Source organism: Pedobacter sp. AC402, assembly GCF_979252805.1.
Genome location: NZ_CEEDAI010000005.1, coordinates 1 through 115343, shown reverse-complemented (window position 1 = coordinate 115343; position 115343 = coordinate 1). Strand labels below are relative to the sequence as shown.

Sequence of the window (115343 nt, the reverse complement as noted above, 5' to 3'; positions counted from 1 at the left end):
GATAATTGCTTTTAAATCTACCTTTGCTTTTTGCGGTTTAAAAGAATGACTTTCTTTACGTGCATTGCTTTAAAATTCCATTTAAATTATCAATCATCCGCTTCGATTGCATATTGATTTTACCTGCAACCACCGCTGCGCAGCTCATCAATACCAGGTATTCTTCCCAGCAGTTCCGATTGTAATGAAATTGTAGTCATAGGGTTTTTAAGATCATGAACCAATACATGCAGGCGGTCATCATAAGCCCTGAACGTTTTTTTCTGATTGCGATTCTGGATTCAAGCTTCTCCATTACCATATCGGCCAAAGTACCTAACATCTCCAACTGTTTCTCATCAGCATTTTGGGCCGAATCGGATGCCACATATATTAACCCGATAGCATAGCCATCTGCGGTTACAATTGGCGATGAATCGCAAAAAGCGGACGTCATGGTTTGCAGGTAAACCGTATTGTGATTTCACAAACATCTGTTCTTCCTGCCATAAAGCCTATTCCTGGAATGCGCCACATCAAATATTTGAGCAGCAAGCTGTGTTATCCGATCAAAAGCACTTTCAGCTGGGGTATTGAGAATTTCGTAGGATGCTAATTTGGCAAAAAGCATATCTTTATCTGTATGCTTAATCGGTTCGGCTTTTTTAATCTGCATTTACTATATATTTATTCGGTGGCAATGAAACACTAAAGGTAAAGATTATGATTAATAAGTAAATAATATAAACAATTCAACCGTAAATTCCGTTAAATAATATTCTGTAGGCGATTGAGGATAAGCGTTAAAATTATCACCCAAATAACTTAAATAATGAGATTATATATAGAACGTAAACCTGTTAAGGTAAACCCAGATACGAAAAGAGTTATTGCCCGTTTTTTTTTTAACGGGGAGGAGCGCGCATTAGAAGTAATAAAAAAGGTTTTAGAGTTTTCTGATGACAAAGTATTTTCACTGATATCACCCATCTTACAAGAATATTCTAAACGGCATAGAAATATTACCAAAATACTAACCCGCCACTGCAAAAAATTAAAAAAACAGTTTATTGCCCTTGGAACCGAATTTGAAGACCTCGACGAATATACACGTTTACTTATCGGTGCCTATTTTACTCACGAATATTCAATAGAATCAGCAGCATTTTTTAATCCAAGTATCGTTGATGATCCAGACCAGACTGACCTTGTTGAGGGAGAAAAACGTGTAATTATTAGCTTTAGGGCGGTAGGCGAGGGCCATATTTCATCAATCGTTTTCAGGCGGGCACTTATTGATAAAAACAACAACATCCAGGTTTTACCTGTAGGCAATTATGTAGATGAGGCAGAGGTAGTTAAGAATGCCATTTACGTAAAGAAACTATTTTTAAAAAAAGCTGCCTACGCACAGATTGATACCTCAGTACTGGAAGAAATTGAGTCGAAACTGGATGACAAATTTGAATATACAAGTTTGAGTAATATCATTAAAGATTCCAAAGTACTGAATAAAGAAAATCCCGCACGTTTAATTGAATATGATAAAGTGCTTTGGTTATCTGATACTTACCATACGATCACTTTTTCTAAAGATACTGATATTTCTGACCGCGTAATTTTCCCGATTTCAGAATTTGAACGTAAAGGGATTGAGGATGCCCGCTTCGTGAAATTCATAAAAGATGATGGCAAAATATTGTATTATGCCACATATACTGCATTTGATGGTTCATTAATTATACCGAAACTGGTACAAACCGAAGATTTTTACGAATTTAAAGTTATTCCACTTTATGGCGATGGCGCTCAGAATAAGAACCTGGCTTTGTTTCCGCGGAAAATTAATGGCAAATACGTTATGATGAGCAGAATTGATGGCTGGAACAATTACCTCATGTTCTCTGACAAAGTGAACGTTTGGGAAAATCCCATCTTACTTAAACAACCACGATATGATTGGGAACTCGTGCAGATTGGCAATTGCGGATCACCAATAGAAACCGATAAAGGCTGGCTAGTAATTACACATGGTGTGGGGCCTATGCGCAAATATTGTATTGGCGTGAGTTTATTAGATCTCGACGACCCAAGCAAAGAGATCGGTCACTTAAAAGAGCCACTAATTATGCCAAATAACGAAGAACGCGAAGGTTATGTACCAAACGTGGTTTACTCCTGCGGATCAATCATCAGCAATGGCGAATTGATTATTCCTTACGGCCTATCTGATTATAGTTCTTCATTCGCAACTGTTAATTTGGAATTGCTGTTAGATAGGTTATTGGATAATAAATAATCATTCGTGTTTTAACGAATAGTATAAAATCTCCGCGTTGAACGTATCGAATCGTCCTGCTGAATTTATTTCAGCATCTAATGCAATTAAGTTTAGTCCCTGAAATAAATTCAGGATAACGCGGAGTATAAAATCTCCGCGTTGAACTTATCGAGTCGTCTTGCTGAATTTATTTCAGCATCTAATGCAATTAAAGTTAACGCACTGATATAAATTAAGGGTGACGTGTGTTATATATAGTAAGTCGTCCTGCTGAATTTATTTCAGCATCTAATGCAATTAAGTTTAGTCACCGAAATAAATTCAGGGTGACGAATAGCATAAAATCTTACCTCACTCAATAACAACGCAAAAAAAGGCTGGTTCATTTCTGAACCAGCCTTAATATTTCCAAGACAAATTAATTCTTAACTACATTTATCCGCTTCCACTAAGGGGGAAGATAAAGTTTCATATTCAGCTTCTGCAGCCTTTAAAATAGCAAGGTGGGAGATAAAATACGCCAACGTACTTTCTGCACCTTGGTTTCTATTTACACTGTTAAATTGTAACCCATCGGCACAACCATGGGTTTCAAAGTCGTACAAAGGAATATGCAGACTATTTTTACCAAGGAACCATTCATAACTGATATGCATTAAATTCAGATACTGATTATCCTTCGTAATTTCGAAAACTTTGGCATACAATAATACCATGGCCATCGTTTCTATTGCCTGCTGATCGTAAATAGGATTTTTCTCGTGTTTTTTCATCCAACCTGCATTGCCAACAGGATTTAAGTAACCATTTTCAAAAGAAAAACTATTTAAAAATGCAATGCTCTCCATGGCTATTTTATAAGAGGTAGCATTACCGGTAACTTCATAATGATGAAGCAAAGCAAGTGGTAATATTGCATTATCGTAAGTTAAAATATCCTCGAACCAATGCCAATCGCCGTCTTTGTTTTCCTGGTATGAGGTTACCAACGAGTTGGCTAACATATTAATTTCTTTAACAATCACCTCATCACCCGGATGAACTCGCATAAGAAATAGGAAAGACCAATAATTGTATTTGCCCTTCCACGGAGATACTTTAATTCTTTAAAGTGTGGAATTGAATGCGAAAACAATTCGCGGCCAAATTCGCGGTATGAATTGTTTGGTGCTGCACTTATTAAATAACCAAGCGACCAAATCGTTCTCCCGAATGAATCTTCAGAACCTACTTCATCAAGATAATTACGGTTAAAACTTAAAAAATTCCTGAAGTTACCATCCTCAGTCTGCATGTACTGAATAAAACTAAGGTAAACAGGCATAAATTTTAAGGCTTTAGGATTTTTATCCCTTTCAGTAGCCATTAAGGCCATGATCAATGCTCTGGCATTATCATCTATACAATAACCCTCTTTAAGATTTGGAATCCCAAAACGAGCATGTTGTATAATTCCGGTATCATCTGTTAATAACGAAATGTGATTTAAATTTAAAGCAGGCATACTTTCCACGTCAATAATTGGTGGAGTAACCCTTTCTGGTTTTTTACCTGTAATTACGGCATCTTTCAATACCTTTAAATAAACACTACCTATGGCTGGCCAACGTAACTTTAAGCCATATTCATAAGCATTTTGTCTAAGTTTTTGATACTTATCATTATCGTTTAAAAGCTCATTTACAATTGTTGCCAACTGATCATCATTTTTAAAATCGAATAATTTACCTCTGTTTTCGGCTAAAAGTTCTTGTGCATGCCAATATGGGGTTGAAACTACTGCTGCGCCTGCACCAATTGCATAAGATAAGGTACCACTGGTAATTTGTGCCTCATTTAAATATGGTGTTATATATAACGAACAAGCAGTTAAATACTGATGAAGTTCGCCTTCAGAAACAAATTTATTTACAAAAGCAATGTTGTTTTCTACACCTAGCTCTTTTGCTAGTGCTTTTAAACTGTCGCGATATTCTTCTCCATTGTGTTTTACAACCCCTGGGTGTGTATTCCCTAAAATCACGTATAAAACATCGGGATGCTGCGCCACAATTTTAGGCAAGGCATTAATTACAGTTTCGAGGCCTTTATTGCGACTAATTAAACCGAAAGTAAAAAGTACTTTGCGGTTTTTAAAAAGTTCGCTACGGGAAATTTCATTGTTCAAAACTGGTTCCAAATCTGGCACACCATGTTCTATCAATTGAATAGATGCTTTTGGAATCTGATAGATGCTGGTTAAAAATAACACAGCTTTTTTACTCATCACTACAATTTTGGCAGATTTTACAGCAATTTCTTTAATAATGGTTTGCTGCATAAAATTCGGCTCCTTTAAAACCGTGTGCAAAATGGTGATAAATGGTTTCTTTAATCTATTGATTAATGAAAGTAAAAATACGCCACTATTGCCTCCATAAATACCAAATTCATGTTCAATAATTACACTGTCTACATCGCTGTTGTTAATAAAATCTGCCGCCTCGATATAATCTTGCTGGTTTTGCTGGCTGATCACAAATTTTACCTCATCGGGGTATTGATGCTCATTGATATCATCCGATTCATTTAAAGCAACAACAAAGCTATTTTTCGGATTATAATCTGGATTTAAACTTAAAGCATTAACCAAATTTTGATTAAAGGTAGCTAAACCGCATTCGCGTGGGGGATAGGTCGAAATATAAGCTATTTTCATAAGTATTTCAATAGAGTTGATACTTGAACAACATTATATCAGCTAAATAGTTTGTGATTTCATTAATTTGCAGTTAATAAAACCAAAACATTCTGATTTGGGTGCTTGTTAGTAAGTAAAAATTAAGCTATGAGATCAATATGGAAAGGTTCGATTGGATTTGGTTTGGTAAACATTCCGATTAAGTTATTTTCTGGTATCCAAAACAGTAATCTCGATCTGGACATGCTTGACGAACGCGATCAGGCCAAAATTAAATTTTTAAGGGTAAATGAAAATACCCATAAAGAGGTGCCCTATACAAAAATAGTTAAAGGCTACTTTTTAAATGATAGGTATGTAGTTTTGGATAAGCACGACTTTGAAGAAGCAGCACCTGAGAAAACAAAGATCATTGAACTCGAAAATTTTGTAGACATAAAAGATATCAATCCTATCTATTACGAAACTTCTTATTATACCGAGCCTGAAAAACAGGGCAAAAAAGCTTATGGATTATTATTAAAAGCTTTAGAAAAATCGGGTAAAGCCGGGGTAGCAAGGTTTGTATTAAGGAATACAGAAAATCTTTGTGTAATCCATCCTATGGAACATGTTCTGGTAATTACTAAAATCAGATTTGAACAAGAAATCAGAAGCTTGTCCGAAATTAATAAGGTAGATGATATTACGATCACCAAAAAAGAAATGGATGTAGGTTTGGCACTTATTAAACAATACAGTTCAAAATTCGATTTAAGTGCTTTTAAAGATGATTATAGTTCCGAACTGTTAAAAATAATTAAAGCAAAAGCCAAAGGAAAACGAGCCACCGTTAAAAAGATGAAACCTCAAAAAACAACCAGCGATGATTTATACGATCAATTGATGCAAAGTTTAAGCTCGAAAAAAGGAGCTTAATCAGTTTGGAGTTGAGTGTTTTGAGTCAGAGATAAAACGCTTTGAGCTAAACGTTATACAGGAAAGGCATTGAAGTGTTTACCACTTCAATGCCTTTTTTCTATTTAAATGCAGCTTTCAACTGATCTGCAGCAAAGGCCTGCGCAGCTTTCGCTTCAGGAACAAGGATAGCCATTCCAAAAAACTCGTGAGTAACACCTTCGTAATTTTTACTGTCTACCTTTACGCCGGCAGCTTTTAATTTATCAGCGAGCATTACACCATCATCGTGTAGAGGATCAATTTCTGCAGTGATAATTGTAGTTGGGGGTAAACCTTTTAAATCAGCATTAACCAATGAAATTTTAGGATTCTGTGCCTCAATCATGGTATTTAAATACTTTTCAGTAAACCAACCCATCATCGCTTTATTTAATGGTTTCGCCTTTTCGTACATTTTATACGAGGCTGTATTCATATCGGCTTGAGCAATTGGATAAACCAAAACCTCATGTACCGGAATCATAATGTGCTTATCTCTAGCCATAATCGATACGTTAGCAGCTAAATTCCCACCGGCACTTTCGCCCACCACCGCTATTTTAGCAGGATCAGCTTTTAAGCTTACAGCATTTTTTACAGCCCATTCATAAGCAGCAAATGCATCATTATGCGCTGTCGGAAATTTATTTTCCGGAGCCAAACGATAGGCTACAGATATCACAATTGCACCAACCTGCTCGGCTAACGCTTGTGCAGAAGCATTATAAACATCTAAATTAGCAATAACAAAACCGCCACCATGATAATAAACAATTAATGGATAGGGGCCGCTTCCTTCTTTTGGTGTATAAATCCTTAAATGTATTTTGCCTCCACTCACATCAATATCTTTCCCGGTTGTATCCACCTTTGGTGTAGGCACCTTAATATTATTTTGTTTTACTAAATCCATCACCGCATCAGTTGGTGTATGGTTTTTACGGGCATCCGTCGCACTTAGAGTTTCTATAGGTTTATCACCATAAGTGCTCAACTTTTCGATTACCGTTTGCATTTCTGGCTTGATGGTTTTACCCCAATCTGGTGCGGGTCCACCAGGTTTTAATCCTGCTACAGCAGCAGAATCAGTTATTGTAGAATCCGTTGTGGTAGTGGTTTTAGTTCCACCAGAACAAGCAGCGAGCGAAACTGCCACACCACAAATGAGCGCACCAAGTTTTAATGAGTTGGTTTTCATAAGGTTATTTTTTTTGTTTTTTAAATGATATGCTTCTATAACAGTATCAGTGAGATACAGTTTTTGCATCTCTACAACTTTTTAGAATTTAATGAAACAGCAAACATCTTTATGATTTAGTATGTTCTAACATAAACAACTAAGTATGTTAACAGAAATAAACAGGGCTGCCAGACCATATTTTTGGCGTAAGGGCTACAGGTGAAGTAACCAGCGACGATATTAAAGATGTATTGTTAACAGGCCTGAAACGGACAGCACAACGTTTTAAAGAAATCCGATATCTACTCGTATTGGAAACCGATGTTAAAAATTTTACCGCGGGTGCCTGGGTTCAGGATGCTAAAGCGGGTTTACAAAATTTTACCAAATGGAAAAAAATTGCAGTTGTAAGTGCAGAAAAAGGAGTGGAGTGGTTTACTGATGTTTTTACAATCGCCACACCGGGTAAATCAAAAGGATTTAAACCCGAAGAAATAGAAGAAGCCAAAGCATGGCTCAATACCGAAGACTAAAACAAAAATTGATTATGAAAAGTTCTAAAACACCACAGGAAAGTAGCAAGGCTACCGCTCCAAAAAATACAAAAGCAAAAGGTGCTGATGATAAAGTAACATCGGCAAAAGACGCAAAAAAAGTAAGTGTAACTAAAGATGCTCCCGTTAAACATAAAAAACCATAAAAGTTAAAAATTTGCCGTTTTATGAAAGCCGATGCCAGTAATATTAATCATTTCTATAATAAAGCATACGATTGGATAATTGATAAAGGACCAGCTGTAATTTTAGGTATAGCGATACTTATTTTAGGGCTTTGGTTAATTAAATTATTAGGAAAGTGGATGCAGAATGGAATGCACCGCAAAGATGTAAACCCATCTTTAAGGCCTTTTCTTACAAGTTTAATGCTTATTACCTTACGCATTTTACTGGTACTCATTGTAATGCAAATAATTGGCATACAGCTTACCTTTTTAACCGTATTAATAGGCGGTATTGGCGTTGCAGCCGGTTTAGCACTATCGGGCACTTTACAAAATTTTGCCAGCGGAGTACTGATATTACTTTTAAAACCTTTTGTGGTTGGTGATAATATTATTGCACAAGGCCAGGAAGGTACCGTAAAATCCATCCAGATATTTTATACCATTGTTCAAACTTTCGATAACAGAACGGTTGTGATTCCCAATGGTAAGCTATCTAACGAGGTGATCATAAACATCAGCAGGGAAGGAAGTAGAAGATTGGATATTGAAATGAAATTTAGTTATGGTATAGACTACGACCAAATTGTAACTATTTTTAATAAAACTGTTGATGAGTTTAAAGATTGCCTTAAAACTCCTGAAAGAAGAGTAGGAGTATCCGCTTTAGAAGACAGCGGATTTAAAGTAAACCTCAATGTTTGGGTAAACTCGCATGGTTTTACCGATACTAAACTGTCGTTTTTAGAAGTACTAATGAAAAACTTAAAGCTTGGAGGAATAAAATTACCAGGAATGCCCGATTAAATAATTAATTTTTGAGGAGTGCGTAAATTTTATCCATTAACTCATCAATATTAAACGGCTTAGACATAAAGTCGTTAGCTTCAACACCATCTAATGAATAATTAGATGCATTATATCGTGCCGAGATCATTAGAACGGGTATATGTTGGGTTGCAGCAGTATCTTTAAGCTCTTTCAATAATGTTCTTCCATCGGTATCCGGCAGCATAATGTCCATAATTATAACGTCTGGTTTAAACTCGTGAACATGTTTTATAAATTCTGCACCTTTGTTTAGTCCGGCAACATTAAAAGCTTCACTTTCTAAAATAAGGGTTATAACATCTAGGATTGCATGATTATCTTCGATAACCAAAATGTTTTTCTTTGCCAAGTTTGGGATAATTGTTAAATTTCTAACAAATATAGAATAAAAAGTAAATTCATAAACCGAATTTGTCAAATTAGAGGCATTCTAAAATGGGCGCAATATTTGTTTATCGTTAAAATCTAATACTTTTGCAATATCAAAATTTAATATGATCAAATTTTCTGTAGATTTAACCAACTGTGATAAAGAACCCATCCACATTCCTGGTAAGATTCAATCACATGGTTTTCTTATCGCTGTTGATAAAACCGACCTCTCAATTACCTATCTCAGTGAAAATACAGGAGATTTTTCTGAAAGAACAGGCAAAAGATCTTTTAAATAAAACCCTCGCAGATTTAAGCAGCTTAATTAAACAGCAGGATGTGGCGTTTAATATTGAAGATCTGCTACAACTTGGCATTATCCGGAAAAGCTTTGATGCCATCAGTCCGTATCCCATCGAGATAAATGGCAAACCTTTTTATCTGATTATCTCCGCGGCTGTAAATGATTGGTTACTGGAATTCGAACCCGTTACCCTTCAATATGATATCCAAAGTATGATAGGCCGTTCGGCATCATCCATGCTGCAGGGCAAAACCATTTCTGCTTTATTAAGCGGCGCCGCATTGGAAGTTAAAAAGCTGATCAACTACGATAGGATCATGATCTATAAATTTTTAGATGATGGACATGGCGAAGTGGTAGCAGAAGAAAAAGAAGATCGTTTAGAACCATTTTTCGGACTCCATTACCCCGCATCCGATATTCCTAAACAAGCCAGGGAACTTTATAAACTAAACTTAACCAGGTTAATTGCTGATGTTAATGCTGAAGACTCGGCCATTATTACCTTTAAAGAAAATGAACCACTCGATTTAACAAATAGCGGCTTACGTGCAGTTTCGCCCATCCATATACAATACCTTAAAAATATGGGCGTGCATTCCAGCTTTAGTATTTCACTAATATCACATGGCGAATTATGGGGGTTGATTGCCTGCCACAACTATAGTCCAAAATTTATAGATTATAAAGCCCGGGAAGGTTCAAAATTAATCGGACAGATACTTTCTTCTGCCTTAGAATACCGCGAAGAAGAAGAAGATGCCAAAGTGATCGAACAGTTTAAGGATACTGCAAATATACTAACGGATCATTTAACACGGGATAAATACCTCCTGGAAGCCATAACAACGCATAAAACCAGCATTTTAGATGTAACAAAGGCTGAAGGTGTAGCTGTTATTTTTGAAAACGAACTTAAAACCCTTGGAAATGTTCCAACGGTAGATGAAATATGGGAACTGACCGAATGGCTTAAAATTAATAGCGACGAATCCATCTATTATACGCACCGTTTGCCAGAAATCCACTCCCAGGCAAAAAAATACAAATCAACGGCTTCCGGAATACTTTCCTGTATCTTAAATAAAGAACTTGGCGAAATGATTATTTGGTTTAAACCCGAAATGATCAGCAATGTAAACTGGGCAGGAAACCCCGAAAAGCCGGCTACACCATCAGAAAACGGATTATTAAACTTATCACCAAGAAAATCTTTCGAAACCTGGTCTGAAGTGGTAAATAATACTTCCGATAAATGGATGCCCGAAGAAATTGCATCTGTTTTAAGAATTAGGGAGATCATTATTACCGATATCAATAAAAAAGCAAACGAAATTAGGTTGCTTAACGAAAAACTACACGCAGCATACGAGGAATTGGATACCTTTAGTTATACCATCTCTCACGACTTAAGAACGCCTTTAACATCTATTAAAACCTATGCAGAATTGATGCTGAAAAATAAAAGCATTGATGAAAACGGTAAAAAAATGTTATCGCGCATTTTAACCGGGGCAGATAAAATGAATTTTTTAATCAAAGAAATTCTTAACCTGGCCAGAGTGGGCCGCTCAGAACTTAATTTTGAAATTGTTAATATGCCATCCTTGTTAGAGGAAATAAAAAACGAAGTGTGGACGGCTTTTAAAGCAGACAATTCTGAGTTTATTTTAGGGCAATTACCTAACTTAAAAGGTGATAAGACAATGATTGCTCAATTATTTACAAACCTCATTGGTAACGCCGTAAAGTACTCTGCAAAGGTTGATAAACCACAGATTGAGGTTTCTGGTTATATTGATGAAGGTGAGATTATTTATGCCGTTAAAGATAATGGTATAGGAATTGATAACCGATATTACGACAGAGTCTTTGAACTTTTTAAACGTATGGACAATGTTAAAGAAATTGAGGGAACAGGAGTAGGGCTTGCTATAGTAAAAAGGATTGTAGAAAAACACAACGGAAGAGTTTGGTTCGAAAGTACGTTAAACATCGGTTCTACCTTTTATGTAGCTTTTAAAAATAGATAAAAATGAAAACGCCGGATATATTTTATGTTGAAGATGATGTGGACTATGCATTTTTTATGCAAAGTGCCGTGCAGGAAGTAAAAGATACGCTTAACCTAACTATTGTTGAAGATGGGGCAGAAGCATTACAAAAACTTCAAAGTTTTGCCGATACTAAAACAAAACCGAAATTGATAATGCTCGACCTTAACCTGCCGGGTTTATCAGGCTTAGATCTGTTAAAATTCATTAAGGATATTCCTTACCTTAAAACAATTCCGGTTATCTTATTTTCCACTTCCGATAATCCGGATGATGTTAAAGCCTCGATAGAATTTGGTGCCAATGCTTATTTAACCAAGCCTACCGGATATGAAAACCTCGTAAAATGTGTACATTCAGTCCACGATTTCTGGTTTAATCAACATTTAAGGTTAAACTAGATTTATAAAAAATATAGAAAGATTCGGGTATCATTATCCGGATCTTTTCTTTTTAAACTTATTATAATACTATTGAAAGATATGATTGCCAATTTATTGAGAACAGAAACCGCCGAAAACCACAAAGCTTTAGAATCGTTAATGTTTGTGAATGAGATTATGAACAATTCATTAACAGTTGATCAATATAAAAAACTCCTGACCATCAATTACATCATCCACCAAAAATTAGAAAATATGCTCGCCAATATGCTCGATGCGGAAATTGCAGCAGAGCTGGAAATGAACGGCAGGTTAAAATTATCTGCATTGGAAAGCGACCTCAATTATTGGGAAATCGATAGTTTAACATTACCTGGTTTAAATTTCGAACTATTTGTACCTCAAAAGAATACGGCAGAAGTGCTGGGTGCATTATATGTGCTGGAAGGGGCAACACTGGGCGGAAACGTGATTAAGAAGCATATATTGGCCAACCCAAATTTTAATGACCATGAAAGTGGTTTAAATTATTACGGGGTTTATGGTGAAGCACTTAGCGCAAAATGGAAAAAATTTGTTTCAGTAATAAACGAACGTGTTCCAGAAGCAGATTACGAACGTTGCGTTAATAGTGCAAACCAAACCTTCGCTAACCTGATCAACTTATCCAAACAGCTCAACTAAGTTGTTGTAATTTATCGTTATAATTCAAAAAAATACGTCTATAATACTTCCAGGGCATTTTTTTGATTGTGTAAATGTGCAAAACTTCTTTCAAATAAATATTTGCTTTCTGTTGTTAATTCAAGGTAAATATGTATTATTGAAAAAAATAAATTTTTTAAACCTTAAAAACATCAATTAGCGATGGAAAAATTCTCAAAAGTTAAAGCTGCTGTTGCTGCTATTGAAGCAGATGTAGAAAAATTTTATAATGCTGGCAATGCAGCTGCTGGTACTCGTGTGCGTAAAGCAATGCAAGATCTTAAAGTTTTAGCACAAGAAATCCGTGCAGAAGTAACTGACAAGAAAAACTCTGGAAAATAATATTTCGCGAGTAAGAAACAAAAAGGGTTCTGGTATGCCAGGGCCCTTTTTGCGTTTAGGGCAAAATTGACTTATGAAGTCGATAGAGCCGTACCATTTATATTTCCAAAATCTCAAGAAGCCACCAATCGTCTTCCTGAACTTGTTTCAGGATCTTAATTAGCTAACGCTAAACAGAATATAAACTTTTGCGCTCTAATGCATTGGTATCTATCTTGAGCCATACTTACTGTGGTTAAAAAGCAACATGAATATCAAACCTCTAAAGTCTATAGCTTGGCCCAAAAAAGATAAAGCTCCCCATCGCGGAGAGCTTTTATCCAACTAACAAAACATATTTTTAAATTCAGTGAGCGGTAATCTTATTTATCCCTTTTTAATCAATTTATATTCGATAACCGGCTTACCGCGTGTACCACCATCGCTAGAAATGTAGCTTACAAATTTCAATTTGTAAACATTACCTGAAGCATCTTTAATTAAGTAGAAAAAATCTGGGCTAACGCCTCCTCCAACACCTTGCTGATTTGGAGAAGTTCTCCATGTTGAACCGATTGTGTTCTTGTCAGCAGAGAAAGTAGCGCTTGCAATATCAGCCTCTGTGAAACCGGCGTAAGTTTTCGTTGTTGTTTTGGTATTTACCACAGCTGCGGTAACACCAGCAAGTTTGTTAATGAATATTAAATCAGAAAAATTATATGGAACAAGATCGCTGCCAAATAATGTCTGATAAACAGAATATGTCCATACCAAATCCCAGTTTGCTTTTTCAGGCTCTACATTTACAACAGTGCCATTTGTAAGTGATACAAATTTGAAGTTAAAGTTTCCGTCTTTCGGAATATCAACTGTTGTAAAATTGGTGGTTTCTTCGATTTTACCATATTGTAAAGTATAACCTCCTGAAGCATTTCTGGTAACTTTAAGTTTTATCCATGATTTTGCCGGAGTAGCACCACCTGTACCACGGTTTAAAATGATTACCTTATTATCTGCAGCTGTAGCTGAAACAGCAGGAATTACCGTGTTAGAAAGATTACCGTCAATGGCATCAAAAAAAGCAAAGTGTGCAGGTATTGGATTTGCCTGACTAACGGCAAGGGTTAAACCTAATGTATCTGCTTCGCCCACTGTGGCAAGGCTCGCACTTGCAGTAGTAATTACTTTTGCACCTGCACTAGTAGTATTGTTCAAAATAACCCTGAAATCGGCCCCGCTGTAAAAGCCTAAATCCCACGATGCTCTCGCTGCTGAAGTTTGTTTATCGGCACTAAAATCAACATAAACACTATTACCAGCAGCACTTCCTGCTTCAGCACCAATTAATCCGTTAAGTGTTAAAGTACTTCCATCAGATGGCGGTACAACTATAATAGGTTCATCCGAATATTTTTTACAAGCTGTAAATGTTATTGCTAAAAAAGCAATAGCGGTCATTGAGTTAAATTTGTTCATGTTTATTGTGATTATGTTATTATAAATTAATTATATCCAGGTTATAACTTAAGCCCAAAACGTAAGTGCGGCCATAGCTATAAGGTACAGTTGCACCACCAGTACTGTGTGCCCCGCCACTTGCTGTTGAGCTGTTGGCTAATTGTGTTATATTAAATAGATTTTTAACACCAGCATTAATGGTTAAAGATTTAAATAGATTTTTGTTCAGCATTAAATCAGCTGTATGGAAACCGCTGATCTTTACCAGTTTAACTGTGCTGGTACTGTTTTCGGTAATAAGCTGGTAACTAGGCAGTGCGCCTGTGTATTTGTAAAACAAACTGATACTTCCGCGTAGTTTGGCAAGTGTATAAGTAATATTCGAATTTATTTCTGTAGCCCAGGCAAATTGAGGAGTTTCTATAGTATTGTTTCCGCTTAAATCGTTATACCTGCCAATGTAAGATAGCCCTAAACTAGCCTGTAGATTCTTTTTATAAGTGATAACATTATCAAGAGTACCACCAGTGGTTTTGTATTTAGAAATATTAATTAACGTGGTAATTGAATTATCTGTTGGAGACAGGCCAAAATCAATCCTGTTTTTTACCAGGTTGTAGAAACCGGTTAAAGAAGAACGGAACTCAATATCGCGGTCGTGATTAACCACCCACACAAGCGAGCCATTAAAACTATTCGATTCTTCTGCTTTTAAATTTGGATTACCTAAAATATTATGACTGGCATCTACAAAATCATAATATAATTCTCTTAGCGCAGGTGAACGAAAACCTTTTGCATATGCTAAACGAAAATCAAGATCTTTAGTCAGGATGATTTTAGCGTTAAGTGATGGGATAATAGGAGGGGCATCATAAACTGAATTTTTGATCAATCTTATTCCTGGTCTGATATTTATCGCTTCAGCCAATTTAATTTCAGCAGTAAAAAATGCCGCATAATCATTAATTACAGGCGAACCCTTAATTCTCTGCCCACTTGCTGCATCTCTACTATATTCGATGCCTGGTTGAAATGAAACTGATTGACTTAAATTATAAATTGCAGTTGCCCTGAAATTAGTCGCATTAAATTTTGCAACATCCTGCGCTCCGGCGCCACTTGATAATTCTTCGGTATTATTGGCATAATCATGAATAACTGTTTTAGTTGCACGATCAAGTTTGGTGAAACCCGCAACGGCAGAAAGAAACAGCTTATTGCTAATTTTATATTCTGATTGAAGCTGTTGTGTATAGCGATGTGTGGTATATGTTTGAAGTAAACCTTTGTAATTGTTTGGGTTAAGCCCGTTTCGTACATCAATATCTTCTTTTAGGCCATCTAAACGGTACCAGATATTAAAATTATTATACCGGTAACCAATTTTAGTATTGGCTAATACTTGTTGCTTAGGCTTCCACCGGTTTGTAACAGCATTCACTTCATCTATAGTTGCTGTTTTACTTGCCAGATTCCAGCCGCCAAAATCGTTATGCGTAAAGCCGGCCAACACACTCCAATGGTTATTCTTCCAGTTCGCGCTAAAATTTTGCGTGTGATTTCCTTTCCCTGTTAAAGCTTCATATTCCTCGCCGGCGGTTTCTTCCTGAATCCTTGCAGAAAGGTTTAGTGATTTTTTATCCGGATTTTTGGTGATAATATTAATCACTCCCGCCAGTGCATCTGCTCCATATATTACCGACATCGGTCCTTCCACAATCTCAATCCGCTCAATCGTATTGATGTCAATCTGGTTTAAACTTTCACGCGTATCCGATCGATCGGCCATAGGTATACCATCCAAAAGGATTTTAACATTTCTACCCGTCATCCCCATTAACTGTATATCAGTAGTTCCTAAGGTTAAATCATTACTAAAGCGAAAACCCAATTCAGTATTTAATATCTGCTGCACATTGTTGGCAGCTCTAAGTTTTATCCGCTCAGCAGTGATCGTTCTAATGTTATAAACCGAATTTTTTAATGTTTGCGGTCCGTACTGGCCCGTAACCACAACATCTTTTAAATCATTTGCCTTCGTGCTATCAACTTTAATTTCCTGAGCAACAGTTACAAATCCAAAAAGCGATAAAGCAATTGATAAATGTATTTTCATTTATTTAGACTAATTATAAATAATTGTGCAAATTTGTACATAATCACAAAAAGCAGATAACGCTAAACGGATAATTAATACCGCCAAACGGATTAAATCATTTATGGAATTTAAACTCTCAACATGCTCAAACGGAAATATTCTTTATCAAAAAAGCTACCCTGAAAATTTTGATAGTAATGAAGATATCTGTGAGCAGGAAACAGACCTGCGCACGGAAAATGCAGTGTTAAATTTAAAAGAAAAGTGGTTTAATGGAGTCCACATATAGTATAATGGAGGTCGAAACCAATAGAAGGAAGCTTTTTTTTCGAAACTTCCAATTCGAATATTGGCTTTTTATTCTGCCTAAATGGTATAATCGATTATTATTTTAACCATCAGAAAGATAGATTGTTATCCCTCACCAGGGATCAACAAAATATCAATGAAGGCAAAATTTCTGCAATTAATTTTAGCCTGACTGAAAACAGCAAATATTTATATCTACAATTTACAAAAACATATTTTAGTCAAATAACAGGTTATCAATTCGATAATATTACATCTTTCCATAAACAGCAATCAATTTCTCCAGACATCGCTTTAATACTAAAGGATTTAATGTTCCATAACCACGAGGGAAGGGCAAAGCGCTTATTTATAGAAGCAAAAATATTTCAACTGTTGATCATTTACATGAATCAAAAGCATGAGGAGCCCAAGTTTAGCTTAAAAAAAGACGATGTGAATAAGATTATGTTGGCTAAATACCTGGTAGAACAGGATGTACAAAAGCCGTACTCATTAATGGAGTTATCGCGCAAAGCCGGAATTAATAGATCTATAAACTTAAAAAGGGTTTTAAAGAATTAACCGGACATACCGTTTTTGGTTATTTATATAAAATCAGGATGGAAAAAGCCCATGATCTGCTGGCAAAAGAAAAAAGAACCGTAAACGAAGTGGCCTTTCTTGTAGGCTATAAAAACGCACAGCATTTTATAGTAGCTTTCAAAAAAAAGTATCAAATTTTACCCGGAATTTTAAATAAAAACTAAAAACTTAGCGCAAACGTTTGTTTCTCTGAATCTTTAACCTCATTCACAATTAAATCAGATTCTACAATTGTATTGTAATAAGCCTGATTTTCGGAATTCGGACTATGAATAAGATCCAGCAAAATGTTTGCGGCTTTTTGTCCCTGTAGATAAGGATATTGCTCAACCGATGCCACAGGCGAGTTATCTAAATAACTGATAATGGGCAGGTTTGCATAACTCACCACATCAAAATCGTTGATTACATTAAGCTTTTTAAAATATTTAATTAAAAAGAGCGCAACATAATCGTTAAAAGTAACAATTGCCGTAGGTTTTCTTTTATGGTTTAAAAAATGGTCAGCAGCTTCAACAGTCCCTTGTTCAGTTAAATCGCAATTTACAACCAATGAAGGATCGAACTTTAAGCGATTAAAAGTAATGGCCTGCATATATCCATCCTTACGTTCTTCGCTGGCATACAATGTAGTTGGTCCATTAATCATCCCAATACTTCTATGTCCTTTTTTTAGCAAATAATTAACTGCTTTAATGGTTGCACTTTCCAAACTACAGGCAACATAATGAACGTTCTTAAAAGGAGGGATGCGATCAAAAAATACAACAGGGATATTGAAAGAATTTAACTTTTCAAAGTGATCGAACTTTGAAGTGTCTTTACTGATAGAAACCAATAAACCATCTACCCGCTGATTTTTCATCTTTTCTACGAGTTTAACCTCCTGGTCATAGTTATCATGCGATTGCGCAAAAATAACTGTATAGTTTTTCTTAATTGCTTCATCCTCAATTGCAGAAATGGCAATAGAGAAAAAATGCTCAGAAAGTTCAGGTAAAATTACGCCAATAGTGTAAGTCTTTCCTTTTTGAAATAAGATTGCAGCGTTATTTGGCTCATAGTTTAGAGACTTCGCCAGTTGTTTAATTTTCTCTCTTGTTACCGACCGTCCGATGCTGGGATGATCGTGCAATCCCCTGGAAACACTGGAAGGAGAAATGTTTAAAATTCTGGCTATTTCTTTAATGGTTGTTGGTTTCGATTGCATTGTAATTGCTAAACTACATTAAATTTCTTCAATATGTAATAATACAAAATTAATCAAACGTTTGCGTTGTTTTTTTTGTCGATTCTTTCCTTCATGATGTAAATATCAATACATTCGACAAATAATCAGGCCTTAACGACTGAAAAATTAGATTAGAATTTTTATAAATATAAATTAATTCCAGCACTCGAAATTTGAATTAACATTACGATAAAACATACCCCAATGATTAACAAAATGCCCCTCCGGTTGGAGGGGTATTTAAACAAAAAACGAGAAGTGTTCGTACCACTCCTCGCCAATTTGGGTTATTTTCCTGCATGCAGGTACAATAAGTTATCTAAGCTATATGTTTAACCCGTTTCAAAGGTATAAAATCATTTTTAATTAAAGGATTATTTAAAATAGCTCCATTTGTGATATTATCATGCCTGAATGTGTAAACATTTTTAATTTCTGACTCGAGAAGAAGTAATTCATACGTCATATATACTCGCCACGCTACATTTCTGAAATCATATTGCTACTTTGGTTGCATTAATTTTCAAAATGGCAATTTTATATATCCTACTTTTCATAGTAGTGCTTTTTATCATCATCATAAATTTACCGGTTTTCGGTCGCTTACCTAAAGGTTTACGGCTAAGTAAATCCATCAAATGCCTAATTACCGTGATGGTGCTTTGCAAAACCTTTCAATTACACCTATGCAGCCTGAAGGGGTGAGTTTTTTTACAATTTTAAAAGCATTCCTTTTTCAGAAAAACCCTGGAAAATCGCCAGATCAAGCACTACCATTTATTACACCGGATATTGCCGGAAAAACCAAAAACAACAATCCTGAAATTATCTGGTTCGGACATTCATCTTACCTGATTAAAATAGATGGGTTTAGGATACTGGTTGATCCTATTTTTAGTAAAACGCCATCTCCGTTTTCATTTATTGGCGGCAAAGCTTTTTTGGGTACAGATGTGGTAAATGCAGATCAATTTGAAAATATCGATATCCTTTTAATCACACATGACCATTACGATCATCTTGATTATCTAAGTATCCTTAAAATTGCACCTAAAGCAAAATCAATTGTTACATCACTTGGTGTAGGAGAACATTTAGAAAAATGGGGCATTATAACCGAAAAGATCAACGAATTGGGTTGGAATCAATCCATTACTTTATTTAACAACTTGAATTTTACGGCTGTTCCTGCAAGGCATTTTACAGGCAGGAAGTTTAAAAGAAATCAAACCCTATGGTCTGCATTTGTACTAAAAACTGCCAACTACAAACTATTTTTAGGCGGAGATTCGGGTTATGACACGCATTTTGCCAAAATTGGAGAAGAATTTGGTCCGTTTGATCTCGCTTTATTGGAATGTGGGCAATATCACAAATATTGGCCATACATCCATATGCTTCCTGAACAAACCGTTCAGGCGGCGATCGATTTAAAAGCAAAGGTTTTAATGCCGGTACACTGGGGTAAATTTAGCCTGGCCATGCACCCATGGAATGAGCCAATAAAAAGAATTGTAGAGGCCGCCTCACTGAAACAATTGCCTTTAGTTACCCCCAGATTCAGAGAAACCGTGATTCTAAATGAATATTTACCTACCGAAAACTGGTGGCTCGAACAATAAACCTAAACAATAATGGCTGTACGCTGTTTAATTTCTAAAATCGAATAGAATTATGAAAACTGATCTTGTAGAAATTTTTCAAACCATTAGAGCAAGCATACAACCTTACGCAGCAATGGGTTATACAGTGCATGAAAATTCTGAAACCGAATACGATTTATATAGTGAAAAAAATATCGAGCTGGATGGTAAGAAAATCACAGAACGATTTTTTACTGGCGTTTACATTAACGGGAGCGAGGTGGAAGTAAAAATAAATACGTCAGAATTTACTTCAAAAAATGAACAGCTGGTTGATTTTGGAGGCAATACAGCTGGCTTAAAAATTACTACACTTGATGATAACAAGTTAAAGGAGGTAGAAACGCTAATCGAAATTATCCACACGAACTTTAAAGAAAAACAATGGATTTAATGATTTGATCGTTAAATTTGCGGCAAATAATTTCTCCATAACCTGCTGCTGATTGAATAATTTAAACGCTGAAGATAACTGGCATCATCATTTAAGCATAGCACTAGCCAACAACCAAATTGAGTGCTGCTATTTTTTAAAAGATGGATTTCAACTCTTGCAATTAAACCATCACATTATTATTCATTTGGTAAGTTTGCAAAATCCGTTTTCAGCAGAGAAACTCATTCAGTTACAAGAAATTTACGCCATCAATAATATTAAGCTTGTGCATCTTTGGGAAGATCTCTGGCTCTCCAGGCCTGTTTTAGTGTTGGCACGCATTAAATCCTTACTTGGAAAAAACGTACGCATTCACGGAAGAAAAACAAAAATATTTAAAGTAACAAAGCCCGAAGCAGATGAGTTTTTAAATCAAAACCATTTGCAAGGTTCTGTAAGCAGCCGTTATAAACTTGGCTTATTCGAAAAGGAAGAGTTAGTTGCGGTGGCCACTTTTTCAGCTTTGAGAAAAATGAATCATAGCGAAAATTACCGCTCAGCGAGCTGATCAGATTTGCGGTTAAAGCTGGTTATTCCATAACCGGTGGATTGAGTAAATTAATATCCCATTTTTTAGAAACCTACAAACCGAATGATTTAATGACTTATGCGGACCGTGATTGGTCGGCAGGAGAGGCCTATACCAAATTGGGATTCGAACAAACTGATATTTTAGAACCTATGGTTTATTTATTGGATGAAAATTTGAAACGGCTGATAAAAAAGGATTATCAAACAGCTAGACAAGAGGTGTTTAATACAGGAAGTATAAAATTTATTCTCAGGTTTTAATGGAAAAGGCAAATCTCATCATCATTTTAGGCGCAACGGCATCAGGTAAAACCAAACTTGCTGTACAGGTAGCTGATGCACTGGATGGGGAGATAATAAGTGCCGATAGCCGCCAGGTTTTTAAGCACGCATGGATATTGGAACTGGAAAGATCTTCAGGAATATCAGATTGATCATAAAACAATTCCCCATCATCTTATTGATATTTTGGAACCAGGTGAACGCTATCATGTTAATGCTTTTAAAAATGATTTTTACAAAGCCTTCGAATCAATAACACAGCAAAATAAAATGCCAATTCTTTGTGGAGGTACTGGCATGTACATCCATAGTCTTTTGCAAAATCAAACTTTTACAGCCATTCCGGTAAATGAAGAATTAAGAAATCAATTGAATCTTTTATCCAAAGAAGAACTTATAGATCAATTGCAAAGCAATAACCACAAAAGCCTGGATCATGTTGATTTATCATCAAAAAAAAGGATGATCAGGGCACTGGAAATATCAGATTTCTTAAAATACAATCAACTCGAAATTATAGACCGACCGGTTTTAAAACCCATCGTTTTTGGATTAAAAAATGAAGTGGAAATCACCCGGGGAAAAATTTTGGCGAGATTAGATCAAAGATTCAATTCTGGTTTGATTGAGGAGGTAGAACAACTGCTTAAAGATGGAATTAGCAAAGAAATTCTGACTTTTTACGGGTTAGAATATAAATTTATTGTAAACTACCTCGATGGGGTATATACTTTAGATGAGTTAAAATTAAAACTTGGCATAGCCATTTGCCAATATGCCAAACGGCAAAATACTTTTTTCAGGAAGATGGAAAAGGACAGTGTAAACATTATTTGGCTTGATGCGGCGTCACAAACGAACCACCTACAACACCTCGTAATAGAAAAAGTTTTAGAAAAAACGATTTAGCTATTTTTAGTCATTTTAGCGTTGGTTTATCTCCTAAATTGCTTTATAAAATAGCTTTTGGCACAGCCTTTGTAATTGTTGATGCATAATATATTTAACTCATTAAATCATCCTTAAAAATGAAAACAATTACTAAAATTCTTGCTACTTCAGCAGCTGTAGTGGCACTTTTCTTTTCTACAAATGCTAATGCACAATCTCAAAAATTAGGAATCGGTATTATTGGTGGTATACCTACAAGTGAAGGATACAATGTTGCACTGGGTGCGGATTTACGTTATCAATTTGACATCGATAAACAATTATCTATTCCTGTAACCGCTGGTTATACCCGTTTCCTAGCTAAAGATATTACTGTTGGAAATATTACAGTTGATGGAACAGATTTTGGATACATTCCTGTAAAAGCAGGTGTTAAATATTTCTTTGACACTACTGGATCTGGTTTTTACGGTTTAGCAGAATTGGGTGCTGGTTTTGGTACCAATGAAGGTAGCGGAACATCATTCGTTTACTCTCCTGCAGTAGGTTTTGCTTGAGGCAATGGTCTTGACCTTGGTCTTAAATACGAAGGTTTAGCAAGAGATGGTGCTAGTACAGGTTATGTTGGTTTACGTTTAGCTTACGGATTTAGCTTGTAATCGCTTACTCACTAAATAGTTAAAAGCCTCCTTTTTAAGGGGGCTTTTTTTATTTCATAAGATTCTGAAAAAAATGAAAATTTAAAAATCCGTTTAAGATATTTTATCGTATATAACCGAAACCCTTAATTAATAACTTAAAATATCTTAAAATGAAAACAGTTACTAAACTTTTTGCAACGACATTAAACAGCTCTTGCAATTTTAACCACATCTAATTTAAAAGCACAAACAATGAGTTCTACCCGAAACTATGACGACAGGAAGTGGTATGGCTTTCAAAATTGGTGTAGGTGTAAACTATGGTATATTTCCTGATAAATCTGAAATGGATTACGGTTATGGTGCTGATGTTAAACTTCAGTATGATTTAAGCCCTTATGTAGCTGTTACAGCATCTGGTGGTTATACCCGCTTAAAATGGAAAGGAAGTCCACTTAAATTCGAATTTATTCCATTACTAGGTGGTGCAAGGGTATTCCCGATCGAAAGTAATGTACCTTGCTACTGAATTAGGTTCTGGTTTAGCAATTAAAGACGGTGCTAACATGAACTTTATCTACACAGGTGGTTTAGGTTACGAATGGAAAAACGGTTTAGACCTTGGCGTGAAATATGAAGGTTATGTAAACAATAGCGCTTCAGATCTTTATTTCATGAAAACAGGACAATTTAACTTGAGGTTAGCTTATAATTTTAAATTATAATTAAAAGATCATATAATATTGAAGTCTCGATGAAAATCGGGACTTTTTTGTTTATTTACCATTTTAATTGCTAATTTGAGCCGAAAACCAAATACAATGAAAAGAATATTCGGATTAGCAATACTCACCGTTTTAATGGCCTGCAATCAGGTCGATAAAAAATCCACAGAAAAAGATTCCACTAAAACAGATTCATTAACTGTTAAAAATGAGGTTTCGATAAAAGACAAACAAAAATCTGAAATATTTAGCCAATATGTAACCTTAAAAGATGCATTGGTGAAATCAGATTCTGCCGCTGCCCAAAAATCTGCTTCTCAATTACAAACCAGCTTGGCTGCCTATAAAGGTTGCGAACCTACTGCTGGTGTAGCCAGTAAAATTGCAGCCAGTAATAACCTTGTTTCCCAACGAAAAGATTTTACCGTTTTAAGTGCCGATTTAATTGCTTTGTTAAAAAATGCTGAAATCGAAAAAGGCACAATTTATGTTCAACACTGCCCGATGGCAAATAAAGGTGATGGAGGAGACTGGTTATCAACAGAAAAGGAAATCAGAAATCCTTATTATGGAAATGAAATGCTGGAGTGTGGTAGGGTTGCAGAAGAGATCAAGTCAAAATAGATAGCATAAGCCGTTAAATTAAGCATGATTGTTACGTCATTTTGACCAATTATTCATATTAATTTAACAGATTTGTTATGCATGTATATTAATTTTATATAATTTAGAAGCTATAAACACAATACAATAATATGTCAGATATTGCAGAGATTAAAGTTGATGGTAAAACAATAGAATTGCCAGTAATTACAGGAACAGAAGATGAAAAAGCCATTGATATTTCAAAATTAAGAGATCTTACGGGCTTTGTAACTTTAGATACTGGTTTTAAAAATACTGGTTCTCACAAAAAGTAAAATCACTTTTTTAGATGGTGAAAAAGGCATTTTAAAATATAGAGGTTATTCTATCGAAGAACTTGCCGCAAAATCAAGTTTCTTAGAAGTAATTTACCTGATCATTTATGGTGATCTTCCTGACGCAACAACAATTGGAAGATTTACAGGCTGATATAAGCAAGCATACGTTGATCCATGAGGATATGAAGATAAATTTTTTGATGGTTATCCATCAAGATCTCATCCAATGGGGCAACTTGGCTCGTTAATTTTCTCTATTATCTACTTTTTATCCAGAGTGTTTAAAGCCAAATCAAACTGCTGAAGAACAGGAATTAACCATTATTAAACTTTTGGCTAAATTCCCTACCATTGTATCTTTTGTTTATAAAAAATCATTAGGTCATCCGCTAATTTATCCAAAAAATAAATATGACTATGTAACCAATTTCCTTTGGACTGACATTTGGACAACGTACAGAGGATTATGATGTAAATCCAATTGTTGTTAATGCGATGAACAAATTGCTTATTCTGCATGCAGATCACGAGCAAAACTGTTCAGCCTCTACAGTACGTATTGTAGGTTCTTCTGATTGTAATTTATATGCTTCTATCGCTGCTGGTATTGCTGCACTTTGGGGACCATTACATGGTGGTGCTAACCAGGCTGTTATCGATATGCTTGAGCTAATTAAAGCAGATGGTGGTGATACAGAAAAATGGATTGCAAAGGCAAAAGATAAAAACGATCCTTTCCGTATGATGGGCTTTGGTCATCGTGTTTACAAAAACTTCGATCCAAGAGCAAAAATCATTAAAAAGGCTTGTGACGATATTTTAGAGAATTTAGGTATCGATGATCCGATTTTAGAAATCGCTAAAAAATTAGAGGAAAGCAGCTTTAACTGATCAATATTTTATCGACCGTAAATTATATCCAAACGTAGATTTCATATTCAGGTATTATATACCGTGCTTTAGGTTTCCCTTCAGAAATGTTTACTGTTCTTTTTGCGCTAGGCCGTTTACCAGGATGGATTGCACAATGGAAAGAAATGCATGAAAACAAGGAACCAATTGGTCGTCCCCGTCAGATTTATGTTGGCGAAACGGATAGAGAATTTGTTGAATTGAAAGACAGAAAATAATACTGTAAAACATATAAAAAAACCACTCGAGTATATTTCGAGTGGTTTTTTTTGTGTTATTTTTATCAAGCAATCCTCATGCTGATTTTATTTCAGCATCTTCGCTTCATCGAGCCTTGAATAAATCCAATGGTTACATTTGATGAGTATTACAATTTATGTAGCTACATAATAAATCAGGTTGATCATCACCATTTCTGATAATTTGAAAGCAACCGCATAAAGGATCGATATCCAGAATATTTTAAAAATTGTACTCCATGTTTTACGCTGGTAGAAGACTGTAAGTGCCTTAAACATATACCAGAATAAGAATATAGTAACTGCAATTTCAATAATATTACTCATTAAAGAACTTTCACCAAACACATGTTTCATGATGGGTTGAGTAAAAATAGACACGATAAAGTAAACCATCATACCATGAATGGTAAAAATCAGGTGATCAAGGTAATAGATGCGGTTTTTCCGAAAAATCGAGCATAATAAACCACGCTAATAATGGCATAAGCAAGAAAAATTGTTTTGGCCGGTTGTGTTCCAAAGTTTCCTGAATTACTTCCGATTTTTCGCCAATGGTGATTGCTCTTTTTTTAATTAATTTCTCATACCAGCCATCTTGTTCAGAAAGCGGCAATTTCTTCTGTCTGGATAAATAAGCAGCATAAGTGCTATCATTCCTTTCGATATGGATATCATTGTATTCTTCAATAATATCCGCAAGTGAGTCTGATTTTAACTTCGAATTTTCTGCATGTAATCTGCTCAGTTCTTTTTCCTGATCAGCAAAACCAAGCTTTACAAATTCTTGCTTTTTAATGGCCTCATCTATTGTAGTTGTGGCTTTAGTAGCAATTTCTTTTGAGATTCCACTCAGTTTTAATGCTTTTTTTACGCTATCGTGTAACATTCCGGTCTTTTTTCTTTACAACATCCACGTGGTTTTCATCCGAATCTTTTGTTACATGCTTTGGAGAATAAACCACAAGAAAGTATACAATCGATACGAAAATATACATGCTCACCGGGTTTATGTGCCGGCCTTTACCAGCCAGGTAATCAAGTGTAACCGGCCCAGGTTTAGTTAAAAGAGGAGCCGAGGGTTCGAAAAAATTTATTGTCGAAATGAAAATAATGCGCAATACTATGGCTGATAAAGCCCCAGAAACTCTCTTTGAATTCTAAATTTGGTTGGCCACAATCACTGCAATAATGTTTCTCAACGTGCGAACCGCAGTTTAAGCAATTGTGTTCTTTTCTATACTTACCGGCTGACATGGGATAAATCGATCTTATAAATGGTTAATGGCTTCTACTTCGGCTTGCGTATGTTTGTGTTTAAATATAATTACAAAAACTATTGCAATAACCAGTACATAAATGGTAAAAGTACAACCAGATGTTGTGCCAGTCTTTTACGTCCAAAGCGCGACTTAAATCTCCATTTTGTAAAACACTTATCCCTTTATTATTTAAAAATTTAAGCAGGTGCACATTGTCTGCTTCGCTTTTAACATATTTTGATAATGAACCGATATTGCTGTAATAGGTGGTGAAATATTTATTGATCATCCATCCAGATACCAAGCTACCAAATACAGCACCAAAACCATTGGTCATCATCATAAATAAACCTTGTGCTGATGATCGATTTTTAGGCGTAGTTGATGTTTCTACAAACAAAGAACCTGAAATATTAAAGAAATCGAAAGCCATACCATATACAATACATGAAGTAATGATCATCCATAAATTGGTAGAAGGATCGCCGAATGCAAATAAGCCAAATCGTAATACCCAGGCAAACATCGCGATTGCAATTACCCATTTAATCCCAAATCTTTTTAAAGAAAAATGGAATTGCCAGAATAAACAATGTCTCAGAGATCTGGGAGATGGATAAAATAATTGTAGAATATTTAATTACAAATGATTCTGCAAAAACAGGAAAAAGTTTAAATTCATCTAAAAATACATCCCCATATGCATTGGTTAATTGCAAAGCCGCACCCAAAAACATCGAAAAGATAAAAAACAATGCCATTTTGTAATCAGAAAATAATTTAAAAGATTCTAATCCGAGTTTTTGTGCAAATGTTTTTTTCTCGCTAATTAAGTTAAGTGGCTTACATGCCGGAAGTGTAAATGAATATACACCTAAAAATAAGGCACTTATGCCGGCGATATAAAATTGATTTGCACTTGCTTTATTTCCTGTTAAATTGGTAAGCCACATGGCAGCAATAAAGCCTACTGTACCCCAAACGCGAATAGGAGGAAAGTTCTTAACTACATCAAAATTGCCATTTTTTAAGGTTGTATAGCTAATGGAATTGCTTAATGCTATGGTTGGCATATAGAAACACATGGCTACCAGCATTACCCGAAAGAAAGTATGCGGATTTTCTACCTGAGGCAAATAGAACATGGTAGCAGCATATAGAATATGTAAAATGGCGTATAGTTTTTCTGCGTTAATCCATTTATCGGCAAGAATACCGGTTATGGTTGGCATAAATAACGAAGCAATACCCATTGTAGAAAAGATGATTCCGAAATCTGCACCATCCCATTGTTTGGTTCCAAACCAGTAATTTGCAATCGTAATTAACCAGGCAGCCCACACAAAGAATTGCATGAAACTCATTATAGTTAAGCGAAACTTAACGTTCATAATAATAGTTTAGTTTGATTTATTGAAAGTAAAAGCTGAATATAGAACTATTTTGAATCATAATCCAAAATGAGCCCAAATTATTTTAAACAATTTGGGCTATTTTGAGATTTGGCTTTTTATTTAGTGATTTTTAGAAAAAATCTCATTGTATTTTGTAGAAAATGTCTTTTTTAGACAGTTTAAGAAGTTCCGCGTTTGTTAAGTTCATCTCTTAGGCGTGCAGCTTTCTCATAAGCTTCATCAGCAATGGCTTCCTGTAATTTTTGCTGAAGTTCTTCTAAGGTAAGGTCACCGTAGCCTTGTTGTTTGGTAGAGGTTGGCAAACTATCGGCTTCAGGCTCTTTGGCAATAGAATCCATATTTTCGAGAAAAAGAAAGTCATTTCCTTCAATAACGATTCCGGCGGAAGCCAAAATAAATTCGTAGGTATAAATCATGGCATTAAAGCGAACTGCCAAAGCAATTGCATCAGATGTCCGGGCATCAACTTCATGTGTATTTTTACCATCGCTACAAATCAGTTTGGCATAAAACACACCATCAACGAGGTTGTAGATAATTATTTCCTGAATATTGATATGAAAAGTATCGGCCATAGATTTAAATAAATCATGTGTTAATGGCCTACTTGGAGTCATTTTCTCAATTTCTATAGCAATGGCCTGTGCTTCAAAGGCTCCAATGATGATTGGCAACCGGCGACGTCCATTTACTTCTCCTAAAACAAGGGCATAAGCACCAGATTGAGTCTGGCTGTAAGATAAACCTACAATATCTAATTTTACTTTTTTCATATCTGTTTTTCAAACCTCGCAGGTTTAATTCTGGTTAATAAGTCTCTTTTTCTAACTCATTAAAGGCTATCGCCATTTTAAAACTGCGAGATTTAAAGGCTTATTTTTATCCCTTATGCGCTTTTAATGCTTCAATTAATTTTGGTACAACTTCAAAAGCATCACCAACAATACCATAATCTGCCACTTTAAAGAAAGGTGCTTCCGGATCTTTATTGATCACTACAATAACTTTTGATGAACTTACACCCGCTAAATGCTGGATTGCTCCTGAAATACCAATGGCGATATACAAATTAGGACTGATTGAAATACCTGTTTGTCCTACGTGCTCTGAATGTGGTCTCCAATCAGCATCCGAAACTGGTTTTGAACAAGCGGTAGCTGCACCCAATAAACCTGCTAATTCTTCAATCATTCCCCAGTTTTCAGGTCCTTTAAGCCCTCTGCCTGCTGATACTACTAATTCTGCATCTGGTAATGATACCTTATCAGTTGCTCTTACAATATCTTTAATAACAGTACCCAGATCTGATTGTTTAATATCAGCTGTAAAGTTCTCTATTGTTGCATCAGTTGCATTTTCTTTAACGCCAAAAGCATTTGGGTTTAAGGCAATAACTTTATTTGCAGAGGTTAATTCAGTAATGGCAAATGCTTTACCTGAAAATGCGGTTTTCTTAACTGAAAATTTACCATCATTGCTAGGCAACTCAACTGCACCATCGGCTAAACCAGCTTTAAGTTTTACTGCGATGCGTGGAGCTAGACCTTTACCAGAGAATGAATTAGATAAAACAACGATATCAGCACCTTCTTTTTCAGCTGCTGAAGCAATAACACTTGCATACGCTTGATTTACAAAAGTTTTTAATTGCTCGGTACTTACATTTAAAACCTTTGATGCACCATATTTACCTAGTTCTTTTAATTCTGTTTCTGCAACATTACCAATAGAAATAGCGGTTAAATGAGTTGATTGCTGATCGGCAATGGCTTTGGCATAAGATACTGCTTCGAAAACAGATTTCTTAAATTTGCCCTCAGCTTGTTCTACATATAATAATACTGACATATATTTTATTCCCTAGATTCCCTTATACGGGAATTTATATTAAATTAATTCGATTAACTATCTCTTTTTTAACTGAAAACTCCTGGCTGCCAACTAAATTACTTTGGCTTCGCTGTGTAATAAGCTGATTAACTGTTCGGTTTGATCGGCAGGAATAAGCTTAACAGTTCCACGTGGGGCAGGGGTTTCATACTTGGTTACCTTGGTTACTTCTTCTATAGAAACTGCTTCTACAACGTTTAAAGGTTTTGTTCTGGCACTCATGATTCCGCGCATATTCGGAATTTTTGGCTCCGCTACACCTTCTGCACAACTGGCAACAAATTTGCCAGAAACAGTTAAAACTTCTTTACCGCCTTCAATTTCTCTTTCTATTGTTGCAACATTACCGTCAATTTCTAGTTTCTTAATGATTGAAACAGATGGAATATCTAAGAATTCGCCAACCATAGCCGCAACCTGGTTACCATTATAATCAATAGATTCGCGACCAGTTAAAATCAGGTCAAAATCTTTATCTTTTGCATATTCTGCAATTTGTTTTGCTACAAAATAAGCATCTCTAGGCACAGCATTTACCCTTACCGCATCATCGGCACCAATTGCTAGTGCCTTTCTGATTGTTGGATCGTTAGCCGCTTCGCCAACATTAATTACGGTTACCGTTCCCTTACCACCTTCAGTTAACTCTATTGCACGTGATAAAGCGATTTCATCGTATGGATTAACAATATATTGCACTCCTGACGTATTGAATTCGGTATTATCATTAGTAAAAGTTATTTTTGTCGTCGTGTCTGGCACGTTACTGATACAAACTAATATTTTCATATGTTAATAGTGGTTTTTATTGCTATGAAACGATCTAGAACTGTAATTGTTTAGTTGTTGATCGGTTCATATATGATATCATTATTATATAAGGTCTTTCTGCAAATTTAATTAAAAAAGCAAGGAATTAAAATGTCATCCACCCGTTTAAGTAAGTTATTAGAATTTTTAGAGAGTGATCCTAACGATCCATTTATACTATATGCCTTAGCTACAGAGTATAACGCTCAAAATGATAAGGAAAAAGCCTATTCTTTTTACCTTCAGTTAACTGATAAACATCCAGATTATGTTGGAACTTACTATCATTTTGGCAAATTATTGGAAAAAGACGATCAAAAAGAGAAAGCAATCGAAATTTATCAAAAGGGAATGCAGGTAGCCAGAAATAAAAGAGATATGCATGCATTTTCAGAATTGCAGGGTGCATACAATTCTGCCGCAGGATTGGATTACGAAGATGATTAATTCCATTTGCAGTTATCAATTTTCAGTTTGAACTCATGCAGACCAAACCTATTGCCGCTAAAAAACAGTGGCTGTTTATTAGAAACGTAGTCTTTTTTACCTTTACTTCTTTTGGCGGTGCGCAGGCCCATTTAGCCTTGTTGCTTAAATATTTTGTTCATAACACTAAGTTTATTTCTGAAGAAGAACTTTTGGAACTTAATGCCCTTGCACAAGTACTACCAGGGCCAGCCTCTACCCAAACATTGGTGGGTATAGCCTGGAAAGTAGGGAAACTGAAACTCGCCATTATAACTTTCCTCATCTGGATTCTACCTACTGCAGCTGTTATGACTTTTGCGGCCATAAGTTATGCACTGCTCGATCAGAAGCAAAAGTTTAATGATATTTTAGAATATATCCAGCCAATTGCATTGGGCATTGTGGCTTATGGTGCCTGGAAACTAGGCAAAAAGGTTTTATCATCCCAGGTTTCTATATTTTTAGCCATAGCTTCAGTTATTGCCACTTTGGTGTTGAGAAATGCTTATGTATTTCCATTATCTATATTAATCGGGGGTATGATTTCATCTGCCATAGAAACACCAAAAGAAGAAACGGAATTAAGGGTTAAACTTTTTTCAAACATCAACCCTAAAAAACTAATTTACTTTATTGGTGCCTTGTTGTTATTTGCTTTGGTGGGTGCAATTATTAACCGTACTTCTCCTTTCAGCTTACCTATCCGTTTGCTCGAAAATTTTTACCGTAACGGAATACTTGTTTTTGGAGGCGGACAAGTACTTGTACCACTGATGTTTACAGAGTTTGTAGAAATGAAACACTATTTGCCTTCATCAGGCTTTTTATCTGGTTTCGCACTGCAACAAGCTTTGCCTGGACCTACGTTTTCATTTACCAGCTATTTAGGGGCGTTGAGCATGAAGAATTTCGGTTATGGGATGTGGGGACAGATTTTAGGTGGATTAATTGGCGTAATCGGCATTAATTTACCAGGATTGATCCTCGTTTTGTTTATTGTTCCTTTTTGGGACGATCTTAAAAAGATTTCAAGAATCCGTCATAGTCTTTCGGGAATAAATGCAGTTAGTGTTGGTTTTATAATTGCTGCATTTGTATTGTTGTTAATCCCCATGGGCTTTAACTGGGTATTTTTAGGCATTATGCTGGCAACATTTTTATTGCTTAATTTCACTAAGGTAAGTCCGCCAATTATTGTACTTGCGGGAATTTTGATTGGGTATTTGTTTTAGTATTGATTCTTATATAAAACAAAAATTAATAATATTAATCATCAGGAAAGCAGATAAGATTAATATTGTCAGCTATTAATGCTTTTCCGATGAAGATATCGTCATTTCGACCATAGTGGAGAAATCTTTAAATGTGATTTTAATAGTTTGCTTCAAAGATCTCTCTATTCCGTTGCACTTCAGTCGAGATGACGATCCTTAAATTGTAGAATATATCGTTGTAGGTTCTGGAAGGGCAAAAAAGCTTGGAAATCAAGCGCTTTAAGATTCCCGCCTACGCGGGAATGACGACCCTGCTAATGGATTCAATCTATGGTAGCATAGTCGAAGACCTCTCCATAAATCGTCATTTCGACCGTAGTGGAGAAATCTTTAAATGTGATTTTAATAGTTTGCTTCAAAGATCTCTCCATTCCGTTGCACTTCAGTCGAGATGACGATCCTTAAATTAAAGACAGACCTTCTTGGCAAAATGTTAGGTTGCGCGATATCGTCATTCCCAACTCGATTGGGAATCGTAATGCAAGCGCTTTAAGATTCCCGCCTACGCGTGAATGACGACTGTGCTAATGAATTCTATCTATGGTAATTCGATTTTAATAGTTTGCTTCAAAGATCTCTCCATTCCGTTGCACTCCAGTCGAGATGACGATCCTTAAATTAAAGACAGACCTTTTTGACAAAATGTTAGGCTGCGTGATAACGTCATTCCCAACTCGATTGGGAATCGTAATGCAAGCGTTTTAAGATTCCCGCCTACGCGGGAATGACGACCGTGCTAATGGATTATAACTATGGTAGCGTAGTCGAAGACCTCTCCATAAATCGTTATTTCGACCGTAGTGGAGAAATCTTTAAATTCGATTTTAATTGTTTGCTTCAAAGATCTTTCCATTCCGTTGCACTTCAGTCGAGATGACGACCCTTAAATTGTAGAATATCGTTGTAGCTTATTGAAGGGCAAAAAAGCTAAAAACTTGTTAATTACTACTAAAAAGGAGGATCATCATCGCTGTAATCGTCCATTTTTGAAGGACGGATAATTACGTTACTTTGTTTTTCAAAATCTTGAGATGGATACATACCTGCTGATGGATCTGCAGCAAATGAATTCGGCGGTGCATTAAAATCATCCTCCAAATCGACGAATTTCACAAATTTACCAACGAATTTAAGTGGTACAATTCCGGTTTCACCATTACGGTGTTTTGCAATAATAACTTCACCAATACCAGCCTGCGATCTTCCTTGTTCATCTTCTGTAATACCATAGTATTCGGGGCGGTAAAGGAACAATACCATATCCGCATCCTGCTCAATGGATCCCGATTCACGTAAATCGGATAACATTGGTCGTTTCCCTTGTAAACCTGGCCTGCTCTCTACCGCACGACTTAACTGCGATAGGGCCAATACAGGAACATCAAGTTCTTTCGCAACAGATTTTAATGCCCTCGAAATACTACCAATTTCCTGCTCGCGGTTACCGCCACCTTTTCCTTCGCCTTTACCATGCATCAACTGCAAGTAATCGACAATTACAAGTTGTATATCGTATTGAGACTTTAATCTACGGCATTTTGCCCTGAATTCGAATATATTTAGTGCAGGCGTATCATCAATTAATAGGGGAGCTTCAGTTAAACGGCCTATCTTACTGTGTAATTGCTGCCATTCCCATTCCTGTAAATTTCCTTTTCTGATTTTTTCCTGCTCAATTTCTGCTTCACCGGAAATTAGACGATTCACCAATTGTACAGATGACATCTCCAGTGAGAATACTACGGTTGGTTTAGCAAAATCTACGGTTGCATTTCTTGCACATGTTAGTACGAATGCTGTTTTTCCCATCGCCGGACGAGCTGCAATAATTACCAAATCTTGCTTTTGCCATCCACCGGTAATCCGATCCAATCCAGTAAAACCTGTTGGTACACCTGTTAAACCATCTGTTTTGGTACGAAGTTCTTCGAGGGTAGCTAAAGATTGCTTAATGATATCGTCCATCTTTTGTGTATCTCTACGCAAGTTATTCTGGGCAATTTCGAAAAGACCTTTTTCTGCCTGATCCAATAAATCAAAAATATCAGTTGTGTCTTCGTAGGCGTTTGTGATAATTTCGGTTGAGATCCGAATTAACTCACGCTGAATATATTTCTGAGAAATAATCCGGGCGTGAAACTCAATATTGGCTGCAGAGGCAACGCGGTTTGTTAAATTAGTAATGTAATAAGCACCACCAACAATTTCCAGCGATCCTAAGGTACGAAGCTCGGCTGTTACGGTCAAAATATCAACCGGTCTCGATTTCTGAAATAAAATATGGATCGCTTCAAAAATTTTTTGGTGGGCGATATTATAAAAAACTTCTGGTTTTAAAACGTCGATTACGGCCGAAAGGGCATCTTTTTCGAGCATTAATGCGCCTAAAACAGCTTCCTCTAGGTCTAAAGCCTGAGGTGGGATTTTACCCTGTGAACTAATCGTATTGCTTAATCTGCTTTTTCTAGCAGTCATACTGTTCTTTCCGCCTTGTTCATTATCGCTACTCATGCTACAAAAGTAATTAAATTTTGACGTGGTTGTTTGAATTAGTTACTAGCTGTTTGTTAACAAATTGAAGCATAATCAGATTAAATTTTATAGGATTTTAAAAAATCAAAAAATTTTTAAACAATTAAATGTTAATAAGGATCAATATAGATTAGGGCTAAAACATTTATTTGAATACTTTTGCCTAACAATTTCAAAACATGGATAATTTTAGAAGACCGCAACGCACAAAAGAGAATAATGAGTTTGTATTTGGCATTAGAGCCGTAATAGAAGCCGTTAAAGCAGGAAGAGATATTGAAACGATTTATCAGCAACGCGGTCTGGGTGGTGAATTATTTTTAGAACTAAAAGCACTTTTAAAAGATACTTTAATCCCTTTAAATTCAGTTCCGATTGAGAAGCTGAACCGCATGTCACAAAAAAACCACCAAGGTGTAATTGCGGTAATTTCACCTATAACATATCAAAATATTGAAGATATTGTTCCTGCTGTTTTTGAAAAAGGAGAGGTACCCCTAATTTTGGTTTTAGATAGCGTAACAGATGTCCGTAATATGGGCGCAATTGCGCGTACCGCGGCCTGTGTTGGCGTTCATGCCATTGTTGTACCCTTAAAAAATGCTGCGCAAATTAATGCTGATGCCATAAAAACCTCGGCTGGTGCTTTATTCAGTATTCCAATCTGCAGACATGCCAATTTGCATAAAACCTGTTTGTTTTTACAAGAGAGTGGTTTACAGATTGTTGCCTGCACCGAAAAAACAAGCGACTTTATTTATGCTCCGGATTATACCATGCCAACCGCAATTGTGATGGGATCGGAAGATGAAGGGATATCAAACGATCTTTTAAGGGTGGCAGATCACTTGGCCAAAATACCAATGGCAGGTAAAATTGAGTCGTTAAATGTTTCGGTTGCTGCCGGTGTAATTTTATACGAAGCAGTTAGACAAAGAACTGTTTAATGAAAATAATACAGTTTTTTTGATAAAAAAAGGAAGATTCATCTTCCTGAAAAATTCATCCTACCTGAAATTTCATCCGACCAGAAAACTTGGTTTCCTGAAATTTCATCCCCCTAAAAAACTCGTCTTCCTGAACTTGTTTCAGGATCTTTTTAAAAAAAATAAATAATTTGAGGATCTAAAAAATGGTCTAAAACAAAATGGATGATTAAACCTTGTTTAATCATCCATTTTACTCCCTAAATTACTTGCATTATATAAATTTATTTCCAAATCTGGATTTAACTTCTGCAACAAATTCTTTAACCTTTTGCTCTTCATCGCGTGGACAAATCATTAGCATATTGTTATTTTCAACTACAATATAATCATGAAGCCCCTGGAGAATAACCAGTTTATCTTTTGGTACGTTTACCATGCAATTTGATGAATCGAACATAATTACCTGCTCTGATGGAATAACCGCATTACCAACATAATCTTTTTCGGCCATTTCATAAATAGATGCCCAGGTACCTAAATCAGACCAGCCAAAATCGGAAGGTAAAACGTAAACATTTTCAGCTTTTTCCATAATTCCAAAATCGATGGAAATATTTGTGCATTGGAAATAAGCATTATTGATGAATTCTTTTTCACCGGCATTATTTAATTCAGACCTACCAACATTAAATATTTCATACATATCAGGCAGGTGTTTTTCAAAAGCATTTAAAATTGATTTTGCCGACCAAATAAATATACCGGCATTCCATAAGAAATCGCCACTCTGTAAAAATGATTTTGCCAGTTCGAGGTTTGGTTTTTCTGTAAAAGTTTTAACCTTATGCAGGTCGGTATCCGTATTGAGTACGTAATCGGTATGTTGTATGTAACCATAGCCAGTATCAGGACGATTTGGTTTAATCCCCAGCGTGATTAAACAATCGTTTTTAGATGCAGCCTCTAAAGATTGTTGAATAGATTCTACGAAACCGTCAATATTGGCAATGGTATGATCAGATGGTGCAACCACAATAGTTGCATTTGGATTCAACTCCGCAATTTTTAAACTACCGTAAGCCACACAAGGTGCTGTATTCCTCATTAAAGGTTCAGCCAAAATTTGATTATCTGTTAACTGGGGTAATTGCTCCTTAATTAGATCTGAATATATCTCGTTGGTAACAATAAATATGTTTTCAGGAGGGCAGATGTTCAAAAATCTTTCGTAGGTACTTTGAATCAGCGTTTTTCCAACACCAAAAAAGTCAATAAATTGTTTTGGGTATTCTGTTCTGCTTACTGGCCAAAAGCGGCTACCTACGCCGCCAGCCATAATTAATGCATAATAATTTTTGTTCATTTTTATTTTAAAAATTACACTATGCCTTCATTAAGGAGATCGTGTAAATGGATAATGCCAAAGTAAGTATTTTGTTCTAGAACTAACAACTGTGTAATGTTATTTTGTTTAATAATGTCTAATGCTTCAACTGCCAGGGCATCAAATTGTATGCTTTTTGGTGTTCTCCCCATTATATCTTCGGCTTTTAAATCAGAAATGGAATTATTGTTTTCCAACATCCTTCTAATATCGCCGTCTGTAATTATGCCCAATACTTTATTTTCGTTATCAACAACAACCACAGCACCCAAACGGTTTTTACTAATTTCTATCAATACATCTTTTACCGGAGCAGAGGGGCTTATGGATGGTTTTTCGTTAGAAAGTGCTAAATCTCTTGCTTTTAAATAAAGTTTTTTACCCAATGATCCACCTGGATGAAATTTGGCAAAATCAGATTCGTTAAATTCCCTGCACTCAAGTAAGCAGATCGCCAATGCATCGCCCATGGCCAATTGTGCAGTAGTACTTGTAGTGGGGGCTAAATTATGCGGACAAGCTTCTTTTTCAAAAGATGTATTTAAAATTAAGTCAGCCTGTTCTGCTAAAAAGGAATTTAATTCGCCAACCATTCCGATTAAAAGATTATTGGCCGTTTTTAATAGGGGAACCAACACTTTAATTTCGGGCGTGTTTCCACTTTTAGATAGACAAATAACAATGTCATCCGTCTGGATCATTCCTAAATCACCATGAATGGCATCTGCAGCATGCATAAAAATTGCCGGTGTACCTGTAGAATTAAAGGTGGCCACAATTTTTTGTGCAATTATGGCACTTTTTCCAATGCCCGTAACAATTACCCGTCCTTTGCCATGTAAAATGCTCGATACGACTTTTTCAAAATCGTGATTAATATTCTTCGCAACATTTAATATTGCCGCTGCCTCAAGCTCTAAGGTGCTTACAGCCGATTGGATAATTGATTTTTTACTTTTCAAAGAGAAAATAATTGTCTGTTAATACTTGAAATTCTTGTAAAATTATGTTATTTTGGATACAAAAATAGCATCGCATATTTTATTACACAAAATGGACGTGAAAAAGTCGTTATTTGATAACCTACAAAATTTCTTCGGGTTTGATAATTTCAAGGGTGATCAGGAGTCGATCATTACAAATATTTTAGAAGGCAATAACACTTTTGTTATTATGCCAACAGGCGGAGGGAAGTCTATTTGCTATCAGTTGCCCGCTTTAATGAGCGAGGGAACGGCAATTGTAATTTCTCCGTTAATTGCATTGATGAAAAACCAGGTAGACCAATTAAGGGCTTTTGGTGGAAATGACAGTATTGCTCATTTTCTAAATTCATCTCTAAATAAATCTGAAATTACCCAAGTAAAATCTGATCTGTTAAGCGGACAGACTAAATTATTGTATGTTGCGCCCGAATCTTGGCGAAGCAAGACAATATTGAATTTTTAAATCTGATTAAAATCTCTTTCGTTGCTGTTGATGAAGCACATTGTATCTCTGAATGGGGACATGATTTTAGACCGGAATACCGTAAGATTAAACAAGTTATTGCTGGTTTAGGCAACAATATTCCAATTATTGCTTTAACCGCAACTGCCACACCAAAAGTGCAGCAGGACATCATGAAAAATCTTGGAATGACGGAAGCGACTTTGTTTAAATCCTCATTTAACAGGCCAAACCTTTTTTATGAAATCCGCCCGAAAAGAGATATTACTAAAGAAATCATTAAATATATTAAGTCTAATCCGGGCAAATCGGGTATTATTTATTGCTTGAGCCGTAAAAAGGTAGAGGAAGTTGCAGAAGCACTAAATCTTAACGGAATTAGTGCATTGCCCTATCACGCCGGTTTAGATCCAAAAGTGAGGGCTGAAACCCAAGACAGGTTCTTAATGGAGGATGCGGAGGTTATTGTAGCTACTATAGCTTTTGGTATGGGCATTGATAAACCAGATGTGCGTTTTGTTATTCACCATGATGTACCGAAGAGCATGGAAGGTTATTACCAGGAAACAGGTAGGGCAGGCCGTGATGGAGGCGAAGGTGTTTGTATTGCTTTTTACGCCCAAAAGGATGTAGATAAGCTGGCAAAGTTTATGAAAGATAAACCAGTTTCTGAACGCGAAATTGGCACACAGATATTAAAAGAAGTAATCGATTACGCCGAATCCGGCGTTTGCCGACGTAAGCAAATCCTTCATTATTTCGGGGAAAATTTTAACGAAACGGGCTGTAATTGCATGTGCGATAATTGCAAAAAGCCTAAAAAACAATTTGATGCAGAAAGTCAGTTATCAACTGTTTTAAAATTTATCGAAAAATCAGGCGAAAAGTTTGATGATGCTCACTTGCTTAACGTTTTCTTGGGTTTAGAAACCGCTCAAACCATTGCCTACGAACATAGTAAAATTCCTGAATTTGGAATTGGAAAAGAAGAAGGCGAACTGATGTGGAAATCAATTATCCGCCAGGCTGTTTTAAATAATTACCTGTATAAAGATATTGATAATTACGGCTTATTAAAGTTAACAAAGCAAGGCAGAGATTTTATCGTTAATCCTTACAGCCTTAAATTCATTTTAAATGAACCGATTGAAAGCGGCACTGATGATGATGATGACGATGTAAAACAAGGTACAGGTGCATTAGATACGCATTTGCTCTCGTTACTTAAAGATCTGCGCAAAAAAATCGCCAAACAGAAAAGTGTACCCCCATTTGTAGTATTTCAAGATCCATCTTTAGAGGAAATGTGTACGCATTACCCGATTACGATGGAAGAACTTCGTCAGATTTCTGGTGTAGGTTCGGGAAAAGCGATGAAATTCGGCAATCCCTTTCTTGAATTAATCAAAAAATATGTTGAAGATAATGATATCGAACGCCCTATAGACCTGATTATTAAAACCCAGGCGAATAAATCGCAGATGAAAGTTTCAATTATCCAAAATATAGACAGACAAATTGGTTTGGAAGATATTGCAGATTCAAAAGGCATTACTTACGAAGAAATTCTGAAAGAAGTAGAGTCAATCGTAAATTCTGGCACAAAGCTTAATCTTAACTATTTTATCGATGAAGTAATTGATGACGATCGTCAGGATGAAGTTTTTGACTATTTCAGGGCTGCAGAAAGTGATTCTATTGATGAAGCACTTAATGAACTGGGTGAAACCGACTATACCCGTGAAGAAATTCAACTGATGCGGATAAAATTCATGTCAGAACTAGGAAATTAAAAATTAGATGAGAGACATGAGAAAAACTCAAATCTCTCCTCTCAAAAATCAACTATGTTAAACTACTTAGATAAATTAAAAAATACAGATTCAGGAAATTTCTTTTTAATGGCAGGTCCATGCGCGATTGAAGGCGAAGACATTGCGTTGAAAATTGCTGAAAAAATTATTACCATAACCGATAAACTTCAAATTCCATATATTTTTAAAGGCTCGTACCGTAAAGCAAACAGAAGTAAAGGAAGTTCTTTTACTGGCATTGGCGATGAAAAGGCTTTACGTATCCTGGAGCGGATAGGCAGAGAATTTGGCGTACCAACGGTAACTGATATTCACGAAAGTGGCGAGGCTGCAATGGCTGCTGCTTACGTAGATGTATTGCAGATTCCTGCATTTTTATGTCGCCAAACAGATTTATTAATTGCTGCCGCAGAAACCGGAAAAGTGGTGAATGTTAAAAAAGGGCAATTTCTATCGGCAGGTTCAATGAAATTTGCTGTAGAGAAAGTAAAAGAAGCCGGAAACAATAAAGTTATTTTAACAGATCGCGGCAATACTTTTGGTTACCAGGATTTAATCGTTGATTACCGCGGTTTACCAGAAATGCAAAGTTTTGGCGTTCCGGTAGTAATGGATTGTACCCATTCTTTACAGCAACCCAATCAAAGCAGCGGCGTTACAGGTGGCAAACCTGAATTGATATCCACCATTGCCAAAGCTGCGATTGCAGTAGGAGCGGATGGCTTATTTATCGAAACACACCCTGACCCTGCAAATGCAAAATCAGATGGGGCTAACATGTTGCATTTAGATTTACTGGAAGAAACATTAACCAAGCTGATCAGAATCAGACAAGCAATACTTTAATTTTGAATAACTCTAAGGTGTTTCTCACAGCCGAATGGCGCAAACTTGCTTTGGCACAGTACGCTGTACCGCAAGAAATACTTTCAAAATACCTGCCTCCGAATACAGTTCTCGACGATTGGCAGGGCAAATATTATGTCAGCTTAGTAGGGTTTATGTTTCTTGATGTTAAACTGCGTGGTTTTAATATCCCTTTTCATACCAATTTTGAAGAGGTGAATCTGAGGTTTTATGTAAAGTTTAAAGAGGGGAATATCTGGAAGCGTGGAGTGGTATTTATAAAAGAAATTGTACCTAAACCTGCAATTACTTTTGTTGCCAATACACTTTATAAAGAAAATTACCAAACATTCCCCATGAAACATCTCTGGGTTGAACAAGAGCACCAGTTGGAGGTAAATTATTATTGGAAAAATAAAAATTGGCATAACTTTTCAGTCACGGCAGATCCGGAAGCAAAGGAAATTTTAATAGACAGTGAGGAAGAATTTATTACCGAACATTATTGGGGTTACACAAAAATAGGTTTAAACCTCACCTCTGAATATGGCGTTGAGCACCCACGCTGGGAAGCTTACCCGGTGATAGATTATACCATCAATGTTGATTTTGGCGTTAATTACGGAGCTGATTTTACTTTCCTCAACAATGCAAAACCAGATTCTGTAATGCTCGCAGAAGGTTCGGAAATAAGGGTGTTAAAAGGGAAGAAGTTTTAAGATTGTAAACTTTTTTTTCTTACTTCTAAAAATTATAAGGGCATTTAGGAGCAAAATTAAATTCTATGGTAATCTCCACGCCAATTTTTAATGGCTTTTTTTATTTCGTCGGAAGATAAATTTTCTGAAACAGCTCTATCTGTCAAAGCTAAAAACTCTTCATCACTTGCAAAACGTAAAGCTAAAATCTGACTCAATTTGATACTGATGGGAAATGGTTTTTGAGCAAGGATAAAATAACGAAGACTTTCTTCAGCACGTATTGCCCTATCTTGTGCTTTTAATGCGAATGTTCTCGCCATAATTGCTACAATGGTTATTAATAAAAATGCAAAGAAAATTAAACCCAAAAATGGATTTTGAGTGGTTTTACACAAATAAAGTGTAAAAATTAAGGCTAAAAAAGCCAACGGTATTGTGAAGAAATGAAATAATGGATAAAACCTTTTATGATTTTTATAATCTTGAGACATTGTTATTTTAATTAATCTTTAATATGAGTTTTCTAGTAAGGTCTTGATGTCAATCCAATCAATCCGACATGAAACCTTCAATTCTAATTTTAAATATGTTTGTTATATTTTAGTAATCACAAATGATGTTCTACGGTTATTTTTTCTTCCAAGTTCAGTTTTATTGTCAGCAATTGGTTTACTGGCTCCAAAACCTTTAAACGTTAGCCTTTTTCCATCAATACTATTTTTAATCAGGTATTCGTAAACTGCATTTGCACGATTAAATGATAACTTTTCATTCAGCATATCGTCTCCAACGTTATCAGTATGGCCTTGAATTTCGATTTGAACGTTTTCATTTTGATGTAGAAATTCAATTAACAAATCCAACTCGCGTATAGAAGCTGGTAAAAGGTTAAATTTATTGGTATCGAAAAAGATGTTTCTTAAGGTAACATTACCACCCTGCTTAATTTTTTCGATGTAAACCTCTACCTGATAGGGTTTATTGATATCGCCGGCCTTAAGTTCAAAATTTTCAGAATAGAACATGTAACCTTCGGCATTAACATTAAACAAATAATTACTTCCAACAGGCATTACAGCGAGAAATTGACCTGTTTCGGGATCAGTATAATCGTCGAAAACTGTTTTATTGGTTTTTAAGTCAACCACCTGAACATTACTTTCAATCGTTTTTTTACTATCCTTATCCCTAACAATTCCTTTCACGTATGAAACTTTCATAGGCTTTGCCGCTTCAGGAATGCCAAAACTGTAAATATCCTGCATGCCAAATCCACCTTTTAAATTGGAAGAAAAAAGACCATAATTTCCATCAGCACTGACCACTAAACCGCTTTCATCTTCAAAAGAATTTATCGGATAACCCATATTGATAGGTTTTTGCCATTTGCCATCAATTTCCTGCCTGCTATAATAAATGTCTTTATTTTCCGAAACCTGGCCAACCGTCAGACGAGAAATACAAGGTTCTGCCATCAGCATGCATAAATGGTGTATTTTCATCGAAGGCGGTATTGATATCCGGTCCTAAATTAATTGCCGGTCCCCATTTGGCATCATCTGTAATGGTGCTTTTCCAAATATCATAACCTCCGGATCCGCCGGGCCTGTTGCTGATAAAATATAAAGTTCTTCCATCTGGACTGATTGCAGGTTGCGACTCCCAAAATTCGGAATTAACGGGTTTACCAACATTGTAAGGTTCGCCCCAGTCTTTTCCTTCACGATGTGAAACATAAATATCACATCGCCCTAAACCATCTGGGCGGTTACAACCTGTAAAAAACAAATATTTTCCGTCAGGTGAGATAGTTTGTGCGCCTTCGTTGTAACGTGTTGTATTTATTTTAGTAGATAAAGGAGTAGCAGTTTCCCATTTATTATTTTTGAGCTGAGCGGTCCAAAAATCTTCATTTCCATTTACCTGACGGGTAAAAACCATTGTTTCTCCATCAGCAGTTAATGCAGGGAAATATTCTGCATCAGCCGTATTCACACCTTCACCTAAATTTACAGGACTGTATTTTACAGGTTTTGCAATCGCCGGAAGTGCAAAATCACAATCTAAAAGATATTTTTTTGACTTTTTCGCCCTTTCTGAAGAAGCATCCAACGATAAAAATTCTCCAAAATGTTGCTTTGCTTTTGTATAATCCTGCGTGGCAAATTCCATTTCAGCAAGGCCATAAATTACTGCAGGAGTAACAGATTTATTGATCAGAATTGCTTTTTCATAAGCAGCTTTAGCATCAGGATATTTCTTTTGTGCTTTTTGAACATTAGCAAGTGCAATGTAAGAGCCCTGAAACAATGGATCGGCATCAACCGCACTTTTTAAAGCCATTTCTGCCGCTGCATAGTCGAGTTTTTCAATCAGCGGACCTGCTTTTTCGAAAAAAGATTGTGCTTTTTTATTGGATGAGCTTTGCCCAAAGCAATAAAAGCTCATTATGCTAAAGATGAGGAAGAGACGAAATTTCATTACATTAACATTTGGTTATAAAGCTAATGTATTATTTTTAAGGAATATTTAAAAATTTATGCGTTTGTAAAGAAATTTCCCATTTAGGATTAGCCATTACGTATTCAATAATTAAAGGCGTGATTTCTTTTGATTTAGACCACTCTGGCTGAAGATAGAGTTTACAGGTAGGGGAAACCATCGCTGCATATTCTTCTGCCCATTTAAAATCACTATTATTAAAAACGATCACCTTTAATTCGTGTGCAAAAGGCGTAATATCTGGTCTGGGTGCTTTAAATTTCTTTGGAGATAAGCAGATCCAGTCCCAATTGCCCGATAGCGGATAGGCTCCAGAAGTTTCAATAAACGTTAAAATACCTCTTTCTTTTAATTTACTTGTCAAATAATCCAGGTTATAGATTAAAGGTTCACCACCAGTAATTACAACAGCTTTGCCTGGAAATTTATCTGCATTTTCCACAATAACATCTGATGGGGTAAGCGGATGCATCTCAGCATCCCAGCTTTCTTTAACATCGCACCAGTGGCAACCCACATCGCAGCCCCCTAAACGGATAAAATACGCTGCTTTACCAGTATTAAATCCTTCGCCTTGTATCGTGTAAAACTCTTCCATTAAAGGAAGTAATGTGCCGTCTTCTGGTATGTCTTGTTTCATTTTTGAGGATGCAAATATCTTAAAAAAATATGGTGAAGCAGTTTCTCTTTTGAAATTTAATGTAAAGATGAAATACGAGTGATATTTATTTGCTGTATTTTAGCAACATGAAGTGGTTTAAGGCACTAAATAATAATCAGATTCCCCATCCGGAGACTATCAAAACCATTGAAGTTGCCGGGAAGCAGATCTGTCTGATTAATAATGAAAACAAGATTATTGCAACACAATCGCATTGTCCTCATGCAGGCGGTCATTTTAGTGGTGCTTGGTGCAAAAATGGAAACTTGGTTTGCCCGATCCATCGGTACGAGTACAGTTTAAGCACAGGAAGAGGTGCAGAAGGGCAAGGAGATTATATTAATATCTACCCGACAGAATTGCGCGAAGATGGATTATATATCGGTTTTGAAGAAAGCTGGTGGAGTAAACTGTGGGGATAAATATAAAAAACTATTGCACATTTAATTAAATGCTGAAGAACTAATTGAGTAAGAATCTTTTAAAAAAATCCTGACAATTTAAAACTTCTATTTCTGAAAAATAAAAATCTTTTATGTCTTCAGTTACAATACACATACTGCCAACTGTTTTAGCGGCATAATATTCTAAACCATCCTCAAAATCATGTATTGATTTATTTTTCAAGGTATTTGAAACCCCTTCAGAAGCGTTGGGAGCAATTTTAATATATCGGCAGAGTAAATCTATTTTCTGTTTTGCAAGTTGTGCATTGTGCTTCTTTTCTGCGAAATAAAATGCAATAGCCAAACAAAGCGGAGAGGTATATACTTCAAATTTTGGGTGAGATGCTAAACTTAAAATTCTGGAGGAGTAGGTGTAAAGTGGATATTCCTTATTTAAAACTGAAACTAAAACATTAGCATCTAAAAAGATCTTCATATGTTATTTCTTGGATGCAAAAAATTCATCTTTCGAATCCCGACGAGTTTTTTTTGGTGATTTTTTATACTCAACTTCACCTTCAGCAACCATACTTACCCAATCTGCAATAGGATAATCCTCTAAAGATTTGTATTCTTTGGCGGTTACCTGCGTTAATAAATGCTCTATTAAACGCGATAAACTAATGTTGTTATCGGCAGCATATTTTTTTGCCTTTGCTACAACATCCTGATCAAAGCTTAAAGTTAATTTGGTATCCATATTATAATGTTCTTATTCAAATTTAAACATTATACGTGATAAGAAAAAATTTTGTACGTAAAAAAAGTGGTTCAATAAATTAAACCACTTTAATGTTTTATAGATTATGGCTTTGACCTTAAGCCTTAATGATTCTAACTTAAGAATAGATCTCTTTCCTTGCAGATGCCAGTGTATTTTTTAGTAAACCCACAATGGTCATCAAACCAACTCCTCCAGGAACAGGCGTAATGTAAGAAGCCTTAGGTGCAACGTTTTCGAAATCTACATCACCATATAACTTAAATCCAGATTTAGTTTCGGTAGAAGTTTCACGGTTAATGCCTACATCAATGATAATTGCCCCGGTTTTAACCATATCAGCAGTAACAAAATTCTTTTTACCAATAGCTGCAATCACAATATCAGCCTGAAGAATTTGCTCTTTCAAATCCTTTGTACGCGAGTGGGTGAGTGTTACGGTGCAATTGCCGGGGTTAGCATTACGAGCCATTAAAATACTCATTGGGCTACCAACAATATTACTTCTTCCCACTACAACACAATGTTTTCCGCTTGTATCAATACCATATTCTTGCAACATCAGTAAAATGCCATAGGGCGTTGCCGGAATAAAGCATGGAAGATTGCGCATCATCCTACCTAGATTTACAGGGTGGAAACCATCCACATCTTTTCGGTGATCGATCGTTTCGGTTACTTTCTCCGGATCAATATGTTTTGGCAAAGGCAATTGAACAATTAAGCCATCCACATCATCATCCTGATTAATTTCTTCAATTTTTGCCAGCAATTCTGCTTCAGTTACCGAATTATCATAGCGGTGCAATGAAGATTTAAAACCGACTTTTTCGCAGTTTTTCATTTTACTCGCTACGTAAGTTTCACTACCGCCGTCATTACCCACTAAAATGGCAACTAGGTGTGGTTTGCGGCCACTTTTATTCAAAAATTCTGCAGCTTCTTCTGCAATCTGAACTTTAACTTTTTCTGATACGTATTTACCGTCTAATAATACCCCTAAATCCCCTGAAGGGGACTTTGAATTTGCATCGCTCATATAACTTGCTTCGTTATAATTTTATAATTTAAGATTTAACTTAATAAAACTCACCAATAATTCCCCCTTCAGGGGCCTAGGGGGGTTAATCTAATTTTAAAACCGCCATAAATGCACTTTGTGGAATTTCTACATTTCCAACCTGGCGCATACGTTTTTTACCTTTTTTCTGCTTTTCCAGTAATTTACGTTTACGTGAAATATCACCTCCATAACATTTGGCGGTTACGTCTTTACGTAAGGCACTTAATGTTTCGCGCGCAATAACTTTCGCACCGATAGAGGCTTGTATTTTAATCTCGAACTGTTGACGAGGGATTAATTCTCTTAATTTTTCACAAATTTTCTTTCCGAAATCGTAAGCATTGCTTCTGTGGATTAATGATGAAAGTGCATCAACCGGTTCATCATTTATTAACATGTCTAAACGAACCAAATCTGATTTACGGTAACCAATCTGATGATAATCGAATGATGCGTAGCCTTTTGAAATTGTTTTTAATTTATCATAAAAATCGAATACAATTTCGCCCATTGGCATTTCAAAAACCAATTCAACACGGTCAGATGTTAAATAGGATTGATTTACAATTGTTCCTCTTTTCTGAATACAAAGTGACATTACAGGGCCAACAAAATCGGCTTTTGTAATAATGTTGGCTTTGATAAATGGTTCTTCAACAGAATCTAATTTACTTGGATCAGGTAAATCAGATGGATTATTTACAAAAATTTCATCACCTTTAGTGGTGTGCGCAATGTAAGATACGTTGGGAACGGTAGTAATTACCGTCATGTCGAATTCGCGCTCCAAACGTTCCTGTATAATCTCCATGTGCAACATGCCCAGGAATCCGCAACGGAAACCAAAACCTAGTGCTGCAGAGCTTTCAGGTTCGAAAACGATAGACGCATCATTGAGTTGCAACTTGTGCATTGCCTCGCGAAGTTCTTCAAATTCATCAGTATCAACAGGATAAATACCTGCAAAAACCATTGGTTTTACCTCTTCAAATCCTTGTATTGCATCCAGCGATGGTCTTGCTGTAGTTGTAATTGTATCACCAACTTTTACTTCTCTGGCTTCTTTAATCCCGGAAATAATGTAACCCACATCTCCGGTTTTAACCACATTACGTGGTGCCATATCCAGTTTCAAAATACCTACTTCATCAGCTAAATATTCTTTCCCTGTATTGATGAATTTTACTTTATCACCTTTTTTAATCTCGCCATTAACAACCTTATAGTAAGCAATAATTCCCCTGAAAGAGTTAAAAACAGAGTCGAAAATCAAAGCTTGCAAAGGTGCTTCCGGATTGCCAACAGGTGCAGGAACGCGGTCTACAATGGCCTGGATAATATCAGGAATGCCCAATCCGGTTTTACCAGATGCTGGAATAATATCTTCCCGCTTACATCCGATCAAATCAATAATCTGGTCTTTTACTTCTTCAGGCATTGCCCCCGGTAAATCCATTTTATTTAAAATCGGAATAATTTCAAGGTCGTGCTCTAAAGCTAAATATAAGTTGGAAATCGTTTGTGCCTGAATACCTTGCGAAGCATCTACAATTAAGAGTGCACCTTCACAAGCTGCAATCGAACGGGAAACTTCGTAAGAAAAATCTACATGTCCGGGTGTATCAATAAGGTTAAAATTGTATTCAATATCACCAACTTTATAGTTCATTTGTATGGCATGACTTTTAATCGTTATGCCTCTCTCACGCTCTAAATCCATGTTATCGAGCAATTGCGCCTGCGCTTCGCGCTTGGAAATTGTCTCGGTGTATTCTAATAACCTATCAGCCAAAGTACTTTTACCATGGTCGATATGTGCAATAATGCAAAAATTACGTATATGCTTCATCTTTGCGCAAAGATGAAGCATATACGTAATTTTTAATCTAGAAAATATTGCTGCAAAACACTTTGATTTGAAAAGCAAATACAGTGACTTTTCCGTTACGGCAGAGCTGGTTTGTAAAATATATTTTGACTGAGTACCATCCATTGCGTGTGCATTAAGATTGCTTCGTGCCTCGCAATGGCGAAATTTTATGAGGTTTTTTTTATTTGTCCATAAAAAAATTAAACCATTGTTTTCTTCCATTTACCTTTTTTAAACAGGATAAAAGCTGCTATTGCAATACCTGCCTCTGCGGTTGGAATGGCAATAAAAACACCTGTTGGGCCCATATCTAAAAATTTAGCTAAAAAATAGGCCAATGGAATTTGGAAAAGCCAGAATGCAAAAATATTAATTTTGGTGGGCGTCCAGGTATCACCAGCACCATTAAATGCGCTACTAAATACCATTGCGGCTCCGTAAATTACAAAACCAATGCTTAAAATTTTTAACGCTCTACTCGCTATGGCAATTACATTTTCATCGGAAGTGAAAAACGCAGCAAAAAGATGTCCGCAGGTAAGAAAAAGTACACTTACAACTGCCATAAATATCAAAATATACTTTAAGGTTTGGAAAACCGATTTTTCAGCACGGTCTACATGGCCTGCACCTAAATTCTGACCTACCAATGTTGCAGCTGCGTTACTTAATCCCCAGGCGGGCAACATAAAAAACATCATTAGGCGCAATGCAGTTTGGTAACCTGCAGAACCTTCGTCACCGCCTGTAGTAGCAACCAGCTCCGCTAAAAATACCCAGCTACAACTCGCAATCACAAACTGGAAAATAGCTGGGGCCGCAATCTTTATAATGGCTTTAATTTGTGTAAAATCAGGTACAAAATGACTGATGCGTATTTTTAATGCATTTTTTCCACTGAACAGACTATAAACCTGGTAGATAACACCCAAACCTCGTCCGATTGTGGTGGCAATTGCAGCACCTGTTAAACCAAAAGCCGGGATAGGTCCGAAACCGTTAATAAAAATAGGGCAGAGGATGATGTTTGCAATGTTGGCAATCCATAAACTCCGCATCGCAATTGCTGCGTTGCCTGCACCACGAAAAATCCCGTTGATTAGGAATAAAAGTACAATAATAATACTTCCACCCATCATTATCCGAACGAAAGTAGTACCATGATTTGCCGTTTCAGTTGAAGCACCCATTAGCAGTAAAATATCCTTTGCGTAAATTAATCCTAAAATGCTGATTAAAATATTTACAAAAACTGCAATCAATATGGTCTGCATGCCAGCCTTTGATGCTGCTTCTGGATTTTTTTCACCTATTCTCCGGGCAACTACCGCAGTTGCAGCCATACTTAAACCAATGGCAAGAGAGTAAATAATGGTCAAAACCGATTCGGTTAAACCAACGGTTTGTATTGCATAACTGCTATTTTCTAAATGGCCAACAAAATATAAATCAACTAATGCAAAAACCGATTCCATAGCCATTTCCAACATCATCGGGATAGCCAATAAAATAATTGCACGTTTAATACTGATTGAAGTTAAATCAACCTCATGACCTTTTAAAGATTGCAGGAGAATATCGAAAAAAGACGAAAGTTTGCCCTGTGTCTTTGTAGACTGTGACATATAATATATAATAAAGTATAATGTATAAAACCAATGTTACGCATTAAGCGCACATACCTAAAATTGAAATGGAAGGAAATCCTCGGTTGTTTAGAACCTAAAACGGATTGCAGATACTATCATGGCTCTGGTCTTTTTGATTCAACAAAGATAGCTAAAATTTTGAATTGTCAAGTTTTGATGACCAATTTTCGAGGAAGTGATTAAACTTTGCGATTTCTTTTTGCCACAGAAACACAGAATCCTCAGAATTATAATCTGCTTAATGAGTATTAAATACTGTAGGCTTTAATCATTTCTTCTGAAACCTTTGTTCCACGGCCTGTATTCAAATCAATTAAAACATAATCAAAAATACCATCAGATGCCACTTTGCCTGTTTTTTGGTTAATAATTTCGAATTGAACAGCGCAACCTTTATCATTCATTGTTAAAATTCCGGTCCTGATCAGCATTAAATCATTCATCAATAACGGGCGTTTAAAATTAATATCGACATGACTTACTACCCAGCCCAAGCCTTGTTTAGTAAAATATTCCCAAGGCATGCCATAAAACTTTTCCATTTGTTCGTAACGTGCAGCCAGTACATAATCCAGGTATTTGCTATTATGTACATGGTTAAACATATCGATATCATCCGGGCGGACACGTAATTCGCTTTCGAAAATGCTATATTGATTCTTTTCCAAGTCTAAATGTTTTGTGCAAAAGTAAGCTTTTGATGGCTTTATATAAAGATGTATTGATGTAAAGATATATCATCTATTTTTCGTATTTTCGATATGAAATGGGAAAGCTCACTTTATGTGATATTACACTTCCGCGCGAAACAATCATTGAAGAGCGTGATAGTATTTATTTGAGCGGTATCCCTGAGCAACGCTTTTTCAGTGTTCTGCAACTTAACTACATCTCCGTTGTCATGAATGGTGGCAAGCCTGTAAAATCTCCACAAGGAAAAGGTATTATAATCCGCAAACCAAACATATAATTTTTATATGTCGTTCGATAAAGGACATCCGGAAATGCTCTTGTTATTGGAAACATTTCAGCAGTTTGATGTCGTTAATTTTATCATTCATTAAACACTTGCTTATAATTAAAAATTGCCTTATCTTTGCGCCACAATTAATTAATTTTTATTGCTTTAATATTATTCAAGAATGTATTTAAGTCCAGAGAAAAAAGCTGTAATCTTCAAAGAGCACGGCGAAGTAGAAACCAACACGGGTTCTGCAGAAGGTCAAGTAGCGTTATTTACATACCGTATTGCGCACTTAACAGAACACTTAAAGAAAAATCGTAAAGATTTCTCTACTCAGTTGTCACTTCAAAAGTTGGTAGGTAAACGCCGAGGTATTTTGGCATACTTATACAAAAAAGATATTGAGCGCTATCGTGCTATCATCAAAGCTTTATCGCTTCGTGATATCATCAAACAAAAATAAGCGCAAGTTTATCATTAAAAGCCATTCTTCAGGGAATGGCTTTTTAATTCCCTGTTAATTTTTTTAACGGGTTTTATTATAGATAGGCTTTTTTAATACTATCTTCGTTTGCAAAAACAAAACATATATAAACAACGGTGTGTAGAAAGAGGAAAACACACCATAATTCTAATTAAATGAATGTAATAAAAAAATCGTTCGATTTGGGCGATGGCAGAATTGTAGAAATTGAAACTGGTAAATTGGCTAAACAGGCTGATGGTTCGGTTGTAGTAAAAATGGGTGATACGATGTTGCTTGCAACTGTAGTTTCAACTGTTGGTGCTAAACCAGGTACTGATTTTTTACCATTATCGGTTGATTATCAGGAAAAATACGCGGCTACTGGCCGTATTCCAGGTGGCTTTTTACGTCGTGAAGCTAGATTATCTGATTACGAAGTATTAATTTCACGTTTGGTAGATAGAGCTTTACGTCCAATGTTTCCAAGTGATTATCACTCTGATACACAGGTGATGATTTCTTTAATCTCTGCTGATAAAGATATTATGCCAGATTGTTTGGCAGGTTTAGCAGCTTCAGCTGCATTATCAGTATCTGATATTCCTTTCAACGGTCCAATTTCTGAAGTACGTGTTGCAAAAATTGATGGCAAATTGGTAATCAATCCATTAGCTAGCCAATTAGAGCGTGCAACTTTAGAGTTCATGGTTGCCGGATCAGCAAATGATATAGGCATGGTTGAAGGTGAGTGTGATGAAATTCAGGAAGATGAAATGGTTGAGGCTTTAAAATTTGCACACGATGCAATTAAAGTTCAATGTGCTATTCAGGTTGAATTAACTGAAGCTACAGGCAAAACTGTTAAACGTGAATATAACCACGAAGACCACGATGCTGATCTGAAAGCTAAAGTTTATGCTGATACTTATGATAAAGTTTATGCTGTAGCTAAAGCTGGTGGCAATAAAGATGTTCGTAAAGAAGGTTTTACTGCAATTATTAACGAATTCTTCGAGGCAATGCCAGAAGATACTGCAGATTTAACCAAAGCAATGGCTAAACATTATTACCACGATGTTCAATACGATGCCATCAGAAACTTATTGTTAGACGAAGGTATCCGTTTAGATGGCCGTAAAACAACAGAAATCCGTCCAATCTGGAGTGAAGTTGGTTATTTACCTGCTGCTCACGGTTCGGCTGTATTTACACGTGGCGAAACACAATCATTAACATCAGTTACTTTAGGTAGCAAAGATGATGAGCAAATGATTGATGGTGCTTTCTTCAATGGTTACAATAAATTCTTATTGCACTATAATTTCCCTGGTTTTTCAACTGGTGAGGTTAGACCAAACAGAGGCGCTGGCCGTCGCGAAATTGGCCACGGTGCTTTAGCGCAACGTTCACTTAAGAAAGTATTGCCTCAGGGCGAAGCAAATCCATATACAATCCGTATCGTTTCTGATATTTTGGAATCAAACGGTTCATCATCAATGGCAACAGTTTGTGCTGGTACATTGGCACTTATGGATGCAGGTATTAAAATCAAATCTCCAGTTTCTGGGATTGCAATGGGTTTAATTACTGATGAGAAAACTGGTAAATATGCAATTCTATCTGATATTTTAGGTGATGAAGATCACTTGGGTGATATGGACTTTAAAGTAACTGGTACTGAACACGGTATTGTTGCTTGTCAAATGGACTTAAAAATCAATGGTTTATCTTACGAAGTTTTAACAAAAGCTTTGTTACAAGCCAAAGAAGGTCGTTTACACATCTTAAACGAGATGAAGAAAACGATCAGTTCACCTAATGAGGATTACAAACCGCATGCTCCACGTATTGTTTCTTTAACTATTGATAAAGAATTTATTGGTGCAATTATCGGCCCTGGAGGTAAAATTATTCAGGAAATGCAACGCGAAACCGGTGCTTCAATCTCTATTGAAGAAGTTGAGGGCAAAGGTATTGTAGAAGTATTTGCTGATAATAAAGCAGCTATTGATGCAGCAGTTACCCGTATCCGTAACATCGTAGCTAAGCCAGAAATTGGCGAAGTTTACCAAGGTAAGGTAAAATCAATTATGCCATTTGGTGCATTTGTTGAAGTTATGCCAGGTAAAGATGGTTTATTACACATCTCTGAAATTTCATGGGAACGTTTAGAAACTATGGATGGCGTGTTAAAAGAAGGTGATAAAATCGAGGTTAAATTACTAGACATCGATAAACAAGGTAAAATGAAACTTTCGCGCAAAGTTTTATTGCCAAGACCAGAAAAACCAGCTGCTCCGCAAGCATAAAACAGACCGGATTCGGAAGTCCGAAGTCGGGAGATATAGCAAACCCTTTCAGTTTTACTGGAAGGGTTTTTTATTTTATAAATGGAATTAATTTGCGTACTTCAGCTGAATTTATTTCAGCATCTTTGTTTCTAATTTAAAAATTTTCACAGTTCTTTTGTAACTTGCAACATACTGTTATGCTGATTTGATAGCTATCGGATTTATTTCAGCATCTTACTCACTCATAAGTCCCTGAAATGAATTCAGGGTGACGGTCGTTTTAAAATGTTACTTTAATACTAAGAGATCATTAAATGAAATACATCATTGCCCCATCCATACTTTCTGCCGATTTCGGCAATTTACAACGCGATATTGAAATGATTAATCATAGTGATGCCGATTGGTTTCATGTTGATGTGATGGATGGTGTTTTTGTTCCCAATATATCCTTCGGTTTCCCTATAATGGCTGCCGTAAAAAAACATGCTATTAAACCGCTGGATGTTCATTTAATGATTGTTGAGCCAGATAAATACGTAGAGGAATTTGCCAAAGCAGGGGCGGATAGGATTACCGTGCATTACGAGGCCTGTACTCACCTGCACAGAACTATCCAGTTAATCAAAGCAGCTGGATGCAAAGCGGGTGTAGCATTAAATCCGCATACTCCGGTAACTTTACTGCAGGATGTTATTGAAGATTTAGACCTGGTACTGATTATGTCAGTTAATCCGGGTTTTGGTGGCCAGGCATTCATCCACAATACTTACAAAAAAATAAAGGATTTAAAAGCATTGATTCAAGGCGTAAACGAAAACTTAATTATCGAGGTTGATGGTGGTGTTGGTTTACAAAATATCGCTACATTAGTATCCGCAGGTGCTAACGCTTTTGTAGCTGGAAATGCAATTTTCGCGACAGATAATCCCACGGAAACCATTTCTAAAATGAAAAGCTTAACTACCACAAGCGTAAACGCATAAATTTTAAACACAGATATTAGCGCTAAAGTATGCTTTTAGCCATTTATTTTGATTCAAAATTAATCTTTTACTATATTTTGAGTAAAATAATTGTGTTTATCTTTGTGCATCTGTGGCTAATTAACCAAATCTCTACGCGTAATCCATGGTCAAATTTCGGCTAATCCTGTTCCTATTAATTGCCGGTTGCAGTTTTGCTGTTGCTCAGCCATTAGTTAGGGTTTCGGGGATAGTTTATAGTGATGAAAAATTACCCTTAGCACAAGTTACGGTAATTGTTTTAGGGCAGGCACAATCAACTGTAACAGATGAATTAGGGGTTTATACGGTTTACTCCAAATCGAAAAATTTTAGCATAAAGTATTCCCTCTTAGGCTATCAGCCGCAGACATTAAAATTCAGTGAACGTTCGGGGGCAAGAATCATCAAACAAGTAAATTTGACAGCCAATATCAACGAATTAGAACAAGTAAATATTACAAATAAACAAAATCAGTTAAGCAATACTACTACGATTAACATTGCTGATGTTGCTGCAATGCCCTTGGTTTCTGGCAATTTTGAAACCATGCTCAAAACGCTCCCAGGGGTATCTACAAATAATGAATTAAGTGCTCAATATAGTGTTAGAGACGGTAATTTCGACGAAAACTTAATTTACATCAATGATGTAGAAATCAATCGGCCGGTTTTGATCCGCAATGGCCAGCAGGAGGGATTAAGTTTCATCAATTCAGATCTGGTGAGTAAAGCTAAATTTTCTGCCGGAGGTTTTGAGGCAAAATATGGCGATAAACTTTCTTCTATTTTAGATATTAAATACGACAAACCGGATAGCAATCAAACTATTTTCAGCACAAGCCTCTTAAATACTTCATTAAGTACAAAAAAAATATTTAAAAATAGTTTTCTATTGGCTGGGTTACGCTATAAAAACAATTCCAGCGTATTAATCAAACAAGACGAGAAAGGCAGTTATAGTCCAAATTTTGCCGATGCACAACTACTTTACCAATATGATTTTTCTTCAAAATTCAATATCAGTTTCCTGGGTAGTTTTAATCTCGGCCAATTCAAGCTGGTGCCCACCAACAGGGAAACGCAGTTCGGAACTTTAAGTACTACACTAAGGTTAAATGTTGATTATACTGGCCAGGAGATTGATGATTACCAAACGCTGGGAAGTGCGGTTACAGCTACCTATTCGCCCAAACCAAACCTCGTAATTAAGTTTATTAACAGCTATTTCAATACTATTGAGAGAGAGCGTTTCGATATTAACGGCACTTATATTTTTGACGAAATAGATAATACTTTTCCGGGAGAAAATTTTGGCGTAATCAATAAAAACAGAGGTCTTGGCAGCTATTATAACTATGGAAGAAATAGCCTTGATACGAAGATTTTTGCTTCAGAAATTAAGGTAGATCAGAATTTCGACAACCATGTTTTTTCCTGGGGTTTAAAATTTGACAATTCCAAATACAATGATCAGTTGAATGAATATAACTATACGGATTCTGCCGGTTTTATTCTTCCAAACAATTCAAAAAATATCACGTTGCAAAATGTAATTAATGTCCAAAATAATTTAGACATTAAAAACTTTAGTGCTTATATACAAGATAGTTATTCCCTTTCAAATTCTGCTGATTTACAGCTTGGTGCTCGTGCTAGTTACAGTTCATTAAGTAAGCAGTTATTAATCAGTCCGAGGATGCTAATTGCCTACAGGCCGAACTCCAACAACAAAATATTGAGATTTTCAGCTGGCGTTTACAAACAACCACCATCATACCGCACCATTCGAGATTTTTTTGGAATTTTGAATACCGATCAGAAAGCGCAAAGTTCTTACAACACGTCTTTGGGTTACGAGTATGCTTTTGATGCTTTTGGTACGCGGTTAAAATTCACATCTGAGGCTTATTTCAAATATTCTGATCGTTTAATTCCTTATAAAATCGATAATTTAAGAATCAAATATCTGGCTAACGAAGTTTCCAGAGGTTATGCTTATGGTGCAGATTTCAGTATAGGAGGGGAGTTTGTTAAGGATCTGGTATCTTATTTCAGAATGTCGGTAATGCATGCCAATGAGGATATTATCGGCGATAGCTATGTTCAGAATGGTACAACAATTTATCCGGGTTATTTAAAAAGACCAACTGATCAGCGTTTAAATTTTTCCATATTTTTTCAGGATAGGTTGTTAAACAGTCCAACCTATAAAGTACACCTCAATGCACTTTATGGTTCAAGATTACCAATTGGGCCATCGCAAACCCCAAGATATTTGGACAAATTTTTTATTCCGTCTTATAAACGTGTGGATATTGGTTTTTCTAAAGATTTTCTAGATGATGCTGCATTGCATAAACCTAAATTTTTAGATAAAAATTTCAGCTCTGTTATTCTGTTTATTGAAGTTTTTAATATGCTTAATATCGACAATACGGTTTCTTATCTATGGCTAAAAGATGTAGATAACGTACAATATGCAATTCCCAATTATTTAACAGGCAGGCAGTTTAACTTAAAACTGATCGTGAAGTTAAAGAACAAGCCGTAATTTGTAATTTTTTATTTTTTAAGATCTTTTATTGCGAACCATCCAGGCAAAAAAATCTATGAGTTTGGATGTGTAAATCGATAAAGCCGGGGCTATAACCTTTCAAAAATCAAAAGAAATGCAAGTTTTCTAGTTAAACGTTTTAATTGCAAAAACTGCAATAAATCCTATGAATTCCGGGCTTTTTTTAACAAAATTTAATTTTTTATGATACGATTTTATAGGCATAACTGCTTTAAAAATTTTACATTTACGGCCATAAAACATTATATAATAAGATGAAGCATAATTTTGGCGCAGGCCCTTGTATTTTACCTCAAGAAGTGTTTAAACAAGCAGCTCAGGCTGTTTTAGATTTTAACGATGGATTATCAATTTTAGAAATTTCGCACAGAACAACCGAATTTGAGGCAGTTGTTGCTGAAGCTGAGAAGTTGGTAAAGGAATTATTAAATGTGCCGTCGGGTTATTCCGTTTTATTTTTACAAGGTGGTGCAAGTTTACAGTTTGCAATGGTTCCGATGAATTTATTGGGCGATGGACAAACAGCAAGTTATTTAGATTCTGGTGTTTGGGCAACCAAAGCATTAAAAGAGGCTAAATTTGTTGGCAATGTAAATGTTGTAGCTTCTTCAAAAGATGCAAACTACACATTCATTCCAAAAGATTTCGAAATTCCGGCTGATAGTGCTTATTTCCACTATACCTCGAATAACACCATTTATGGAACTGAACTTTTTGAAGTACCAAAAACGGATGTACCTGTTGTTTGCGATATGTCATCTGATATCATGAGCCGCGTAATTGATGTTTCCCAATTTGATTTAATCTATGCAGGAGCACAAAAAAATGTAGGTCCGGCGGGTTTAACTATCGTTATTGTTAAAAATGATGCTCTAGGTAAAATTGACCGTAAAATTCCTTCAATGTTGAACTATCAATCTCATATTGATAATGATTCAATGTACAATACACCTCCTGTTTTTTCAATTTATGTGGCTTTGTTAAATCTTCGCTGGTTAAAATCGAAAGGTGGTGTTGCTGAAATTGAAAAAGAAAATAAACAAAAAGCAGAAGCACTTTACAGAGAAATTGATCGCAATCCATTATTTAAAGGAACTTGCGCAGTTGAAAACCGTTCCAGAATGAATATTTGTTTCGTAATGGAAAATGCTGAATTAGAAAAACCATTCTTAAAATATGCTGAAGAGCAAGGTATAGTGGGTATTAAAGGACACAGAAGTGTTGGCGGTTTCCGAGCATCTATGTATAATGCTTTACCGATTACCAGTGTACATGCATTAATTGATGCCATGCAACTATTTGAAGAACAACAAGCAAAAGCAAATTAATTTAAATTTTAACCACAGATAATTACTGCGATTTTTTAGTCGAAGTAATCAACTAACGCTGTGCAATCATAGATAAAATGATTAAAATATTAGCAAACGATGGGATTGATCCGATCGGAAAAGAATTATTAGAAAAAGCCGGTTTTCAGGTTGATACTGAAACCGTTCCTCAAGATAAATTAGCAGAAGCTTTAAAAAACTACGATGCAATTACTGTTCGTAGTGCAACAAAAGTTAGGAAAGAGTTAATTGATGCCGTTCCAAATATCAAATTAATTGGAAGAGGTGGAGTTGGTATGGATAATATTGATGTGGAATATGCACGCAGTCAAGGTGTTAATGTGGTAAATACTCCAGCTGCATCATCATTATCAGTTGCTGAATTGGTATTTTCACACTTGTTTACAGGTATCAGATTCTTACAGGATGCCAACCGTAAAATGCCTGTAGAAGGTTCAACACAATTTAACAACCTCAAAAAAGCCTATGCCAAAGGAACTGAGCTAAGTGGTAAAACCATTGGTATTATCGGCTTTGGTCGTATCGGTCGCGCTACTGCAAAAGTGGCTTTAGGCTTAGGCATGAATGTTTTGGCTTACGATTTATATCCTTCAGAATCTGAAATTACATTAGAGTTTCAAGGCGGAAAATCAGTAAGTATTCCAATTAAAACTGTTTCGTTAGACGAGGTAATTGCAGGTAGTGATTTCTTTAGTTTGCACACCCCATTTGCGGATAAACCAATTTTAGGTGCAGAAGAATTTGCTAAAATGAAAAACGGAGTTGGTATTGTAAACTGTTCTCGTGGAGGAACAATTGATGAGCCTGCTTTAATTGAAGCTTTAAATTCTGGCAAAGTTTCTTTTGCTGGTTTAGATGTTTTCGATAACGAACCAACTCCATTGGCAGAAATTTTAACACATCCTAAAATCTCATTGACACCACATATTGGTGCATCAACCAACGAAGCACAAGAACGTATTGGTACTGAATTGGCTACATTGATTATTGAGCATTTTAAGAAATAATAATATTTTAACCCCTCACAGGTTTTAAAACGGCACAGCCCTTAATAAGGCCGTTGTAAAACATAAATACCTACGAATTAAACCTGTGAGGGTTTTCTAAATTAGTCTAACGCGTTTGTTGTAACCCAATACCGATAGCCTAAAATCGCTTTCTGAAAAGTAGTAAGCTTATTCGGGTCTTTTTTATACAAGCTTGGCAGAACAGCCTTGTTTATCTTTGCCAAGATTTTAAACAGTCCTTTTTTCATACCTCTGTAGTTTTCTATTGAAAAAATAAAACCCACTTGCCATTATTAAAATCAAGAAGACAATAATATAGGTTGATAGACCTCCTTTATTTTTTTTTTCTAAATCTTCTTTAAGCTGTGCATTCTGATCCTGCAACTTTTTAATGGTTTGCATATAACGTTCAATCCGTTCTTGCGAATGATCTGCTACCGCTACTTTCTGTTGATTTTGCAAATCCTTATAATCCATCAAGGTCTTCAGTTCCTTAAAAATATTATTATCGGTTAACACTACCTGACGAAGGATCTCATTTGAATTTTTGATATCCCTTTTTGTTTGCCAGCCAAATATGCCTGTACGTTGATTTAAACTTTCATCATATTGTCCAAATCTTGTACTCCTTTCCGTTAATAAAGAATTTACTTTTGCGCGTTGAGCTGCATAAGCAACTGTATCTTGCTGTGCAAAAGCCTGAAAACTAAAAAAGATAACCGAGAGCAGATAAAAATATTTCTTCATGTGGATATAAACGCGAAAAGGGTAGAAGTTGTTTTATTGGTTAATTGGCTTAGGAAAATCATCGTCTTAGACGGTAGCGATAGCAGAACGACTATATCTATTTAGAAAGCTTTCTCGACTTTGTTGGCCAAGATCGCTATTGCATCCAATCAAAATGACGGCAATTGGAGAAATTTCCTTTTTTTAATTTTTTCTTTGGTTTTTTACCTTTGGGCTTTCAGCTTGTTAAGGATGAAACTCAACCCGTACAATATCACCTAAATGTAAACCCAATAATCCACTGGCTTTTCCTTTGTTAATGGCAATTTCCAAATGGTTACTTATACCAAAAAGGCAAAGTTTTTCACCTTCCTGCACTTCGTTGTAATGCCAGCTCAACTGGGTAATGGTTTCACTCTTTCTAAAGTACAAAGTAAAATCCCTGTTTTTTTGAATTTTAGTAAAAAGATCTTTCGTAATGTTGGTAATTACGTTGCAAAAAGTATCTATATAAACCACACTACCACGGATCACATCGCGCTCAATAACAGGGTGTAAAAGCATCTTCTGCTCAATCTCTGCTACAGGTAAACCTATATCTTTCAGCTTTCCGCCTTTGGCAAGATGTGTGGCTGCTTTAACGAAAATATCAACCAACGGAAAGTGTAAATATTTCAGATCCTGCATAATATTCAGCTCTACTACATCTTCTGGAATATCATCAAAAAGCAGTGAAAAAATACCATTATCGGCACCTACAAAATAATGATCCCGGTGCTTTACGGCAATATATTTAGTGTTTTCGCTGTAAACAGAATCGATACCGATTAAATGTACCGTATTTTTTGGAAAGTAGGGATATGCGTTTTTTAATACGAATGCCGCGTATGAAATATTGAAAGATGGAACCTCATGGGTAATATCAACTAAATTAACATTAGGCATAAGACTCAACAGACTACCTTTAAGGGCACTCTGGTAAAAATCTTTCGAACCTAAATCTGTTGTTAAAGTAATTATCCCCATTAAAAATTCATTATTATTGCTTATTCTTGTGTACAGGCCTAAGCGTCTGCAAATATTCAAATTTTAATTAATATACCCCGATAACTTTTTAAAATACTACAGTTTGAACGAATTAAAATTAACCCTGGATACCGTAAATCCCGCTCACTTTTGGGGCCCGAATAACGAGAATTACGAAATGATTAAAGGTGCTTTCGCGAAGTTGAAACTGGTAGCGAGAGGAAGTGATGTTAAGGTTCTCGGTGATGAACAGGAACTTAAGGCTTTCGAGGATAAGTTTAACCAGCTTATTGCACACCTCGAAAAATATAGCTCACTTACCAATAATGATGTAGAATCTATACTTGGTGCAAAAGCAGCCGGTGTTGTAAAAAAAGATGTAGAACAACCTACCGGAGGCGGTGGAGAAGTTATTGTTTTTGGTACAAATGGTCTTTTAGTTAAGGCAAGAACAGCAAATCAGCGTAAAATGGTGAGCAGTATTGCCAAAAATGATATCTTATTTGCCATTGGTCCTGCCGGAACAGGAAAAACATATACCGCAGTAGCTTTAGCCGTGAGGGCTTTAAAAAACAAGGAAATTAAACGCATCATTTTAACCCGTCCGGCTGTTGAAGCAGGAGAGAACCTAGGTTTTTTACCAGGTGATTTAAAGGAAAAAATTGATCCCTATTTACGCCCGCTTTACGATGCATTGGATGATATGATCCCTGCTGAGAAATTGAAATTCTACATCGAAAACCGTACAATTGAAATTGCACCGCTTGCATTTATGCGTGGCCGTACTTTAGACAATTGCTTCGTGATTTTGGATGAAGCTCAAAACGCAACAGACATGCAGCTAAAAATGTTTTTAACACGTATGGGCCCAACCGCTAAGTTTATTGTAACCGGAGATGTTACCCAGATTGATTTGCCTAAGAAACAAATGTCGGGTTTATTTAACGGCTTAAGAATTTTGGAGGATATTAAAGGAATTGACATTATCTACCTAAGTGGGGAAGATGTGGTAAGGCATAAGTTGGTAAAAGATATTTTGAAAGCTTACGGAGATATTCAGTAAGTTAAAGGTTAGCAGCCTGCAAAGTCCGAGGTCCGAAGTTTAAGTTTTATTATAGGACAACTTCGGACTTTTGCTTTTTACACCTTTTATCATCTGACTCCATTCTTCGGACTTTCGTACTTTTTTCCTATTTTTATCCCCTCATGAAAGCACTAAAAGAAACCCATTTTAATTTCCCAAATCAAAGTAATTTTTACAAAGGTAAAGTTCGGGATGTATATACAATAGCCGATCAATTTATGGTTATGGTAGTATCAGATCGCATTTCTGCTTTTGATGTTGTATTGCCCGAAGCCATTCCATTTAAAGGACAGGTATTAAACCAAATTGCAGCTAAATTTTTAGCAGCCACTCAAGATATCGTTCCCAATTGGGTTTTAGCTGTTCCAGATCCGATGGTTACCATTGGCCGTATTTGCGAACCATTTAAGGTAGAAATGGTTATCAGAGGTTATTTAGCCGGACATGCATGGAGAGAATACAGTGCTGGAAAACGTTCGGTTTGCGGCGTTGCCTTACCAGATGGCTTAAAAGAAAACGACAAATTGCCTCAGCCGATTATTACCCCAACAACAAAGGCTTCAGTAGGGCATGATGAAGATATATCAAAAGAAGATATTTTGGCAAAGGGTATAGTTTCTATTACCGATTACGAGAAATTAGAAGATTATACCTATGCATTGTATCAACGTGGAACTGAGATTGCTGCAAAAAGTGGATTGATATTGGTAGACACAAAATATGAGTTTGGAGTTGCTGATGGTGTAATTTACCTGATAGATGAGATTCATACCCCGGATTCATCGCGGTATTTTTATGAAGAAGGATACCAGGATCGCCAAAACAGTAATGAGCCTCAGAAACAACTTTCGAAAGAATTTGTAAGAAAATGGCTGATAGAAAATGGTTTTCAGGGAAAAGATGGTCAGGTTGTGCCAGAAATGACACCAGAAATTGTTAATTCAATTTCAGAAAGGTACATTGAACTTTACGAACAAATTGTTGGAGAACCATTTATAAAAGCTGATGCTGATGCCATTTCAAGTCGTATTGAAGCGAATGTTTTAAAGGCTTTAGAAACACTTTAAATTCGAAAGAAATTTATACATTAGTAAAATAAAGATCAGAGAGATGAAATTTTCAGTAGATAAACACGATAAATATGTAACCTTAAAGTTAGAAGAAACTAAGTTTACAAACGATAATGCACCCGGCTTAAAATCCGAATTCTATTTACTTAATGCAGAAGGATTTCAGAATATTATCGTTGATTTAAGTCATGTTACCGAGTGTAATGATGCGCAGGATTTAAGCTGTTTATTGGTTGGTGATCGACTATGTAAATCAGCCGGAGGTTTATTTATTGTAACCGGAATTAACGACGAGCTTGCTTCAATTATAGAATTATCAAACATATTCCAGTCTGTAACGTTTGTTAATACATTAGAGGAAGCAACAGATTTCATTTTTATGGATGAGTTGGAGAAAGAGTTCAGAGGCACTAAATAACTATAATTTACATAACATTCTAGCCTCGTAGTTTATAAAAATCTACGAGGCTTTTTATATCTTACCATGATGAAATTTGAAGTTACAATTTTAGGAAGCAGTTCTGCTACACCTGTATTCAACAGGAATCCATCGGCACAGCTGTTAAATTGTAATGAAAAATATTACCTGATTGATTGTGGGGAAGGCACACAGCAACAATTAACCAAATACAACCTAAAGGCCACTCGGATTGACTATATTTTTATCAGTCATTTACATGGCGACCATTATTTTGGATTAATCGGGTTATTATCAAGCCTGCATTTAAACGGCCGGACCAAGCCCATGCAGATATTTGGACCTAAACCGTTGTTGGAAATTCTTGAAGTTCAATTTAAATATTCAGATACCATATTGAGGTATCCAATCGAGTTTTTTCCAATTGAAGCAGATCAACCGGTACAAATTTTCGAGAATAGTGATTTAACAGTTAAAACAATAGTTTTAAATCATCGTATCCCTACCACGGGCTTCATTTTTCAGCAAAAAAAACGTCAACGTAAGCTAATTAAAGAAAAAACAAACGATGTACCCGTTGCTTATTACACGGCCTTAAAAAAAGGAGTGGATGTAGAACTGCCAAATGGAGAGATCCTGCGAAGTGTAGATTATACCACCGATGCTGATCCACCGAGATGTTATGCGTATTGTTCTGATACTTTGTTTGACGAAAGTTATTTTTCTTCTATAAAAAACTGCGATACGTTATATCATGAAGCAACGTTTTTACACGAGCTTTTAGATCGAGCTAATGAAACACACCATACTACTTCATTGCAGGCAGGAGAGGTGGCTAAAATCAACGGGGTAAAGAAATTACTCATCGGACATTTTTCTTCGCGTTACAAAACCTTACAAATGCTTTTGGAAGAAGCACAATCTGTTTTTGAAAATACGGAGTTGGCGGTTGAAGGCAGGACTTTCCAGTTATAATTTTTTACCACTAAGTTTACAGAGGAATGCACAGAGGATGGAAGGCAATTCCTCAAACTAATTTTTTGCGTGACCTAACACAATCGTTATTCTCGCGCATGCGGGAATCTTAATGCTTTTGATTTTTATAAAATAAATTGGCGGTTAGAATAATACTTTTCTCCAATAATTATCCTTCTACCTTGCTCAAAATGACACTTGAGAATGAAACATTTCTAAGTATTGCCGTCATCTCGACTGAAGCGCAGCGAAACGGAGAGATCTATTAAACACATTTCTCGACTACGTTTCATTCAGTATCTTCAACAAATTTATCTAACAAAGTCGTCATTCTCGCGCATGCGGGAATCTTAATGCTTTTGATTTTTATAAAATAAATTGTCGTTCAGAATAATACTTTTCTCCAATAATTATCTTTCGACTCCGCTACCATTAACAGGCTTGAGTAAAGCGGTCGTCAGTGCCAGGTATGAAGCAATCTTTCATGCTAGTGAGCCTTGCCATAAAGATTGCTTCGTCGGTTGAAAAAGCCTTCTCGCAATGACGATTTAACTTATATTTGCTTAAGCGAAGCGGGAGATTTATTTAAACACATTTCTCGACTACGTTTCATTCAGTATCATAAACAAATTTACTTAGCAAAATCGTCATTCTCGCGCATGCGGGAATCCTAATGCTTTTGATTTTTATAAAATAAATTGGCGTTTAGAATAATACTTTTCTCCAATAATTATCCTTCAATTACGCTCAAAATGGCACTTGAGAATTCCACATTTCTAAGTACTGCCGTCCTTCTCGACTGAAGCGCATCGAAATTAAAAGCGCATAAAAAAAGCCTTACAATTTAAAAATGTAAGGCTTTTTCATAAATTAAAAATTTACTATTTATCTTTTTTATTTCCACCACCAAATACAGAGAAGTGAACGTAACGTTTAGGATTAGCTTTTAAATCAATCATCAACTCATCAAGATTTTTTGAAGCGTTGTTTAAATTCTGATACATTTTATCATCATTTAACAATAAACCTAAACTTCCTTTTCCATCTTTAATACCCGAAATTACACTTTGCAAATCAGCAATTGCATTGTTTGCGTTATCCAAAGTTTGTTTAAAGTTGGCGGCTGCAAATTTATCGGTAACCGTATTAATATTAGTTAAAATATCGCTTATTTTCTGATTGTTATTGTTTAAGTTGGCAGTTATCCCTTCAACATTTCTAAAAATAGCTTCTATACGTTTACTTTCTGAACCAACCAAACCATCAACTTTTTTCGAAGTGGTTTCTAATGAAGCCAATGTACCGGCGATACTGTTAAAACTTTTATCTACATTTTTCTGGAAATTAGGATTAAGAATGGAATTCACACTGCTTAAAATAGAGTCCATTTTACCAATAATTAATTCAGCTTTCTTTTGAACTGGCTGAACCTGTTCCATTAATCCTTTTTCAACGTTGGCATTTAAGGTATAACCATCTTCAGCCATTTTTTTTGAATCGCCTAACGACATTACAATGGCTTTGCTTCCTAAAAGATCAGTACCTTCTAAACGAGCAATACTATTTTCCGGAATTTCGTATTTACTGTTTACACTTAAAGTTGCAATTACCGTACCGTCCTGTTGTAATTCCAGTTTTGCAACACGGCCAATCTGGTAACCGTTAATAAGTATAGGTTTTGATACTGTTAAACCATCAACACGGGTATATTTTGCATATAATGTTGTTTCGCTTGAAAAAATGGAGTTCCCTTTTAAAAAATTATATCCAATAATCAATAAAGCAATGGCAAATGCAGCTAAAATACCTACTTTGGTTTCGTTCTTAATCTTCATGAGTGTTTTATTTTATGGCTGCAGATTTTAAAGCATTTTTAAAACCTGCTAGAGCGTAATTCTTTTTCAATGTTAAACTTTATAAATACACAAAGCTTACATCAATTGTTTGGTATCTGTTTTATATTTTCTGTAAAGGTAAAATAACTATCATTTATAATGCCACTTATTTAACCTCAATATTTTTTTTATACGTTTTTATTGCTTCAAAAATAGAATTCGCAATCTCACTTTGTCCTTTTTGCGAATTAATATACTTTTCTTCGTCAGTATTTGATATAAAACCAACTTCTGTTAATACAGCAGGCATACCACATCTTTGCAATACCAAAACCCCCTGTTCTTTAACTCCACGACTAAATCTATCGTCTCTGTTAACATAGCTGTTCTGAATTAATTTCGCGAATTTAATGCTTTTATCCCGAAAGGTATTTTTTAGCAATGATAAAAGAATGAAACTACTGGGGTTATTGGGGTCGTAACCATCGTATTTGCTTTTGTAATTCTTTTCTAATTTAATATCGGCATTCTCCCTGATGGCTGCATCCTGCCTCTTTTAACCGATGGGAGCCAGCAACCAGAGTTTCTACACCTTTAATGTGTTTATTTCCGGGCGGCATAGAATTGCAGTGTACAGATATAAAAAGATCTGCATTGGCATCATTGGCTATTTCTGCCCGCCTGTATAAATCAACATCAATATCAGTTTTACGCGTAAAAATTACTTTAATATCCGGCAATTCTTCTTTGATAATTTCACCAAGTTTTAATGCAACTTTTAATGATATATCTTTTTCTTTTGAAAAGCTGCCGGAAGCACCTGGTTTTCTACCACCGTGACCTGGATCAATTACTATGGTTTTAATTTTGTATCCCTGGGCAAACGATTGATTGACAATGGTTAATGAAAATAAAATCAGTATAATCAGAAGTTTAATCTTCATTTATAAAATATTAAAATGAGGTTTCGGCAATGCGCCTGTAATTTTTAATTGCCTTAATGATGCCGTTCACAATTTCTTTTTGCCCATCTTCCGAATTCATATAATCTTCGTCTTCAGGATTACTTACAAAACCAATTTCAGTTAATACTGCCGGCATGGCTGCACGCGCCAATACCGCAAGGCTTTTTTCCTGTACGCCACGATTAGTCCGCCCGGCATTTACATATTCTTGTTGCAACATAGAAGCAAACTTTAAACTCCTATCTCTATTGGTTTGTTTCATTAACGACAACATAATATCGCTTTTAGGCGTATTTGCGATAAAACCTTCATAATTTTTCTGATAATTATCCTCCAAAAACATCGAAGCATTTTCCCTTTTAATTACCTCATCCTGTTCACCCAAGCGGCCTGTTCCTGATACAAAGGTTTCAGTTCCTCTTGTTGATGTACTTTTTGAAGTAACCGTTCTATAAACAGGAACTTTCCGTCCGCGAACTTTTTTATAATAATCAACCACTCTCGAAACACGAACCGGCATATCATTTAAGTGGATAGAGATAAATAAATCCGCTTTGGCGTTATTTGCAATATTTATACGTTCATATAAAGGAATAAAAACATCAGTTTGCCTGGTGAAAATCACTTTTATGTCTTTTAAGCTGTCTTGAAGTGCGCGGCCCAAATTTAAAGCAGTTTTTAAGGCTACATCTTTTTCTTTGGAATACACGCCATGTGTTGCACCATCTTTACCACCGTGACCAGCATCGATCACAATTGTTTTGATTTTATATTCTTGCGCAAACACCTGATTATCAACTGAATTTGACAATACTAAATAAATAATAAATGTTAAAATGGATTTAAGATACATCAATGGTATATTTTTCACTAATTTTGAACGTTTTTGATTAAACATTTGTGCAAAAATAACATTCAAATACGAATTTGAAACTTCTTAAGAGCTCTATTTTACTAATTTCTGTCATTTTATTAACACTTGTTGTTGGTAAAGCTAACGCATTTTCTCATTTTTCATTGCAACAAATCATTCAGCAAGACACAACCAAAAAGGATACTACTAAAAAGACAGGTAAAAATAATAGTAGCATTGATCAGAAAGTTGAGTACAAAGCGGACGACTCCGTTAAAATGAGTGCCGATAAAAGCATTGTTTATTTATATGGCAATGCCAGAGTTACCTATGGTGATTTTGAGCTAGATGCAAGTTATATTAAGTATGATAAAAAGCAAAATACCATATTTGCAAGAGGAATAAAAGATCCTAAAACAGGAAGATACACTGGCAGGCCGATTTTTAAATCAGGAACAGATGGTACCGCAATTGCAGATTCGATTTTTTACAATTCTGAAACAACACGTGCGAAAGTTTATGGCGTTTTTTCTGAACAAGAGGGAGGATTCTTTTCCGGTGGACAAAGTAAAAAGCAAATAGATGATGAACTGCACATCAAAAATGTAATGTACAGCACCTGTAATCTTCCTCACCCGCACTTTGGATTAATGATATCGAAAGGAGTGGTTACCGAAAAGCAGATTATTACAGGTCCGGTTTACATGATTATTGAGGATGTACCTACAATTTTCGGGCTTCCATTTGCATTTTTTCCAAAGCCGAATAAAAGAACATCAGGTGTAATTTTACCAACTCCCGGTGAGGATGCCACCAGGGGATTTTTTCTTCAGAATGGTGGTTATTATCTCGGTTTGAACGATTATTGGGACGCCAAATTGATGGGATCTATTTATACCAATGGCTCGTATGAAACGAGTGTATTAAGTAACTACACCAAACGATACAAATATAATGGTAACATCAATTTAGCTTATTCTAGCTTTAAAGATGGTTTGGAAGGTACCCAGGCATTCGCTAACCCTACAAAAAACTTTAGTATCAACTGGAGCCATAGCCAAAATGCCAATGCCAACCCCGGAACTACCTTTAGTGCAAGCGTTAGATTGGTATCAACCGCAAGCAAAGGCTACTACAAAAATACAGCTGCTGGTACTACTTATGATATTAATACCATTGCAACCAACTCAACAAGTAGTAGTATAAGTTATGCCAAATCCTATTCCAATGGGATGAACTTCTCTTTGGCGGCATCTAGTGACCAAACTTTAAGTACCAGGGCAATATCGCTCAGGTTGCCAGAAATGACTTTTAACGTGCCTACATTTAATCCGTTTAAAGCAAAAGATGCCGTGGGGGATCAAAAGTGGTATCAAAAAATTACCGTTGGTTATAGCTTACAAGGAACAAATCGGATTGATACTTTTGATAGTTTGTTGTTCCAAAATGATGGTTTAAAGCGCTTAAGAAGTGGTTTTTCTCATAGTATACCTGTAAATATGTCATTTACCGCCTTAAAGTACCTAAATTTCAGTGTAGGTGGTACTTACAACGAGGTTTGGAATTTCCAGAGTGTGAATAGAAGATACACTGAATATGCTGATAATACTTTTAGCTTTAGAGAAGATACCTTAAGCGGTTTCAAAAGGGCTGGTAGTTATAGCTTATCAACCAGTTTATCAACCAAAATATACGGGAGAAGAGATTTTAATCCACAGGGGAAAATTCAGGCATTGAGGCACGTTATGACACCCAATGTTTCATTCTCTTACTCACCAGATTTTACCAAAGCGGGGTCAGGGCCTTACAGACCGGCAATAAACCAAAATGGAGATCCGATTTTAACCAATGGATTACCGCTTAAATATTCCATTTTTGACGGTATGGCTCAACCGGGCTCTTTTGGTGGGCCAAATGCTTCGATTGGCTTTGGATTAGACAATACCGTCGAATTAAAAGTGAGGAATAAAAACGACACCACAGGAACGGGTTCAAAGAAAATCCCTATTATTCAAGGTTTGAGCTTTAGCGGATCTTATAATTTCCTGGCAACATCTTATAAACTATCAACCATTGGCTTTAGCGGACGATCACAGTTTACCGACAAACTGGGTATAAACTATAATGGAACATTAGATCCTTATTCTCTTGCTGCCGATACGATACCAGGTTCTACAAGAAGGATCAGGCAGGACCGTTATTTTTGGCAAAGTGGTAAATTTTTACCCCGCCTGGCCAATTTTGGATTCTCATTTGATTATAGTTTAAATCCAGAAGCTTTAAAACGTAAGAACGAAGCCAATGATAAACTGGGCGAAGCAGCCAATAAAAAAGGTTTAACCGATATTCAATCCGAACAACTGGCAGCAATCAGCCGCGATCCAAATGCATTTGTCGATTTTAATATTCCGTGGAATTTCTCATTTTCTTATAGTTTTCAATATACGAACGATGGAAATACCACAACAACTTCAAATACTTTAAACTTTAATGGCGATGTTAATTTAACCCCAAAATGGAAGGTTACTTTTAACTCAGGTTATGATTTTAAAAATAACGGTTTAACACCAATGAATCTGGCAATTTATCGCGATTTGCACTGTTGGGATATGAGTGTAAACTGGGTGCCGTACGGTGCTTACAAAAGTTACTCTGTAACCATTAAAGTTAAAGCATCGATATTACAGGATTTGAAATTGAGTAAAAGACAAGGTTTTTACAGCACATACCAATAAATTATGCTAGCCGAAATTATTACCATTGGCGATGAGATTCTCATTGGCCAGATCGTTGATACCAACTCAGCCTGGATGGCCAAACAGTTAAATCTAATTGGTGTTTCAGTTAAACAAATTACTTCTGTTTCGGATGATGAACAACACATTATCCAAGCGCTTAGTGAGGCAGAAAAACGTGCAGATATTATTTTAATTACAGGTGGCTTAGGACCAACAAAAGACGACATCACTAAAAAAACCTTGGCGAAATATTTCAACATGGGTTTCCGAAATGATGCAGGTGCACTCGAGATGGTCCGCCAGATTTTCGAAAAATACAAACGCCCGTTGTTGGATATCAATATTCAGCAAGCAGATGTTCCTGATGGTTGCGAAGTAATTGTAAATAAAAATGGAACTGCTCCTTGCATGTGGTTCGAGCAAAATGATAAGATTTTTGTTTCGATGCCTGGTGTTCCTTACGAGATGATGTACCTGATGGACGACGAAATTTTACCGAGAATTACCGGCAGATTTAAGTTACCATCAATCGTTCATAAAACCATTCTTACGGCCAACATTGGAGAATCATTTCTGGCAAAGGAAATTGAAGAGATTGAAGATAGTTTGCCACCACACATCAAATTAGCCTATTTACCAAAGCTAGGTCAGGTAAGATTGCGTTTATCAGCTAAGGGCGACAATGAAGCCGCTTTAAAGGCAGAAGTGGAGGCTTACGCACAACAGATTATTTCAAAAGTTAATAATTTTGTGGTAATTGATGAAGATATTCCGCTGGAAAAAGCAATACTGAATATCATGAAAGCCAGAGGCTTAACTTTATCTACAGGCGAAAGTTGTACAGGAGGCTACATTGCCCATCTTATTACTCAGCATCCTGGTTGTTCTTCGGTATATTGGGGCGGGGCTGTAGCCTATGCTTACGAATTAAAGGAATCAATCCTCGGCGTAAAAGAAAATACCTTATCTACCTTTGGTGCTGTAAGTGAACAAACCGTGACTGAAATGGCCGAAGGTGCAATAAAACACTTTAAAACAGATTACGCAATTGCAGTAAGCGGAATAGCTGGTCCTGATGGTGGAACGGAAGATAAACCAGTGGGCACAGTGTGGATAGCCATATCTTCTAAAGATAAAACAGTGGCTAAGGTGTTTAATTTCAGCAACAAACGCATTCAAAACATCGAACGGTCTGCAGCCTCGGCATTAACCATGTTGTTAAATCTACTTAAAGAAACAGTTTAGAAAGAATAAAAACTGTATTTTTGTGGCGTTACCAAGATAAAATACTGTAATTTAATATGGCTCAATACGAACTATTGTTACCAAAAATGGGTGAAAGTGTTGCGGAAGCAACAGTGATTAAATGGGTAAAACAACCTGGTGATTCTATTGAGTTAGATGATACCATTTTAGAAATCGCCACCGATAAGGTAGATTCTGAAGTGCCTTCTCCTGTTGCTGGTAAATTGGTAAAACAGTTATTCGCAGCCGATGAGGTTGCCCAGGTTGGCGATGTAATAGCAATTATAGAAACTGAAGGTGGAGATACCTCAACAGATGAAACTCCGGTTGCAGAAAAACCAGTAGCAGAAGAAAAAACTGAAACAATTCCTGGAATTGAACAACTTCCAATAGCAAACCAACCTGCAGCAACAACTGATTTCAGTACCTCTGAACGCTTTTATTCTCCATTGGTTAAAAGTATAGCCGCACAGGAAAATATTTCAATTGCTGAGCTGGATGCAATTAAAGGTTCTGGTGCGGATGGGCGTTTAAATAAAGATGATCTGTTGGATTATATTGCCAGGAAAAATGGCGACGTGGTAAAAACGGCCACAGTTGTAATAACGCCACCCGTTCCGCCGGTTAACGAAGTTGCAGCACATAAAACAGAAGCAACCAACCAGGCTCCAATTGCAAATAAACCATCTACAACAAGCGTTAATGGCGCTGACGAAATTATAGAGATGGATAGAATGCGTAAACTTATTGCCGATCATATGGTAATGAGTAAAACAACTTCTCCCCATGTAACTTCGTTTGTAGAGGCCGATGTTACCAATATGGTATTGTGGCGCAATAAGGTTAAAAACAGCTTTGAAAAACGCGAAAACGAAAAGATAACTTTTACCCCAATATTTGTGGAAGCAGTTGCCAAAGCAATAAAGGATTTTCCGATGATTAATGTTTCTGTAAACGGAACCCAGATTATCAAAAAAGGAAATATCAATATCGGTATGGCCGCGGCTTTACCTAGCGGAAATTTAATCGTTCCTGTAATAAGAAATGCCGATCAGTTAAATCTGGTTGGTTTAACAAAAGCGGTTAACGATTTGGCAGGCAGAGCTAGAAACTCCAAGTTAAAACCAGATGAAACGCAAGGTGGTACTTTTACTTTAACCAACGTGGGTAGCTTTGGAAATGTAATGGGTACACCTATTATTAATCAACCCCAGGTGGCTATTTTAGCTGTTGGTGCCATTAAAAAGAAACCAGCTGTTTTAGAAACCGAACATGGCGATGTGATTGCGATCAGGCATATGATGTTTTTGTCTTTATCGTACGATCATAGGGTAGTGGATGGTTCATTAGGTGGGATGTTTGTGCGTAGAGTTGCAGATTATTTAGAAGGTTGGGACCTGAACAGGGAAATCTAGTCTGTTTGCAATTAAAGTTTTAAGTTGGATTAATGCCAACAATTAAACAATTTACCAGTTTAATAATTAAGAATGTTAGCTTCAAATTTAAAATCGATAGTTTCAGATAATGTATTGCATGCCAAATGGTTAAATACATTGTCTTATATGGAAAATGCAGGTGCAAAGAAGATTTCAGCTTCAGAGCACAAAGAGAATGTAAATCTGATTATTCTTAAACATGCTGCTGAAGAGCATCGCCATGCTTATTATTTAAAAAAGCAGATTTCGAAAATTGATGAGGCACTTTGTAAAACTTATACCAATGCCGAATTATTATCTCCAAACCATACAAAATATTATCTGCATGCTTTAGATATTGCAGTTTGCCGTTATTTAAAAGCTGAATTTAATCTATTTGGTTACGAATTAAAATTCGCAGCCTATCTATTTGTTACTTATGCCATTGAAGTTCGTGCTGATGAATTGTATCCAATTTATCAGGTTGCATTGGATGAAGCAAAAAGCAAGGTAAATGTAAAGTCGATTATCCTTGAAGAAGAGGGCCATTTGGAAGAAATGATGAACCAATTGGTAAGTTTTTCTGACGATTGGGAAAATCATGCGGCCGAGGTGATAAAAATCGAAAAAGCATTGTTTGAGGAATGGGTTACCTCCTTAGCTGCTGAATTGCCTGTGAGTGCTTAATCTCTAATATTCGTTATTGAGAGAAGGTTTTCTCAGCAGACTAATTTTAGTTAAACCAATCTTATTCTTTGTTGTTTCTATATAAACACAAATATCATGGCTAAATTTTCAGAATTAATTAACGGCGATAAACCTGTTCTGGTTGATTTTTTTGCTGAATGGTGTGGTCCCTGTAAAATGATGAAACCAATTTTGGAACAATTAAAATCGCAGGTGGGTGATGCAGTTTCTATTATTAAAGTAGATATCGATAAGAATCAGCCAGCTGCATCTTCTTTTAATGTTCAGAGCGTTCCCACTTTAATTCTGTTCAAAAAAGGTAAGCAGGTGTGGAGGCAAAGCGGTGTTTTGCAAGCTGCACAGTTAAAACAGGTAATTGATAACCATTCCTAAACTTCTAAAACACTTTTGGGCGTTACCGCAAAAATACGTTCACTAGTTTTTGGATAGATGTTATAAAGCCCGGTAAATAAGCTAAACGCAGGCAAAACAGCATATTCTGTACCGAAATAAAAACATGGAAATTTTAACCGTTGTTTTGCTTTTCCAACAATAGTAACTCCGGGGTGTATGTGTCCGCTAATTGGGTATAATTCTTCTTCAGTACAATTAGGTGCATCGTGGATAAAACAAAACGGGCCTAAACAAAAACTTGGTTCGTGTATTTCGATATTCATTGCAGCATAATTTGCATCCGAAAGTCGATCATGATTGCCTTTTACCAATAAAAAATTAAGCTCCTGGTATTGCTTTCTCCAGTCAGAAAATTCATCAATATCCGTATTAAGTCCATGATGAAACATATCGCCATTGATTAACAATGTTTTAGGCTTGTAATGTTTAATCAACAAACTTAAACGTTGTAGATCAGTTTGGGCAATGGTAGCCGGTACTTGTAACCCGGCCTGACGGAAATGAGCCGATTTCCCTAAATGAAGGTCACTTATGGCTAAAAGTTGATGTTTTGGTAAAAACAAAGCCCTTTCTTTATCTAAAATCAATTCTTCACCCTGGCTTGTAATGGTCATTTATTGTAATTATTGTTTTTTTTAGCTTTTTGAAATATTTATTCGAAAGCTTCAAATCTCTATTTAAATTTTTCAGATTCGGCTTTCATTCTAGCTATCCGTTGTTCCAATTCTTCCGAACTCATGTTTTCACGTAAGCTATCTACTTTAATTGGAAAGGATAATGGTGTAAAACTTTTTGGGTTGGTAATCACAATCGCACCATCCTGTATCCGGTTTAACGCTGCTGCCAACCTTGGCTCTTCCAGCTGCTGATAAAATACCTCATCGTAAGCCTGACGCAAAAGTAAATTTTGTTTGTCATAATCGCTAAAAACATTGAAAAACAAACCTGCCGATGACTGGAGATGTTTATTTGCGACATATTTACCAGGATAACCCTGAAACACAAGTCCGGAAATACAAGCAATATCCCTGAATTTACGTCGGGCCATCTCAGTAGAATTTATACTTAAAGTAATGTCTTCAGTTAAATTTTTTGGTGAAAAAACTTCGTATGCAATTGATTCATCCATAGGGATTTCTGTTTCGCTGAGCAGTTCAAAACCATAGTCGTTCATAGCGATTGAAAAACTGATTGGTAAAAGCTTACTTAAACGATAGGCTACCAATGCTGCTAAAACCTCGTGTACCAACCGGCCTTCAAAAGGATAAGCAAATAGGTGAAAACCTTCTTTGTTATTAATCAGCTCAATTAACAACTCATCGTTTCTGGGTACATGCGAGCGTTCCTCCTGTAGAAGAAACAAAGGATAAATAACATCCAGCTCTTCATCCTGGTGCGTTTTATCCAGTGCTTCATTGTATTTTTTGCGCAAAACCGACCCCAGGTTAGAGGATAAGGGCAAACGGCCACCATTCCAGCTGGGCGAAACTGCATTTTTTTGCTTGCTCACCCTCACCACAACTGTCATATCTTTAACCTGGATAAATTCTAAAACCCTACCGGCCAAACGGAAATTATCCCCGGCTTTTAAACGGGTAACAAAATATTCTTCCACCATGCCAATGTAACCGCCAGAAATGAATTTAACTTTCAGCATTGCATCACTTACAATTGTGCCAATATGCAACCTGTGCCGCATAGCCAGCTGCCTGCTTTTGACTTTCCAAAGCCCATCTTCGTCTTTTACTACCTTTTTAAATTCCGTATAGGCACTTAAACTATCACCACCCGAGGTAATAAATTGCATTACCCAGGTCCATTCTTCTGGTAAGATAAGTTTGAAAGCGTGTGTATTTTTAATTTCTTCAAATATAATTTTATCATCAAATCCATCACCTATGGCCAATGTAACCAGATATTGAACCAGGGTATCAAAAACCATAATAAAGGGCTCACGACTCTCTATATTGTTAGTTTTAGCCGCTTCTTTGATCGCAGCAGCTTCTACCAATTCCAAAGCATGAGTAGGAAGAAAATATATTTTCGAAGTTTCATGCGGGGAGTGACCAGAGCGGCCAGCCCTTTGCAAAAAACGGGCAACCCCTTTTGGAGAACCCACCTGAACAACAGTATCAACAGGCTTAAAATCTACACCTAAATCTAACGATGAGGTTGCAATAACCGCTTTAAGCTGCCCGGTATGTAGCGCATCCTCAATCCAGTTTCGAAGCTCAAAATCAATAGATCCATGGTGTATGGCAATCCGTCCGGCCAGTTCGGGTTCGATATTCAGCAAATGTTGATACCACATTTCTGATTGTCCACGGGTATTGATAAAAATTAGGGTGGTTTTACTTTTCTCAATGATAGGCAGGAGTTTAAAAGCGAGTTTTAAACCTAAATGGCCTGCCCATGGCAATGTTTCGATATCATCAGGTAAAATTGATTTAATTACAATTTTCTTTTCTAAATCGGCCTTTACAATGATTCGTTTAGCCTCTAAATTGGGTTCTAATACATCCAGAGCCTCATCAATGTTACCAATTGTGGCCGAAATGCCCCAAATTCTTAAAAACTGATTTTTTTCTAGTTTTTGTAAACCTTTTATCCGAGATACCGCAAGTTCTACCAGTACGCCGCGTTTACTCCCTAAAAGTTCATGCCATTCATCAGCTACAATACATTTAAGGTTTCTGAACAAAGTTGATGAACCTTTTTGTGCGAGTAATAAATGCATGCTTTCCGGGGTAATCAACAAAATTTCCGGCATCGACTTTTTCTGCTGTAATTTTTCTGCCTGAGAAGTATCGCCATTACGTACACCAACATGCCAATCCAGTTCCAACTCCAATAAGGTTTCGCGCATGGCCCTTGCAATGTCTTTTGCTAAGAAGTTGGAGAGGGGTAATCCAAATTAACTGTAAACGGTCTTTCGCTTTTTTATTATTCGCTTCTGATGCGTTTAAAGCTTCAATAACCACTGCCAAAAATAAAGAAAAGGTTTTACCGAAACCTGTAGGTGCATTAACCAAACCACTGTAACCATTAAGATAATATTGCCAGGCATCTTCCTGAAACTGAAATGGCTTACGTTTTTTAGTCTTTAGCCAGGTTTTTATCTTTTTATAACCTTTGGTTTTGGTTTGGTCCATGATTAAATACTGTTTCTTATAGTTATATTCCTTGGTCTGGGTAATCACAGACCGAAAAATTCTCGAATTATAAATAATAGTCTGTGCAGATACAAAGTATGGCTTATTTTTTTTGAAAAGCAATAATAGTAGTCCTTCGGTTACAGCAGCCCCGCCATACGCTTTACCTTTTTTGTGATTTTTCTTTTAACATCAATTATATTCCAGCAAAAAAGGGTATCGCTACTATCGGGTTTAAAATCGTGAGGCAAGCTGTTCAATCTAAACCACCCCCTCAGTCTGTGTCATCAAAACCTCGCAGGTTTAAAAATACCTATTTCCTCGGTCTGTGTCCCCAAAGACCGAAATTTTCAACTTTCGACTAATAGGTCAGTTTAGACACAGGCCATGAAAAAACGAATTATAAAGTAGATTGCAGCAACTGCCTCAAATCTTCCAAAGTATTAATTTCATCGGCTTTTTTATCTTTTCTCCACCGCAATATACGTGGAAAGCGCAAAGCCAAACCTGCTTTATGCCTTTTACTTTCAGCAATTCCTTCAAATGCAATTTCAAAAACCAGTTCGGGTTTTACTGTACGTACAGGTCCAAATTTTTCAATTGCATTTCTGGTTACGAACGAATTTACTTCTTTAATTTCTTTATCTGTTAAACCTGAGTAAGCTTTAGCAATCGTCACGAGGTTTTCTCCATCACGAACAGCAAAAGTATAATCTGTAAAGAAATTCGCCCTTCTACCACTTCCTTTTTGTGCGTATATCATTACGGCATCAACCGTATATGGATTAATCTTCCACTTCCACCAATCGCCACGTTTTCTGCCACTATGATAATGGGAAGTTAGCTTTTTAAGCATAATCCCTTCACTGTTGATTGATCTCGAAGTTTGCCTTAATTCGGCAAGTTCTTCCCACGAACTGCATTTAATTACAGGAGATATTATTACGGGGCTTTCAGCTAAGCCACCAATTAACTTTTCAAGTATTTTCCGTCTTTCACTCAAAGGTTCCTCTCTGGCATCTTTGGCTTCATATTCTAAAATATCATAAACAAAAAATCCAATAGGTGCATCTTCCAGTTGTTTTTTACTAATTGTTTTACGGTTTAAACGTTGTTGTAAAGTGCTGAATGATAAAACCTGTTTATCTTGTACAGCCAATATTTCCCCATCTAAAACCACTCCATCCGGCAAAACATCAATCATAAAATGCAGTTCAGGAAACTGTTCGGTAACCAGTTCTTCGCCACGGCTCCAAATAAAAAGTTCGCCGTTTCTTTTTACAATTTGCCCCCGGATGCCGTCCCATTTCCATTCGGCTTGCCATTCTGAAACATCCCCCAGCTTTTCCGGTTCTTGCTCTAAAGCATAAGCCAGGCAAAAGGGGTAAGGCCAGGAGTTATCGGTATTTACATGAATGCCGTTTATCAATTCATTGAAGGTAATTTCGTAGGGATTCCATTTTCCCATAATGCTGTGCATAATCTGCGCGCTATCTAAACTGCTTTGCTTGGCTAATGCATTTACCAGCATTTTATTGGAAACGCCAATTCTGAAATTACCGGAGATTAATTTATTAAAGATGAAACGTTCCTGGGTTTCGAGTTTGTTCCAGGCATTTAAAATAAAATCTTTTTTTGTTTCGTCGTCTTTACCTTCCAGATTGTGCAGGTCTTCTATCCATTTATGCAGCTGAAAATCTGAGGTGTTTTCGGCTGGTGGCAACAATAATGCAATGGTTTCACTTAAATCGCCAACATTCGAATAACTTTCGGCGAATAGCCATTCCGGAGTTTCGGTTATATCTATCGCCCAATACTTAAGTAATGCCGATTTAATTGGCCTTTTGGGTTTTTTACCAGTAAATAAGGCAATTACCCATACTTTATCTTTATCATCGGCATAATTGAAATAATCAACCAATGCTGCGATTTTATCGTTGGTTTTATTGCTCAGTTCGAGCTGTTGGATTAGTTTTGCAAAACGTTTCATAGTTATTTACTTTCGTTTTGATCGGCTAAATCCACTTTATTTTCTTCATCGTCTTCCTGCCCAAATTTGGTTAATACTTCAGCAGCTTCTATGCCCTCATCATTTAAAAACCGACTAAATGCAGCTGTAAAACCATGGGTAACATATACTTTTTCGGCTCCGGTTGCAGTAATGGCTTCCATTAGGCCAGGCCAGTCTGCATGGTCGCTTAGCGCAAAACCTGCATCGGCACTTTGCCAACGGCGGTGTGCATCTACCTGCATCCAGCTAGAACAGATTCCGGTAACCGGATGTGATAAATTTTTAATCCATCGGCTATCGCGCATGGCAGGTGGTACAATTACAATGCCTTTCTGCAATTCATCTTTTGTGGTTTCTGGTGTAATCCTAATGGTTTGAGGAAGATTAACACCGGCAGCAATAATTACTTCATTTAAATTCGCAATACTATTGTGTACATAAATTGGTATATCGCCAGCCAGGTTTTTAATTAAACGTTGCGCTTTGCCCAAGCTATAAGCAATTAATACGCTTGTTTTCTGCTGAGTAATGTTATCATTTACCCAACTTTTTATACCATTAAATACCATTTCCTGCTTTTGCCATTTGTAAACAGGAAGGCCAAAAGTACTTTCGGATACAAAAGAATGGCACTTAACTGGTTCAAAGGGCGTAGTAATGCCATCATCTTCAATTTTATAATCACCAGAGATCACACAAATTTCTCCTTTATATTCCAAACGCACCTGTGCTGATCCAATGATATGTCCGGCAGGAAAAAATGAAATATTAACGCCGTTTCTAATTATATTTTCACCGTATTCTAAAGTTTCTACGTTTAAATCTTCACTTATCCTGCGTTTAATAATTGGTTTGGTTAAAGTGTGGCAGAGGTAATATTTATTACCAAAGCGAACATGATCGCTATGTCCGTGGGTAGTTACAGCATAATCTACAGGCCACCAAGGGTCTACATAAAAATCACCTTGTTTACAATAAATGCCTCTTTTAGTAAATTCGATTAATGCCATAGGTACTAAACAATAAATTTGTTGATTAGTTTTAAATCAATATCGGCTAAATACCCGATAATTTAAAATATCGGCTAATTACCCGATAAAACGGAATATCGGCTAATTAGCCGATATCAACTTTGAAATATGAATAATTAGCACGATATTGTATCATGATTTGTATTATAACAGGCGATATAATAGGCTCAAGAAAGATTAAAGATAGCTGGTTATTGAGTTTAAAAAATGCTTTAAAAGTAGTTTCGGGGCAGCATGGCAAGTGGGAAATCTTTCGTGGCGATAGTTTCCAGGTTGAGGTTCCCCCAGAAGATGCAGTTAAAACTGTTGCTTATTTAAAAGCATGTATCAGGACAAATAAACCTGCGGATGTAAGAATGGGGATAGGTATAGGCGGCATCAAAAATAAAAGGAAAAAGCTTTCAGAATCCAGTGGAGAGGCTTTTATTAACTCGGGAGCGGCATTCGACAGTTTGAAACAGGCGAAAACTAACTTAGCCATTAAAACAGATTTTCCTGATTTTGATGAAGAGATTAATATAATGATTAAACTGTCGTTAATTGCAATGGATAACTGGGGAGTGGTAGCTGCAGAAATGGTAAAACTTGCCCTGGAAAATGAAAATCTGTTACAAAGTGAATTAGCAGCTATTTCTGGAAGAACACAATCATCAGTAAGTGAAGCACTTAAACGCGCACGTTATATCGAAATTATGGATATGGATAGGCTTTACCGTAAAAAATTGAAACAAATGATTTTAAAATAATGGATATATATTTGATTAAACTGATTATTGCCCATTTAATTGGAGATTTCTTTTTGCAGCCCAGCACTTGGGTAAAAGATAAGGAAAGCAAGAAATTGAAATCAACAAAATTATACCTGCATGTGGCCATCCATGTAATTTTGATATTTCTTATTTTCTTGAGTTTTGGCGTATGGAAAGTTGCTTTATTGATCGGAGTTATCCATTTGCTTATCGATGCGCTAAAATCAATTTTTCAGACGAAAAAAAATGCACGAATACTGTTTTTTATTGACCAGGTTTTACATTTTACCTCCATAGTAGCGGTATGGCATATTTTTTACAAAGGAAGTTTAGATATCAGTTTTTTAAATGAAACCCGCACATGGGCTTTAATTTCGGGTGCAATGTTTTTAACCATGCCCACCTCAATCATCATGAAAGTGATTATCGATAAATGGATTCCGGATAATCAGCCAGATAGCCCAAAATCGTTACAGAATGCAGGTAAGTACATTGGAATATTAGAACGGGTACTTATTTTTCTTTTTATCCTTACCAACCATTTTGAGGCTGTAGGTTTTTTACTTGCAGCTAAATCAATTTTTAGATTTGGAGATCTGAAAGAAGCACACGACCTCAAATTAACAGAATACGTATTGATTGGAACTTTGTTAAGCTTTGGAATTGCAATTGTAACTGCCATGCTTATTCAAATGTTTATTGCATAAAAAAAGCAGCCCGAAAGCTGCTTTTCAAAATTTTTATCTTGCTCCCGGAGGACAGTTTTCCTTTAAAAACTTGGTATAAGTTAAGGATAAATGCTCGCTTGTTCCTTCTCCTTCAGAGATACTGTGGGTACGGTTTGGGTAACTCATCAATTGAAAAACTTTTCTGTTTTTAATCAATTCATTAATTAACATTTCGGCATTTTGATAGTGCACATTATCATCGCCAGTACCATGGATGTACAATAAATTACCCTTTAAGTTTTTAGCATAAGTAACAGGAGAGCCTTTTACATAAGCTTCTTTACTTGGAAAAGGTGTACCCATATAACGTTCCTGGTAAATATTATCGTAAGTTAACTGGTTGCCAACTGCTGCAATTGCAATACCTGTTTTGTAAATTTCAGGATATTGAAACATCAGGTTTAAAGTTGAAGAACCTCCACCGCTCCAGCCCCAAACAGCTACACGGTCTTTATCCATAAAAGCATTGGTAGCCAATAATTTTTTAGCGGCCATGGCCTGATCGCGGATATTGATTACGCCAATATTTTTATAAATGCTTTTACGCCAGGTACTGCCTTTCGGAACCGGTGCACCTCTGTTATCCATCGAGATATAGATATAACCATCTTTTGCCATATCACCTGCATACAGGAAATTTCTTCCTGCACCATAGGTATCAGATGCTGTTGCCGAAGCAGGTTCACCATAAACATAAAATACAACCGGATATTTCTTGTCAGGATTAAAATTATCAGGTTTTTTCATCCAACCGTCCATTTCAATGCCATCTTCAGTAGTTACTTTAAAAAACTCAACCTTATTTTTAGCTGCTTCTTGTTTGGCCAATTGAGTAGTAATGCTTCCGTCCATAGTAAATGGATTACCAGTTGTAAAGTTCATCCATTCTGTAATCGGTTTAACAATAGAACTATTATAAGTGTGGCGGGCAAAAGCGGCATTTGGAGAAATATCGTAACTGTGTGTACCTGGTAAAATAGAAGGGGTAACCTGCTCTAATTTTCCTTTTCCATCTAACTTGGTTTTAAAAAGATATTTCTGGGTTGCATTTGTTGGAGAGGCAAGAAAATAAACCATGTTATTTTTAACATCAATCAGTTTTACATCAGTTACATCGTAGTTTCCTTTTGTAACTAATGTTTCTTTTTTTCCGTCAATACTTATTCTGTAAAGGTGGTTCCAGCCGTCTTTATCAGATACAATTGTAAATTCTTTATTGTCGTTTAACCATTTCCATTCATCTTGCGGATCGATCCAAGCTTTGGCCTTTTCAGTATAAATTGCTTTTGCGGTGCCGCTAGCTGCATTACAGATAAAAACTGTGCTTTCATTCTGCTCTCGGTTAAGCTGTTGTAAAATAATTTCATTACTATTTGGTACCCATTGCATACGCGGGATGTAATGCTGAATATTATCCCCAGGAACAGCCAGCCAGTTTGTTTTGGCGGTTGCTACATCAACTACACCAACCTTACAAGCAGATGGGTTTTCGCCAACTTTTGGATACTCAACAGGAATCGTGTATGGATAAATAGAATCAGTATTATTGATCATTAAAAAGTTTTTGATTTTTGTTGCATCAATTTGCCAATAAGCAATCGATTTTCCGTCAGGGCTCCATCTAAAACCATCACGGCAATCAAATTCTTCTTCATAAACCCAATCGAAAGTACCGTTAATCATACGGTCGGTACCATCTGTAGTTAAGGCTTTAGAGCCTGACCCATCAATATTTTCTACATACAAATTGTGTTTGCTAACGTAAGCCACTTTACTTCCATCCGGAGATAATTTTGCGAACATTAATGAAGAGGCCGGCTTATCTTTTCCAATCTGGGTAATTTTATTGGCTGTTAAATCTGCCAACCAATAATCACCGCGGGTATCGTAACGCCAAACTTTTTTGCTATTGGTATAAATCAAAGCTTTGGTGCCATCATCTGAGAGCTGAAAACTTCTTACCGCAATTGCATTATCCTTGCCTGCGGGTGTTAATAATGCTCTTGATATAATAGTTTTCCGATCGCTTTTAGGAAGTGTTACCGAAACAATTTCTCCACTTGCAATCTGATAGTAAGCGTTACCGTCTTTAGCCCAGTTGATACTTTGAGCCTTTGCATCAGTTAATGCACAAAAAACCATGCAAATAACTGATAATCTGAATAATAAATTTTTAATCATATATAAGTTTTGGACATAAAAAAAGCTTTTCAACTTTCGGGCTAATTTAAATAAAAAGCCTGCAGTTAAAAAGCTAATAATTAGCAGTAATTGGTTAATTATTCACCGCCACCCTGCATTTTTGCTAGATCTTCCATTGTTACCACTTCGTAACCTGTTGGTACTTCTTTAGAAATTACACCAACTTTACCTTCGACAACAGATTTTAATGTTGTAGTGGTTTCTACACCTCTTTGAACCAAAGTATATTTTACTGGAAAAGCAGCTAAACCAGGGAAATAGTTTTGAGAACCTACATTTGGTAATTCGACATCTTTTGTAGCCCAAAGTTCAAGTGCAGTACCTTTTTCATCTTTAAAAGTATATTTTTCTGCGCTAAAACCACCAATAGTCTGTTTTTCGCCAGTAGCTTTAAAATCAGAATATTTCGGGATAGCACCCATTGCTTTTTCAATATCAGCTTTAGTTTGTTTAACGGCAAATTGCTTTTGAGCAACTGGCACATCAATTAAAAGTAAGCCAGTTTTTTCATTGTTATCAGAAACGATCCCAATTAAAGCCGGACCTTGTTCCATTTCAATTTTGGTTAAACCATTGTTAAATTTCATTTTCAGTTCAGCAGGTGGTTCTTGTCCGCCCATTGCTGATTTTTGTTCTTCTGTTAATTTGTAAGTCAGGCCGTAGGTAATTGTACCTTCAGTCATTTTCTTTTGCGCATGGGCGATGATTGCACTACTTACCAGGATTAAAGCAACAACGCTTGTTTTGATTGATTTGAACATTTTTTATTTCTGTTTAGTTATTTACCAGTTAATTTTCTCTTTATTTAAAAAGGCAGAGATCCCTTTCTTAAAATCGTCACTTTCCCTAACACGGGCATTAATTTGCACTGCAGTTTCAAGGCATTTTTCCAAAAGCGGATTGGCCGTTTGCGTAATGAGCTGTTTAGTAATCATTAACGAATTACTAGAGCTTCCGTTACACAAACTTAGTGCAAATTCTCTTACTTTTTGATGAATTTCGGAGGAATTTGTTACAAAATTGATCAAATTATATTTTAATGCCTGTTCGGCAGAAAAGGTTTTTCCGGTAAGCAATATTTCTTTAGCCACAGATTCGCTGACTTTCTGTTTTAAAAAGCAAGATACAATAGCCGGAACAAAACCAATTTTAACTTCGGTATAGCCAAAATTACTTTCAGTAGTTGCAAAAACAATATCGCATATTGTGGCTAAACCGCAACCGCCGGCAATAGCATGCCCTTCTACCTGAGCAATAACAACTTTAGGCAAATAATAAATGGTTGTAAAAAGTTTTTTTAAGTGATTGGAATCAGCAACATTTTCTTCGAAGGTATTGTGTTGCAACTGTTGCAGGTAAGCTAAATCTGCGCCGGCACTAAACGAATCTCCATTGGCATTTAATACAACAACTTTAACAAGATCATCTTCTGATGCAATGATTAAGGCTTCGGTTAGTGCAGCAATGAGCTGAGGATTTAGGGCGTTTCTTTTTTCAGGTCTATTTATGGTTATTGTCGCAATTCTATCTGCAACATGATATAAAACCAGATTTTCCATGTTATTGAGTTAATTGCACCAAATATGCTTTATTTTTCTTTAAAACATAGGCAGCCAAATGATTATTTTTCACAACTTTTTTAAAAATTTCAATCTTATAATCTTTGTTAGTGGCATCAATTAAAACATTTTTATACTTTATATTAGCACTTAACGCAGCAAGCTTGAATTTTGTATTTCCACTGATCCACAGGCAAGAAAAATCTCCATTCCCCTCTATTTTTTTATAATTTAATGCATCATTTATTATTAATATTCTATAATCAGCAAATACAATTTGATTATTTTTTAATATAAAATTGCCCTGAATGGTATCTCTCTTTAAATCAATTAACGAAATCTTATCAACCTGTAGCTGCGACAATGCTGGTTTAACAAAATAATCATAGTTTTTGTCCGTCTCATTTAAATCTGTAACCAAAACACAATTTCTTTCGTTAATAAATGCAGCTGCATAATTTTTTCTAAGTGAAAAAAAAATGATCTTTTGCTGATGATAAGTCTTCAAATCATCGTTTATAATTAAGGTTTGATAGCAGACAAAAAAGAATAGTGATGAAAATATAAACTGTTTGTTGAATTTTGCCAGACCATAAATAAATAAACCTAAAGCTAAACTCAGCAATATAAATTCAGGGAGATCAATCCATATAGATGAAAAGGTTGCGTAGGGGAGTTCAGCGATCCACCTGAGTACTGAGTTTGTAAAATTAATTATCCATTCGAAAATTGGCGCTAAAAAGCTAAGCCATGGTATCAGTATCGCAATTCCCAAATACATCATTAATACGAGGGGAATGGTTATAAAAAGATTTCCAAAAAGAAAATAAACAGGAAATTGATGAAAATAGTAAATGCTTAATGGAAATGTAACCAGTTGTGCAGATAATGACATGGCTGTAAAATTCCACAATTTATCTACCCATTTATTTTTAACGTAAATCAGGTTGTATATCTTAGGTTGCAAATAAATCAATCCAAAAACCGCGAGATAAGAAAGCTGAAATCCTACATCCCAAATTAAAAATGGATTGTAAATCAGTTGGCAAAAAGCGGAGAAAGCCAAAATATTATAACTGTTTGTATTTTTAGATAAAACTTTTGCTGTAATTAAAATGCTGATCATAATTGCAGATCGAACAACAGAAGGAGATAAGCCCGTTAACAAAGCATATCCCCAGATTATTGTACAGATTAATATTAATTTCAGAATTTTTAAAGGGCGTTTTCTGTTCATGAAAAGAAATAGAAAATCTAAAACAACGTAAATAATTGCAACATGGGCACCTGATACAGAAAGTGCATGGATTGTTCCTGTTTTGCTATAAGCAGAAAGGGTTTCTTTATTTAAATCTGCACGATACCCCAATATTAACGTAGATGCAACTGCAAATGCTTCATCGCTTTTAATTAATTTTCGATATTTCCTAACTTGTTGTTCTCTTAACTTCAACGCAAATGCTATAAGCACATTACCTTTGTTTTCACCTGTTTTTATTAAATGGCTATCATCTATAAATGCCTGATGGTAAATGTTTTGATTGGCTAACCAGGCTTTAAAGTTAAATTCTGCCGGATTATAAGGTGGCTCAACTTCAGCATAATGGGTCGAAACCATAATTTCATCACCGTAATTTATTTTGAGGGGAGTTACACTGTCTAATCTTACTGCAAAAAGCAAATGGCCTGACAGTTTAATGTGTTGCTCATTTTGGTATCCTGATATTACTTCTGCCTTAAATCTTAAAATATGATTGCTTTTCTGGGGCTCATCTTTAACCCAAACCCTTAAATTAGTATATTTTTTATTTGCAAAGTAATTATCCTTTAGCGTTTCATTATTATGCAAGCAGAGTAATCCTCCAAGGTTGAAAAAAAACACAAAAAATAAAATACCAATTGTTCCTTTATACTGATATGCTTTAAACTTTTTGTAGGTAGAATTTATGATTATAATGCTTGCAAAGCATAATGCTGTGATAATCTGCAAAAACTGCAAACAACTTTTTGTCGCAAAAAAGTAGCATACACCAATTCCAATTACAAACGGCAATAGAATTCTTACAAAAACATATTCAGCCTTAAACATGCTAAAACTGGTACCGCAACTGCATTTTTAATTCTGATTTTTTATTGCCCTTAATTTCATCAAGGTAGGTGCCAACGGTTTCTACATCTTTGTAAATAAACAAGCCGTAACGAAGCCAGATATTTAATTTTTTGGCCACATTATATTTTAGGTTTAAATAAGTTCTGTATCCTTTTCCACTGTACATTCCGAAACTAAAACTATATAAAACATCATCCTCATAGGCGTAAATTCGGCTATTGTAGCTCGCTGTGTTGAAATATGCCAGCCGTATATTCCCAGTGAGTTTAGAAAACATGGGAGAATAATCAACATCCTGATAAATCAGGTATCCAAATTCGCCTTTAGTATTCCCTTTTTTAAATTGTGAAAGCTCAGCACGGTTCTGGAAACTCCAGCTTTTGTTCAGTTGCCAGTTTATTTCGGCCCGGTATCCAGTCCTAATTACGTTATCCAGAAAATTTACAGGCACATCTAAATCGGTATTTTGTTGTTTTCGCTCAGTTTTAAATCTAATCAGAGCCTTAAAACCTTTAGAGGGCATATATACAGCCTGTCCGAGTATTTCATAACCTTTTGAAGGTTCATCAACACGGTATTTTAACCACGGAAACCGAAAATAATCGCCGTAAAATGAAAACGCGAAGTGTTTATTAGGGTTAAAATTTAAACCGGCATACAAGCCCTTTTCATTTATCGCTTCGCTGGATTCGGATACGGCTTGATTAAAGAAGCTGTGATAATCTTTAGCATAATTACGGTAAGTTAAAGCAGCAGAAAAGGACCTTGACAAACTGATGAGCACACCGTTAACGTAAGCAAAACCCCCACCTAAACCTTTCGCACCTTCACCGTAGAGGTACAGATTTTTATAGGTGTAGTTGTAAAACAAACCCAAATTTGTTAATGATTTACCGGTAAAACTATATCGATCATAGGCGGCTGTTTGCGTAATGAAACTATTTCCATAATTACTTCGATATGCAATTGCACCGATTGCAAATTCGTTTTGAGCATATTGTACTACTGCGCCATAAATTCTTTGCGAAAGCACATTCTTATTTTTAATTTCAGACGGCGTTCGGTGCAACCCGGTTTGATTAATTGTTGACTGAACCAAATCACCCTGACCACCTATCTTCTTTTGACTGGCATCGAGATTTCTAAAAGAAAGGAAAGGGGTAATGTCGATATTTTTAAACAGGTTTATAGTTGCGGATGCTCCCCTAAAAAATGAATATTCATTTGTAGAGTTATAAGGCCTTAAGCCCAAATCTTTTTTAGCCACACTCGTCACATCAGGGCCCTTTCCAAAAGAAAAGCCAGACCATAATGTTAATCCCTGTCCAAATTGCAAAGTATAATCGCCCAGGATAAGTTTTTTTAGCTTACCTAATTTGAACAAAGCCAAATTTCCTGAGTAAAAATCAAAAGGTTTGCCTCCAAATTTCTCTCCAGCATCTTTATCCAAGGTGATTGCTGCTGATAAAATTGTGCTATAATTATACCTGTAACGGGCCTGAAACTTCTCGGGTGAACCCAAATATCGGTTGCCGGGTAAATCGGTAAAGCCTTTTTGTTTTTGGAGGTTTTGAGCAAAGCGCATCATGAAATCATGTTCACTATCTCTAAAAACGTTTTTTAAGGTGATTTGCTCATATTCACTGGTATTTGTTAAGGTTACGAAAGGCAATAAACTTTGAACAGTTTTGGCATCAAAGCCATCTATACTTTGTAATTCCAATACATCAACAAATTGTCCGTTTGCTTTAACATAAGAGAAAAAATTACTGATTTGCAGTGGTGATAGAAAAATAAATGTTTTTAACTCTTCGGGAGATGTGCGGTTTAAATTAATGGGATGTTTACGATACTTCGTCATCACATCAATCAGCTCACTCATGTCGTAATCTTCAGGAAGATTTTCGGCCATACTCTCCAATATATCGCGGATATCATTTTCCTGTCCATTATTTTGTGCATAAGTTAAATTAGAGCCAGCAATTAGAAAAGCAACAACCATTAGTTTAGGCCGTAATTTTAACCACAATGTTTTTAAGAAGAATTTATAGGAATAACCTGGTTTTGATAACCGGGAAATTTCACTAATCCATCGCATTAAACGATAAATCAGGTTATTTGGAGTAGTTGATAACAGGAAAAAAAAGACAAGCAACAATAAATACCATATTTTCATAAGCAGTAATTAAACTATTAAAGAAAATGGGGGAGATTATTGTATTACTTGTGCAAGTATACAGAAAATAATTACTAAACTACAATATAAGTATTTTTAAATATTATTTATTGTAGTATAAAGCAGCGGTTGATTTAAAGCTCTTCGGCTAGATTTACCAGGAAACCTTTCAGTTTTTCTAACGAGTCAATAATTTTTTGATTTTCGCGTACGCCTGTCTTATTATTTTTAAGGTAATCTTTGGCACCTTTTAAAGTAAAGCCTTTTTCATCTACCAAATTGAAGATAATTTTTAAATTCTCGATATCTTCAGGAGTGAATAGACGGTTGCCTTTTTTGTTTTTTTTAGGCTGAAGAATATCGAATTCTTTTTCGTAAAAACGGATTTGGGATGCGTTTACATTAAACATTTCAGTCACTTCGCCCATGGTATAATACATCTTATTAATGTCTCTTTCTTTATACGGCATATTTTGTGCTTGATTATGAGTGTCTTATATCGATTAATTAAAGTATTCAAATGTAGCTCGATTTTTCCTTATTAACGCAATAAAATTTTAATTTTGTTCCCTCCAATAATATTGAAATGACAGCAAAAGAGATTAGACAGGCATTCCTTAGTTTTTTTGAATCGAAACAACATCATGTTGTTCCTTCCGCACCGATTGTGGTTAAAAACGACCCAACATTAATGTTTACCAACGCAGGGATGAACCAGTTTAAAGATTTGTTTCTTGGAGAAGCTGCTATAAAATATGCCCGGGTGGTTGATACTCAACGTTGTTTACGGGTTTCGGGTAAACATAATGACTTGGAAGAAGTAGGTATTGATACTTATCACCATACCATGTTCGAAATGCTGGGCAATTGGAGTTTTGGCAATTATTTCAAAAAAGAAGCCATTGCCTGGAGCTGGGAATTATTAACTGAAGTTTATAAAATTCCAAAAGACAAGTTATATGTTACCTATTTTGAAGGTGATGAAAAAGAGGGATTGGAAAAAGATCAGGAAGCATATGATCTTTGGAAACAGTATGTTGACGAAAGCCACATTTTACCAGGAAATAAAAAAGATAATTTCTGGGAAATGGGCGATACAGGGCCATGCGGACCATGTTCTGAAATCCATGTAGATTGCCGTACTGATGAGGAAAAGGCTACCGTTAATGGTGCTACACTTGTAAATGCCGATCATCCTCAGGTTATCGAAATCTGGAACAATGTATTTATGCAGTTTAACCGTTTAAAGGATGGCTCGCTGCAAAGTTTGCCTGCTAAACATGTAGATACAGGAATGGGATTTGAACGTTTGGTACGTGTTTTACAAGAGAAAACATCAAACTACGATACAGATGTTTTTCAACCGATGATTCAGTTTATTGCAGAAAAATCTGGAATTCAATATGGTGCCGACGAGAAAACAGATATTGCAATGCGTGTAATGGCCGATCACATTCGTGCCATATCATTCGTTATTGCCGATGGTCAGTTACCTTCAAATAACAAAGCTGGTTACGTTATCCGCAGGATTTTGCGTCGCGCTGTTCGTTATGCTTATACCTTCTTAAACTTCAAGGAGCCTTTTTTAAATCAGTTGGTACCTTTATTGGCTGAACAATTTAAAGGCGTTTTTGATGAATTGAATTCGCAACAGGATTTTGTACAGAAAGTAGTTTTAGAAGAAGAGGTTTCATTTTTAAGAACTTTAAGGTCTGGAATTAGTCGTTTCAACAGCTATTTATCTTATAAAAACGACAATACATTGATGATTGATGGTGAAGATAATGATAGCTTAATTCATATCTCATTATTAGAAAGAGACAAGGATGATAGAAAAAATAAGCGTATTTCTGGACAATTTGCATTTGAGTTAAATGATACATTTGGTTTTCCAATTGATTTAACAGAATTGATGGCTCGTGAAAAAGGTTGGACAGTTGATATGAAAGGATTTAACGAAGCACTTCAACAACAAAAAAATCGTTCTCGTGCAGCAACTGCAATTGATACTGGTGATTGGATTGTTGTGAATACCGAAGATCAGAGTGAATTTGTGGGTTACGATGATTTGGAAGTCGAAACGGAGATTTTAAAATACCGTAAAGTAAAAGCCAAAGGAAAAGAGCAATATCAGATTGTTTTACGCCAAACACCTTTTTATGCAGAAAGCGGTGGCCAGGTTGGAGATAAAGGCCGTTTGGAAGACCACAGCCGCCAGTTTTGGGTTGACATTACCGATACAAAAAAGGAAAATGGCCTAACTGTACATTTTGCAGATATACTACCTGATAATTTGGAAGGTAAATTTTGGGCTGTTGTAGACGAAGATAAACGTGTGTTAACAGAAGATAACCATTCTGCAACACATTTACTCCATGCTGCTTTAAAGCAGGTTTTGGGTCAACATGTAAACCAGAAAGGCTCATTGGTTAATGCAGATTACCTACGTTTCGATTTTTCTCACTTTGCGAAAGTAACCGACGAAGAGTTGGCGCAGATTGAAGTAATTGTAAACCAAAAAATCCGCCAGAATATCAAATTAAAAGAACAACGCAATGTTCCTTATCAGGATGCAATTGAAAGTGGCGTAACCGCTTTATTTGGCGAAAAATATGGCGATTTTGTAAGGATGATTACATTTGACGATCATTTTTCAAAAGAACTTTGTGGTGGTACTCACGTAAAAGCTACCGGACAAATCGGATCTTTTAAAATTATTTCTGAAAGTGCAGTTGCTGCCGGTGTTCGCCGTATCGAAGCCATTACTGCCGATAAAGCGGAGCAATATTTCTTGGATCAAAGAAAAGAACTTGGACATTTAAAAGCTTTATTAAACGGAAGCAAAGATTTATCAGCATCTGTTCAGGCTATATTGGACGAAAATGCAAAACTGAAAAAAGAAATAGAAAAATCTACTTTAGAGCGTGTTAATACTTTAAAACACGAAATTGTACACCATGTTAGAGGTATACACGGTATTAATTTGATAGCGAAACACATCGATTTACAAAGTGCTGACGCCGTTAAAAACTTAGCCTTCTCTCTTAAAGAGATGATCGATAATCTTTTCTTGGTTTTTACCACAGAAATTGATGGCAAACCAGGAATAACGGTAATGCTTTCTGATCATCTGGTTAAAAAAGGACTAAATGCATCAAACATTGTTCGCGAACTTGGCAAAGAAATTCAGGGAGGTGGAGGCGGTCAGCCGTTTTATGCTACAGCCGGAGGTAAAAACCCAGCAGGTTTACCGATAGTTTTGGAAAAAGCGGAGCGTTTTATTCCTCACCACTAACCTAATAAACCTTAAAGTGTTAGAATAAGTTCAGCACAATGATACAGCAATAAAAAAGAGGCCCTAAAGCCTCTTTTTTATTTTAATGTCTACCATGTTTTTCACGGTGTCCTCTAGAGAATAAACTGGAATTTACTCTTCTGTCATGATACCTGTTATCTACGCGGTATGATCTATAATTATTTCTTGGCGAACTGTATCTGACTCTGTTACCACCACCACCGTACGATGAACGGTAATAATTGTTATGATGAGAATAAGTTACCCGATGAGAATTGTAATTGCGATAAGGATTATTTCCATATACCACTACCTTTCTACCTCTATGCAGATCATATCCTCTATATCTGGCTGGCAAATACCTCGATCTTGTCCATCTGTTTCCATTTAAATAAACAAATTGCCTTTGTGAAACGTAATAATAAGATTGAACTTCTGGGAGATAGTAATAATTAACATCTTGATAACCCGCCGGAACCCAGGCAGGTTGAGCACCAATATTTACATTAATACTTACCTGAGCGTTAGATTGATTAGATGTTAAAGCCACGATACCTACAATCGCGGAGATGAGAAATAACTTTTTCATAATAATCTATTTAATTTGTGTGTACTTCAGTAATTCAAACGCTGTGCCAAAATTTCTATTGTAACAGAGATATAAAAAAAGGAGCTCCTTAACGAAACTCCTTTACCTTTTAACCTATAAACAGTAGCCTAATGTTTGTCTTTACCTTTTCCATGGCCATGTCCCTTATTTTCTTTCCCGTAGATTTTTTTTGCTTGTCCGGGAGGCATACCATGAGGGTGGCCTTTAACAACGTAATATCTACTGTCATCACTATCTCTAATAATTAACTGACCTTTATTGCCTTTGTACTTCGCATATTTTACCTTATCATTTTTAAAATTCAGGTAAGGCTTTGGCGAATTAACAACAACTTTGTATCCATTATATAAATCATAATTACCATATCTGCCCGGTAAAGAATTTGAAAAAATCCAATCATTTCCATTTAAGTAAACAAATTGTTTGCGCGGAACACTGTAGTAACTTTCTACATCCGGAAGGTAATAATAATCTACATGATCATACCCGGTAGGGCCCCATAATGGTTGTGAGCCAATGTTAACATTTACATTTAACTGTGCTTTTACTTGAGTACTTAGCAATGAAACCATCATTACTACAGCAATTAAAAATAATCTTTTCATAAAATTTAATTTGTGTGTTTTTGTTTAGTACTAAACACGTGCCAAAAAATATTAAATAAAAAGGGAGCTTCTCCCGAAACTCCCTTTTTCACAATTAGATATTATTTTTAATGACGATCATTACCTCTATTATCATTGCGGCTTCCCTCTGAGCGACCATTGCCATTATTGTTTCGTTGCGGACGGTTGTTGTTTTGTGCTGGCCTTGTAACATTTCTTTCTACAATTCGGGTAGAACGGTTATTATTTCTAACTACAACAACATTATTATTTGGACGTTGATTGTAGTTTGGATGGCCTTTAACCACATAGTACTTAGCATCGCGACTATCTCTTATAATAGTTTGACGGCCACTATAGTTTTTATATTTGCTATACCGCGTTGCATAAACATTGTTTCTTAAATATGGTTTTGGCTCATTAATTACCACTTTATAGGCACGATACAGATCAAAGTTTCCATATTGAGGTGGTAAGTTGTTGGCTGAAATCCAGCGGCCACCATTAGCATAAATATACTGGCCGGATGGTACATAGTAATATGCACTTATATCAGGAAAATAATAGTAGTCTACATGGTCATATCCTGTAGGTCCCCAAACTGGTTGAGAACCGATATTGATATTTAAGCTAACTTGTGCTTTTGCATTGTTTATGCTGAATAATGAAACCATCAAAACTGCAGCAAATAAAACTAACTTTTTCATAACATTTAAATTAAAGGTTTCTTTGTGTGTATTTGCTGAGATAGACAAAACAGTTATCACCAAGTTTAATTGTAGCATATTAATTTAACATTCTTTAACGGTTGCCTAACCCATTGAGTAAAATGCAGAACAATTTTAACAAACTTATTTACAGATGTTTATTAAAAATTTATACTACAGATGCTCTTAATTTGCTCCTTTCAACAATCAATCACTAAAAATTTATGATTATTTTGAATTACTCAAGAAATTAAATAATTGCCATGACAAGAATTTTTAAAAATTTCTCCTTCGGCCTTTTTTAACGAAAGACTAAATAATAACTATATTTGACGCATTAATATTTACCACACATTAAAAACTGTGGTGATTAAACTCATAACATCACGAAGCTTTAAATGCCTTTACAAGAAACAAGCCCCCAAAATACTTTCGAACTCGTTTTCAGGACTGGAAATTCACGTTCAGTTAAATACAAATACAAAAATATTTTCAGCTGATAGTGCATCTTTCGGGGCTTTGCCTAATCAAAATATATCTACTGTTTCGCTGGCACTGCCAGGTGCATTGCCTAAATTGAACAAAGAAGTAGTGGCAAAAGCTATCCGTATCGGCTTGGCTTTAAACTGTACAATTAACCAGGTTAATCATTTCGACCGAAAAAATTATTTCTATGCTGATCTGCCTAAAGGATATCAGATTACGCAAGATAATCAACCTATCTGTGTAAATGGTTTTCTGGAACTTCAATTGGCAGATGGTTCTACAAAAAAAATAGGGATCAACCGCATTCACATGGAAGAAGATGCAGGAAAAAGTATCCACGATCAGGATGAAAATTACTCTCTAGTTGATTTAAACCGTGCCGGGGTTCCGTTAATTGAGATTGTTACAGAGCCTGATATCCGCAGTTCGGAAGAAGCTTCTGTTTTGCTGAGTGAAATCAGAAAACTGGTAAGACACTTAAACGTAAGTGATGGCAACATGGAAGAGGGAAGTTTGCGTTGCGATGCCAATATTTCTATCCGTGCCAAGGGTACTACAACATTTGGTACAAGATGTGAAGTAAAAAACCTAAACTCGATGCGTAACGTACGTAGAGCCATGGATTTTGAATTTGGCCGTCAGGTAGAAGTGATTAGCAATGGAGGCCGGATTATTCAGAGCACATTAAATTTTGATGCTGATAAAGGCACCACTTCACCTATGCGGACAAAAGAGGAAGCTAACGATTACCGTTATTTCTCAGATCCGGATTTACAACCGATTCATATTTCTGATACCTGGTTAGCAGAAATTAAATCGTTGATGCCTGCATTACCAAATGAAATTTCTATACAAATGATCTCAGAATTTGGAATAAGTAAGGCAGATGCAGCACTTTTTGCTGAAGATTTAGAACTTTTAAATTATTTTAATAATGCACAACCTCTTGTTAACCATAAAAAAAGCCTGATCAATTGGCTAATTGGCCCGATAAGAGCTGTGCTAAATGAAAAAGGAATCACAATAACAGATTTTAAGGTAAGTCCGCCGCAATTAGCGGATGCCATTAATTTGGTTGATGATAAAAAAATAACACAACAAATTGCCATTCAACAGTTATTACCTGCTATTGAATTGCATGAAAATACAAAAGTGGCAGACTTGGCGCAGTCATTAAATCTCCTTATTACCGAAAATGGAGATGAATTAAGCACTTTTATTGATGAAGTGTTAAATAAATACCCGCAACAGGTAGAAGCGTACAAGAAAGGTAAAAAGGGCGTTTTAGGTTTGTTTGTTGGTGAGGTAATGAAACTCGCCAAGGGTAAAGCAGACGCCAAAAAATTAAATGAATTAATACTTGAAAAATTGAAATAATGAGACTAAAACAATTGAGCATTATCATGCTGATCGCTATTGCTTTTACTGCATGTAAACCTAAAGATAGCTTTACCATTGATGGAACTTTTCAGAATCCCGGAACGGAAAAGAAAGTTTTTTTATACGGCATGCAGAACAGTAATATGGTTGCAATTGATTCGACCAATTTATCAGAAAAAGGAGAATTCAAATTTATCCGTAAAACACCATCTGTCGATTTCTTCAGGGTATCAGTTGGTAACCACGAATTTATGCTGATTGCAAAAAATGGCGATGACATTAAATTGGAAGCTGATTTGGCTGATAAAACTATGGCATATAAAATTTCGGGCGCAAATGAAGTAGATAAATTATCAGAGTTAAATGCCATTAGAAACAATTTTGCAAAACAAGTAGAAAAACTGCAGGCTGATTTTGAAGCCAAAGTATCAAAACAGCCGGAGAACAGGGCTGCTGTGCTTGAATCGATGAAGCCACAGTATGAATCGTATATTAACCAGTTGAATACAGAGATTATTAAATTTGCTAAAGATAACAAAGGAACGCTTGCTAGTTTCTATGCAATGAACACTTTAAGTCCGCAGGAATATGAAGCTGAATTGGTAAAATTTGCTGATGAAGTTAAAGAAGAAATTAAAGGAAATGCTACAGTAGACGCTTTTGTTAAGCAAATGGCCTTATTAAAGGCTGTACAGGTAGGCCAGGTTGCGCCTGCATTTACAATCAATACGGCAGACAATAAACCCGTAAATTTATCTGATTATAAAGGTAAATACGTATTAATTGATTTTTGGGCATCATGGTGTCAGCCTTGCCGCCAGGAGAATCCTAATGTGGTTAAAGTTTACAATAAATACAAACAAAAAAACTTCGACATTATCGGTATTTCTTTAGATACAGATAAAGCAGCCTGGTTAGGTGCAATAAAAGCCGACGGACTAACCTGGACACATGTTTCGGAATTGAAAGATTTTAATGGCGAAACGGTTAAAAAATACCAGGTGCAAGCCATACCAACTTCTTATCTTGTTGATCCTGCCGGAAAAATCGTTGCTAAAAACCTGCGTGGCGATGAACTGGAAGCATTTTTAGTTAAAACGTTACGTTAAAACAAATTCCATGTTAAACTAATTTAAGTAATTAACAATTTCTTAACTTAGGCTTAACTATATATTGCATCATAGACACTACTTTCGTAACAAATATTTAACTATGAACAACGCAGGTCAGAAAATATTAATTGTTGATGATGAACCAGATATTCTGGAGCTTATTGAATATAACCTTAAAAAAGAGGGTTATCAGGTTTTCACAGCAACCAATGGCCAGGAAGGAATTACAGTTGCGAAAAAGGTACATCCGGATTTAATTATACTGGATATTATGATGCCTAAAATGGATGGGATAGAGGCTTGCCGCTTAATGCGTGCAATACCCGAGTTCAAAAATACATTTATGGTTTTCCTAACCGCCAGAAGTGAGGAATACTCTGAAATTGCAGGATTTAACGTTGGTGCTGATGACTACATTGCAAAGCCGATAAAACCACGTGCACTAGTTAGCCGAATAAATGCAATTTTGAGGAGAAACACCGGAACGGAAGAAATATCTGAAAACAAATTAGAAATTGGCGATTTAGTGATCGACCGTGAAGCTTATTTGGTTTTTCAAGGTGGAAATAAAGTGGTTTTGGCTAAAAAAGAATTTGAGCTTTTATACTTACTGGCTTCGAAACCAGGGAAAGTTTACACCCGTGAATCCATTCTTAAAAACATCTGGGAAGACTCGGTAGTAGTAACCAACAGAACTATTGATGTACATATCCGTAAATTAAGAGAAAAATTAGGTGAAACTTATGTATCAACCGTAAAAGGAGTAGGTTATAAGTTTGAGCTATCTTAAATAATTTTTCATTACCAATAAACACAGATTAACACAGATCTTTTCTGATGATTAATCTGTGTTTTTTTATGCTGTCGTTAATTAGATTCTGAAACAAGTTTAGGAGTATGATACCTGTAACAAATTTGTCCAGCTGAATTCATTTTACTGACTTTCTCAAGCAAGGCCCTGAAATAAATTCAGGGTGACGACCAGCTTAAAAAAATAAAATCGTATTTTTGCGCTTCATTAATTACAGCACAGTTTGAAGTTTCCAAATTTTAAAGACCTTATTCTTTTCGAAGACAACGATTTCATAGTTATCAATAAACCTCCTTTTTTAGCCTCACTTGATGAGCGTGGCGGATCTGGAGAAACCAATGTATTACGCCTTGCTAAACAATATAGCGATGATGCACAGGTTTGTCACCGTTTAGATAAAGAAACATCAGGGGCTTTAATTATTGCAAAAAACCCAGAAGGATACCGCCACGCTTCCATGCAGTTTGAAAGGAGAAAGGTAAATAAAACCTATCATGCTGTTGTTGATGGACATGTAATTTTTGATCAGCTTACGGTTGATTTACCAATCTTAAACGATGGAAATAAAAATGTAACCATCGATCGGGCTGAAGGCAAGAGGGCCGAAACCATTTTTGATTCGTTAAAGTACTACAAACATTATACTTTGGTAGAGTGTAAACCAATAACTGGCCGGATGCACCAAATCCGCATCCATCTGGCCACACAAAGGGCTGCTATTGTGGGTGATGACATGTATAAAGGGAAACCTGTTTTTCTTTCTTCAATTAAGAGGGGTTATAAATTAGCCAAAGGCGAAGAGGAGCAACCCATCATGAAACGTTTTGCCTTACATGCCAGACACCTGATTTTTAAGGGATTAAATGATCAGGATATTGTTATTGATGCACCATACCCAAAAGATTTTGCTACACTAATAAAGTTGTTAGATAAATTTGATGCATAAAACAAGCCTTTAAATTGGCTCTTTTCGTTGTTTTTGTTACTTTTGGCTTATTCGCTATCTATTAAAAAACAATAGAATGTACATTAGATTTGTAAATTACCTTGATCAGATTAACCTATACCGAAAATCTAAAATATCAAACCGTAATTTCTTAATTATCTTAGCTGTAATTGTTGGGATTTTAGCTGGCCTCGCAGCCGCCGCATTAAAAAGTTTAACCCATCATATCGAAGAATTTCTTCAATCAGATTGGCACTGGAAATATAAATACTACCTGTATTTTATTTTTCCGATGATCGGTATTTTCTTAACCGTACTTTACATTAAATATTTTATTCGCAAATCAAAGTTCGAAACGGGTTTAACACCTTTGCTTTATGCAATTTCAAAAAAATCGAGCAAGGTGGAAGCACACAATATTTATTCGCAGATTATTACCGCAGCCATAACAGTAGGCTTTGGTGGCTCAACAGGCTTGGAAGCTCCAATTGTTACCAGCGGGTCGGCAATTGGTTCTAATTTAGCTCGTTTATTGGGTTTATCTTACCGGGAAATTACCATGTTGGTGGCCTGTGGTGCTGCTGCAGGTATAGCAGGGGCTTTTAATAGTCCTGTTGCGGGAATTGTTTTTGCTATTGAAATTCTATTGCCCGAATTTACCATCCCTGCATTTATTCCTTTATTGCTTTCGGCAGCCACCGCGGCTGTTGTGGCAAGGTTATTTTATACGCAACAACTTTTCTTTTTGGTTACAGAAGGATGGAAGGTAAATGCATTATTTTATTATGTAATACTCGCTTGTTTTATTGGCTTATTCTCTATCTATTTTACAAAAGCCAATTATGCTGTTAAAGGGTTGTTTTATAAAATTAAACATCCTTACACTAAAGTTGTGGTGGGCGGTTTAATGCTTGGGGCATTGGTATTCCTATTTCCAACACTATATGGCGAGGGTTACATTACCATTAAAGGTTTATTAAAGGGTGATTATCAAACGGTTATAAACAACAGTATCTTTGCTGATTACAATAACATCCCAGCATTGGTTGTATTATTTACTGTGGTAACTATTTTTATGAAATCGATAGCCACCCTGGTAACTTTAGGGGCAGGAGGTAATGGTGGTACGTTTGCACCAAGTTTAATTATGGGCGGCTTAATCGGATTTATTTTCGCTTACATTGTTAATTTATCGGGCCTGGCACAATTAAATGTCTCTAACTTTATCGTTGCTGGTATGGCGGCTGCATTAGGCTCAATTATGCATGCGCCTTTAACGGGTATTTTTCTTATTGCAGAAATTACGGGGGGCTATATATTGATGGTTCCATTAATGATTACCACAGCCATTTCTTATGCGATTAACCGCAGCTCGCAAAAACATTCTATTTATACTAAAGCATTGGCAGATAAGGGCGAGCTCTTATCACACGAGGATAAAGACACTACGGTTTTGAACCAAATGAAATTAAGGTATCTGATTGAGAAAAGCTATCCTCAGTTACAGATGAACGATTTGATTTCGATTAAGATGAATGAAATTCTGCAGTCGCATAAAAACATCTGTGCAGTAACTGATGAGTTGGGCGACTTTAAAGGTGTAATTTATATCGAAGAGTTATTTAACGAGATGATTAACCATCCTGATAAAGCGCATTTAATGGCTTCGCAATTGGTTCAGCCGGCACCAAATACCATTAATGAAAATGATGACCTGAAAATGGTTCTTGAAAAAATGGAACAGGATAATGTTTGGATTTTGCCAGTGTTAAATGTGCAAAACCAATATTTAGGTTTTGTATCTAAAACAGCAATTTTTAACAAATACCGTGCATTGCTGATGAGACAGAATGATTACATGGGCTAATTGTGATCCATAAATAAAGGAGAAATGTCATTAATAAAAGAAGTCAAGTTTTAAAAACTTGACTTCTTTACTGTAGTTCTATTCCAATCTTTTTAAGCTCAATTTTTCAATTTGCTATATAGATGAATTATTTAAATATTCGTTTCATCTAATATTAATAAAAGAAGTCAAGTTTTAAAAACTTGACTTCTTTGCTGTAGTTCAATTCCAATCTTATTTAGCCAACTTTTCGATTTTGCTATATAGATGAATTATTTAAATATTCGTTTCATCTAATCTTTAAAAAAAGAAGTCAAGTTTTTAAAACTTGACTTCTTTGCTGTAGTTCAATTCCAATCTTAATTAGCCAACTTTTCGATTTTGCTATATAGATGAATTATTTGAATATTGATTTCATCTAATCATTATAAAAAAGAAGTCAAGTTTTAAAAACTTGACTTCTTTGCTGTAGTTCAATTCCAATCTTATTATATTCTTACTCAGCTCTTTTTAAGCCAAATTTTTCAATTTTGCTGTATAGATGACTTCTTTGAATATCAATTTCATCAGCAGTTTTTGATACGTTCCAGTTATTTTTTTCCAATTTAAATTTTATAAACTCACGTTCAGCGTGATCTTTATAATCCTGGAAGTTATTAAATGAATCGAAAGAAGAAGCAAGGGCTGAACCGCCCGCACCTGCAATTTGTGCACTGCTTGCCGCGCCAATATTTGTTCCTCCGCCTGGGTTGGCAAATGCCCGAACATCGTTTTCTGTAATTACTTTATCACTCAAAATAATTAAACGCTCAATCATATTGTGCAACTCACGTACATTACCTGTCCATGGTAAAGCCTGCAAAGCTGCCATACCACCTTCGTTTATCTTTTTAACAGGCATACCGTAATCACTGCAAATGCTTTCTAAAAAGTTTTGTGCAATAACAGGAATATCATCGGTGCGTTCTGTTAAATGTGGCACATGGATATTAATTACATTCAACCTGTGGTACAAATCCATACGGAAATTACCATCTTCGATTTCTTTTAACAGATCTTTATTGGTTGCCGCTAAAACACGTACGTTAACTTCTATTTCCTTTTCGCCACCAACACGCGAAATTTTGTGTTCCTGCAAAGCACGCAAAACCTTTGCCTGTGCAGATAGGCTCATGTCACCAATCTCATCTAAAAATAATGTACCACCATTGGCCAGTTCAAATTTACCGATACGCTGCTTTACAGCAGAGGTAAACGAACCTTTTTCGTGGCCAAACAATTCACTTTCAATTAATTCTGAAGGAATAGCAGCACAATTTACTTCAATTAGAGGACTATCAGCACGGTTGGATTTTTCATGTAGCCAACGCGCAACCAGTTCTTTACCACTACCATTTGCCCCGGTAATTAATACCCTGGCTTCGGTTGGTGCAACACGTTCTATGGTTTCTTTAATTTTAGAAATACTATCCGATTCACCTAATATTTCGCGGGTTTTACTCGCTTTGCGTTTTAATACTTTGGTTTCGGTAACTAAGTTTCCACGGTCTAAACCATTACGAACAGTAATCAATAAACGGTTTAAATCTGGTGGTTTGGATATAAAATCAAAAGCTCCCTTTTTACTGGCCTCAATGGCAGTTTCTACTGTACCATGACCAGATATCATAATAAAAGGGAGATCGGGTTTAATGATCTGTGCCTGCTCGAGCACTTCCATACCGTCCATTTTATTCATCTTGATATCGCAAAGTACCAGATCGAAATTCCCTTTTTTAATCATTTCGAGTCCATCGATACCGTTATCAGTATCTTCAACATCGTAATTTTCGTACTCCAGAATTTCGCGTAAGGTACTCCTTATCGCACGCTCATCGTCAATTATTAATAATTTAGCCATTAGAGATTTATTCTATATTTCAGATGCGAATATATTATTTTTTAATTAATGTATAGTTTTTTATACAATTATAGGCTATAAACCCTAAAACACCTTAAAGGTTTTAATAAGTGTAATCCATTTTGAATTTAGTTAAATCAGGCTTAAACTTTTTGTTTCTTTTTAATTCAAGTTCATAAATTGTTCGCCCTAAATTCTTCATAAACGGAAAGCACACGGTATCATACTCGTACTTATTATCGTTATAAATACCGTCTTCGTTACTTTGAACCACGGCTGTAAGGAAATATTCAATTCCGTTTTTAAAATCGACGAAGTAAGCATTATCTATAATAAAACCGTAACTGTCGCCATATTTATTAAAAATTCTAATATCAGCATCAGGTTTAACCTGCGCTCTTCCGTAATACAGCATTTTAGCATAAGTTGGCCAAAATTCTTTCGGATCATATTTTGGAAAATCGCTTTCTGTGGGATATTTACTCATATAAGTATAAATGAGTTTATAATCTTCTGCGGTAAGTTTAAATCTGTCTTTAGCTGGAAACGCTTCTGAAAAAATCAATTTCTGCATTAATTTTTGCTGATCGTTAATGGCAAAAGCATTTTTGCCTGCTAAACTGAAAGGTTTATTAACCAGTTTATCTGTACTGTCCAGGTAACCCGTACCCATAACCAAATTATTTAGTTTAAGTTCATATTCTTTAGGGTCGTATTGCGCAGGCTGATTGTATACCAATTGCTGCCCGTTATAAAACTTAATTGGGTTGGTATGCTTAGCCGATTCTCCTGCATCGCCAATGGCCAAACGGTTAAGAATACGGCTATCGTTAAATCCATTTGCTTTGAGTTTTTCGTTAATTTCGGCACGGCCAATAAATTCGAATAACCGGTTAAAGGCATCATTATCACTGGTAAGCAAAATCTTTTTAATATAATGCGCTATTGAGGGAAGTTTGTTTTTCGCACTCGTATCTGCTAAAACCTTTGTTTGAGTTTTATAGGCGCTATCCGTAATCATTGTACTGTTAAGCGTTAGGCCTGTACTTTTCAATCGGTTCACTTTTTCTAAAGCGAAAATTACAGCGGCGAGTTTAACGGTACTGGCGGGATAAAAGTAATGGTGCGGATTCAAATTGTAGCTAAAGGTTTTGAACGTAGCATTATTCTTTGCATCGCGGTTAATCTGGGTATATAATACCTGGATCTGGTTATGATCTGGATGTTGAAGAATGGCAGAAAATAGTTCTGGTTTGCTTTCCATTAACTTTTTCAGAAAAACGGTATCGGTTTTTTGTGCCATAGTGTTTAAGCTGAATAACGAAAATATTAGGGTTAAAATCCTGCTCATGTTTGTAAATTTTGATTCCTAATTTAGGTTTTTCTATTAATAGCATCATTTTCCATCATGCATTTTACATTATAACCCGTTCTAATTTGATGATACCATGGATACTGTATTTCTTACCCTATTATTAATATTCAGCGTAATTAAGCAACAAAATTTCTGCTATCCGCTCTTTTTACTACATTTGCTCTGCTTTTGGTTTCCGGCTTTACAACCGGAATTAAAAGGGAATACAGTGTAAATCTGTAACTGTCCCGCAGCTGTAAGCTCCTTAACGGATTTCCAATCAATTTGCCACTGTTCTGATACCTCAGGATGGGAAGGCAGGAAAGCCGGGAGTAAGTCAGAAGACCTGCCTTAGCATTATATTTCATAGCTTTCGGGGATTGAAGCTAAGGAGTGAGGTACTTACGGTTTTCGTATTTTCATTTCTTTTCCATCTGTTGGCTGTGGGTTAAACTCACAATCAAAATGACACAAAAACATTCTGCCTACGCGGGCACAATGCTGTTTTTTCTATGTTCTTCCATTTTATGGATAGGATTTTTATGGCCTTTAAATACCTGGGCACAAACCGACAGTACAAAAAAAGCAACCCAGCTGAAAGAGGTTCAGATCAGGGAGTACCGATTAACGGAGCAAAGCAAATCGCCAACACCGCTTCAGATCTTATCATCCGAAGATCTGAAAAGAATTAACAGTTTATCCGTTGCTGATGCTATCCGTTACTTTTCGGGTGTACAATTAAAAGATTATGGTGGAATAGGCGGTTTGAAAACGGTAAATGTACGAAGCCTGGGCACTAACCATACCGCAGTTTTTTTAGATGGCATTCAGATTGGCAACGCCCAAAACGGACAGGTAGATTTGGGAAAATTCTCACTCAGTAATCTCGAAGAAATTGCCTTATATAGCGGACAAAAGCCAGAATTGCTTATTCCGGCCAAGGGGTATGCTTCTGCAAGTAGCATTTATTTAAAAACCAAAGCACCTGATTTTGATGAAAACCAGCGCAAACAGGTTGAGCTAACTTTAAAAAGCGGTTCGTTTGGATTGATTAATCCTTCTTTAATTTACCGCTATAAGGTTAGCGAGAATTTAAGTGCAAGTATAAATACTGAATATATCCATGCTGATGGGAAATATAAATTTAGGTACACCAACGGAGTTTTTGATACCACTGCGGTAAGAAATAATGGCGATGTAGAACGTTTTCGGTTACAGGCCGCATTGTTTGGCAAATTTAAAAACGGAAAATGGCATGCGCAAGCGTATTCCTTTTTATCGGATAGGGGATTACCCGGTGCAATTGTATCCAATAGGTTTGATTTTACGCAAAGAATATGGGACCGCGATTTCTTTATCCAGGGGAGTATGGAGAAAAAACTATCCGATGGATTCAGTATTCTTATAAATGGAAAATATGGTTACGTTTATCAGCGTTATTTAGACCCGGATTATGTAACCACCACTGGCTTTTTAGATAACCGATTTAAAGAGCAGGAAGCTTACTTATCTTTTTCGGGGAAATATAAAATCAATTCGGTTTGGGAAGCAGCTTATGCAGCTGATTATAGCTATCAAACTTTAGATGCCAATATTTACCGTTTTTCTTATCCAAACAGGAATACCTTTTTAAATGTGTTAAGCTCATCACTAACGTTAAAAAAGCTCACTATCCAGGCAAATTTATTGAGCACCACTGTAATTGATCAGGTAAAATTATATTCTTCGGCGGGTAATAAGCAAGTTTTCAGTCCAACAGTTATGCTATCGTGGAAGTTTTTAAATAATCAGGACATCAGAATAAGGGCATTTTATAAAGACATTTTCCGGATGCCTACTTTTAACGACTTGTATTATACTTTCATTGGCAATACGCTTTTAAATCCTGAATACACTAAACAATATGATGTTGGCATTACGTATTTTAAAAATTTTAATGATAAGCGGATAAAATTTATCGATTTCCAAACTGATGTTTATTACAACCGGATAAAAGATAAAATTGTGGCACAGCCGGGTGCAAACCTGTACCGCTGGATAATGTACAATATAGGTTTGGTAGACATCCATGGTTTGGAAATTAATGCCAAAACCGCATTTGAGCCTTGTACTGCTTTACTGGTTAATATAGGGCTGAATTACACTTATCAAAAGGCGGTTGATGTGACTTCAAAACAGGAGGAAACTTATCGAGATCAGATTCCTTACATCCCAAAAAACAGTGGTTCATTTTTAGCCCGGATAGATTACCATAACTGGCACGCCAACTACGGTTTTATCTATACCGGCTTCCGTTACAATCAAAAAGCGAACAACATTTATAATTATATGGAACCCTGGTACACCCATGATGCGGCCATTGGTTATGAATTTAAGCTGAAAAACGGAAGTATAAATATCAGCGGAGAAGTAAATAACCTACTAAACCAATATTACGACCTTATTCCAAATTTCCCTATGCCGGGTAGAAATTACAGGCTAACGTTAAATTATAAACTATGAAGCATTTAAAATTTACGATAAACATATTGTTTTTGGTGGTTTTGGCATCCTGTAGAAAAGACCCCAAGCCTTTGCCTTCAGAAATTAGCAGGTTAGAACCAGATCCAACTTCGGCTGTGAAAGGATTTTACCTGGTTAACGAAGGTAATATGAACATGAATAAGGCTTCGTTGGATTATATGGACCTGGTTAATGGCATTTATACCCGTAACCTATACAATCAAGTCAACCCAGAGGTTACCAAAGGTTTGGGCGATGTAGGGAATGATATTGGCCGTTATGGTAGCAAGCTTTACGTAGTGATTAACGTATCAAATAAGGTTGAAGTGTTGAATGTAAAAACAGGAAAGAAAATCGGACAGATCAACATCACCAATTGCCGCTATATCACTTTCAATAAAGGGAAAGCTTATATAAGTGCTTATTTAGGCAAAGTTGGCGATCCGAAGGCACCTAATGGAATTGTGGCAGAGATAGACACTTCGGCACTTAGCATAAACCGTACAGTTGAGGTTGGCCGACAGCCAGAAGAAATGGCCATTATCGGCAGTAAATTGTATGTAGCAAATTCAGGTGGTTATAGTCCGCCAGATTATGAGGATACCCTGTCAGTGATTGATCTACCCAGTTTTAAAGAAATCAAGCGCATCGAGGTTGCTATAAATCTGCATCGTGTTAAAGCTGATCGTTATGGTGATTTGTATGTGACTTCACGTGGAGATTATTATAGCATCCCATCAAAGCTTTTTGTAATTGATACCCAAACCGACCAAATTAAAAAAGGTATTCAATATTGCCGCTGGTAACCTGGTTATTGATGATGACTTCGCTTATATCTACAGCACAGAGTGGAACTACATAGCGGGTAAAAACAAAATTAGCTTCAACATGATCAACGTAAAGGACGAAACAATAATGGATCGCAAATTTATTACGGATGGTACTGAAAAAGACATTAAAATCCCTTACGGAATTGCGGTTAACCCTACCAGTAAAGATGTATATGTAACAGACGCTAAAGATTATGTTACCCCCGGAAAATTACACTGTTACAGCTCAGAAGGTCGCTTAAAATGGTCGGTTACTACTGGCGATATCCCGGCCCACATTGCATTTATAAATTAAATATATACCATGAAGAATTTTTTAAAAACCTAATTAACTGAATATGAATACAAAATTTACAATAATCTTAACACTTTTATCAGCTGTGCTATTTTCATGTAAAAAGGAAAGCGCGGTAGAAAAAGATAACCAAGGCGATAAACCTGTTGCTAATCAATCTCCTTATTTAAGTAAAATATACGAATTTAAACAAGCTCCAGGGCAGTTTACAAATGATTTGGTTAAAACCGACATCTTAATTGGTAGTGCTGGCAATGGTCTTATTTCACTTGGCGGTTATGGGGGTTTTATTGTATTTGGTTTTGATCATAGTGTAACCAATTCAGCTGGAGCCGATCTGGGCATTTACGGTAATCCTTTAATTGGAGTGGATATGGAATTTTCTGAACCTGGCATTGTGTCTGTAATGCAGGACGTAAACAAAAATGGAATTCCGGATGATGTTTGGTATGAACTCGCGGGAAGTGAATACAATGCCTCAACCACCCTCAAAAATTATAAAATTACCTATTACAAACCTGCGAAAGCAACAGATGATATCCGTTGGGCAGATAATCAGGGGAAGGAAGGACTTATATTGAAAAACCAGTTCCATACGCAAGATTATTTCTCTTCATGGGCTACTACAAACGAAATTTCTTTCACCGGAACTTTACTTAAAAACACATTAAACCCCGGAGATATCATAACCAATAAACCTTTTGCTTTTGGCTATTCAGATAACGGATCGAGCGAGTATATTACTTTGCAGGAATCATTAGGAAGGGGATATAACACCTTTGATATTGATTGGGCGGTAGATAATACAGGTAAAAAAGTAAGCCTTAGCTCAGTCGATTTTGTAAAGGTATACACTGCACAAAATAATAATGGGAATCCTTTTAGCCCTGATAATGACAATGAGCGGTCGCGCTATTTGGGCGAAATCTCAACAGAATTTGGTGGGGCAGTTGATCTTAAACTTTTAAAAAAATAAATAACACAATATATTATAATGAAACAATTAAACTTTAAACAGCTTCTGATAGGGGCATTAATTTTAACCACAGGTTTACACGCTTGTAAAAAGGACACCGTAGAAAACATACAAACAGATCCGGTTGCAGGTAAATACGACAATGGCTTTTTTGTAATTGGGGAAGGATCTTACGGACAAAACGCTGGCACAGTAAGCTTTTATCGTTACGGTGATGATACCCTTAACATTCGGGCATACGAGAAAGAAAACCCGGGTAAGCTGTTATCAAATGCAGCCAAAACGAGTACATTGCAGTTTGCATCAGTAATAAACGGAAGCATTTATTTAATGTGCAAGGTGAATGGTCCAATTGTAAAAATAAATGAATTTACTTTAAAAGAAGAGGCCAGGTATGTACAGGAAGCCAGTAACTGGAGAAGCATTATAAAGGTTGATGGAAACAGGGGATTGGTAAGTGCCAATGATGGTGTTTACCAGATCGATTTAAATACATTGGCCGTACAAAATAAACTGACTTCTGTTGGTGCTGTAAATACCGGGGACATGTGGAAAAAAGGCGATTATGTGTATCTTTTACAGAGCAATGGTGCAAAAATTGTATCCGCTAATAATTATTCACTGGTAAAAAGTTTCTCTAATATTAACCGTGGGTTTGCACAAACACCAAATGGCAAAGTTTGGGCTTCTACAGGTAGCAGGTTAATCGCTATAGATAATAACCTTGATACTACAGGAGTGGCTTTACCAGTGTCAATAGGAACCTTTGGGCTGGATGCACCGACAAGAATTACCGCTTCAACAAAAGAAAATGCGGTTTTCTACCATTCAGGAAAGGCCATTTATAAATACGTTGATGGTGATAAAACATCGTTATCGCAACCGTTTATCAATATTACCGAGGATCCATTTATGGTTTACGGAGCGATCCGTTACGATAGAAATAAAGATTATGTCGTAATTAATGGAATCCAAAATTATGGCGCAGCCGCTACCGTAAACTATTTATTAATTTACAATGCCTCTACAGGTGCGTTGGTAAAAAGAATTAAATACGGTGGTGATGGCGTTACTACCGATTTTACAAAGATATTTTTTAATGATTTGGCAATTTTCCACTAAAAAATTATAATGCCTCAATCTTAAAGGTCTGCAAAATCTTCATTGCAGGCCTTTTTTTATAATGCTGGATTTTAATACCGCAAGCCCTTCTATATAAACCCTATAGTAGCTGCAGCCTCCGATTTTTTTCATCGGAGCTACAGCATCCTAAGAGATTAAAATACCAACAAAGCTAGTCCATGTTTTTTACGCTTTGCTCTATACTTTTTTTACTACATTTGCGCTGCTTTTGGTTTCCGGCATTACACCCGGAATTAAAAGGGAATACAGTGTAAATCTGTAACTGTCCCGCAGCTGTAAGCTCTATAACGTTTTTCAATCTATAAGTCACTGTTTCGGTATCCGTTACGGGAAGACAGAAAACCGGGAGTAAGTCAGAAGACCTGCCTTTAGCGTTTAATTTCATAGCTTTCGGGGATTGAAGCTAGGATTGAGGTACTTAACGTTTTTCGTATTTTCATTTCCTTTTCTAATCTGTTGGCTGTGGGCAAAACCACAATCAAATGAACAAACAAACAATGCTAACTGTAGCCGGTTTAGGCTTTGCACAGTTAATGATTAGCCAGGTGGCTAATGCGCAAACTCAAGACAGTTTGCAACTTAAAGATGTTGTAATTTCTGCAACTAAAAACGATCAGAAACAATCTCAAACAGGTAAAGTTGTTACCATTATCAGTCGCGAGATATTAGAGCGCAGCAATGGTAAATCATTGCCGGAACTAATTAGCGAACAAGCCGGAATTATTGTTGCGGGTGCAAGCAGCAATCCAGGTTTAAACAAATCAGTATTTTTCAGGGGTGCAGGAAGTGTCTTATGCTGTAGTGTTAATTGATGGTATTGTACAGAACGATCCATCAGGCAACGGAGGCGCTTTCGATTTGAAGGTTGATTTCCATCGATCAGATTGACCATATCGAAATTTTAAGAGGTGGCCAATCTACCATTTATGGTTCTGATGCTGTTGCAGGTGTAATCAATATCATTACAAAAAAAAAGCTGGTCCGAAGGGAAATACCATTTACGGTGTAGCCAGTGCTGGCAGTTACGAAACTTATAAAGGAACAATTGGTTTAAACGGTGGTGTTGAAGGTTTTACTTATAACATCAACTATACCCACGCAAAAACAGATGGAATTTCTGAAGCGGCAACACCTGCAACAAGTAATGCTGCATTTGATAAAGATGGTTTTAAAACCGATGCCTTAAATGCAAATTTTGGAATTAAATTAGATAACCATTTTTCCGTAAATCCTTTTGTACGTTATTATTATGGCGATTATAAGTTTGATGGTGGTGCATTTACCGATGCAAACAACTATTCTATCCTTAAAAACTTTGCCGCAGGTACAAATGCCAGGTACGAATTTGCTACAGGTAAAGTAACATTAAATTATAGTTTTGAAAGTACAAGAAACGATGCACATTAGTCAGTTTTCGAGCCTTAATGAAGGAAGGGTATCATTGTTGGATTTATTTTACAACCAAAAAATAAACAATAAACTCGATTTATTAGTAGGGATTGATAACCGCGTGATGAAATTATCATCAGCAGCAAACAAGCCCGAAACTAATATTTTTGCCGCATACGGATCATTATTTTTACATGATTTAAGTGTTTTTAATCTTGAAATTGGCGGACGTTACAATAAACACAAACAATATGGCGAAAACTATACCTACTCAATTACCCCAAGCATTAATATTATTAAAGAGATAAAATTATTCGGAACAGTTTCAACTGCATTTAAAGTACCTACACTAAATATGCTTTTTGGTCAGTTTGGAGCCCAACCTTGATTTAAAGCCGGAGAAATCACAAAATTACGAGGCAGGAGTTAACTTTCTTAGTTTTGCTGATGATCAGTTTAGCTTACGCCTGGCAGGTTACAAACGCGATTTAACTGGATTGCGATTCTTTATGCTTTTCCAAATGGATACATCAATCAGGTGAGTCAGAAAACCAAAGGTTTTCGAAGTAGAACCAGCAGCTAAATTTAGTGTATTTACAATTAACGGTTATTACGCATATGTAGAAGGTAATGAGTTTAACTTTGTAGATAATGCTGTTGCCAACTATCTTTTCCGCAGACCAAAGCATACTTTTGGTATTACTGCAGGTGCACAGGCCACCAGCAACTTATTTGTGAGTGCCAACTTCCGTTACTTTGGTAAACGTAAAGATGGAAATTTTGTAACCTATACCGTTGATGATTTAGCGGGTTACAAGCTATTTAATGCTTACGCAGAATATGCATTGAAGCGGCGCACGAAAAACGCGAAAGCGTTTCACGATAAAATGCGAAAACCAGTGGTGTTAGCGAGGTAGACCTGGTGTAAACACCCGGTTGCAACAAGAAGATATGTCAAGATCAAGGTATAATTAACATAAACATA

General features: G+C 36.1%; 113 protein-coding genes, 3 pseudogenes and 2 riboswitches. Of the genes and pseudogenes, 65 read left to right on the top strand and 51 right to left on the bottom strand.

Annotated features, from left to right (window positions below; genetic code table 11):
- Positions 1–196: 196 nt before the first annotated feature.
- Both AC0IWE_RS04240 and AC0IWE_RS04235 read right to left on the bottom strand, forming a co-directional pair.
- Positions 197–436, bottom strand: coding sequence for a hypothetical protein (locus AC0IWE_RS04240; protein ID WP_471792060.1), 240 nt, complete (start codon positions 434–436; stop codon positions 197–199).
- Between the two features lie 27 nt (positions 437–463).
- Entirely contained in the window at positions 464–655 is a 192-nt protein-coding gene (locus AC0IWE_RS04235) for a hypothetical protein (RefSeq protein ID WP_471792059.1), read from the bottom strand.
- Positions 656–811: 156 nt separating this feature from the next.
- Between AC0IWE_RS04235 and AC0IWE_RS04230 the strand changes: the two genes are divergently transcribed.
- A complete protein-coding gene (locus AC0IWE_RS04230) occupies positions 812–2278 on the top strand; it encodes a glycoside hydrolase family 130 protein (protein WP_055906691.1) in 1467 nt (488 codons plus the stop codon).
- Between the two features lie 407 nt (positions 2279–2685).
- Here the strand turns inward: AC0IWE_RS04230 and AC0IWE_RS04225 are convergent, their stop codons facing one another.
- Together AC0IWE_RS04225 and AC0IWE_RS04220 are read right to left on the bottom strand one after the other, a co-directional pair.
- Positions 2686–3309, bottom strand: coding sequence for a hypothetical protein (locus tag AC0IWE_RS04225; protein WP_471792058.1), 624 nt, complete (start codon positions 3307–3309; stop codon positions 2686–2688).
- Entirely contained in the window at positions 3282–4958 is a 1677-nt protein-coding gene (locus AC0IWE_RS04220; RefSeq protein WP_471792057.1) for a glycosyltransferase family 4 protein, read from the bottom strand. The genes AC0IWE_RS04225 and AC0IWE_RS04220 overlap by 28 nt, the downstream gene beginning before the upstream one ends.
- Before the next feature lie 129 nt (positions 4959–5087).
- Here AC0IWE_RS04220 and ku point away from each other — a divergent pair, with 129 nt between their 5' ends.
- Positions 5088–5858: a non-homologous end joining protein Ku gene (gene ku, locus AC0IWE_RS04215; RefSeq protein ID WP_471792056.1), complete on the top strand. Its 771-nt coding sequence runs from the start codon at positions 5088–5090 to the stop codon at positions 5856–5858.
- Between the two features lie 100 nt (positions 5859–5958).
- Here the strand turns inward: ku and AC0IWE_RS04210 are convergent, their stop codons facing one another.
- Positions 5959–7077, bottom strand: coding sequence for an alpha/beta hydrolase (locus AC0IWE_RS04210; RefSeq protein WP_471792055.1), 1119 nt, complete (start codon positions 7075–7077; stop codon positions 5959–5961).
- A 233-nt stretch (positions 7078–7310) separates the two neighbouring features.
- On the opposite strand from AC0IWE_RS04210, the gene AC0IWE_RS04205 reads away from it, so the two are divergent.
- Genes AC0IWE_RS04205 through AC0IWE_RS04195 form a run of 3 tightly spaced genes read left to right on the top strand, consistent with a single transcriptional unit; the run spans position 7311 to position 8587 of the window.
- Positions 7311–7592, top strand: coding sequence for a SpoIIAA family protein (locus AC0IWE_RS04205; protein ID WP_471792054.1), 282 nt, complete (start codon positions 7311–7313; stop codon positions 7590–7592).
- Between the two features lie 14 nt (positions 7593–7606).
- A complete protein-coding gene (locus tag AC0IWE_RS04200) occupies positions 7607–7759 on the top strand; it encodes a hypothetical protein (RefSeq protein ID WP_471792053.1) in 153 nt (50 codons plus the stop codon).
- 21 nt (positions 7760–7780) lie between these two features.
- Positions 7781–8587, top strand: coding sequence for a mechanosensitive ion channel family protein (locus AC0IWE_RS04195; RefSeq protein ID WP_471792052.1), 807 nt, complete (start codon positions 7781–7783; stop codon positions 8585–8587).
- Positions 8588–8591: 4 nt separating this feature from the next.
- Here the strand turns inward: AC0IWE_RS04195 and AC0IWE_RS04190 are convergent, their stop codons facing one another.
- Positions 8592–8960 carry a response regulator transcription factor gene (locus tag AC0IWE_RS04190; RefSeq protein WP_055906907.1) on the bottom strand — a complete coding sequence of 123 codons (369 nt, stop codon included), beginning with the start codon at positions 8958–8960 and terminating at the stop codon, positions 8592–8594.
- 145 nt (positions 8961–9105) lie between these two features.
- Between AC0IWE_RS04190 and AC0IWE_RS04185 the strand changes: the two genes are divergently transcribed.
- The 5 genes from AC0IWE_RS04185 to AC0IWE_RS04165 all read left to right on the top strand — a co-directional run bounded on the left by AC0IWE_RS04185 (position 9106) and on the right by AC0IWE_RS04165 (position 12771).
- The gene (locus AC0IWE_RS04185; protein WP_471792051.1) at positions 9106–9282 is read left to right on the top strand and encodes a hypothetical protein; all 177 of its coding nucleotides are present in this window, start codon (positions 9106–9108) and stop codon (positions 9280–9282) included.
- Positions 9230–11320, top strand: a complete 2091-nt coding sequence (locus AC0IWE_RS04180; protein WP_471792050.1) for an ATP-binding protein — start codon at positions 9230–9232, stop codon at positions 11318–11320. The genes AC0IWE_RS04185 and AC0IWE_RS04180 overlap by 53 nt, the downstream gene beginning before the upstream one ends.
- 2 nt (positions 11321–11322) lie before the next feature.
- Positions 11323–11742, top strand: coding sequence for a response regulator (locus AC0IWE_RS04175; RefSeq protein ID WP_055906668.1), 420 nt, complete (start codon positions 11323–11325; stop codon positions 11740–11742).
- A gap of 81 nt (positions 11743–11823) precedes the next feature.
- Positions 11824–12408 (top strand): biliverdin-producing heme oxygenase, encoded by a 585-nt coding sequence (locus AC0IWE_RS04170; protein WP_055906665.1) that lies wholly within the window; start codon positions 11824–11826, stop codon positions 12406–12408.
- A 183-nt stretch (positions 12409–12591) separates the two neighbouring features.
- Entirely contained in the window at positions 12592–12771 is a 180-nt protein-coding gene (locus tag AC0IWE_RS04165; protein WP_010602585.1) for a hypothetical protein, read from the top strand.
- Positions 12772–13137: 366 nt separating this feature from the next.
- Here AC0IWE_RS04165 and AC0IWE_RS04160 read toward each other — a convergent pair whose 3' ends face one another.
- Both AC0IWE_RS04160 and AC0IWE_RS04155 read right to left on the bottom strand, forming a co-directional pair.
- Entirely contained in the window at positions 13138–14226 is a 1089-nt protein-coding gene (locus AC0IWE_RS04160; RefSeq protein ID WP_471792049.1) for an HmuY family protein, read from the bottom strand.
- Positions 14227–14245: 19 nt separating this feature from the next.
- Entirely contained in the window at positions 14246–16327 is a 2082-nt protein-coding gene (locus AC0IWE_RS04155) for a TonB-dependent receptor plug domain-containing protein (RefSeq protein ID WP_471792048.1), read from the bottom strand.
- 103 nt (positions 16328–16430) lie between these two features.
- Here AC0IWE_RS04155 and AC0IWE_RS04150 point away from each other — a divergent pair, with 103 nt between their 5' ends.
- The 3 genes from AC0IWE_RS04150 to AC0IWE_RS04140 all read left to right on the top strand — a co-directional run bounded on the left by AC0IWE_RS04150 (position 16431) and on the right by AC0IWE_RS04140 (position 17367).
- Positions 16431–16598, top strand: a complete 168-nt coding sequence (locus AC0IWE_RS04150; RefSeq protein WP_471792047.1) for a hypothetical protein — start codon at positions 16431–16433, stop codon at positions 16596–16598.
- Between the two features lie 332 nt (positions 16599–16930).
- A complete protein-coding gene (locus AC0IWE_RS04145) occupies positions 16931–17182 on the top strand; it encodes a hypothetical protein (RefSeq protein ID WP_471792046.1) in 252 nt (83 codons plus the stop codon).
- Positions 17149–17367, top strand: coding sequence for a helix-turn-helix transcriptional regulator (locus AC0IWE_RS04140; protein ID WP_471792068.1), 219 nt, complete (start codon positions 17149–17151; stop codon positions 17365–17367). Before AC0IWE_RS04145 ends, AC0IWE_RS04140 begins: the two co-directional genes overlap by 34 nt.
- Here AC0IWE_RS04140 and AC0IWE_RS04135 read toward each other — a convergent pair.
- Positions 17364–18413, bottom strand: coding sequence for a LacI family DNA-binding transcriptional regulator (locus AC0IWE_RS04135; RefSeq protein ID WP_471792045.1), 1050 nt, complete (start codon positions 18411–18413; stop codon positions 17364–17366). The genes AC0IWE_RS04140 and AC0IWE_RS04135 overlap by 4 nt on opposite strands.
- Positions 18414–19072: 659 nt before the next feature.
- Between AC0IWE_RS04135 and AC0IWE_RS04130 the strand changes: the two genes are divergently transcribed.
- From AC0IWE_RS04130 to AC0IWE_RS04080, 11 genes and pseudogenes are all read left to right on the top strand, one after another.
- Positions 19073–20056, top strand: coding sequence for an MBL fold metallo-hydrolase (locus tag AC0IWE_RS04130; RefSeq protein WP_471792044.1), 984 nt, complete (start codon positions 19073–19075; stop codon positions 20054–20056).
- A 52-nt stretch (positions 20057–20108) separates the two neighbouring features.
- Positions 20109–20471 (top strand): hypothetical protein, encoded by a 363-nt coding sequence (locus AC0IWE_RS04125; protein WP_471792043.1) that lies wholly within the window; start codon positions 20109–20111, stop codon positions 20469–20471.
- 196 nt (positions 20472–20667) lie between these two features.
- A complete protein-coding gene (locus AC0IWE_RS04120; RefSeq protein ID WP_471792042.1) occupies positions 20668–21021 on the top strand; it encodes a hypothetical protein in 354 nt (117 codons plus the stop codon).
- Between the two features lie 41 nt (positions 21022–21062).
- The gene (locus AC0IWE_RS04115; protein ID WP_471792041.1) at positions 21063–21305 is read left to right on the top strand and encodes a hypothetical protein; all 243 of its coding nucleotides are present in this window, start codon (positions 21063–21065) and stop codon (positions 21303–21305) included.
- A complete protein-coding gene (locus AC0IWE_RS04110; RefSeq protein ID WP_471792040.1) occupies positions 21305–21478 on the top strand; it encodes an isopentenyl transferase family protein in 174 nt (57 codons plus the stop codon). Before AC0IWE_RS04115 ends, AC0IWE_RS04110 begins: the two co-directional genes overlap by 1 nt.
- 34 nt (positions 21479–21512) lie before the next feature.
- Entirely contained in the window at positions 21513–22235 is a 723-nt protein-coding gene (locus tag AC0IWE_RS04105) for a tRNA (adenosine(37)-N6)-dimethylallyltransferase (RefSeq protein ID WP_471792039.1), read from the top strand.
- A gap of 119 nt (positions 22236–22354) precedes the next feature.
- Positions 22355–22774, top strand: coding sequence for a hypothetical protein (locus tag AC0IWE_RS04100; RefSeq protein ID WP_471792038.1), 420 nt, complete (start codon positions 22355–22357; stop codon positions 22772–22774).
- A gap of 355 nt (positions 22775–23129) precedes the next feature.
- A complete protein-coding gene (locus AC0IWE_RS04095; RefSeq protein ID WP_471792037.1) occupies positions 23130–23387 on the top strand; it encodes a hypothetical protein in 258 nt (85 codons plus the stop codon).
- Positions 23371–23583, top strand: coding sequence for a hypothetical protein (locus AC0IWE_RS04090; RefSeq protein WP_471792036.1), 213 nt, complete (start codon positions 23371–23373; stop codon positions 23581–23583). The genes AC0IWE_RS04095 and AC0IWE_RS04090 overlap by 17 nt, the downstream gene beginning before the upstream one ends.
- Positions 23584–23679: 96 nt before the next feature.
- Positions 23680–24207, top strand: coding sequence for a DUF3347 domain-containing protein (locus AC0IWE_RS04085; protein ID WP_471792035.1), 528 nt, complete (start codon positions 23680–23682; stop codon positions 24205–24207).
- A gap of 131 nt (positions 24208–24338) precedes the next feature.
- Positions 24339–25636 (top strand): annotated as a pseudogene (locus tag AC0IWE_RS04080) (citrate synthase).
- Between the two features lie 156 nt (positions 25637–25792).
- Here AC0IWE_RS04080 and AC0IWE_RS04075 read toward each other — a convergent pair.
- The 8 genes from AC0IWE_RS04075 to AC0IWE_RS04040 form a co-directional block, all read right to left on the bottom strand.
- Positions 25793–26014, bottom strand: coding sequence for a hypothetical protein (locus AC0IWE_RS04075; protein ID WP_471792034.1), 222 nt, complete (start codon positions 26012–26014; stop codon positions 25793–25795).
- Between the two features lie 67 nt (positions 26015–26081).
- Positions 26082–26546 (bottom strand): hypothetical protein, encoded by a 465-nt coding sequence (locus AC0IWE_RS04070; protein WP_471792033.1) that lies wholly within the window; start codon positions 26544–26546, stop codon positions 26082–26084.
- Positions 26533–26778, bottom strand: a complete 246-nt coding sequence (locus AC0IWE_RS04065; RefSeq protein ID WP_471792032.1) for a DUF3667 domain-containing protein — start codon at positions 26776–26778, stop codon at positions 26533–26535. Before AC0IWE_RS04065 ends, AC0IWE_RS04070 begins: the two co-directional genes overlap by 14 nt.
- Positions 26779–26974: 196 nt before the next feature.
- Positions 26975–27451, bottom strand: a complete 477-nt coding sequence (locus AC0IWE_RS04060) for an MFS transporter (protein ID WP_471792067.1) — start codon at positions 27449–27451, stop codon at positions 26975–26977.
- Between the two features lie 13 nt (positions 27452–27464).
- On the bottom strand, positions 27465–28310 hold the full coding sequence (locus AC0IWE_RS04055) for an MFS transporter (RefSeq protein WP_471792031.1): 846 nt from the start codon (positions 28308–28310) through the stop codon (positions 27465–27467).
- A 182-nt stretch (positions 28311–28492) separates the two neighbouring features.
- A complete protein-coding gene (locus tag AC0IWE_RS04050; protein ID WP_055913958.1) occupies positions 28493–29107 on the bottom strand; it encodes a bifunctional nuclease family protein in 615 nt (204 codons plus the stop codon).
- A 106-nt stretch (positions 29108–29213) separates the two neighbouring features.
- A complete protein-coding gene (locus tag AC0IWE_RS04045; RefSeq protein ID WP_471792030.1) occupies positions 29214–30182 on the bottom strand; it encodes an electron transfer flavoprotein subunit alpha/FixB family protein in 969 nt (322 codons plus the stop codon).
- A 93-nt stretch (positions 30183–30275) separates the two neighbouring features.
- Positions 30276–31013, bottom strand: coding sequence for an electron transfer flavoprotein subunit beta/FixA family protein (locus AC0IWE_RS04040; protein ID WP_471792029.1), 738 nt, complete (start codon positions 31011–31013; stop codon positions 30276–30278).
- Positions 31014–31145: 132 nt separating this feature from the next.
- Here AC0IWE_RS04040 and AC0IWE_RS04035 point away from each other — a divergent pair, with 132 nt between their 5' ends.
- Together AC0IWE_RS04035 and chrA are read left to right on the top strand one after the other, a co-directional pair.
- Entirely contained in the window at positions 31146–31481 is a 336-nt protein-coding gene (locus AC0IWE_RS04035) for a tetratricopeptide repeat protein (protein ID WP_463494837.1), read from the top strand.
- Between the two features lie 35 nt (positions 31482–31516).
- Entirely contained in the window at positions 31517–32734 is a 1218-nt protein-coding gene (gene chrA, locus AC0IWE_RS04030) for a chromate efflux transporter (protein ID WP_463494839.1), read from the top strand.
- A gap of 990 nt (positions 32735–33724) precedes the next feature.
- Here chrA and dnaB read toward each other — a convergent pair.
- Complete coding sequence (gene dnaB / locus AC0IWE_RS04025; protein WP_055913943.1) at positions 33725–35287, bottom strand: replicative DNA helicase; 1563 nt, start codon at positions 35285–35287, stop codon at positions 33725–33727.
- Positions 35288–35487: 200 nt separating this feature from the next.
- Between dnaB and rlmB the strand changes: the two genes are divergently transcribed.
- Positions 35488–36255: a 23S rRNA (guanosine(2251)-2'-O)-methyltransferase RlmB gene (gene rlmB / locus AC0IWE_RS04020; protein ID WP_471792028.1), complete on the top strand. Its 768-nt coding sequence runs from the start codon at positions 35488–35490 to the stop codon at positions 36253–36255.
- Positions 36256–36508: 253 nt separating this feature from the next.
- Here rlmB and AC0IWE_RS04015 read toward each other — a convergent pair whose 3' ends face one another.
- Together AC0IWE_RS04015 and AC0IWE_RS04010 are read right to left on the bottom strand one after the other, a co-directional pair.
- The gene (locus tag AC0IWE_RS04015) at positions 36509–37600 is read right to left on the bottom strand and encodes a mannose-1-phosphate guanylyltransferase (RefSeq protein WP_055913938.1); all 1092 of its coding nucleotides are present in this window, start codon (positions 37598–37600) and stop codon (positions 36509–36511) included.
- Positions 37601–37614: 14 nt separating this feature from the next.
- The gene (locus AC0IWE_RS04010; protein ID WP_471792027.1) at positions 37615–38583 is read right to left on the bottom strand and encodes a KpsF/GutQ family sugar-phosphate isomerase; all 969 of its coding nucleotides are present in this window, start codon (positions 38581–38583) and stop codon (positions 37615–37617) included.
- 91 nt (positions 38584–38674) lie between these two features.
- On the opposite strand from AC0IWE_RS04010, the pseudogene recQ reads away from it, so the two are divergent.
- From recQ to AC0IWE_RS03995, 3 genes and pseudogenes are all read left to right on the top strand, one after another.
- Positions 38675–40863, top strand: a pseudogene (gene recQ / locus AC0IWE_RS04005) (DNA helicase RecQ).
- A 54-nt stretch (positions 40864–40917) separates the two neighbouring features.
- Positions 40918–41730 carry a 3-deoxy-8-phosphooctulonate synthase gene (gene kdsA, locus AC0IWE_RS04000; RefSeq protein ID WP_471792026.1) on the top strand — a complete coding sequence of 271 codons (813 nt, stop codon included), beginning with the start codon at positions 40918–40920 and terminating at the stop codon, positions 41728–41730.
- 2 nt (positions 41731–41732) lie between these two features.
- A complete protein-coding gene (locus AC0IWE_RS03995) occupies positions 41733–42449 on the top strand; it encodes a YqjF family protein (protein ID WP_471792025.1) in 717 nt (238 codons plus the stop codon).
- A 56-nt stretch (positions 42450–42505) separates the two neighbouring features.
- Here the strand turns inward: AC0IWE_RS03995 and AC0IWE_RS03990 are convergent, their stop codons facing one another.
- The 4 genes from AC0IWE_RS03990 to AC0IWE_RS03975 form a co-directional block, all read right to left on the bottom strand.
- Positions 42506–42922, bottom strand: a complete 417-nt coding sequence (locus AC0IWE_RS03990) for a DUF6526 family protein (protein ID WP_471792024.1) — start codon at positions 42920–42922, stop codon at positions 42506–42508.
- Between the two features lie 102 nt (positions 42923–43024).
- Positions 43025–43906, bottom strand: a complete 882-nt coding sequence (locus AC0IWE_RS03985) for an OmpA family protein (RefSeq protein WP_471792023.1) — start codon at positions 43904–43906, stop codon at positions 43025–43027.
- Positions 43854–44879: a hypothetical protein gene (locus tag AC0IWE_RS03980; protein WP_471792022.1), complete on the bottom strand. Its 1026-nt coding sequence runs from the start codon at positions 44877–44879 to the stop codon at positions 43854–43856. The genes AC0IWE_RS03985 and AC0IWE_RS03980 overlap by 53 nt, the downstream gene beginning before the upstream one ends.
- Before the next feature lie 70 nt (positions 44880–44949).
- The gene (locus AC0IWE_RS03975; protein ID WP_471792021.1) at positions 44950–45573 is read right to left on the bottom strand and encodes a 7-carboxy-7-deazaguanine synthase QueE; all 624 of its coding nucleotides are present in this window, start codon (positions 45571–45573) and stop codon (positions 44950–44952) included.
- Between the two features lie 107 nt (positions 45574–45680).
- Between AC0IWE_RS03975 and AC0IWE_RS03970 the strand changes: the two genes are divergently transcribed.
- Positions 45681–46016, top strand: a complete 336-nt coding sequence (locus AC0IWE_RS03970) for a Rieske (2Fe-2S) protein (RefSeq protein WP_055913915.1) — start codon at positions 45681–45683, stop codon at positions 46014–46016.
- A gap of 40 nt (positions 46017–46056) precedes the next feature.
- Here AC0IWE_RS03970 and AC0IWE_RS03965 read toward each other — a convergent pair whose 3' ends face one another.
- The 6 genes from AC0IWE_RS03965 to AC0IWE_RS03940 form a co-directional block, all read right to left on the bottom strand.
- Complete coding sequence (locus AC0IWE_RS03965) at positions 46057–46476, bottom strand: type II toxin-antitoxin system VapC family toxin (protein ID WP_055913913.1); 420 nt, start codon at positions 46474–46476, stop codon at positions 46057–46059.
- 3 nt (positions 46477–46479) lie between these two features.
- Positions 46480–46740, bottom strand: coding sequence for a DUF6364 family protein (locus AC0IWE_RS03960; protein ID WP_471792020.1), 261 nt, complete (start codon positions 46738–46740; stop codon positions 46480–46482).
- A 139-nt stretch (positions 46741–46879) separates the two neighbouring features.
- Complete coding sequence (locus tag AC0IWE_RS03955; RefSeq protein ID WP_471792019.1) at positions 46880–47800, bottom strand: bifunctional 5,10-methylenetetrahydrofolate dehydrogenase/5,10-methenyltetrahydrofolate cyclohydrolase; 921 nt, start codon at positions 47798–47800, stop codon at positions 46880–46882.
- Positions 47801–47885: 85 nt separating this feature from the next.
- On the bottom strand, positions 47886–49673 hold the full coding sequence (lepA, locus tag AC0IWE_RS03950) for a translation elongation factor 4 (protein WP_055913908.1): 1788 nt from the start codon (positions 49671–49673) through the stop codon (positions 47886–47888).
- A 221-nt stretch (positions 49674–49894) separates the two neighbouring features.
- Positions 49895–51319, bottom strand: a complete 1425-nt coding sequence (locus tag AC0IWE_RS03945) for an MATE family efflux transporter (RefSeq protein ID WP_471792018.1) — start codon at positions 51317–51319, stop codon at positions 49895–49897.
- Between the two features lie 272 nt (positions 51320–51591).
- A complete protein-coding gene (locus AC0IWE_RS03940; RefSeq protein ID WP_463494867.1) occupies positions 51592–52011 on the bottom strand; it encodes an acyl-CoA thioesterase in 420 nt (139 codons plus the stop codon).
- Positions 52012–52109: 98 nt separating this feature from the next.
- Here AC0IWE_RS03940 and AC0IWE_RS03935 point away from each other — a divergent pair, with 98 nt between their 5' ends.
- From AC0IWE_RS03935 to AC0IWE_RS03905, 7 genes are all read left to right on the top strand, one after another.
- Positions 52110–52313: a hypothetical protein gene (locus tag AC0IWE_RS03935; protein WP_471792017.1), complete on the top strand. Its 204-nt coding sequence runs from the start codon at positions 52110–52112 to the stop codon at positions 52311–52313.
- Between the two features lie 172 nt (positions 52314–52485).
- Positions 52486–52770 (top strand): 30S ribosomal protein S15, encoded by a 285-nt coding sequence (gene rpsO / locus AC0IWE_RS03930; RefSeq protein WP_055913898.1) that lies wholly within the window; start codon positions 52486–52488, stop codon positions 52768–52770.
- 176 nt (positions 52771–52946) lie between these two features.
- Positions 52947–55082: a polyribonucleotide nucleotidyltransferase gene (gene pnp, locus AC0IWE_RS03925; RefSeq protein ID WP_463494871.1), complete on the top strand. Its 2136-nt coding sequence runs from the start codon at positions 52947–52949 to the stop codon at positions 55080–55082.
- 296 nt (positions 55083–55378) lie between these two features.
- On the top strand, positions 55379–56050 hold the full coding sequence (rpe, locus tag AC0IWE_RS03920) for a ribulose-phosphate 3-epimerase (protein WP_471792016.1): 672 nt from the start codon (positions 55379–55381) through the stop codon (positions 56048–56050).
- Between the two features lie 145 nt (positions 56051–56195).
- Positions 56196–58622 (top strand): TonB-dependent receptor, encoded by a 2427-nt coding sequence (locus AC0IWE_RS03915; RefSeq protein ID WP_471792015.1) that lies wholly within the window; start codon positions 56196–56198, stop codon positions 58620–58622.
- 278 nt (positions 58623–58900) lie between these two features.
- Positions 58901–59974: a 3-phosphoserine/phosphohydroxythreonine transaminase gene (gene serC / locus AC0IWE_RS03910; protein WP_055913881.1), complete on the top strand. Its 1074-nt coding sequence runs from the start codon at positions 58901–58903 to the stop codon at positions 59972–59974.
- A gap of 77 nt (positions 59975–60051) precedes the next feature.
- A complete protein-coding gene (locus AC0IWE_RS03905) occupies positions 60052–61002 on the top strand; it encodes a D-2-hydroxyacid dehydrogenase (RefSeq protein ID WP_200912343.1) in 951 nt (316 codons plus the stop codon).
- A gap of 228 nt (positions 61003–61230) precedes the next feature.
- Here the strand turns inward: AC0IWE_RS03905 and AC0IWE_RS03900 are convergent, their stop codons facing one another.
- Together AC0IWE_RS03900 and AC0IWE_RS03895 are read right to left on the bottom strand one after the other, a co-directional pair.
- On the bottom strand, positions 61231–61749 hold the full coding sequence (locus AC0IWE_RS03900; protein WP_471792014.1) for a hypothetical protein: 519 nt from the start codon (positions 61747–61749) through the stop codon (positions 61231–61233).
- A 225-nt stretch (positions 61750–61974) separates the two neighbouring features.
- Positions 61975–62754, bottom strand: a complete 780-nt coding sequence (locus AC0IWE_RS03895; RefSeq protein ID WP_055913876.1) for an SAM hydrolase/SAM-dependent halogenase family protein — start codon at positions 62752–62754, stop codon at positions 61975–61977.
- Positions 62755–62857: 103 nt separating this feature from the next.
- Between AC0IWE_RS03895 and AC0IWE_RS03890 the strand changes: the two genes are divergently transcribed.
- The 4 genes from AC0IWE_RS03890 (at position 62858) to AC0IWE_RS03875 (ending at position 66301) form a co-directional block, all read left to right on the top strand.
- Positions 62858–63817 carry a PhoH family protein gene (locus AC0IWE_RS03890; RefSeq protein WP_029275135.1) on the top strand — a complete coding sequence of 320 codons (960 nt, stop codon included), beginning with the start codon at positions 62858–62860 and terminating at the stop codon, positions 63815–63817.
- 143 nt (positions 63818–63960) lie between these two features.
- The gene (locus AC0IWE_RS03885) at positions 63961–64905 is read left to right on the top strand and encodes a phosphoribosylaminoimidazolesuccinocarboxamide synthase (protein ID WP_471792013.1); all 945 of its coding nucleotides are present in this window, start codon (positions 63961–63963) and stop codon (positions 64903–64905) included.
- Between the two features lie 43 nt (positions 64906–64948).
- Positions 64949–65326 (top strand): STAS domain-containing protein, encoded by a 378-nt coding sequence (locus tag AC0IWE_RS03880; protein WP_471792012.1) that lies wholly within the window; start codon positions 64949–64951, stop codon positions 65324–65326.
- A gap of 69 nt (positions 65327–65395) precedes the next feature.
- A complete protein-coding gene (locus AC0IWE_RS03875) occupies positions 65396–66301 on the top strand; it encodes a ribonuclease Z (RefSeq protein ID WP_471792066.1) in 906 nt (301 codons plus the stop codon).
- A gap of 881 nt (positions 66302–67182) precedes the next feature.
- Here the strand turns inward: AC0IWE_RS03875 and AC0IWE_RS03870 are convergent.
- From AC0IWE_RS03870 to AC0IWE_RS03860, 3 genes and pseudogenes are all read right to left on the bottom strand, one after another.
- Positions 67183–68136: an MlaD family protein gene (locus AC0IWE_RS03870; RefSeq protein ID WP_055913860.1), complete on the bottom strand. Its 954-nt coding sequence runs from the start codon at positions 68134–68136 to the stop codon at positions 67183–67185.
- A gap of 166 nt (positions 68137–68302) precedes the next feature.
- Positions 68303–69080, bottom strand: a pseudogene (locus tag AC0IWE_RS03865) (N-acetylmuramoyl-L-alanine amidase family protein).
- Between the two features lie 10 nt (positions 69081–69090).
- Positions 69091–69954 carry an N-acetylmuramoyl-L-alanine amidase family protein gene (locus AC0IWE_RS03860; protein ID WP_471792065.1) on the bottom strand — a complete coding sequence of 288 codons (864 nt, stop codon included), beginning with the start codon at positions 69952–69954 and terminating at the stop codon, positions 69091–69093.
- 74 nt (positions 69955–70028) lie between these two features.
- Between AC0IWE_RS03860 and AC0IWE_RS03855 the strand changes: the two genes are divergently transcribed.
- The 5 genes from AC0IWE_RS03855 (at position 70029) to trxA (ending at position 76432) form a co-directional block, all read left to right on the top strand.
- Complete coding sequence (locus tag AC0IWE_RS03855) at positions 70029–72689, top strand: putative LPS assembly protein LptD (protein ID WP_463494887.1); 2661 nt, start codon at positions 70029–70031, stop codon at positions 72687–72689.
- A gap of 3 nt (positions 72690–72692) precedes the next feature.
- Positions 72693–73937 (top strand): competence/damage-inducible protein A, encoded by a 1245-nt coding sequence (locus AC0IWE_RS03850; protein WP_471792011.1) that lies wholly within the window; start codon positions 72693–72695, stop codon positions 73935–73937.
- A gap of 56 nt (positions 73938–73993) precedes the next feature.
- Positions 73994–75352: a dihydrolipoamide acetyltransferase family protein gene (locus AC0IWE_RS03845; RefSeq protein WP_471792010.1), complete on the top strand. Its 1359-nt coding sequence runs from the start codon at positions 73994–73996 to the stop codon at positions 75350–75352.
- 72 nt (positions 75353–75424) lie between these two features.
- Positions 75425–76039 carry a hypothetical protein gene (locus tag AC0IWE_RS03840; protein ID WP_471792009.1) on the top strand — a complete coding sequence of 205 codons (615 nt, stop codon included), beginning with the start codon at positions 75425–75427 and terminating at the stop codon, positions 76037–76039.
- A 96-nt stretch (positions 76040–76135) separates the two neighbouring features.
- Positions 76136–76432 (top strand): thioredoxin, encoded by a 297-nt coding sequence (gene trxA, locus AC0IWE_RS03835; RefSeq protein WP_471792008.1) that lies wholly within the window; start codon positions 76136–76138, stop codon positions 76430–76432.
- Here the strand turns inward: trxA and pdeM are convergent.
- From pdeM to AC0IWE_RS03810, 5 genes are all read right to left on the bottom strand, one after another.
- Entirely contained in the window at positions 76429–77067 is a 639-nt protein-coding gene (gene pdeM / locus AC0IWE_RS03830; RefSeq protein ID WP_471792007.1) for a ligase-associated DNA damage response endonuclease PdeM, read from the bottom strand. The genes trxA and pdeM overlap by 4 nt on opposite strands.
- Positions 77068–77126: 59 nt before the next feature.
- The gene (locus tag AC0IWE_RS03825; protein ID WP_471792006.1) at positions 77127–79319 is read right to left on the bottom strand and encodes a ligase-associated DNA damage response DEXH box helicase; all 2193 of its coding nucleotides are present in this window, start codon (positions 79317–79319) and stop codon (positions 77127–77129) included.
- Positions 79267–79605 carry a DEAD/DEAH box helicase gene (locus AC0IWE_RS03820; RefSeq protein WP_471792005.1) on the bottom strand — a complete coding sequence of 113 codons (339 nt, stop codon included), beginning with the start codon at positions 79603–79605 and terminating at the stop codon, positions 79267–79269. The genes AC0IWE_RS03825 and AC0IWE_RS03820 overlap by 53 nt, the downstream gene beginning before the upstream one ends.
- 400 nt (positions 79606–80005) lie before the next feature.
- A complete protein-coding gene (locus tag AC0IWE_RS03815) occupies positions 80006–81595 on the bottom strand; it encodes an ATP-dependent DNA ligase (RefSeq protein WP_471792004.1) in 1590 nt (529 codons plus the stop codon).
- Between the two features lie 2 nt (positions 81596–81597).
- Positions 81598–82626, bottom strand: a complete 1029-nt coding sequence (locus AC0IWE_RS03810) for a ligase-associated DNA damage response exonuclease (RefSeq protein WP_471792003.1) — start codon at positions 82624–82626, stop codon at positions 81598–81600.
- Positions 82627–82781: 155 nt separating this feature from the next.
- Between AC0IWE_RS03810 and AC0IWE_RS03805 the strand changes: the two genes are divergently transcribed.
- Both AC0IWE_RS03805 and AC0IWE_RS03800 read left to right on the top strand, forming a co-directional pair.
- Positions 82782–83393: a SatD family protein gene (locus AC0IWE_RS03805; protein WP_471792002.1), complete on the top strand. Its 612-nt coding sequence runs from the start codon at positions 82782–82784 to the stop codon at positions 83391–83393.
- A complete protein-coding gene (locus AC0IWE_RS03800) occupies positions 83393–84103 on the top strand; it encodes a DUF3307 domain-containing protein (RefSeq protein ID WP_055913828.1) in 711 nt (236 codons plus the stop codon). Before AC0IWE_RS03805 ends, AC0IWE_RS03800 begins: the two co-directional genes overlap by 1 nt.
- A gap of 33 nt (positions 84104–84136) precedes the next feature.
- Here the strand turns inward: AC0IWE_RS03800 and AC0IWE_RS03795 are convergent, their stop codons facing one another.
- The 6 genes from AC0IWE_RS03795 to AC0IWE_RS03770 form a co-directional block, all read right to left on the bottom strand.
- The gene (locus AC0IWE_RS03795) at positions 84137–86305 is read right to left on the bottom strand and encodes a S9 family peptidase (protein ID WP_471792001.1); all 2169 of its coding nucleotides are present in this window, start codon (positions 86303–86305) and stop codon (positions 84137–84139) included.
- A gap of 98 nt (positions 86306–86403) precedes the next feature.
- Positions 86404–87087 carry a DUF4412 domain-containing protein gene (locus AC0IWE_RS03790; RefSeq protein WP_463494911.1) on the bottom strand — a complete coding sequence of 228 codons (684 nt, stop codon included), beginning with the start codon at positions 87085–87087 and terminating at the stop codon, positions 86404–86406.
- A 21-nt stretch (positions 87088–87108) separates the two neighbouring features.
- Positions 87109–87885, bottom strand: coding sequence for an enoyl-CoA hydratase/isomerase family protein (locus AC0IWE_RS03785; RefSeq protein WP_471792000.1), 777 nt, complete (start codon positions 87883–87885; stop codon positions 87109–87111).
- A 1-nt stretch (position 87886) separates the two neighbouring features.
- Entirely contained in the window at positions 87887–89974 is a 2088-nt protein-coding gene (locus tag AC0IWE_RS03780; RefSeq protein ID WP_471791999.1) for a ComEC/Rec2 family competence protein, read from the bottom strand.
- A gap of 1 nt (position 89975) precedes the next feature.
- Entirely contained in the window at positions 89976–92171 is a 2196-nt protein-coding gene (locus tag AC0IWE_RS03775) for a helix-hairpin-helix domain-containing protein (protein WP_471791998.1), read from the bottom strand.
- Positions 92172–92305: 134 nt separating this feature from the next.
- Positions 92306–92641 carry a MerR family transcriptional regulator gene (locus AC0IWE_RS03770; protein ID WP_029274329.1) on the bottom strand — a complete coding sequence of 112 codons (336 nt, stop codon included), beginning with the start codon at positions 92639–92641 and terminating at the stop codon, positions 92306–92308.
- A gap of 116 nt (positions 92642–92757) precedes the next feature.
- Between AC0IWE_RS03770 and alaS the strand changes: the two genes are divergently transcribed.
- Positions 92758–95466: an alanine--tRNA ligase gene (gene alaS / locus AC0IWE_RS03765; protein ID WP_471791997.1), complete on the top strand. Its 2709-nt coding sequence runs from the start codon at positions 92758–92760 to the stop codon at positions 95464–95466.
- 82 nt (positions 95467–95548) lie between these two features.
- On the opposite strand, the gene AC0IWE_RS03760 is transcribed toward alaS, so the two are convergent.
- The 3 genes from AC0IWE_RS03760 to AC0IWE_RS03750 form a co-directional block, all read right to left on the bottom strand.
- Positions 95549–96055: a hypothetical protein gene (locus tag AC0IWE_RS03760; protein WP_471791996.1), complete on the bottom strand. Its 507-nt coding sequence runs from the start codon at positions 96053–96055 to the stop codon at positions 95549–95551.
- 128 nt (positions 96056–96183) lie between these two features.
- Positions 96184–96681, bottom strand: a complete 498-nt coding sequence (locus tag AC0IWE_RS03755) for a hypothetical protein (RefSeq protein ID WP_471791995.1) — start codon at positions 96679–96681, stop codon at positions 96184–96186.
- Positions 96682–96788: 107 nt separating this feature from the next.
- The gene (locus AC0IWE_RS03750) at positions 96789–97388 is read right to left on the bottom strand and encodes a hypothetical protein (RefSeq protein WP_471791994.1); all 600 of its coding nucleotides are present in this window, start codon (positions 97386–97388) and stop codon (positions 96789–96791) included.
- Positions 97389–97754: 366 nt separating this feature from the next.
- On the opposite strand from AC0IWE_RS03750, the gene gatB reads away from it, so the two are divergent.
- The 5 genes from gatB to AC0IWE_RS03725 all read left to right on the top strand — a co-directional run bounded on the left by gatB (position 97755) and on the right by AC0IWE_RS03725 (position 103990).
- A complete protein-coding gene (gene gatB, locus AC0IWE_RS03745; protein WP_471791993.1) occupies positions 97755–99251 on the top strand; it encodes an Asp-tRNA(Asn)/Glu-tRNA(Gln) amidotransferase subunit GatB in 1497 nt (498 codons plus the stop codon).
- A complete protein-coding gene (locus AC0IWE_RS03740; protein WP_471791992.1) occupies positions 99251–100363 on the top strand; it encodes a redoxin domain-containing protein in 1113 nt (370 codons plus the stop codon). The genes gatB and AC0IWE_RS03740 overlap by 1 nt, the downstream gene beginning before the upstream one ends.
- Before the next feature lie 103 nt (positions 100364–100466).
- Positions 100467–101156, top strand: coding sequence for a response regulator transcription factor (locus AC0IWE_RS03735; protein WP_055913791.1), 690 nt, complete (start codon positions 100467–100469; stop codon positions 101154–101156).
- A 244-nt stretch (positions 101157–101400) separates the two neighbouring features.
- The gene (locus tag AC0IWE_RS03730; RefSeq protein WP_471791991.1) at positions 101401–102123 is read left to right on the top strand and encodes an RluA family pseudouridine synthase; all 723 of its coding nucleotides are present in this window, start codon (positions 101401–101403) and stop codon (positions 102121–102123) included.
- A 76-nt stretch (positions 102124–102199) separates the two neighbouring features.
- Complete coding sequence (locus tag AC0IWE_RS03725; protein ID WP_055913785.1) at positions 102200–103990, top strand: chloride channel protein; 1791 nt, start codon at positions 102200–102202, stop codon at positions 103988–103990.
- Between the two features lie 475 nt (positions 103991–104465).
- Here AC0IWE_RS03725 and AC0IWE_RS03720 read toward each other — a convergent pair whose 3' ends face one another.
- Together AC0IWE_RS03720 and AC0IWE_RS03715 are read right to left on the bottom strand one after the other, a co-directional pair.
- Entirely contained in the window at positions 104466–105869 is a 1404-nt protein-coding gene (locus tag AC0IWE_RS03720; protein WP_055913782.1) for a sigma-54-dependent transcriptional regulator, read from the bottom strand.
- A gap of 103 nt (positions 105870–105972) precedes the next feature.
- Positions 105973–107220 (bottom strand): serine hydrolase, encoded by a 1248-nt coding sequence (locus tag AC0IWE_RS03715; protein ID WP_471791990.1) that lies wholly within the window; start codon positions 107218–107220, stop codon positions 105973–105975.
- Between the two features lie 176 nt (positions 107221–107396).
- Positions 107397–107591, top strand: a riboswitch (cobalamin riboswitch).
- 97 nt (positions 107592–107688) lie between these two features.
- On the opposite strand from AC0IWE_RS03715, the gene AC0IWE_RS03710 reads away from it, so the two are divergent.
- The 10 genes from AC0IWE_RS03710 to AC0IWE_RS03665 all read left to right on the top strand — a co-directional run bounded on the left by AC0IWE_RS03710 (position 107689) and on the right by AC0IWE_RS03665 (position 115275).
- Complete coding sequence (locus AC0IWE_RS03710; RefSeq protein WP_471791989.1) at positions 107689–109725, top strand: TonB-dependent receptor; 2037 nt, start codon at positions 107689–107691, stop codon at positions 109723–109725.
- Positions 109722–110531, top strand: a complete 810-nt coding sequence (locus tag AC0IWE_RS03705) for a YncE family protein (protein ID WP_471791988.1) — start codon at positions 109722–109724, stop codon at positions 110529–110531. Before AC0IWE_RS03710 ends, AC0IWE_RS03705 begins: the two co-directional genes overlap by 4 nt.
- Positions 110479–110850, top strand: coding sequence for a hypothetical protein (locus AC0IWE_RS03700; protein WP_471791987.1), 372 nt, complete (start codon positions 110479–110481; stop codon positions 110848–110850). The genes AC0IWE_RS03705 and AC0IWE_RS03700 overlap by 53 nt, the downstream gene beginning before the upstream one ends.
- 43 nt (positions 110851–110893) lie before the next feature.
- Positions 110894–111826 carry a PKD domain-containing protein gene (locus AC0IWE_RS03695; protein ID WP_471791986.1) on the top strand — a complete coding sequence of 311 codons (933 nt, stop codon included), beginning with the start codon at positions 110894–110896 and terminating at the stop codon, positions 111824–111826.
- Positions 111827–111844: 18 nt separating this feature from the next.
- A complete protein-coding gene (locus AC0IWE_RS03690; protein WP_471791985.1) occupies positions 111845–112948 on the top strand; it encodes a DUF5074 domain-containing protein in 1104 nt (367 codons plus the stop codon).
- Positions 112949–113161: 213 nt separating this feature from the next.
- Positions 113162–113353: riboswitch (cobalamin riboswitch) on the top strand.
- A gap of 98 nt (positions 113354–113451) precedes the next feature.
- Positions 113452–113781, top strand: coding sequence for a TonB-dependent receptor plug domain-containing protein (locus AC0IWE_RS03685; RefSeq protein ID WP_471791984.1), 330 nt, complete (start codon positions 113452–113454; stop codon positions 113779–113781).
- Between the two features lie 53 nt (positions 113782–113834).
- Positions 113835–113978, top strand: coding sequence for a TonB-dependent receptor plug domain-containing protein (locus tag AC0IWE_RS03680; RefSeq protein ID WP_471791983.1), 144 nt, complete (start codon positions 113835–113837; stop codon positions 113976–113978).
- Positions 113979–114347: 369 nt separating this feature from the next.
- Positions 114348–114746 carry a TonB-dependent receptor domain-containing protein gene (locus AC0IWE_RS03675; RefSeq protein WP_471791982.1) on the top strand — a complete coding sequence of 133 codons (399 nt, stop codon included), beginning with the start codon at positions 114348–114350 and terminating at the stop codon, positions 114744–114746.
- The gene (locus AC0IWE_RS03670) at positions 114721–114900 is read left to right on the top strand and encodes a TonB-dependent receptor domain-containing protein (protein ID WP_471791981.1); all 180 of its coding nucleotides are present in this window, start codon (positions 114721–114723) and stop codon (positions 114898–114900) included. The genes AC0IWE_RS03675 and AC0IWE_RS03670 overlap by 26 nt, the downstream gene beginning before the upstream one ends.
- A 192-nt stretch (positions 114901–115092) precedes the next feature.
- A complete protein-coding gene (locus AC0IWE_RS03665; protein WP_471791980.1) occupies positions 115093–115275 on the top strand; it encodes a hypothetical protein in 183 nt (60 codons plus the stop codon).
- The last annotated feature ends 68 nt before the right edge of the window (positions 115276–115343 follow it).

Bases quoted from the DNA above. Each gene is read 5' to 3' on its own strand.
- AC0IWE_RS04240 (WP_471792060.1), bottom strand. From the start codon at position 436: ATGACGTCCGCTTTTTGCGATTCATCGCCAATTGTAACCGCAGATGGC.
- AC0IWE_RS04235 (WP_471792059.1), bottom strand. From the start codon at position 655: ATGCAGATTAAAAAAGCCGAACCGATTAAGCATACAGATAAAGATATG.
- AC0IWE_RS04230 (WP_055906691.1), top strand. From the start codon at position 812: ATGAGATTATATATAGAACGTAAACCTGTTAAGGTAAACCCAGATACG.
- AC0IWE_RS04225 (WP_471792058.1), bottom strand. From the start codon at position 3,309: ATGCGAGTTCATCCGGGTGATGAGGTGATTGTTAAAGAAATTAATATG.
- AC0IWE_RS04220 (WP_471792057.1), bottom strand. From the start codon at position 4,958: ATGAAAATAGCTTATATTTCGACCTATCCCCCACGCGAATGCGGTTTA.
- ku (WP_471792056.1), top strand. From the start codon at position 5,088: ATGAGATCAATATGGAAAGGTTCGATTGGATTTGGTTTGGTAAACATT.
- AC0IWE_RS04210 (WP_471792055.1), bottom strand. From the start codon at position 7,077: ATGAAAACCAACTCATTAAAACTTGGTGCGCTCATTTGTGGTGTGGCA.
- AC0IWE_RS04200 (WP_471792053.1), top strand. From the start codon at position 7,607: ATGAAAAGTTCTAAAACACCACAGGAAAGTAGCAAGGCTACCGCTCCA.
- AC0IWE_RS04195 (WP_471792052.1), top strand. From the start codon at position 7,781: ATGAAAGCCGATGCCAGTAATATTAATCATTTCTATAATAAAGCATAC.
- AC0IWE_RS04185 (WP_471792051.1), top strand. From the start codon at position 9,106: ATGATCAAATTTTCTGTAGATTTAACCAACTGTGATAAAGAACCCATC.
- AC0IWE_RS04175 (WP_055906668.1), top strand. From the start codon at position 11,323: ATGAAAACGCCGGATATATTTTATGTTGAAGATGATGTGGACTATGCA.
- AC0IWE_RS04170 (WP_055906665.1), top strand. From the start codon at position 11,824: ATGATTGCCAATTTATTGAGAACAGAAACCGCCGAAAACCACAAAGCT.
- AC0IWE_RS04165 (WP_010602585.1), top strand. From the start codon at position 12,592: ATGGAAAAATTCTCAAAAGTTAAAGCTGCTGTTGCTGCTATTGAAGCA.
- AC0IWE_RS04160 (WP_471792049.1), bottom strand. From the start codon at position 14,226: ATGAACAAATTTAACTCAATGACCGCTATTGCTTTTTTAGCAATAACA.
- AC0IWE_RS04155 (WP_471792048.1), bottom strand. From the start codon at position 16,327: ATGAAAATACATTTATCAATTGCTTTATCGCTTTTTGGATTTGTAACT.
- AC0IWE_RS04150 (WP_471792047.1), top strand. From the start codon at position 16,431: ATGGAATTTAAACTCTCAACATGCTCAAACGGAAATATTCTTTATCAA.
- AC0IWE_RS04145 (WP_471792046.1), top strand. From the start codon at position 16,931: ATGTTCCATAACCACGAGGGAAGGGCAAAGCGCTTATTTATAGAAGCA.
- AC0IWE_RS04135 (WP_471792045.1), bottom strand. From the start codon at position 18,413: ATGCAATCGAAACCAACAACCATTAAAGAAATAGCCAGAATTTTAAAC.
- AC0IWE_RS04130 (WP_471792044.1), top strand. From the start codon at position 19,073: ATGCCTAATTACCGTGATGGTGCTTTGCAAAACCTTTCAATTACACCT.
- AC0IWE_RS04125 (WP_471792043.1), top strand. From the start codon at position 20,109: ATGAAAACTGATCTTGTAGAAATTTTTCAAACCATTAGAGCAAGCATA.
- AC0IWE_RS04110 (WP_471792040.1), top strand. From the start codon at position 21,305: ATGGAAAAGGCAAATCTCATCATCATTTTAGGCGCAACGGCATCAGGT.
- AC0IWE_RS04100 (WP_471792038.1), top strand. From the start codon at position 22,355: ATGAAAACAATTACTAAAATTCTTGCTACTTCAGCAGCTGTAGTGGCA.
- AC0IWE_RS04095 (WP_471792037.1), top strand. From the start codon at position 23,130: ATGACGACAGGAAGTGGTATGGCTTTCAAAATTGGTGTAGGTGTAAAC.
- AC0IWE_RS04090 (WP_471792036.1), top strand. From the start codon at position 23,371: ATGTACCTTGCTACTGAATTAGGTTCTGGTTTAGCAATTAAAGACGGT.
- AC0IWE_RS04085 (WP_471792035.1), top strand. From the start codon at position 23,680: ATGAAAAGAATATTCGGATTAGCAATACTCACCGTTTTAATGGCCTGC.
- AC0IWE_RS04075 (WP_471792034.1), bottom strand. From the start codon at position 26,014: ATGAAACATGTGTTTGGTGAAAGTTCTTTAATGAGTAATATTATTGAA.
- AC0IWE_RS04070 (WP_471792033.1), bottom strand. From the start codon at position 26,546: ATGTTACACGATAGCGTAAAAAAAGCATTAAAACTGAGTGGAATCTCA.
- AC0IWE_RS04055 (WP_471792031.1), bottom strand. From the start codon at position 28,310: ATGAACGTTAAGTTTCGCTTAACTATAATGAGTTTCATGCAATTCTTT.
- AC0IWE_RS04050 (WP_055913958.1), bottom strand. From the start codon at position 29,107: ATGAAAAAAGTAAAATTAGATATTGTAGGTTTATCTTACAGCCAGACT.
- AC0IWE_RS04045 (WP_471792030.1), bottom strand. From the start codon at position 30,182: ATGTCAGTATTATTATATGTAGAACAAGCTGAGGGCAAATTTAAGAAA.
- AC0IWE_RS04040 (WP_471792029.1), bottom strand. From the start codon at position 31,013: ATGAAAATATTAGTTTGTATCAGTAACGTGCCAGACACGACGACAAAA.
- AC0IWE_RS04035 (WP_463494837.1), top strand. From the start codon at position 31,146: ATGTCATCCACCCGTTTAAGTAAGTTATTAGAATTTTTAGAGAGTGAT.
- chrA (WP_463494839.1), top strand. From the start codon at position 31,517: ATGCAGACCAAACCTATTGCCGCTAAAAAACAGTGGCTGTTTATTAGA.
- dnaB (WP_055913943.1), bottom strand. From the start codon at position 35,287: ATGAGTAGCGATAATGAACAAGGCGGAAAGAACAGTATGACTGCTAGA.
- rlmB (WP_471792028.1), top strand. From the start codon at position 35,488: ATGGATAATTTTAGAAGACCGCAACGCACAAAAGAGAATAATGAGTTT.
- AC0IWE_RS04015 (WP_055913938.1), bottom strand. From the start codon at position 37,600: ATGAACAAAAATTATTATGCATTAATTATGGCTGGCGGCGTAGGTAGC.
- kdsA (WP_471792026.1), top strand. From the start codon at position 40,918: ATGTTAAACTACTTAGATAAATTAAAAAATACAGATTCAGGAAATTTC.
- AC0IWE_RS03990 (WP_471792024.1), bottom strand. From the start codon at position 42,922: ATGTCTCAAGATTATAAAAATCATAAAAGGTTTTATCCATTATTTCAT.
- AC0IWE_RS03985 (WP_471792023.1), bottom strand. From the start codon at position 43,906: ATGGCAGAACCTTGTATTTCTCGTCTGACGGTTGGCCAGGTTTCGGAA.
- AC0IWE_RS03980 (WP_471792022.1), bottom strand. From the start codon at position 44,879: ATGAGCTTTTATTGCTTTGGGCAAAGCTCATCCAATAAAAAAGCACAA.
- AC0IWE_RS03975 (WP_471792021.1), bottom strand. From the start codon at position 45,573: ATGAAACAAGACATACCAGAAGACGGCACATTACTTCCTTTAATGGAA.
- AC0IWE_RS03970 (WP_055913915.1), top strand. From the start codon at position 45,681: ATGAAGTGGTTTAAGGCACTAAATAATAATCAGATTCCCCATCCGGAG.
- AC0IWE_RS03965 (WP_055913913.1), bottom strand. From the start codon at position 46,476: ATGAAGATCTTTTTAGATGCTAATGTTTTAGTTTCAGTTTTAAATAAG.
- AC0IWE_RS03960 (WP_471792020.1), bottom strand. From the start codon at position 46,740: ATGGATACCAAATTAACTTTAAGCTTTGATCAGGATGTTGTAGCAAAG.
- AC0IWE_RS03955 (WP_471792019.1), bottom strand. From the start codon at position 47,800: ATGAGCGATGCAAATTCAAAGTCCCCTTCAGGGGATTTAGGGGTATTA.
- lepA (WP_055913908.1), bottom strand. From the start codon at position 49,673: ATGAAGCATATACGTAATTTTTGCATTATTGCACATATCGACCATGGT.
- AC0IWE_RS03945 (WP_471792018.1), bottom strand. From the start codon at position 51,319: ATGTCACAGTCTACAAAGACACAGGGCAAACTTTCGTCTTTTTTCGAT.
- AC0IWE_RS03935 (WP_471792017.1), top strand. From the start codon at position 52,110: ATGGGAAAGCTCACTTTATGTGATATTACACTTCCGCGCGAAACAATC.
- rpsO (WP_055913898.1), top strand. From the start codon at position 52,486: ATGTATTTAAGTCCAGAGAAAAAAGCTGTAATCTTCAAAGAGCACGGC.
- pnp (WP_463494871.1), top strand. From the start codon at position 52,947: ATGAATGTAATAAAAAAATCGTTCGATTTGGGCGATGGCAGAATTGTA.
- rpe (WP_471792016.1), top strand. From the start codon at position 55,379: ATGAAATACATCATTGCCCCATCCATACTTTCTGCCGATTTCGGCAAT.
- AC0IWE_RS03915 (WP_471792015.1), top strand. From the start codon at position 56,196: ATGGTCAAATTTCGGCTAATCCTGTTCCTATTAATTGCCGGTTGCAGT.
- serC (WP_055913881.1), top strand. From the start codon at position 58,901: ATGAAGCATAATTTTGGCGCAGGCCCTTGTATTTTACCTCAAGAAGTG.
- AC0IWE_RS03905 (WP_200912343.1), top strand. From the start codon at position 60,052: ATGATTAAAATATTAGCAAACGATGGGATTGATCCGATCGGAAAAGAA.
- AC0IWE_RS03900 (WP_471792014.1), bottom strand. From the start codon at position 61,749: ATGAAGAAATATTTTTATCTGCTCTCGGTTATCTTTTTTAGTTTTCAG.
- AC0IWE_RS03895 (WP_055913876.1), bottom strand. From the start codon at position 62,754: ATGGGGATAATTACTTTAACAACAGATTTAGGTTCGAAAGATTTTTAC.
- AC0IWE_RS03885 (WP_471792013.1), top strand. From the start codon at position 63,961: ATGAAAGCACTAAAAGAAACCCATTTTAATTTCCCAAATCAAAGTAAT.
- AC0IWE_RS03880 (WP_471792012.1), top strand. From the start codon at position 64,949: ATGAAATTTTCAGTAGATAAACACGATAAATATGTAACCTTAAAGTTA.
- AC0IWE_RS03875 (WP_471792066.1), top strand. From the start codon at position 65,396: ATGAAATTTGAAGTTACAATTTTAGGAAGCAGTTCTGCTACACCTGTA.
- AC0IWE_RS03870 (WP_055913860.1), bottom strand. From the start codon at position 68,136: ATGAAGATTAAGAACGAAACCAAAGTAGGTATTTTAGCTGCATTTGCC.
- AC0IWE_RS03860 (WP_471792065.1), bottom strand. From the start codon at position 69,954: ATGTATCTTAAATCCATTTTAACATTTATTATTTATTTAGTATTGTCA.
- AC0IWE_RS03850 (WP_471792011.1), top strand. From the start codon at position 72,693: ATGCTAGCCGAAATTATTACCATTGGCGATGAGATTCTCATTGGCCAG.
- AC0IWE_RS03845 (WP_471792010.1), top strand. From the start codon at position 73,994: ATGGCTCAATACGAACTATTGTTACCAAAAATGGGTGAAAGTGTTGCG.
- AC0IWE_RS03840 (WP_471792009.1), top strand. From the start codon at position 75,425: ATGTTAGCTTCAAATTTAAAATCGATAGTTTCAGATAATGTATTGCAT.
- trxA (WP_471792008.1), top strand. From the start codon at position 76,136: ATGGCTAAATTTTCAGAATTAATTAACGGCGATAAACCTGTTCTGGTT.
- pdeM (WP_471792007.1), bottom strand. From the start codon at position 77,067: ATGACCATTACAAGCCAGGGTGAAGAATTGATTTTAGATAAAGAAAGG.
- AC0IWE_RS03825 (WP_471792006.1), bottom strand. From the start codon at position 79,319: ATGCGCGAAACCTTATTGGAGTTGGAACTGGATTGGCATGTTGGTGTA.
- AC0IWE_RS03820 (WP_471792005.1), bottom strand. From the start codon at position 79,605: ATGGACCAAACCAAAACCAAAGGTTATAAAAAGATAAAAACCTGGCTA.
- AC0IWE_RS03815 (WP_471792004.1), bottom strand. From the start codon at position 81,595: ATGAAACGTTTTGCAAAACTAATCCAACAGCTCGAACTGAGCAATAAA.
- AC0IWE_RS03810 (WP_471792003.1), bottom strand. From the start codon at position 82,626: ATGGCATTAATCGAATTTACTAAAAGAGGCATTTATTGTAAACAAGGT.
- AC0IWE_RS03805 (WP_471792002.1), top strand. From the start codon at position 82,782: ATGATTTGTATTATAACAGGCGATATAATAGGCTCAAGAAAGATTAAA.
- AC0IWE_RS03800 (WP_055913828.1), top strand. From the start codon at position 83,393: ATGGATATATATTTGATTAAACTGATTATTGCCCATTTAATTGGAGAT.
- AC0IWE_RS03795 (WP_471792001.1), bottom strand. From the start codon at position 86,305: ATGATTAAAAATTTATTATTCAGATTATCAGTTATTTGCATGGTTTTT.
- AC0IWE_RS03790 (WP_463494911.1), bottom strand. From the start codon at position 87,087: ATGTTCAAATCAATCAAAACAAGCGTTGTTGCTTTAATCCTGGTAAGT.
- AC0IWE_RS03785 (WP_471792000.1), bottom strand. From the start codon at position 87,885: ATGGAAAATCTGGTTTTATATCATGTTGCAGATAGAATTGCGACAATA.
- AC0IWE_RS03780 (WP_471791999.1), bottom strand. From the start codon at position 89,974: ATGTTTAAGGCTGAATATGTTTTTGTAAGAATTCTATTGCCGTTTGTA.
- AC0IWE_RS03775 (WP_471791998.1), bottom strand. From the start codon at position 92,171: ATGAAAATATGGTATTTATTGTTGCTTGTCTTTTTTTTCCTGTTATCA.
- AC0IWE_RS03770 (WP_029274329.1), bottom strand. From the start codon at position 92,641: ATGCCGTATAAAGAAAGAGACATTAATAAGATGTATTATACCATGGGC.
- alaS (WP_471791997.1), top strand. From the start codon at position 92,758: ATGACAGCAAAAGAGATTAGACAGGCATTCCTTAGTTTTTTTGAATCG.
- AC0IWE_RS03760 (WP_471791996.1), bottom strand. From the start codon at position 96,055: ATGAAAAAGTTATTTCTCATCTCCGCGATTGTAGGTATCGTGGCTTTA.
- AC0IWE_RS03755 (WP_471791995.1), bottom strand. From the start codon at position 96,681: ATGAAAAGATTATTTTTAATTGCTGTAGTAATGATGGTTTCATTGCTA.
- AC0IWE_RS03750 (WP_471791994.1), bottom strand. From the start codon at position 97,388: ATGAAAAAGTTAGTTTTATTTGCTGCAGTTTTGATGGTTTCATTATTC.
- AC0IWE_RS03740 (WP_471791992.1), top strand. From the start codon at position 99,251: ATGAGACTAAAACAATTGAGCATTATCATGCTGATCGCTATTGCTTTT.
- AC0IWE_RS03735 (WP_055913791.1), top strand. From the start codon at position 100,467: ATGAACAACGCAGGTCAGAAAATATTAATTGTTGATGATGAACCAGAT.
- AC0IWE_RS03725 (WP_055913785.1), top strand. From the start codon at position 102,200: ATGTACATTAGATTTGTAAATTACCTTGATCAGATTAACCTATACCGA.
- AC0IWE_RS03720 (WP_055913782.1), bottom strand. From the start codon at position 105,869: ATGGCTAAATTATTAATAATTGACGATGAGCGTGCGATAAGGAGTACC.
- AC0IWE_RS03715 (WP_471791990.1), bottom strand. From the start codon at position 107,220: ATGAGCAGGATTTTAACCCTAATATTTTCGTTATTCAGCTTAAACACT.
- AC0IWE_RS03710 (WP_471791989.1), top strand. From the start codon at position 107,689: ATGACACAAAAACATTCTGCCTACGCGGGCACAATGCTGTTTTTTCTA.
- AC0IWE_RS03705 (WP_471791988.1), top strand. From the start codon at position 109,722: ATGAAGCATTTAAAATTTACGATAAACATATTGTTTTTGGTGGTTTTG.
- AC0IWE_RS03695 (WP_471791986.1), top strand. From the start codon at position 110,894: ATGAATACAAAATTTACAATAATCTTAACACTTTTATCAGCTGTGCTA.
- AC0IWE_RS03690 (WP_471791985.1), top strand. From the start codon at position 111,845: ATGAAACAATTAAACTTTAAACAGCTTCTGATAGGGGCATTAATTTTA.
- AC0IWE_RS03685 (WP_471791984.1), top strand. From the start codon at position 113,452: ATGAACAAACAAACAATGCTAACTGTAGCCGGTTTAGGCTTTGCACAG.